Source organism: Vibrio sp. 1-Bac 57 (assembly GCF_037546855.1).
GTDB lineage: Bacteria > Pseudomonadota > Gammaproteobacteria > Enterobacterales > Psychromonadaceae > Psychromonas.
On record NZ_JALAAC010000001.1, the window covers coordinates 230,687 to 329,364 of the forward strand.

The following is a 98,678-nucleotide window of genomic DNA, read 5'->3' on the forward strand; positions in this document are numbered from 1 at the left end:
AACAATACAAAAAATTACTTTATCTGATGCACGAGTATGGAAGGTGGACGATGTTGGATGTGATGGTGGTTGCCATGCTGATTGTCACTGTAAAACTAGGTGTTATTGCCAGTATTCAAGTGCATGCTGGCCTTTATTTATTCGGCCTTGCTGTATTGTTGTTAATGTTTATCACCAGTAAAGTGTCTAAATTAGAAATAACTGAATTAAAGGTTGCTGACATTAAAAATAACTCCAATAAAAGAAAGCTTAAATAGAAACAAAGCAAGTAAAAATAATTTATTAAAAGATAACTCATACAAAGGATAAGGATAAAAATGAAAATAATTAGTGGTGAAGAAGTGCAACAAGTCTTATCTTTTGAGCGTCTTATTCCTGCTCTGAAAGATGCCTTTAGTGCCGATTTTGGAATGCCTCAACGACAAATTTATCCATTGCCCGGTGGTAGCGAAGCAAAGCACGATACTTTTGCTGTATTGCCCGCATGGACACAGGATGTACTTGGCGTTAAATCTTTTACTCACTATCCACAAAATCCAGAAAAAGGGCGCTTAACGGTTTCTGCACAGGTATTACTCTTTTCTCGAGAAACCGGATCTCCACTAGCCCTTGTAGATGGCACTAGCTTAACCTATTGGCGTACTGCTGCTATTTCCGGTTTGGCAAGTAGTATGATGGCACGTGAGAATGCTAGTTCATTATTATTGTTTGGGACTGGTGAATTAGCACCTTATATGGCATTAGCCCATGCAACGGTGCGTCCTTTAAAAAACATTTATATACAAGGGCGTAGTGAGCAGAAGGTACAAAAAACCATTGATAAAATTAAAGCTGCTCGCCCAGACTTAACGGTATTAGCTTGCGATAAATATGAAGAAGTGATCGGCCATGTTGATATCGTAAGTTGTGCGACAGGTAGCCCAACTCCATTATTTGATAGCGCTTTAATAGCGGCGGGTACGCATATTGATTTAGTGGGCAATCACCATCAAACCTGTCGTGAATGTGATACTGAAACGGTAAAAATGTCTTATGTTATTGCAGATAGTTGCCTTAATGTTTTTCATGAAGCAGGGGAAGTATTAATCCCATTATCTGAAGGTCACATAGAAAAGACACATGTCAAAGGCGAACTTGCACAGCTTTGCACTGGTGATGTTAATGGCAGATTGAATAATAACCAAATAACCTTATTTAAGTCAGTAGGCACAGCACTTGCTGATGTTGCTAGTGCTCATCATGTTTATCAATTATTACAAAAGTAAGTTTGCCTTAGCAAGTGACACCCATTGATGGAGCGATTTAAGTTCGTTCATGGAGTCACTTGCAGGGCGTTATGAGGGTTGGAGGTTACATACCTTCGACTAAATCAATTTGCAATAATTTACGCCAATGTCTGCCTCATTTTACGATCACCAACAGGAATTAAACCGTTTTTTGGTAAAAATTTATTGTGCGATCAAACTCTGGTAAAGGTGTTGTACATAACTCAATACATGACCAATTGCTATTGTTACCATAATCTTTAACTTGCTCAATTAACATTGAACCAACACCAAAATTCCTGAATTCAGGAGAAACATAAAACTCTTGGATCACACCGATTTTACCACCAGCATATAATGCATATGTTTCTGTCATAGTAACGACAGCAATTGGATTATTTTCATAGAGACCAATAATTGCTGAATAGTGGCCATCAGTAATTAATTCGCTACACCGTTGAGTGGTTTCATTGAGATCAATATCAAAATGCTGTGCTTTTGTTAACTCACATATAATAGTTGTAAGTTTTACAACTATTATATGTGAAATCATTTGATAGTGTTCTCCAGATTAGATTAGTCGCCTAACAGGTGGGTATAAAGAATACTATTTATCATTAAAATTTGATATCAAAAAAGTAAGTTAAACAAATGATTCAATGAGTTAAAATTAAACCTAAAATCATGGTCATGCGGATAGACTGAAACATTGTATCTATTCAGCGTAAATACAGAATCACACTTAACTGTGCCTAAAAATAGTTTTGATGAGAGACAAAATAGATTAATAACTTTCTTTCCCTCTTTTAATAAAATGTAATCCGTCATATGCCCGTACGGTTGCTATGAAGCTAATTTAGGTTTAAAATTTAATTGTGACGGAATTTTTCCGTACGTTATTGGAGGTTATTATGGCTACTGCACGTTTAGATATTAGATTAGATGAAGAAATAAAAGTAAAAGCTGAAAAAGCATCTGCTCTTTTAGGTTTAAAAAGTTTGACTGAGTATGTGGTTCGTTTAATGGATGAAGATGCATCAAATGTTATTGCTGAACATGAAATGATGGTTGTAGAAGATAATGTTTTTGATCAATTCGTCGAAGCTTGTGATAAAGCAAATAACCCCAATGCCGCATTATTAGCCGCTGCTGCATTTACAAAAGAAAGCCACATTGAATGAGTTGGTCTAAAACCTTTGAAGAGTTAGATAAGTCAGTTCATGATCGTAACTCATTCGATTGTGGTGAACTTGAGTTAAATGTGTTTATAAAAACACAAGCAGCTAAACACATGCAAGCAGGTATTAGTAGAACAATGGTATTGCCCTCCAACATTCCATTGTTAAATAATAAGTTTCCAATCTGCGCTTTTTATAGTGTTGCTCCAAGCTCAATTTCTAGAGAGTCATTACCCGCTAAACTCGCTAAAAAATTACCTCAGTATCCAATTCCTGTTTTTTTACTGGCTCAATTAGCTGTTCATAATGAATTCCATGGACATGGATTAGGTAAAATCAGTCTCATTAAAGCATTGAAATATTTGTGGGAAGTTAATCATCATATGCGCGCCTATGCGATTGTTGTCGATTGCTTGACTGACTCAGCTCAACACTTTTATATTAAATATGGTTTTGAAGTATTGTGTGAATATCGTGGACGTACACGTTTATTTTTACCAATGAAAACGGTTGAGCAACTATTTAATTAATAATAGATATATACAGAAATTGACATTAACGTGATAATCTATCTATTATAATTTTCTTGGCGAATAAATAAAAAAGCGAACCATTTTATATAAAAGGTTCGCTTTTTTAGTCTATTTAACGATGATTACTAAGTTTGTCTAAGACTTGAACCTAGACAAACCCCAAGTAAAACCATCAAACACTAATCTTCCATATAGCTTTCAATACTTGGGCATGAACAGATTAAGTTTCTGTCACCAAACACGTTATCTACACGGTTTACCGTTGGCCAGTATTTAGCGCCTTTGCTAAATTCAGTTGGGAAACAGGCAACTTCACGTGAGTAAACGTGAGCCCATTCTGTATCCATTAGGTCAACCTGTGTATGCGGTGCATTCACTAGAGGGTTATCCTCTAACGTGAATTCGCCTGACTCTACTTGGCTAATTTCATGACGGATTGCGATCATTGCATCACAGAATCTATCTAACTCAGTTAGGTTTTCAGATTCCGTTGGTTCAATCATTAGCGTACCAGCTACAGGGAATGACATAGTCGGCGCGTGGAAACCGTAATCCATCAAACGCTTAGCAATATCTTCACCTGAAATGCCCGATGTCGCTTCAATCGGACGAATATCGATAATACATTCGTGTGCAACGCGGCCTTCTTTACCAAGGAATAAGACGGGGTAGTGTGGGCGTAGACGCTCCATGACATAGTTGGCATTTAAGATAGCCAGCTTAGTCGCTTCTGTTAAACCTTGTTCACCCATCATCGCAATGTAAGCATACGAGATTGGTAAAATAGATGCTGAACCTAGCTCTGCTGCAGAAACTGCGTAATGTTTGTTATCTGCAGACTCTGTTACTTCGATGTGTCCTGGTAGGAAAGGGATCAAATGCGCTTTAACGCCGATTGGTCCCATACCTGGACCGCCGCCACCGTGTGGAATACAGAATGTTTTATGTAAGTTAAGGTGTGATACATCGGAGCCGATAAAGCCCGGTGTGGTTAAGCCTACTTGTGCATTCATGTTTGCCCCATCAAGGTAAACTTGACCACCAGCTTCATGCACCCATTCACAAACTTCTTGAATAGATTCTTCATAAACACCGTGTGTAGAAGGGTAAGTGATCATGATGCAAGATAAGTTATCACGATGTTTGTCGATTTTTTCTTTTAAATCGGCATGGTCGATATTACCTAACTTGTCACAGCCCACCACGACTACTTTCATTGATACCATTGCCGCAGAGGCAGGGTTTGTACCGTGCGCTGAACTTGGAATTAAACAAACGTTACGGTGTGCATCACCGTTATGTTGGTGATAACGCTGAATGGCGATCAAGCCTGCGTATTCACCTTGTGCGCCTGAGTTAGGTTGTAACGACATACCATCGTAACCAGTTATTTCGCATAACATGGTTGATAGTTTTTCTGCTAACTCTTGGTAACCAAAGCTTTGCTCTGTTGGTGCAAAAGGGTGCATTTGGCCAAACTCAGGCCAAGTCACTGGTAACATTTCAGCGGCAGCATTTAACTTCATGGTGCAGCTACCAAGCGGGATCATACCGTGAGTTAGTGAGTAATCTTTGTTTTCTAGTTTTTTCATGTAACGCATCATTTGCGTTTCACTTTGGTGTGCAGTAAATACTGGATGTGTTAAGTATTTGCTAGTACGACGACAAGATTCTGGTATCGCTGCGAATTCATCTTTTGCGATGTTGTCGCTGAACTCGCTTACTTTAAGTGCTTTACCTGTGATCGCCAATAATAGATCTTCTACGTCTTTTGCTTTTGTTGTTTCATCTAAACTGATGCCCAACTGCACTGGCATATTGTCTGGTGCTGTTTTATCGGGATTAGGGATTTTACGAAGGTTCATGCCTTCAGCAAGAGCTCGATGGTAAATAGCTTTACTGTGTTCATTAGTATTAAGCGTTAAGGTATCAAAGAAAGTTTGGTTGGCTAATTCAACGCCTTCACTCTGTAAACCGGCTGCTAAAATAGCGGTGTAATGATGTACACGGCGACCGATTTTTAGTAGGCCTTCTGGGCCATGATATAACGCATAAAATGCAGCCATGTTGGCTAATAGTGCCTGTGCAGTACAAATGTTGGAAGTGGCTTTTTCACGACGAATATGTTGCTCACGTGTTTGCATAGCCATGCGTAATGCAGGTTTGCCTTTGCTGTCTTTTGATACACCAATAACACGACCTGGCATAGTACGTTTGAATTTATCACGTGTTGCCATGAATCCTGCGTGCGGACCACCAAAACCCATTGGTACACCAAAACGTTGTGCACTACCAATAACAACATCTGCGCCCATTTCACCCGGCGCTTTTAATAGCGTTAATGCTAGTAGGTCTGATGCAACAGCGACTAAGGTCTTTTTAGAATGTGCCTGTGCAATGATGTCTGTTAGGTCAATGACATGACCAGTGGTGTTTGGATATTGTAAAATAGCGCCAAATACATCGTGGTTATCTAATTCTTGGGCCGTACCGGTAATGATATCAATGCCGATATATTCTGCACGTGTACGAATCACATCAACTGTTTGTGGGTGTAGTTCATTACACACAAAGAAGGCGTTACTTTTGCTTTTACTCGCACGCTTACACAATGTCATTGATTCTGCAGCTGCAGTTGCTTCATCTAATAACGACGCATTGGCTAAATCCATCGCCGTTAAATCCATCACCGCTTGCTGATAGTTTAATAAAGACTCTAAACGACCCTGTGAGATTTCTGGCTGATAAGGCGTATAAGCAGTGTACCAACCTGGATTTTCTAAGACGTTACGTAGAATAACGTTTGGCGTGAATGTGTTGTAATAACCTTGGCCAATAAAGCTACGGTTAACTACGTTCTTTTCAGCAATAGTTTTTAACGACGCCAACATATCAGACTCACTTTGTGGTTCAGCGAGATTTAACTTTTCTGGAAGGCGAATAGCAGCGGGTACAGTCTGGTTAATTAATTGATCTAAGTTGGTTGCACCAATGGTATCTAACATGATTTGTTGTTGTGCAGGGTTAGGGCCGTTGTGACGCGTTGCAAATTCTTGTTGGTCACTTAATAAATCGAGTAATGTATGAGCAGTCATATTCATCCTAAACAGTCGCAGTTACAGAAAAGTGTGTGTCGTATGTTTTTGTCTTAATAAGTCAGTCAGCTCAGAACGAGCTTGAAGAACTTATAAAAGAAAGGCGATTTCCTATGAAGTCGCCCCAGATATTATTGAACCTTTGTTCTAATTTCATATAAAAGCTAAGTTAAATTAACTAAGTAAATAAATTAACTAAACAAAATCATACAAAAGCAAATTGCTTATTCTTCGTTTGCTGCGTGATAATCTTCACTAGACATCAAGTTATCAAGCTCACTTGCGTCATCTAGTTTAATTTTAACTATCCAACCCGCAGAATAAGGTGATTCGTTAATTAATTCTGGGCTACCTTCTAGTTCTTCATTGATTTCAACAACTTCACCAGTAACAGGTGCATAAAGGTCAGAAGCGGCTTTAACTGATTCAACTAAAGAGAAAGCTTCTCCTGCTTCAGTTGCATCGCCTACATCAGGTAAATCAACAAATACCACATCACCTAATAATTGTTGTGCTTGGTTTGAAATCCCCATAGTAACGGTACCGTCACCGTTGTCTAATACCCATTCGTGTGACTCTGTGAACTTTAATGCACTTTCCATAGTTAAATCCTTCGCTAGTAAATGATATCGAGACTGAGTGTTACGCTCACTCAGCATAACACTCATAAAATCTATTTCTATTACCTTATTAACATTCTATTTAGCCAAAATTCGCGTTAATCACCTTTAAAGTTTCCGATAAGGGAATTGTTTCACTGTGTGTGAACACAATTAATTAACATCAAACTGTACTGAATATATAGGCTTTATAGTGCGTAGTGTTAACAAAGCAATAACAAGTGGAGATTATTATAAGGAATTATTCCCTCAAAGTTGAGCAAAAGTTTCCAAAAGGAAACATTATTTCAGGAGTGTGATGTAGATCTTTATTTTATGGTGCGCTTTTATTTTGGTTCGTTAATATAGTGTTTATTAATAGGAGAGTAGTAATGACTGATCAGCAACAACAAGATATTTATCCATCAATGACCATTACCAGCGATCAGCATGAACAGAAGATAGCACCGATTAAATTGGGTGAACGCTTAAAACAGATCCGCCGAACTTTGGGTTTAACGTTGGAAGAAGCAAGTCAAAAAACCGGCTTAGCGCGTTCGACGTTATCCAAAATTGAGAATGAACAAATATCACCGACGTTTCAAGCGATGCAAAAACTGACTAGTGGTTTACAAATTGATATTCCACAACTGTTTGCTGCGCCGAAACAAGTCAGTACAACTGGTCGACGTGATATTACGCGGAACGAGTTAGGAAAACCTCATCCTACTTCTACCTATGAACATGAGTTATTAGCAACACAATTAACCAATAAAAAAATGATGCCTTTTAAATCGCTGATCCGCGCACGTAGCTTTGATGCTTATGCCGATTGGATACGCCACGATGGAGAAGAGTTTTTATTAGTATTAAGCGGAGAAATTACTTTTTTCTCTGAATACTATGAACCGGTTAATTTAACTGAAGGTGATTCTGTTTATTACGATGCCAATATGGGACACATGTTGATCTCGGTCAGTGAAGAGGACGCAAGCATTCTATGGGTTACGGCTTCTTAATGTATTTCACAGAGAGCATACGAGTCTATGACTCTTAATTTGAAAAGCTACACCTTAAAGTGAAAGCCTTAAATTTAAAACCTTAAAAGCAGAATCACAAAAGTACAACCTTAAAAGTACGACCTTGTAATCACTATTATTTACTACCTAAACGTAAATGACGTTTAATAAATCACAGCCTTTGGAGTACAAACAATGTCAGAACAATTATTAGTTACACCTCTTCATGCTTTACATATTGAAATGGGGGCAAAAATGGTGCCTTTTGCTGGTTATGATATGCCAGTGCAATACGCATTAGGTGTAAAAAAAGAGCATTTACATTGTCGCCAAGCGGCGGGTTTATTTGATGTTTCCCATATGGGCCAATTACGTTTAAAAGGTGCTAACGCGGCCGCAGCGATAGAAACTTTGGTACCCGTTGATATTATAGATTTACCCGCGGGTAAACAGCGTTATGCTTTTTTTACCAATGAACAAGGTGGAATTAGCGACGATTTAATGGTCACTAATTTTGATGACCATTTATTTGTTGTAGTTAATGCCGCTTGTAAAACACAAGATATTGCGCATTTGAAAGCAAATTTACCTGCTGATGTTGAGTTAGAAATCATCGAAGATAGAGCCTTACTCGCACTTCAAGGACCAAAGGCAGTAGAAGTTTTAGCAGCGTTAAACCCAAGTGTTAATGACATGGTGTTTATGGATGCAGAGAAAGTACAGCTAGTTGGCGTTGAATGTTATGTGAGCCGCTCTGGTTACACAGGTGAAGATGGATTTGAAATTTCGGTACCTGCAGCACAAGCCGAACAGTTAGCGCGTGAGTTGTTATCAGATGAAGCCGTGGAATGGATCGGTTTAGGTGCTCGTGATTCATTACGTTTAGAGTGTGGTTTATGTTTGTACGGTCATGATTTAGACGAAACAACAACGCCTGTGGAAGCGAGTTTATTATGGGGAGTGAGTAAAGCGCGCCGTGCAGATGGTATTCGAGCGGGCGGATTTATTGGTAGTGATATCATTCTTGAACAAATCGCCACTAAAAATGTTTCACGTAAACGTATTGGTTTAATTGGCATTTCTAAAGCGCCTGTTCGTGAAGGTGCTCAACTATTCGATGCTGATAATAACGAAATTGGTGTAGTAACGAGTGGCACCTTTGGTCCGTCGAAAGGGATGCCTGTGGCGATGGGGTATGTAGCTATTGAATATGCAGCTATAGGCACCGAAGTCTTTGCTGAGGTTCGTGGCAAAAAATTAGCCATGAAAGTAGAAAAAATGCCGTTTATTGCACAGAGTTACTATCGAGGATAAAGCTAAGCACTTATCATTAGAGTGTTAATACCAATTCCGCTAAATAGCTGTTCAAATTCTTGATAGAGTTGGTTTAACAACTGAGTTAGTGATCATTGTTATAAGAAAATTTATTAACAATGATCACTTAACTTTCATGTTCTGATTTCAATATTGACCAAAGTAGCGTTACTTTAATTATGAATGTTACTTTAATTATGAATGATGCTTAATTTAATGATTGGGCATTTTTACCTTTCAATTCAGCATGCTTTCATTTTTGTAAAAAATACTGTCAAAAAATGTAGTTAATGGATGCGCATAAAAGGGGAATAAATGGAATTGTCTATATTTGTGGTAGATGCCTTTACGGATACTCAGTTTAGAGGTAATTCCGCTGCGGTTGTTCCTTTGCATTCTTGGATCCCAGATGAATTAATGCAAAATATTGCCTATGAAAATAACCTTTCAGAAACCGCTTTTATCAAAAAAATTACCCCTAATAAATTTGCAATACGTTGGTTTTCTCCACTCACTGAAATTGACTTCTGTGGACATGCAACCTTAGCTTCTTCATTCGTTCTCTATAACCATTATGATGTGAAAGGTGAGATTGAATTTACAACCTTAGAAGTTGGCTCATTAACCGTTAATCAATTAAATGATAATCGTATTGAAATGGATTTTCCTAATCAAAATCCACAACAAGTTAATGAGGTACCCCCTGCGTTGCTTGATGGTTTATCTATCAAACCGCTGCAAGTGTTGAAAAATAGACAAGCCTATTTTGCTATTTTTAATAGTGTACAAGATGTACTTAATGTTACTTACCAAGCACATTTATTAAAAACACTCGCACCCTATGACTTAGTGGTGACAGCAAGTGATGCGTCAAGGCTCTCTGATATTGATGTTAATAATGTTATTGAAAGTAAAAGTAAAAATGATAACGAAAACACTGCTGAACCTATTGCTCAAGCGAGTGTTCAAAGCGTAGATATTAATTTAAATACTCATGTCGCTGACACTCCTGTTAACCTTGTAACGGATTATGATTTTGTATCTCGATATTTTTGGCCTGCTAATGGAGGGGATGAAGATCCTGTAACGGGTTCTATACATGCAGGGTTAGCCCCTTACTGGGCTAAAGTATTAAATAAAAATAAGCTTCATGCATTCCAAGCATCTGCACGCGGAGGTGTATTAATCTGTGAACTAAAAAATCAACGTGTATGCGTATCTGGCCATGCTGTACTATACCTTCAAGGTAAAATATCTGTTTAATTCTGCGTTCACTGAATGTTAGAGTTTGCTAGCACTCATGCGTTAAGCTAGATATTTTCCAAGCTAGGTTTATGTATTTAAATCTTTAGCTGATCATTCTGTCTTCATAAACCTCTCATGCCTAACTATTTAATTCGGTAACGTAATGCGTTTAGATAAATTTATTTGTAAAAGTACACGATTAACAAAACTCCAAGCTTTAGCATTCATCGAATCCGGCGATATCACAGTAAATGATGTAGTGATAAAGAAAGTTGCAGCACAAGTACATGAGAACAATACTATTAAATTTCACGGCGAAGTCTTAACACTGCGTCCTTTTCGCTATTTATTAATGCACAAACCCGCCAAGACTATTTGTTCTAATGTCGATGAATGCTATCCCTCTGCGCTTAATTTATTACTTAAAAATGTTACTGACCCTAACAATATTAACGGCTTTGATAATGTTTCAGGTTCAGGTATTTATAATGATGCTCAGGTTGAACAACTATCGGAATTACATATTGCTGGGCGTTTAGATGCAGATACAACGGGATTAATATTGATCACCGATGATGGACGGTGGACTTTTAATATCACCTTGCCTAATAATGGTTGTAAAAAAGTCTATCGCGTCGAGTTGTCCCGACCAATCACGCAGCAAGCAATCGTTCAATTTGAACAGGGAATTCAGCTACAAGGCGAAAAGCAACTAACGTTACCCGCTTCATTACAGATCATTAGCGAACGTGAAGTTTTACTGACCCTTACCGAAGGTAAGTTTCATCAAGTTAAACGAATGTTTGCTGTGATTGGTAATCGTGTTCAATCATTACATCGTGAACAAATTGGTGATGTGACATTGGATGTTGCAGTGGGTAAGTGGCGTAATTTAACTGATTTCGAAATACAGTCATTTAATAAATCACAGTACTATAATTTAAAAACAGCAGACGTTCAAAATAATGGAAGCTTAAAACAATAAAAGTACAAATAATTGTTAAACCATCTCGGACTTGTCATACTTCACTCTACTTTTAACACTTAAGTTTTTTTGATACTTCTAGAATGGAAGATAATTTCAGTTATCCTCAGTTATTATAACTTTCAGCCTCGATGCTTGTATTCTTAACTGCGTTTTTGTGTCTTAGGTCCGTTATAAACCAGATAAAATAGTCGTATCATGAGTTATTTATGCTGTTAAATGGTTGTTTTATGAGTCAATTGACTCATTATTTTAGTCATTTATGAGTTAGTTAACTTGATAATAAAGCTTTTTTAGAGTTAGTGTTCTCGTTGGGCGTTACATTGATATTTACATAGTTTATTGAAGGATAATCATTAAATGAATGATTTATATACACAAGCAATCACGGTATTTTTAGGATTTTTTGCAATCATGAACCCCATCGCTAATACTGCTGCTTTTGCAGGTTTGGCGGGCGATAAGCCAAAAGCTGAACAAATCAAAATTGCAGCTAAGGCACTTATTATCACTTTTATTGTGATTTTATCTTTTGCTTTACTTGGAAAAGCAATTTTTCACTTATTCGGTATTACTATTTCTGCATTGAGAATAACAGGGGGTATTTTAGTCTTTCTTGTCGGGTATCATATGCTTAATGGACATGGTTCCAAACTGCATTCAGCCGAAAATAATGATGAAGCTGATATAGCTGTATCACCTTTAGCGGTTCCTCTACTCGCTGGACCTGGCACTATTGCAACCGCAATGAATTACTCTTCATCAGGTGGATTAACTGGCATATTATTGACTATGTCCGTCTTTGCCGTGTTATGTATAATTACTTTTTTGTGCTTTATTTTCAGCTCTCGTATTTTAAGCGTTATTGGGAAAAGCGGGCTTAGCATTGTCACTCGATTAATGGGACTAATTCTTGCTGTGATAGGTATGCAAATGTTGATTGTTGGAATAACGGAAGTTATTACTACTATTAATTAGATATTCACCCATATGAATATGACTCGAGTAATTATCTGCTCAAGTGCTTTGTCTTTTTAACTGGAGAGGGCGCTTGCCATTATTTTATAAGTCGTCGGGTTGTTATTAGCCATACGGTTTTTTATTAGCTATACGGGGAAATGTCACTTAAATATTCTTGGGTCAAATGAAAAATCTAATTGTTCGTAATCTTCTAGCACTTCTTGTATTTTAGGGTGATTCGGATTGATAACGTAGTTCTTATCCCTTGGGGATATAGTTGAGGGAACTTGTAATGCGGCATATTCAGGTTCGGGATCATTTAGAAACTGATCGCCAATTTCCTGCGTACTTTCACTGGCAGGTATGGCTCGCCATGTTGTAGGTAAATCTTCATGGTCTAATTTGGCTATCAACTCATCAGGCATGTCAATAAGGTATAAATTATATTGCTCTATCATGCTGGGTTCGTTATTAACATGAACAAATACTTCAAGGGAACACAGTGATTCTGATTCAGAAAAATACAGCGCCTCTGTTCCTTTTGAATTCCACCTGCCTCCAAATAACTTTGCGCCGATGGGGTTAAAAGGTGTCTCGGCGTGTCTTTTTTGAGTAAGCCGGTACATTTTCATTAAGAGAATACGCCGTGTTCAACTCGACCAATAAGATCTTTTACTATTTCAAAATCAACGGTTGTTGATACCATATCTAAGGGTCTTTTTCCTCCTAGCCCATAAACACTTTCTCGCATCCATTGCAGTGCGCGATCTTCATCATTGAACAAGTCGGTTGCTAACTTTATTAGCATCGCCAGTCTATACATCGCATCACTTTCTTGTGTGTTGAAACGCTCGTCATTTTTTAATCTACGTTTTATGGTGCTAAGTGGAATATGCGTGACGTGATGGAACTCGTTTTGAGATAAATTAGTTCGCTTGATAATGTTTCTATAAACTTTGGGTTTAAAGCCTTTATGCACTGCGTCAGTACGCACTGTATTCGCATCTTCAATACCAAGCGTAAACCAAAAATTTTTCTTATAGGTTTGTTTGGGTTTGAAACTTTTCAATTCAGCCATTGCCATAAAAACCTCCTTTAGACCATATGGTCCTATCATTATGGTTCAAATGAGCCACACTTTCAACTGTTCAATAATTAAACTTCATTCGCTGTAAGCAAACTAGGTAAACACTAAATTTTGTATGGCTGTTTGCGTTAAAATATTGAACCAATAACCCATCATAGGTTTAATATTATCTTCAGGCTGCTCTGCTATTTTCTATCAGCGTTTAATTTAAGTATTGTTAACAGATGTAAGTACAAAGTCTAAAGCAGCTTTGATTGCGGCTACTTGAGCGTTATTACAATCTTGAGCAGTTGCTTTCTCACTATCAGGGTAAACTTCAGTGGTGGTTGTGTATGGGGCATTCGTGATACCACCACATAATCCTAATTGTTTAACAGGATAATAGATAACACCTTCAGCTTCGGCTTTAGAACCTATGATCTCACCTTGCTCATCGGCAGGTGCAATATGTGTTACTTGTTTAACAGCTTCAATAATGGCCGCTTGAAAATCAATTTGTTTGTTAGCTGAATCGCCAACTAAATAAAAACCATCGGGAATGGTACCGGCTATATAATCTTCACTATCTCGCGCTGCTAAAGCGGGTCTAAATTCACTTTCATCTGAATCTGTTGTTTCATGCAAATCAATGTGGAGCAGTATTTCACCCTGTAACTGTGCAATATATTGCATGGCATTACTGGCTTCTTCACTTGGGCTATTGCTTACAAACGAACGATTGGGATCGATTGCGTAGGGATTCCAACGAACAATGTGTTCGTAACCCCATGGGCTGACACAGGGTAACACCACGATATTAAAATGGTCGGTATAGTCGCTCGCAATGCTTTGTAAAAATTGTATCGCACCATGAACACCACTGGTTTCATAACCATGTACTCCTCCCGTCACTAAAATAATTGGCTTGTTGTTATGCCATTGTTTATTAGTGAGTGCATACAAAGGATAACTGTCAGGATCAATTGTTAATGCACCGTATTGCACAAGTTCAAAGTCAGTGGAGAATTGCTTTAATAAAGTGACAACTTGTTGTTGATATGAACGAGATTTTACACAGCTATTTGCCCATTGCTGTTTTTCATTAACAGACCAAGCAACTCCTGCTTGTCCGATCGGGTAGAATGTATTTGGTGACATGTATTTTCCTCTTAGATGCTTAAAAACAGAGTAAACTGAATTTGCTAGCAATATATTTGTCTGTTCTCTTGATAGTACAACTGATAATACAAACAATAGTACAGCAATCTTGAATTCAATGAGTAAGTTCAGAGATTATACCCTTATTATTGAGAGACTTAACTGTTGTTGCTGTTGTTATTATTGAAATTTTATTCAGCAAGGAACCGTATTTATGTACTATGGAGAAAAGTTAAACAGTATCACTCACCTTGTTGGGGCTATATTAGTATTAGTCGGTTTCGGGTCCTTGTTAACCATTGCTTTCGAACAAGCGCATTGGCGCATAGTGGTGAGTTATGTTGTATTTGGGTTAACCTTAATTATGCTTTATACCATGTCTACTCTGTACCATAGTTTACAAAGCGTTAAGCTAAAAAAAATATTCCAAGAGTTAGACCATGTTTCAATTTATCTGCTAATTGCAGGTACCTACACACCTTATATGTTGCTCTCTTTAGAAGGTGATGGAGGCATGTTGATGTTAGGGTTAGTCTGGGGACTTGCTGTCATTGGTTTGGTCATTGATGTATTGATTGTGAAACGTATAGAGTGGTTGCAAATCATTATCTATTTAGCCATGGGATGGATATGTGTTTTTAAATACAGTAGTTTGCAAAATGCTATTCCAGGGCCTGGCATTACTTGGTTAACGGTAGGGGGGATAGCTTATACAGTGGGTATTGTGTTTTATGTATTGGATGACTTTGATAAGTTAAAACACGCGCATGGTATCTGGCACTTGTTTGTTTTAATGGGCTCATTCAGCCATTTCATATCTATTGCTTTGTACGTCAGGTAGTTTTATTCACCTTAAGTCCGTTTAGATCGTCTTAAGAAAAAGTAGATCACTTTTGAAATCCGCACGTAAAGGAAACTGACAGGCAAAGTGATCTACGGGTATCGGAAGCTTAATCTGTGCTTAAATAACCATCAAGCAGTCATTGATTGATTGCTTGTATTAATGACTTTGTGGCGTACAGAGTTTAGCTTGTATTTTTTCTGATATAAGAAATCTAACAACTCAGACTTCAAGCGTTTAAAGTGAACATTTTCAGATAAACTCATTCGTTCGCGAGGGCGTGGTAAGTCCACTATCACTGATTCACCAATAGATGCACTTTGTTCGTCCGATATGACTATGATTTTATCAGATAATAATAATGCTTGATCAATATCCTGAGTAATCAAGATCATCGAGTTATTAAGTGTTTTATGTATATCCATTAAAGCATTCTGCATATCGGCTCTGGTTATCGCATCTAAACATGAAAAAGGTTCATTCATTATTAATACCTTAGGTTGCATAGACAATGCATGTGCAATTGCAACGCGTTGTTTCATCTCCTCAGACAGTTCATTTGGACGTTTATGCATGGCATGCTGCATTCTCACTACAGTAAAGTTGTATTTGATCCATTGTTTTTTCTCTGATTTTTTCATGGAATTGGCAAATACTTGTTCAACGGCTAATTCAACATTCTGATAAGCGGTTAACCAAGGTAATAAAGATTGCTGATCAAGTATTACCGGAAGCTTTGTACTAGGAACAAAAGCTGTTTCAAATGTCATATCGTAATCAGGGTTGTAAGTTTTGTTATCTATTAATAATGGGTTGTAACTCGTTATCGAGTCATGTTTCATCAGGGTGTTTAATATCGATAAATCACAATCTGAGTGGCCTATTAGTGATATAAATTCACCTTTTTTTATTGTAAGGTTTGCTAATTTGGTAGATGAATAACTCGGACTGCTGAAGGTTGTATCAGTGTTGTTGATAGCGTTATTGTTATTATTATGGTTTCTGACGTTATCGATATTATTTAGAATACTCATGAATTCCTCCTTAATTTGACCAAACAACGCGTATTAATATACTTTAATGCTCAAGGCTTTATAAACGTCGTTATTATTTAATATGTAAATGTCATTGTATGGATGTTGCTTAATGTCTTACCATTGAGCCCTTACAATTTATTCACTATCTTCATTAATCGGTATGCAGTCGCTAAGGTGATTAGCTGATTAGCTGTCTAACCAGGTATAAATATCCATTTGTAATTTTTTAATATTCATTGTTATTTTTTTAATACCAACGGGTAATTTAGACTCGATTATTAATGTCCGTATTATCTACATTCGTTATTGGCTATTTAACGCATTATGTTATTTCGTTATAGCAGATTGGATATAGCAGGATAGGTGCCAAGAGTAGAAATGTAATTATTATCAATTACTTGCTATTTTTTATAAGCATCATTACTGGTTTTATTACCGAGTAATTGCACCAAAAAAGAAAAACATTGATTAAATGCACTGAGAAGGTGCTAGTAAAGTTGAATTAGTCGTCGCGGTGACTAGTAAATACCATCAAAAACAGAGTGAAGGCTATTAAAACTACTTTGAAAACGATTAAAGCTACTGTGAAGACAATTAAAACTATTGTGAGGACAATTAAAACTCAGCTTTTCATTAGAAGTGATTTAGTCTTCTCTTATGAGGTGAGTAAACATGAGCTTGAGAATACAAAAATTGAAGAGAATAGAGTGAGAAAAAACCAGCTAAACACATATTGACAACATTATGCTTAGCAGATTTTTAATAAGAAAATAACGCTAAAAATGATAGTAGTTATTCTTTATCTTGCTTTTCTTGTTGTTGTTCTTGTTGTTCTTCTTGTTTCTTTTTATCTTCTTCATGACCCGAACCGCCACATCCACCACAACAACTCATATTTTATCTCCAATAGTTAATTTACTTGTTTAAATTTTATTTAGTTGAAACAACTTAAGGTGTGCTTCTTACCTTATAAGTCCTGATCTAACGTGCTTTAGCGCGCAATAGAATAGGTGTGTAAATGACAACAAAACAGCCAAAACCAACTATCCATAAAGCCACGGTAAGTGATAGCACGTGGCTATAGTTGGCAATAAAGTACAGTCCAAATACGCGCACTACAAAGGCCAATATGATCGCGATAAATGCGATACTCATGGTTTTTCCAACTGCGATTATTCGTCCCGTATGACCTAGCGAAACGCGAGAGATCATGCTCAAAATCATTGTTGCCATTGCGCCGATAGTAAGCGTATGGATAGCTTGAGAATGACTAACTAGGTAGGTGATTTGTGATAAACCAAACATTAAGAGTCCAATCACGATACACCAATAACTAATATGGAGTGACCATACTAAGGGAGTTGATAAGGTCACTGAAAACTTCCAACGGAATACACGTATTGCATGTATGACGCTGGTGGTAATAAATAACACTGCAACCAATAGACCAGGGACATCAATCAATGTTGATGTTGCTAATGCAGCAACGAAAATGGTAATTAGTATGCTAATCAGTGATAATTTTTCCAATAAGGGCAGTGCATCTACACGCGGGGTTTTTGTTCCATTGGCAGTGAACATAGGGAAGACTCTACCGCCCATAATACACATCACTAAGGTAATTAATAACACCATAAAGGTAGCAGCCTGTCCCATCAGTATTGGATTGTTAGTGATGGCACTGTAATGTGTGATCAGGTTAGTAATGGCCATGATCAGTAAAATAGGAATAAACATTAAATTCCGCCACAATTTCGTTTTAACGATAGGTATCGCTAAAGCTAAGGCAGATAATGGTAAAAATAAGGCATCTAGGGTAATAATTAATGTGTGCGGTAATTGATCTGGGAAAAAGAATGCAATACGCGCTAATAACCATAAAATGACCAGAGCACCTAACCCTTTACCATGCAAACTGCGTACACCACTCCAATTTTGCACTGCGGTTAACAGGAACCCAACAATAACCGTGGTCGCGAAGGCAAATAACATTTCATGCATATGCCACCAAAGACTACCTCCAAATAACCTAATGTTTAGATTACCGGTTAATATTCCATTCCAAACAAGTAAGCTGATCATGCTAAATATGGCTGCAAATAAAAATAAAGGACGAAATGCCAATTCCAGAAAAGCAATGGGTTGATTAGCCGCACGGCTATTATCATTTGGATCTGTTATTTTAATCATGGTATATCACCGTTAGTATTTTCTTGTTAATTGTAATTTATTGATTGAGAGTTAATAACTTTTCAAACTCGCTAGACAGCTTTAAATAGTCTTAGATAACTTTAATTGCTAACAGATCAGCTAACTTTCCTTGTTGTTTTGGTCCTACAAGGTCACTCAATGTATAAGCATCTAAGGTAGAAAAAAAGTTCTCTTGTGCTTCTGCAAAAATATTTTTCAATTGGCAACTTGGTGTTATCACACATTGGTTGTCAGTCCCAAAACACTCCACTAGTTTATTTTTGTCTTCTATTTCACGTACTAATTGCCCAATGTTGATTTGCTCAGCAGGGCGATTTAATTTTATGCCGCCATTTTTTCCACGCGTTGCTAATAAATAACCCTGTTGATTAAGTTGTTGCACAATTTTCATCAAATGGTTTTTTGAAATACCGTAGCTGTTGGCTATTACGCTAATGGTCGCTAATTGCTCTTGATGGATTGCTAGATAAATCAAGACACGTAATGAATAGTCGGTATAACGCGTAATATGCATATAAAAACCTATAAGACTTAAAGATGCATTTATTTTACATCTTTTAGTCTTACTGTAAATATTTATTTTCATGAAACATTTTTAAAGAAAATTTTAGGGAGTCATTTTTAATTAGATAGGTGTAAACAAGTATTATTAAATTAACTCATTTGATATTTGAATATTAATTTGTTGCTAATCAAGATGAAAAAATAAGCAAGTAGGAGTGTGCTGCTTTTATTGACCTGAATATGAAAAGATAACGGGTATAAATTTATAATTGCCTACTGTAGAATCGCGTCTTTTCATTTTTTGCATGACTAGGAAATATAATGCCATCTGATTTTATTGGAATTGATTTTGGGACAAGTAATTGTGCCGTAGCCGCACTTGTTAACGATCAACCTACCTTGATCGTTGTCGATGAAAACAGTGACAATCCTTACAAAATACGTTCTGCTATTTATCTTGCACATGATGAGTCTGGCGCTGATAGCCATGATGCTAAAGCCAATGAACAAACACTCAACGAAATGTTAGCTGCGGGCGAAATTTTATTTGGGGAGCAGGGCTTTAATGCTTTTTTACAAACTCCGCATGAAGGGCGTTATGTGAATAGCCCGAAGAACTTCTTAGGGGCTAAGATACCGAAACGTTTACTAGATAGCTTTGAAACTTTAGTGGTACGATTTCTTTCCTATTTAAAAAAATGCGCAGAGAAACAACTCGATATCAATATTAATAAAGTTGTCATTGCGCGTCCTGTGAATTATCACTCCACCATGGGTGAGTTAGGCAATAAGCAAGCCGAAGCTTTAATGTTGCGTGCCGCAAATAAAGTCGGATTTGTAGAAGTTGAATTTATTCATGAACCTTTGGCTGCTGCTTATCACTTTGAACAGAAAATACAGAAGCCTACACAAGCGATGGTGGTGGATCTCGGCGGCGGTACATCCGATGTTACCTTCTGTTTATTAAGTCAGGAAAATGCTGAAAAACTAGATCGTGACGAAGATATTCATTCAACACAAGGTATTCGCCAAGGTGGAATTGTTTGCGATAAATTATTAGCTAGTGGCATTGTTTCGCCTCTATTTGGACGAGGTGGACGTACTGATAATGGAAAAGCGATCCCTAATATGTTGTTCTCTGGGGTTTATGACATTGATAATATTCCATTGATGAGTGACTTTTACTCGCCAGCACGAAGCAAATCAATCGCTGAATATATTTATCAAAGCCAAGATCCATTGCCTTTAATGCGCTTGCAACGGGTACAAAAACAACGACTGACGCATCAATTAATGCATGCAATAGAGTTGTCTAAAATAAAACTGAGTGATAAACAACAAACACAATTATCGTTATCGTTTATTGAGAGTACATTGCACTTAGATATAGAGCGCGAACAAGTTGCTGAAACTATGGATAATTGGCTTGATAAAATGTTTGTGATGATTGATGACACAATAAAACAAGCACAACAAATACCTGAAATAATCTATTTAACGGGTGGCATGGGGTTATCTCCGTTAGTTCAACAAGCACTGACACAGCGTTTCCCTGATGTGGATATTTCTGTCGCTGATGCATTTAGCTCGGTTGTATTTGGAGCGCTGCTAAAAGCAAAACGTTTGTTTTCTGGAACTAGTCAGAGCGTTGCTATTTAAACCTATTTCTTCGTTGAAAAATGCTCATTTAAACGACTAAATCCCGCTTTTCCTATTGAGCTAAGCATAAATAGCTTAACTCTGAGCATTTACTATTTATTTGCTAAACTGCCACCCGATTTTAATAGGGTGCAGTTTAGTTACTATTTTATTAAGTGATACTTTTTCTTTGAATGATCAACGACAATATTAAATACATTGTCTTAATGTATACCTTTTAGGTAGTTTTCTTATACTTAATTAGTATATTTATATTATTTACATTAATTAATGACTGTTGATTTTTGTTAGAATTCAATAGTAAAAATTCGAATTGTAAAACAAATGTTATATAAAGTTGATTGCTTGTTAGTGAATTCATTAATGTATTAAGTGAATCAGCAAATAAAGCAACAAGTATTGTTATAAATTTGTAATTACAGTTCAACGAAAATAAATACTTAAAGAAATAAGTAAATAAATAATTTAAAAGTTAAGGAATAACTATGAAATTAACGCACTGGATTGCACTAACCCTTTCTGCTGCCATGATGCCACTTGCATCGGCAACGACGATTACATTTGATGATTTAAGCAACGGAGACATTGTTAATAGTCAGTATAGCGCCCAATATGGCGTGACTTTTAACGGTACTAACGTCGCCAGAAATACAGATAATGTAGCTGTAGCGTTTGATACATCACTACTTAATACGCTAGATCCTGATTTACAATCTCCATTTATTAATGTTAATCAAATTAACCAACTTAATTTGGGCATCGCTAACCCGGGAAATGTATTAATCATTCATGAAAATGAAGCGTCTTGTAATGCAACTTCTTGTGCTAATCCAGATGATGAAGGAAAGCGTCCAAGTGGTTTTTTTAGTATTGATTTTGAAAATAGTGTGACACTAAACAGCTTAGATTTTTTTGATACTGAAAAAGAAGAAGCGACACAAAATAATGCTATCCACTTATATGGTTTAAATGGTGTTGAAATTAACCCTGGTCAATTTAATACACTCGGAACGGGTGGAGATAATACTTGGGACCGTTTAATCTTTGATATTGCTGACGTTTACTCTGTTGAGATACATCTTAACGGTTCAGGAGCGATTAGTAACCTTGATTTTACGGCGACTGCTATCCCTGAACCCTCTACTTTTGCTGTTTTAGGTTTGGCGTTATTAGGATTTGCTGGTGCGTCGCGCCGTAAAACTAAATAAGCTAAATAAACTTAAAGCTAATTAAAAACTAAGTTAAATCAGATATTAGAATCTTGTATCTACAAATTATTTAGCACAAGGCATAAGATTATTAAAAAAGGTCACTCAGGTGACCTTTTTTGTTTTTGCTATTTAATGCCACTGCTTTAACACAGAACCTTTCTGTTATTGAACCTTTCTCTTATAAACCTTTTTTATAATACTAATACAAATTTAACCTGTATCTAGCTAAAGCTTGCCTGTCCTATACCCCTCAATATTATTACTCTTTCAACACTAAAATTGGTGCGCCCAGCGTCTTCTATAATTACATAATATTGTGCATAACATTGGCTACGAGTAAGTTAGATATTTAAAAGGGCGGTTACTGACACATATAGCAAATTATAATGGGTAGGATCCCGCCCATTTATTTTTTATTAAACCTTTTAAGAAACACTTCTTTAACATACATCGCTTGCTATCACTGAGTTTGCAACAAATTGGTAACATTGGCTCGGCACTTGCTATATATGCTTTATGTAATGACTCAGTCGTTTTACATATTTGAAAAACAGCGCATTGTTGCGTACCAATATGGATATAGGAGCTCAAAATGTTTAAAAAATTAACCGTTATTTCTCTATGTAGTGCTGCACTTTTAAGTAGTGTTAATGCTTATGCTAATTGTGATGAAGGAGAAATGGTGATCAAGTTTAGTCATGTTACTAACTCTGACAAACATCCTAAGGGCGTAGCTGCTTCATTATTAGAGCAACGAGTGAATGCAGAAATGAATGGTAAAGCTTGTATGCAAGTTTTCCCTAACTCAACACTTTACGATGATAACCAAGTATTAGAAGCGCTGTTAAATGGAGATGTACAACTAGCTGCTCCTTCTTTATCTAAGTTTGAAAAAATTACTAAGAAATATCGACTCTTTGATTTGCCGTTTTTATTCGACGATGTTGCTGCTGTTGATAGATTTCAGAACTCTGAAGCAGGCGATAAGTTAAAAAATGCGATGAATCGTCGTGGCCTTAAAGGTTTAGAGTTTTGGCATAACGGTATGAAACAAATGTCGGCGAATAAACCTTTGTTATTACCAAGTGATGCTAAAGGGCTTAAGTTCCGTGTACAAGCTTCTGATGTGTTAGTGGCACAATTTGAACAACTAGGTGCGAATCCTCAAAAAATGTCTTTTAAAGAAGTTTACGGTGGTTTGCAAACTAAAGTTATCGATGGTCAGGAAAATACGTGGTCTAACACTTACGGTAAAAAATTCTTTGAAGTTCAAGATGGCGTTACAGAAACGAATCACGGTATTTTAGACTACTTAGTTGTGACATCTGGCGATTGGTGGGACAACCTACCTGACGATATTCGTACTCAATTAGGCACCATTTTAAAAGAAGTGACTGAAGTGAGAAATGCTGAGTCAACTATGGTGAATGAAGCAAATAAACAAAATATCATCAAAGCCGGTGGCGTAGTACGTACTCTAACACCTGAGCAACGTGGTGAATGGGTTACTGCTCTTAAACCTGTTTGGAAAAAGTTTGAAAAAGATATCGGTAGTGACTTACTTGAAGCTGCTCAAGCCGCTAACCAATAATATTAACTGTTTAAGCACTGTTTACCATTGTTAGGTAGGCAGTGCCTTAATTAACAGTACAGGTTAACAATATAACTTAAGTTAATAAAAATAATAAAAAGCACAGTAAGTTAAAGGTAAAGGAGTAAGGCAGATGGAAAAGGGAATTTTAACCCGAATAGGCAAAATGACTGATTATATGGAAGAAACCCTAATCGCAGCATTTTTAGGGTTAATGACATTACTAACTTTTGCAAATGTAGTAGTACGTTACGTATTTAACGACAATATTTTATGGGCACTTGAGCTAACTGTATTTATGTTTGCTTGGATGGTCTTAGTAGGTGCCTCTTATGGCATTAAAAAACATTTTCACATTGGTGTTGATGTTGTTATCAATATTGCGCCAAAGGGTTTAAGAAAGACATTTGCTTTGGTCTCTGTATTCTTCTGTTTATTCTTTTCTGTTTCATTATTAATTGGTTCTTGGAATTATTGGGTGCCTTTTATTACTGACCGAGCTTGGTATGAGACGGAAGATATTCCAATGCCTGACATCTTACAGTTTCTTTCAGGTTGGTTTAATGAAGGAGAGCGATACGAAAGACTACCTCGATTTATTCCTTACTTTGCATTGCCTTTAGGTATGGCATTAATGACGTTCAGATTCTTGCAAATCACTTGGTTAATTATGACTAATAAATTAGACCGTATGATTGCCAGTCATGAAGCTGAAGAACAACTAGATGAGTTTCATCAAGAACAAGACAATATTGAACTCAATCAAATTAAGCAAAGCGTTGCCAACAAAAGCAATGAGAAAAAAAATAAAACAGAAAAAGCGGATGTTAACAAGGAGAGTAACTAATGGCTATGTTAATGCTTTTTATTATGGTGATTGCATTGATGATCATCGGCGTGCCTATTGCGATTTCGTTAGGTGCATCAAGTATCGTCTTTTTGATGGTGCATTCTGACGCATCACTAGCGTCTATCGCACAAACATTACTTAATGCGTTTACTGGTCATTATACTTTATTGGCGATCCCATTCTTCATTCTTGCTTCTAGCTTTATGGCAACGGGTGGTGTAGCTAAACGTATTATTCGATTTGCAATTGCACTGGTTGGGTCATTACGTGGTGGTTTAGCCATGGCATCCGTTGTGGCTTGTATGATGTTTGCTGCTTTATCTGGATCTTCACCCGCAACGGTAGTAGCAATCGGTGGTATTGTTATTGCTGGTATGGTCAAAAATGGTTACACCAAAGAGTTTGCTGCAGGGGTTATTTGTAACGCTGGTACGTTAGGTATTCTGATTCCTCCTTCAATAGTTATGGTTGTTTATGCAGCTGCAACCGATGTATCCGTTGGTCGCATGTTCTTAGGTGGCGTTATTCCTGGCCTGTTAGCCGGAGTAATGCTGATGATCGCCATTTATATTTATGCGCGTTATAAGAACATTCCTGCACAACCTTTTGTTGGTTGGGGCGAAGTGTTCAATTCTGCAAAAGATGCTGGTTGGGGATTATTACTGATTGTTATTATCCTTGGTGGTATTTATGGTGGTATTTTTACACCGACTGAAGCTGCTGCTGTTGCCGCTGTGTACGCATTTATTATTTCAAACTTTGTTTATAAGGATATGGGCCCATTAGCAGATAAGGAACCAGCAGAGAAAAAAGCCAAAGCATATTGGTTTAAAGCGATGCATGTATTCTGCCATGAAGATACGCGCAAGACGTTATATGATGCGGGTAAACTAACCATCATGTTGATGTTCATTGTTGCTAATGCGTTAATTCTTAAACATGTATTAACTGAAGAACGTATTCCACAAATGATAACAGAGTCAATGTTGTCAGCTGGTTTAGGTCCAATAGAATTCCTAATTGTCGTTAATCTATTATTATTGATTGGCGGCCAGTTTATGGAGCCTTCTGGCTTATTGATTATTGTTGCACCTTTAGTGTTCCCGATTGCGATTGCATTAGGTATTGACCCGATTCACTTAGGCATCATGATGGTGGTAAATATGGAGATAGGGATGATAACTCCTCCCGTTGGTTTGAATCTCTTTGTAACGGCAGGGGTGGCCAAGCTGTCCATGATGAAAGTGGTCAAAGCCTCGTTACCATTAGTAGGGGTGATGTTCTTATTCTTAATGATTGTGACTTATGTACCTTGGGTTTCAACTTGGTTACCTAATATGATGATGGGACCTGAAATCGTCACCAAGTAGAGAGTCAACTAGAATAGTGGCTGTTATAAAACAGTCACTAATCTACATAACAAGTTAAAAAGTTTTAGTTGGTGCTGGTGGTTTATTTACATCAGCACCTTTTTTATGGCCAAGGCTTTTATCCATAACAGCTTTTATACATAACATCTTATATGCACAGACCTTTTTATACATAACACCTTTTATGAACAAGGGATCCAATTCAATTACCTATTTATGACTTATATTCCTCGCCAGTAAAGCCCGCTAATCATTGTCAACAGTCACCGTTATTCTGCTTTAAAATTTTGCTTTTCGATCTCATGTTTTTGCATTTTATCGTATAGCGTTTTACGCGGTAAATTAAGTGCATGCATTGTATTTTTGATACTGCCATTGGTTATACTTAAAGCTTGTTCGATTAATGTTTTTTCAAAGGCTTCTACCTGCTCAGCTAAACTTAATCCGGCGTTAACATCATTATTGACATCATTTAAGTCTGATAAGGAACCTAATAAAATATAACGTTCTGCTGCATTTCGTAATTCACGCACATTACCTGGCCAGTCATGACTTAGTAATGCTTGTAATGAATTTGCGGGTAACGCAGGAGCTGCTTTACCATATCGCGCCGCCGCAATTAATAAAAAGTGATGAAACAATTTGGCGATGTCTTCTTTGCGATGACGTAACGGGGGTAAATCAAGGGTGACCATATTCAGGCGATAGTATAAATCTTGTCTAAAGTTGGGCGCTTCTTTTAAATTTACTTTAGTAGCCGCTATGATACGAATATCCAAATCAATGGCTTTATTTGAACCAACACGCTCTAGACTGCGTTCTTGCAATACTCGTAACAAACGCACTTGTGCCTGCATTGGCATTGACTCAATTTCATCAAGGAATAGCGTACCGCCTTGTGCATATTCAAATTTACCTATTCGTTGTGTATCTGCACCAGTAAATGCGCCTTTCTCATGTCCGTATAATTCACTTTCAATCAAATTTTCGGGTACCGCACCACAGTTGACAGCAACAAAGTTATTGGAACGACGTTGACTTTGTTCGTGCAAGGAGCGAGCTACTAATTCTTTACCTGTCCCTGTTTCACCATAGAGTAATATATCTGCATGGCTATCTGCCACGCGATTAACCATTTGCTTGAGTGTCAGCATGCTGGGTGTGTTGCCGATGATCCGTGGCCCTAATGTTTCTTTATTTTGTAAGGCTTTTTTTAATTCTCTATTTTCAAGTGTGAGTTGACGTTTCTCTAAGGCTTTGCGTGTATGTTCAATTAATCTATCCGATGCAAAGGGTTTTTCGATAAAGTCATAGGCACCATTTCTAATTGCCTCAACGGCCATAGAAATATCCCCATGCCCTGTTATCAAGATGATCGGTAAGTCTGCATCGCGTTGTTTTAAGGTATTTAATAATTGTAAGCCAGAGATACCGGGTAACCTGATATCCGATATCACAACCAACGGTAATGTTTCCTTCATTGCAATTAATGCAGACTCGGCATCTGCATAAAATTCTGCTTCTATATCGGCTAAAGCAAACGTTTGTTGGTTAGCTAGACGCATATCTATTTCGTCATCAATAAAAAATACTGTGCTCATTCATTTTCCTTAATCTTGATTTACTTCTGTTACTTTAATCTGACGGTGTTAATTATTGTTTGGTGTTTATATTGTTATTATTGACGGGGAGTGAGATACAGAACTCTGCACCACTGGATACTCTATTTTTAGCCGTTAATGTACCTTGCATATTATTGATGATTTGCTGAGAAATTGATAAACCTAAGCCCAGTCCTGTTTCTTTGGTGGTAAAGAAGGGTTCAAAAAGGTGAGGGAGATGAGCTTCATCGATTCCAGTCCCTTGATCCAATACTTTAATCTTCGCAATATCGGATTCAACAATTAATTCAATTTCAATCAATTTATGATCGCTGTATTGCATCGATTGCAAAGCGTTAGAGAGAAGGTTAACAACAATTTGTTCTAACTGAATAGGTTCTGCTTTTACATGAATGGAATGTTTAGGTAAATGCATTGTTAGCTCTGTTCTATTGGCTTTTAATTGTGGTTTTAACAGTTCATGGGCTGCGAGAATAACCGGTTGCAAAGCAATTATCTTTAACTCTCCATTGGACTTTCTCGCAAAAGATTTAAGTTGTGAACTTATTTTTGCCATGCGTTCCGTTAAGTGGGTAATACGGCTTAGGTTATTACTCACTTGATCTAACTTATCTCGCTCTAGAAAAAGCACTGCATTTTCAGCATAAGTACGAATAGCCGATAAGGGATTATTAAGTTCATGGCTAATACTGGCAGACAATTGTCCCAATACGGCTAACTTAGCAGATTGAATCAATTCTTTTTGTGTAGATCTTAACGCGGCTTCAGCCTTATGTCGCTCCTCTACTTCAGCTTGTAATGCAGAAGTACGCTGCATTACGGTAAATTCTAACTTTTGTTTGGACTTTATTTCAGCAAGCACTTGTTCCTGATGACGAGTTTGCTTTTGCTTAATTAAAATAAGGGTCAGGTATAAAAGCATATACAGTAAAGTAATCAATAAGAACAACAAAAGGATATCGAACAGGATTGGGGTAATAGGCGCTAACACACGTACATTCCATTGTTCATCATCAAAGGCTTTAATTAATGAGAGGTAATAAGTAGGTAGCCACTTTTTATTATTTAATTTTTTATTATCTAATTTTAGGAGGTCGGCGTTAGTGTTTAAATTCCCTGAAATTGGCACATAGTCTATTTTACGCTCAAGGTAGCGACGGGTTTCTCGCAAATCATTTTTTTGCTGCTCTGAGAGTGGAGATAAACTGTGGTAAAGCCATTTGATTTCAGATGAGATAAAAACCACATTATTAAGGTCGGTCACCAAAAAAGATTGTTCTTTGCCTGCCCAATCTTTTTCTATTAAAGATAAGTTCATCTTAATCACTACCACACCAATCGTTTCAGCAGCATAATTAACAGGATATGAAAAGTAGTACCCACGTTTGCCTGAGGTTGACCCTAATGCGAAATAACGTCCAGGAGAGCCTTGAATGGCATCTTGGTAGTAGGGACGAAACGCAAAATTATTGCCTATAAAAGTGCTTTTTTTATTCCAATTACTCGCCGCAATCGTAGTGCCATCTTTATCTAATAGATAGGTATCTGATGCGCCGACGATTGTGTTGATGGTATTAAGGTGTCGATTAGTTAAATCAAGTTGCGCACTATTATCAGAAGCCATTAAAGCGTTAATAATAATACCTTGGCGAGACAATAGTTGAGGGATAAATGAAAAATGGCCGAGTTGGCTATCAATATGACGACTGAATCTGTCTAGCTGTTGTTGGTTAGTTATTTGTAATTGTTGATAACTGTACTGCCATAGCCAGTGGATGCTTACTAATAAGGTTAAACAATATAAAAATAGCCATAGCAAAGTCACTCTGCGTCTGAGGCTATCCATGATTAATACTGCCATTTAAAATTCCTGCTTAACCTGATCCATTTATATACAATAAAGTAACATGTTAGCGATATCGATTATTTGGTGTTGGCCGCAACTTTATCCTTTAAAAGGTCACCTTTTATATAAATTTTTATATTTAACATATTGATTCAAATATATTATCTGATTATTTCCAATTAATTTATAGGTGTTTCATTATAGTTAAGAGACTAAAAATATTGCTTATATCAGTATAAACTCCATAAAAAGTATATGGCGCTTGCTTCAATGTGACGAAAGTGAAAAGAGTATGTTATGTTGCATATTAATTATAAAAGGATGTCATATGCAATTACCTGAAATTTTATTGGATAAAAATTTATGTAAAGTTAGAACAATTACCACTTTTGTTAGATTAGACTTTGATCAAACTAAATGGCCAAAAATCATTCAAAAAGCGAACTCGTTTTGCCAAATATTAGCAAATGATTTAAAACATAATGGTTATACTGTTCAATCTATTCGTATTGTTACTAATGCATTCGCTGAATATATTGATACTACGGATCTAGATTCTGCTCAACGTGATCTTCGTATCTTAAATGAGATGTTAAATAATGGTCAGCAAAGTGGTTTAAGATTACGATTTGCGATCGGTGAAGCGACCAGTACTCATCAATTAGGATTAATACCAGAGTTGATTAAAGAGTTTGGCGATTTATGTAATGTCTGCGTCAATATAAAGATGAATGAAAATGGTGTTTTAGATAATCAATTGATTGAAGAAGCGACCAAAGCAGTGAATAAGATCAGCCAGATCACTCCCCGCGGAGAAGGTAATTTTAACTTCACTGTTAATTTCAACTGTGATCCTTTGATACCGTATTTTCCTGCTGGTTACAGCAATCAATCCAGTGAAAACAGTTTTGTTATTGGATTAGAAACCCCTGATTTATTAGTGGCAACACTGAAAGCATTTAGTCATCACAATCCGGTCTTAAATCATCAACAAGCAAGTGCAGGTTATTACCAATCATTGTCCCAACAATTGCAATACCATGTGGATCAAATTAAAGCGGTTATTGAAAACGATCATCTTGATAAAGATTTCAAGTTTGCAGGTTTAGACAGTTCAGCCGCGCCTTCAAAAGATTGTGCAAGTATGACGGAAGTCTATGAATTATTAGGCGTTGAGTACTTTGGTGCATCGGGTACAGTTGAAGCCTCTGCATTATTAACCCGTGTATTTAAATCCATTAAACATATTCCGCTGGTGGGCTTTTCTGGATTGATGTTAGCTCTAACCGAAGATAGAGGATTAGCGGAAGGTAGCCAACTACAGAATTTCGATATACGTTCATTATTAACCTATAGCGCAGTGTGTGGCATTGGATTAGATACTGTGCCTATTCCCGGAGACACACCAATTGATAAAATTTCTGCTTTAATGCGCGATACCGGTACGATGGCCTTTCGATTAAATAAACCACTTACGGTTAGGTTGTTTCCAGTACCTGGTTTAGAAGAGGGTGATATGACTGCTTTTGAAAGTGATGATTTATGTAACTGTGCCGTATTATCGGTACCCTAAGGATTTAATATGTCAGTGATTATTTACGGTGATAGTTTGTCGGGTAATTGTTATAAAATTAAGCTACTTTGTTCGCTATTGAATATAGAACACCAGTGGATTGAAGTTAATATTATGGCAGGGGAAACTCGTACTAGTGAGTTTTTAGCTATTAATCCAAATGCTAAAATACCTTTATTAATAACCGAACAAAAACAAGCGCTTGCTGAATCTAACGCTATCCTTTATTACTTTGCGCAAGATAGTCACTTGTTCCCACAATCTGTCTTACAACAATCGTTGTGTTTACAATGGATGTTCTTTGAACAATATAGCCATGAACCCTATATAGCAGTTGCTCGTTTCATTAATAAATACCTAGGCAGCCCTGCAGATAGGTTGCAGGAGTTAGAAAGTAAAAAGGAAGGTGGTAATAGGGCGTTAGCGGTGATGGAAATACAACTTCAGAAAACGCCCTATTTATTAGGGGATGAAATGTCTATCGCCGATATTAGTTTATTTGCTTATACGCATGTGGCCTATGAAGGTGGATTTGATTTAAATGAATTTCCCGCGATCCTTGCTTGGATATCTCGCATTGAGCATCAGAAAGATTTTATCCATATAGGGTAAATTTTGTTAGATACTACACTGTTTTACACGCGCTGGTTATAAAGTGTACACGATCGTTCAAGTTACCCTAAGTTATAACATTTCGTTATAACATTACTAAAGACAGGGATAACGCTTAATGGTTTAATACAAAATTACAGATGTGTACACTTTCGCTTCGATCAGACTGAATTAGGCTAAAATATAATGATTATTATGCCTTACCCTCAGGTTTTACTGTAGAATTTAAGTGAACTGCTGATAATAAATTAAATTTATTTATAGATGTTTTCCTGACAACAAAATATTACTTCTTAACATCAATCGATAGTGTTACCTATAAATGGTTCAGCTTTTATCAACTGAATGGTGCTTTGTATTATGTATTTAGTTTGGTTAGTTTTTAAATATCGTAAATAGTCGCTGTAAAGTATCCAGTAATTGATGTTGCATTGCCAACATATAACATAAACCAAATTAATTTTATTTAGGAATAATATGAACGTATTTTTTAAAAAAGCATTGGTTGCGCTAGTCGCTGCAACAAGTTTATTAACCGTACCTGCATTTGCACAGGAAACAGTTAAAGTGGGTATGTCTGGTCGTTACTTCCCATTTACATTTTCTAAAAGTGATGTACTTCAGGGATTTGAAGTGGATGTATGGAATGAAGTTGCAAAACGCGCTGATTATAAAGTTGAATTTGTAACAAGTAGCTTCTCTGGTTTATTTGGTATGTTAGAAGCAGGGCACATTGATACCATTGCAAACCAAATTACGATTACAGAAGCACGAACTGCTAAATATGCTTTCTCAATTCCTTATGTGATCGACGGTGTTCAAGTGACTGTTCGTAAAGGACGTGATGATATCCAAGGTGTTGAAGATCTTAAGGGTAAAAAAGTTGCAGTTAATTTAGGTAGTAACTTTGAGCAAGTGTTACGTAAAATTGATACAAATAATGAAATCAACATTGTTACTTACGATACAGGTATTGAGCAAGATGTTGCATTAGGTCGTGCCGATGCATTCGTAATGGACCGAGTTTCTTCTGCGCAGTTAATTAAAAAAGCAGGGTTACCTTTGCAATTAGCTGGTAAACCTTTTGAAAAAATTGAAAATGCAATGCCATTTTTAAATAAACCATCACAATTGATTATTCGTGACAAGGTTAATACGGCACTTGAAGCAATGCGTGCAGATGGAAAATTAGCTGAAATTTCAAATAAATGGTTTGATACTGACATCACGAAATAATATTAATCCTTAAAGAGTCGTTTTTATGCAAAGTTCATTTGATTTTCAATACATAATTGAATTAATGCCCATTTTATTAAAATATCTTGGGGTGACAATGGAAATGGCACTTTGGGGGTTCGTATTTGCATTAATACTCGCGCTGGGTTTAGCCCTAGTGCGTGTATTTAAAATCACTTTTATACAACACCTTGCCTCTCTCTATATTTCCTTTTTTCGTGGCACGCCATTATTAGTACAACTGTTTCTTTTGTATTATGGATTCCCACAATTTATGCCGATTTTTGTTGGTATGGATGCTTTTACTGCGGCTATTATCGGTCTTTCATTACACTTTTCTGCGTATATGGCAGAAAGTATCCGAGCTGCAATTTTAGGCATTGATAAATCACAAATGGAAGCCTGTTTAAGTTTAGGTATGACACGCTTACAGGCAATGAAACGTGTTATTTTGCCTCAGGCTTCACGTGTCGCAACTCCATCATTAATGAACTATTTCATCGACATGATTAAAAGTACGTCATTGGCGTTTACATTAGGTGTTGTTGAAATTATGGCGAAAGCACAAATGGAAGCCTCTTCAAGCTTCAAGTTTTTTGAAAGTTTTCTTGCTGTTGCCGTTGTTTACTGGATTGTTGTTATCATCTTTACGCGTATACAGCATCTTCTAGAATACAAACTTAATAAGGCTTATTAATCATGATCAAAGTAACCAGTCTAACTAAGAAGTTTGGTGATTTAGAAGTACTTAAAGATATCAATTTTGAAGTATCTCAGGGTGAAATAATTGTTATTATTGGTCCATCTGGTACCGGTAAATCTACCTTATTACGTTGCCTTAATTACCTTGAAACACCAACTAGTGGTCAAATACACATCGGTGATGTCAATATTAACGCATCGTCACATACCGCAAAAGAAGTTACTTCATTACGTAAACAAAGTAGCTTTGTATTCCAAAACTATTCTCTATTTGCCAACAAAACCGCGTTGCAAAATGTAGCTGAGAGTTTAATTACGGTTTGGGGAGTAGCTAAAACGGAAGCGTTAGCAAAATCCGAGGCTATTCTAATAAAAGTCGGTTTAAAAGATAAACTGCACATTTATTCTTCACAATTATCCGGCGGTCAACAACAGCGTGTTGGTATTGCTAGAGCAATGGCAGCGAAGGGGGAAGTTATTCTGTTTGATGAGCCTACTTCTGCATTAGATCCTGAATGGGTTGATGAAGTATTAGCAGTAATGAAACAATTGGCCGTTGAAAGACAGACCATGATTGTCGTTACCCATGAAATGCAATTTGCAAAAGAAGTCGCCGATACGGTTATTTTTATGGAAGATGGATATATTGTCGAACAAGGTTCGCCACAACAAATTTTTGAAAATCCGCAGCATCAACGTACTAAAGCATTTGTAAAAAGAGCGTTAAAAAAAGGATATTAACTTTAGGTTAGTAAACTTGATTATTTTGTATCCGTCATCATTCAGCTATAGAATTAGTAATACAGTTTGAATGGTAACGGGTAAATACAATAACAACAAACAACCACTATACAAGCTTATTCTTTATCTTCTCTGCCTTTAAATTTTTTATCAAAATACCTCTTTGATAAATATCATTTAACATTTAAATTCAACTATTTAACTACATTTATTTGTTATAATGCTAGCTATTAGTTAATTTCTATTTCAATACTTTTAATTCAAACACATTAATTTAAAAATAAAGGATTTCACAATGCAAGAGCAAAAATTAATCGACTATGGACCGTTGGCGGTGTTAGTAGGCACATGGGAAGGAAATAAAGGTAAAGACCTTGCTCCGGAACCCGATGGCACTGAACATAATGAATATTATGAAACTATTGTGTTTACCGAAGCCGTTGATTTAGCAAATGCAGAAGAAGAAAGATTGAGTGCTGTACATTATACTCAAAAAGTACAACGTATTAGTAATAATAAAATAATTCACCAAGAAACCGGATATTGGATGTGGCAACAGGGGACTGATAAAGTAATGCATTCTTTAACTATTCCTCGTGGTATTTGTGTACTTGCGGGCGGCACATCATCGCAACAAGAAAATACAACAATATTCTCAGTGGCAGCATCGTTAGATAGTGAACAGTGTCCTATTATTCAAAGTAGCTTCTTGGTACAAAAAGCGAAAACTAAAAGTTACAAACAACAATTACAGGTATCGGGTAATACACTTCAATACCAACAAAATATGTTACTCGATATTTATGGTAGAGAGTTTGATCATAATGATAAAAATACCTTAACTAAAATAAAGTAAACATTTCTGATTGCTGTAAACAGAGGCAATTTAGCCATCGCGACTTATGTTTTAATAACTATCTTTTTAACAAATTGCCGTGAGCTATATAGATGCTTATCAACGGATTTGAAGGAATATTAGTTTATCATGATGATTTAAATACTCTTTCGCAAGCTGCCATCTATAGTTTGAAAGTGTTAATTTAAAACTATAGATGTGTCGGAATAATTTACATTTTTAAATTGCACCTATATTGGAATATATAAATAGTAGTAGTAACAATGGCTTGCTAACTTGGCCTTATAATTGCTTATTACATCGTAATTATTAATTAAGAGGTAAACATGAAAAAAACTTATACGATTATAGCGTTAGTCGCAGGTTTATATTCACAGGTTGGTGTCGCAGGGCCGATAGAGTTGCTCAATGAATATAACCTGATTGTATTTGGTGATTTACAGTCAAATAGTGAAGTTGAAGGTAAAACGTTAGTCGGTGGTAATATCTCAGGTTCTGCATCTAATTATGGTATTAACCTAGCACCTGCTGTTAATGCATTAGTGGTAGGTGGTAACGTAACATCAGGCACGACTATCAATGCAAATGGACACACAGTCACGGTTGCTGGAAATAATAATGGAACAATAAACTCAGCGCTTACCGTTACAGGGTCTTCGCCAGTGGATTTTGGTTTAGTGAAAAATGAATTGACAGCTTTTTCATCTTACTTAGCTAACCTCAATGCCAACTCTTTATTGGACTCACCAAATGGTAACCAACCAAGCGCTGCAAATTTTAATGTTGATTCAAGTGTTGGTAATGGAATGGCTGTATTTAATATCGATACTAGTGACTTATTTGGTAATGGTTTAGTACAACAATACGATATTAAATTTGCTAACCAATCTCCATCTGCTGTAGTAATAAACGTCGCAGGAGAGAATATCACAGATGCAAGTTTGGGTAATCCCGTTGGTGGATTTAACAAAGCGAATAGTGATTTTATAATTTGGAATTTTTATGAAGCTATTGATATTAAATTAGATAAACGTTTGCAGGGTAGTCTATTAGCACCTTTAGCAACATTAACTATTTCTAATTATATTGAAGGTTCTGTAGTAGTTGATAACTTTTACCAAAACGGTGAGATACATAACCCAGTGTTTAATGGTGATATCGCTTATAACCCAATTCCGACAGTAAGTGTTCCTACTCCCGTACCTACTCCTTCTTCTTTATTGATATTTGCGGCTGCTTTACTTGGTCTCGGTTTATGGCGTCGTAAAACCTCTATAGATAAATAATCTATAGCAACGCTTCCGATAAAAAACACTACCAAAATAGAGATGAGGTCACCAATAGTTGGTGGCCTTTTTTATGAAAGTAAAAAATGGAAAAAAAAATCATCTACAAAAAAGCCGCTAAGTAGGTAGCTACTAGCGGCTTTATTATATTTATTAAAGCTAAGAAAATGTACTAAAACCATTAGGCTTGTAACATTTAGCTTATAAATTTAGTAGGGTAGTTAACTTTATTTGCTATGACGTTCTTTTAGCTTAGCAGCAACATCTGCTAATGATAAACCTTCGTTTTGAAGCAATACAGTTAGGTGATAGATAAGATCTGCACTTTCACAGGTTAACTCATCCATATCTTTTGCCATTGCAGCTAGTGCAACTTCAACACCTTCTTCACCTACTTTTTGTGAGATACGTTTAGTGCCACGTGCATACAAACTGGCAGTATAACTACTTTCAGGATCTGCACCTTTACGGCTTTTGATCACTTGTTCTAAGTCAGATAGAAAGCTTAATGATGGTTCTAGATCATTTTTAAAACAAGTTTCATTCCCTAAATGACAAGTTGGCCCAATTGGTTCAACAATGGCAAGTAATGTGTCATTGTCACAATCAGAACTAATCTCAATTACATTTAAAAAGTTACCTGACTGTTCACCTTTACACCATAAGCGTTGTTTTGTGCGGCTGAAAAAAGTCATTTTTCCAGATTCAAGCGTTGCCGCTAATGATTCTTGATTAACGTAACCCAACATTAAAACTTTGCCCGACGTTTTATTTTGCACAACAACTGGCATTAGGTTATCTACTTTTGCCCAATCCAGTGATTGAAGCTGTTCTTGTTTCATTAAACTCATAAACGAATCGCTACCTTTTGTGTTTGAAGGTAAGATTTTAACTCACCAATATTAATTATTTGTTTGTGGAACACGCTTGCTGCTAGAGCTCCATCTACATCGGCTTGATTGAAAACATCGGCAAAATGCTCCATTTCACCAGCACCACCAGAAGCAATTAACGGAATGGTGCAAATTGCTCGCGCTTGACTCAATTGGTCAATATCATAACCGCATCGAACACCATCTTGATTCATCACATTAAGAACAACTTCACCAGCGCCACGTGATTGAACTTCTTTAATCCAATCAAAGGTATTCCATTTAGTTGTAATTGTTGCATGCTCATTACCGGTAAATTGCTTAACTTGATGTTGACCTGTTTCTTGATCAAAGTATGAATCAATACCAATAACGATGCACTGTGTACCAAATTTTTCTGCTAAACGATTAATTAGACTAGGATCGGCCAAAGCAGGGCTGTTGATCGAAACTTTATCAGCTCCAAATTCAAGAATACGCTGTGCGTCCTGTTCAGTTTTAATGCCACCGGCAACACAAAAAGGAATATCAATCACTTCTGCTACGCGGCTTACCCAACTTTTATCAACAACACGGTCATCTGAACTTGCTGTAATATCATAAAAAACCAGTTCATCAGCACCTTCTTCAGCATAACGTTTAGCAAGCGGTACGATATCGCCTACGATTTCGTGGTTACGAAATTGTACACCTTTTACTACTTGCCCATCTTTAACATCTAAACAAGGAATGATACGTTTTGCTAACATAATAAAAATCCCTTTAATAAATTATTATACATCAATATGTTACCTATTTTATTCATTAGCTATAGTTCCATCAGCATTGTAAATGCATAGAGAAATATAATTACTCACTAATATTTTTAGTTTGTTATTCACGTCAATTCACTAAGTATATAATTATTCTCACTTATCTTGAACGACTATTTTAATTTTAGTGCTTCAATTTATACTCATAAAAGAGCATTACCTATCACAAGGCTTTATTCGGTCATTATTGCGACATAAAATCGTAATATTAAAATAGTTTCAGAGGTTAATTGATCAAATACATTATTTTTTGCTGTTTTACTATTTTTCGAAGTGCATTAATTAATCGAACTTATTATGCGAATCTAGGGATAAATAAACCAGTATAAAAGATCTAAATGCATTTTAGTTTCGTATTAACCGTCAACGAATAGAAAGATGGTTAGGAGTTAACATGTTAGTGAATATGATTGGATTTAATTTTGCTTGGTTTGGCCTCGTATATTGGGGCAACATATTTATACCGGTTGCGTTATTAATGTTAGCTATTCATTTATTGATTTTATCTGATAATAAAAATGAGGCAAAGCTTGTTTTAGTGATCACCGTGATCGGTGTTTCAATCGATTCAATGCTTAATTACAGTAACTTCTTCATTTTTATGGGTTCTGGTTATACACCGTTCTGGTTAATCGTACTCTGGGCATGTTTTGCAAGTACGGTTTCACATAGTTTATCTTTTTTAAAGCATTCTAAATTGTTACAAGCCAGTGTCGGATTTTTTATTGCACCTCTCAGTTATATTGTGGCTGGAGATAAATTCAATGCCGTTGATTTTTCATATCCACTCGTTGAAACATATCTAGTGCTTGGCGTAATTTGGGCGTTGTTATTCATTGTTATATTTTTATTAAAGTCACTGATTTTGGTTAAAAGCAGTGCTGATTCGGTTAAATCAGCCAATACACGATCAAGCGATGTTGCTTTTACTAAATTTAAAACAGATAAATCGGCAGATAGAGAGTATCCAAATGTTTAAAAAAATAAGCTATGTGGGGTTGTTATCATTTGCATTGTTTTTCAGCAATGCCATAAATGCGCAAAATAAGACAGATGATAAAGCACAGTGGCCTACAACATTGTCTTCTTTTCAACAACAGAATGAGTTGAAAGTGGTTGGCAATGCGATTTTTTCAGTACTTTTTTGGGATCTTTATAAGAGCCAATTATCAACAGGTTCAGGTAAATATCCACAATCATCTAATCACGATAACTTAATTTATAAAATTGATTATTTAAAGGATGTAACGGCTGTAGATTTAGTTGATTACACCATTGAACAATGGCAGCACTTAGCAGTAAGTGAGCAACTATATAAAGTCTATTTACCGCAATTAAAGGCTATTTGGCCGAACATAAAAGCAGGAGAGAGTTTGGCGCTAGTGGTTAAAAACAATTCAAGTGCATTTTATTATAACGGTGAATTGTTGGGTGCTATGGATGGAGAAAATTTTGCTCCTTTATTTTTAGATATTTGGTTATCAAAAGAGACCAGCGAGCCTAAATTACGTGAGCAATTGTTAGGGAGAATAGTTAATGATTAAGTTTAAAAAAGTAATGAATAATGCTAAAAAATCGCTGCTTAAATATAAAAAAGTTACGTCGGTTGCTTTAACGTCTGTTTTAACATCGACACTATTAATGAGTTGCTCTGCAAATATAGAAGATTACCAACAGCAGGGTAAACAATTTGACCTTAAACAGTATTTTAATGGGGACTTAATTGCCTGGGGAACATTGCAGGATAGGAGCGATAAAGTAACCAGACGTTTCTGTGTTGAATTATCCGGTAGGTGGCAGGGTGATAGCGGAGTATTAGCTGAGAAATTTTATTTTGACGATGGCGAAATCAGTTACCGAAATTGGTTACTGACTAAACAACATGATGGTAGTTACTTAGGCACCGCTGAAGATGTAATTGGTACAGCAGTAGGTAAGCATCAAGGTTTTGCTTTTCAACTGCAATATACATTAGCGCTGCAAGTTGATGAAAGCACTTACAATGTAACCATGAATGATTGGATGTATCAGTTGGATGAATATCGAGTAATGAACAAAACGTCAATATCTAAGCTTGGTTTTAATGTTGCGAATGTGACGTTGTTTTTTGATAAGCAATTGCCCGTTAAAAAGTGTCAATAAAAATGAATAGACCGTCTTACAGAAAAAATAATTTCGTGATTAGCTATTAATCACTAATCAGAAGAGATAAATACAAAGGTATTAAATAGGATAATAAATGCACAATAAAACAGTTAATTTACCCCTTTTTCCACTGAGCATCTTTTTGCTACCAGGTGGCATAACTCGCTTAAGGATCTTTGAAGCGCGTTATTTAAAAATGGTGAGCTTAGCAACAAGTAATGGCGGCTTTATTATTTGTCCTGATATAGACAATAAGTCAGAGCAGTTGGCTATTTGGGGAAGCTGGGTTGAGATTATTAATTTTGATCAAGGTGATGATGGTGTACTAGAAATAGATGTAAAATGCAAAACGTTAGTACAAGTAAATCAGGTTGAACAAAATAAGGAGCAACTTCACTTTGCAACCGCTGTTCCTATCAAACACTGGGCGGAAAATGAATCATCTGTAGCAATTCCTCTGTTAATGGATTCATTACAGTCGTTAGTAGAGAGTAATGATTTATTGAAAGACTTATATGATCATAACTTGCAACTAAACCCTTATTGGGTTGTAGCAAGGTGGATTGAATTGTTACCTATCCCATTTGATATTAAAAACTCGTTCATTTACGAATCCACATATTCTGAAGCAGAAAAACTGGTTAGTTCGATCATTGTTGAAAAATTATGAGTGCTTAAGAAGCGGTGAATAACTACCTTGTGAATGGCTACTATCTTGGATTAAAATTAAATGCTATAACTGAAGTATCGGCATGTGTTTATTTTATATCCAGTTACCGAATCAATTATCACATAACCTCCGCAAAACTATTCCTGTGACTTATATTACGAATGTAATGCTCTAATAAATATAATTATTTCAATTAATGTAATTATTTTAGTAAGAAGGTGATCCATTTTTAATTTACCTGCGTATTACTATGCAGAGTCCAAAATTGAGAATTAATTATGGTAGCTGTACAAACTAAATTGCCAACACAAGTCAGTCATGTTAGATCTACTAACATGACAGAAAATACAGATCACACTCAACTTTGTGAGTGGTTAAAAGCAGTAGCAGAAAACCGATGCAAAATTTCATTTACACATTTGTTTAAGTTCTTTGCACCTAAAATTCAGCGTATTGCGCGTAGTAAATTCCCTAATGAAGCACAAGCACATGAAGTAGTACAAGATACTATGAGCAATGTTTGGCGTAAGGCTCACTTGTTTGATTCAAACAAAGGTGCTGCAACGACATGGGTTTATACCGTTATGCGTAATGTTACTTTTGACCTACTACGAAAAATAAAAAATAACCGTGAAGATAATTTAAGTGATGATATTTGGCCAATAGCTGAAAATGCTGTCGCTGAAGATCATAGCTACGAAGATCATCTTGAAAATAAACAATTGTTACGAGTCATTGAAGCATTACCAGTACCACAGCAAGAAGTTGTAAAAGGCTTTTATTTAATGGAAATGTCACAAGAACAACTCGCTACCCATCTTAATTTACCATTAGGCACGATTAAATCTAGGTTACGTTTAGCGTTAGTCAAAATGAAAGTGCAATTAGGAGAAGAGCATGATTAAACATCATCCTAAATTCGAATTAATTCAGGCTTATGTTAATGGTGAGTTGCCAGCTTCATTATCAATAGGTATCACACTGCACGCTGAACTATGTCCTGTGTGCCAACAAAAAATAGCACAACTCACCGAGCAAGTAGCTGAGCGTAGTTTTGAGGAATTAAGTAATCCTCTTTTGAATGAGTTGAACAAACTTGATTTTGAGAGTGATAATACTGAAGATGATTTTTTTGACTCAATGATCAATGATATTACTGACTCAAATGACATTGACACATTAGTAGAAGTAGCGCCTAAGGAGGTTATCTTTAAAGATAAGTCTTATACGCTGCCAAGTGCACTGAATAATGTTTCCATGGGAAAAGCTGCGAATGTTGGCAAGCTTTCAAGAGCACGTCTGCAATTAGATGAAAATGAGATTCATTCAAATTTATTGCACATTAATCCAGGTGGCGGTGTACCAGAACATACACATAAAGGTTTTGAATTAACGGTTTTGTTAGACGGATCCTTTAGTGATGACCGAGGTGAATATCATAAAGGCGACTTTATTATGTTAGACGGTACATTTACACATAATCCAATCTCTGAAAAAGGGTGTTTATGTTACACCGTTGCCAATGACGCTTTACATTTTACACAAGGTATTAATAAACTACTTAACCCGATTGGAAGTTTTATATATTAAGTGTTTATTACCTTTTTAGGTTAGATTGTTAGTTGCTAATTGCTTGTTTTCAAATAAACTATTACTTAAATACGTAAGTAGTTTAGCAACTCTCGTTATTAGTTCATGGAGTGAATAATGATTTATTCAGTTGAAAAAGAAGATATTAAAATTGGCATTAGTGCCTGTCTAATTGGCCAAAAAGTTCGCTTTGATGCGAGCAACAAACCATCTCGTTTTTGTATTGATGAACTTGGGGAGCACGTTCAATACGAGTCATTTTGCCCTGAAGTTGCTATCGGCTTACCGATCCCACGACCAACTATACGTCAGATTAAAAAAGATGACATGATAACCATTGCAAGACCAGATGGAAGCGGCGATGTAACAGAAGCATTACAGGCTTATGGTAAAAAAGTAGCCGACATGACTAAACACTTGAGTGGTTATGTTTTCTGTGCAAAAAGCCCAACCTGTGGAATGGAGCGCGTTAAAGTATACACACCGGAGGGAAACTCTCTGACATCGGACGGTATTGGTGCTTTTGCAAAAGAGATAATGGAAGCAAACCCACTATTACCTTGTGAAGAAAATGGTCGACTCAATGATATGCATATCAGAGAGAATTTTGTAGCACGTATTTATGCTTACAAACACTGGCAAATGGTCAGTGACTCTGGTTTAACAAAACACAAGTTAACAACGTTTCACAGTCATTATAAATATACCGTCATGAGCCATAATTTAGTTGCTTACAGAAAGTTAGGTCAATTACTTGCAGATGTTGACTTGCCTCTAGCCGAGAAAGCATCACAGTATATTTCTGGACTAATGGATGCGTTAAAAATCCCTGCTACGCGTAAAAACCATGTTAATACGTTGACTCATATTCAAGGATACTTCTCTAAGCATTTAGAGGCTCCACAACGTAAGGAATTATGTGAACAGATAGATGGTTATCGATTAGGTTTGTTACCTTTAATTGCGCCGTTAACATTGATTAATCACTACTTACTGCAATATCCAAAAGATTACTTGAAAGGGCAGTCGTACTTGTCGCCATACCCTGATAGTTTGCGACTAAGGTACGCTTACTAACAATTGTCAACATTACTAAGTGGGTTTAATCAAACGCACTACATTGTCCTTCTCTCGAAGGACAATTTAATCATATTGAATGTTAAAAGGAACTATTTTGTCTTCCTCTTCTTTACAAAGTTCATCCCATAAAGCATCTTCAAAACTACTTTGGTTTCGTAATGACTTAAGAACTAATGATAATCCTGCATTGCAATACTTCATTAACCAATCAGATTCTGACACTACAGCTCAAGCTATTTTCTTTGTTTCAGAGCCGCAATGGTTATCTCATCATTGGTCTGACATAAAAATTGATTTTGTAAAACGTCATGCTCAAGCTTTAGTCAGTGAGCTAGCTCTGTTAAATATAAATTTAACAATTGTTACTGTTGATGATTTTAATGCACAAGTCGATTATCTTAAACATTATTGCTTACAAAATAATATTGCTAACGTGATCGCCAATAGTGAACTTGAAGTTAATGAGCAACAGCGTGATATTTCTTGCGCAGAGCAAGGCATTTCATTAACGCTATTTGAAGCTGATGTTATTGTACCCAAGGGCAAAGTGCTTAATCAGTCTGGTCAAATGTATAAAGTATTTACCCCCTTTAAGCGAGCTTGGTTAGCTCATATTCGAGAATTTGGTTTCAATTATCTTGGTGATGCGACTGCTATTACTAACAGTAAAACGATTCAAAATGAACAGGTAAATGAACAGCAAGAAAGTAAAGAATCTGATTCTATCTCTAACAAATGGCCTTTAATCAATGTGGTAATGAAAAAAGCAATGCCACAGTTTTATAGAGAGAAAATATCACGTTATAAAACTAACCGGGATATTCCTTCAATAAAAGGTACCAGTGGCCTCTCACCTTATTTAGCTGCCGGTGTATTGAGCCCTAACTATGTATTGAACTCATTATTAAACAAATTTCCAGACATCTTAATCTCAAGTGATAGTGAAGAGTTTTGTTGGTTAAATGAAATAATTTGGCGAGAATTTTATCGTCATTTGATGTTTGACCAGCCACGACTCTGTAAGCACCAATGTTTTAATGACAAATATCATCAATCAGTCTGGCCTTATGACCAGGAACTTTTTAACGCCTGGTGTGAAGGTAAAACAGGATACCCGTTAGTAGATGCTGCAATGCGTCAGTTGAACCAAACGGGTTGGATGCATAATCGCTTACGTATGGTTGTTGCTAGCTTTCTTACAAAGCATCTACTACTTGATTGGCGTTTAGGCGAAAAATACTTCATGCAACATCTCATTGATGGAGATTTAGCTTCGAATAATGGTGGTTGGCAATGGGCATCGAGTACTGGCTGTGATGCACAACCTTATTTTAGAATTTTCAATCCCATTACACAGAGTGAAAGGTTTGATCCTAAAGGAACTTTCATACGTAAGTACTTACCGGAGCTAAGCAAAATACCTGATAAGCAAATTCATTTTCCACATAAATATATTAAGCAAAATCACTTATCTATTTATTGGCCTGCGATTGTTGATCATAAAGAAGCCAGATTAAATGCTTTAGCTTTCTATAAATCACACTAAATCATTATGCTAGAAGTTGTAATTTAATAAATACTCGAATATTGATACGTAACATTTGTACGTAATCCTGATATGTAACATAGCTATCAATATGTAAGATAAATACTTGTTAATGTCGTGATTGCTGTGATGCAATATTCGACATTGTAAGTTGGTAGATTACAGTAGGTTTTAATCACAGGTATATAGTTGATTTAGTTTATTCACTTACAACACTATGACTTCCATGAGTGTTATTTTGATGACGGTAAATATGATGAGCGATAAACCATTAAGCGATCAAAAATTTAAGGAGCAAGTATTAGCTTCCGAGCCACAGCAATGTGATCCTGCCACCGAAGACGAACAAAATTCAGGTACGATTCAACAACAAAATGTATTTGAAAAGGAAGACTTAGCAGTTGCAAAAGACTCCAAGTCAGATCGTTCTCAAGCAATCGAATCAATAGACAATCCTACACATCTTCCTTATTTTGACCCTCATCCTGATTGGTTAAATACATTCATGGAAGTATATCAAAACCTATCAGCCAATAACTTGATGCTATTAGAATCGATTTATGATCAACAGATTACTTTTATCGATCCTATTCATGAAATAAATGGTTTAGAAAATTTACATCAGTACTTTGAAAATCTGTATCAAAACCTAAGCTGTTGTGACTTCAAGATAAGTAATGTGATTGCACAGCCCAATCAAGCATCGATATATTGGGAAATGACTTATCAGCATCCTAAATTAAATAAAGGCAAAGTAGTTAGTGTGTTTGGCACCTCGCACCTATGTGCTAAAAAAGGCAAAGTTATTTATCATCGTGACTATTTAGACCTTGGTGCAATGCTGTACGAACAACTTCCTTTATTTGGTCGAATAGTAAGCTGGATAAAAAATAAGGCGGCTAAATAATGGCGAATAAAAGGATACTTATTACTGGTGCCACTTCAGGTATTGGGCATTCACTTTTTGAACAATACAGTGAACTTGGAGAACAAGTTATTGCTTGTGGTAGGAACCAATTACAGCTACAGAAAATGCAAAAACTAGCTTATAAAACCTGTGCATTCGATATTACTATTAAATCAGAAATTGCTGCTTATGCTGAATCTATTGAGTCCTTAGATATATTAATTTTGAATGCAGGAAATTGTCGTTATATCGACAATGCTAAACAGTTTGATGGAGAACTCTTTGCTGATGTTGTGACTACCAATTTAATCTCATTGGGTTGGTTGCTAGAGTATTTCTTGCCTAAGGTGAAACCAGGCGGACAAGTTGTATTTATCAGCTCAAGCGCAACTATAGTGCCTTTCCCAAGAAGTGAAGCCTATGGAGCATCAAAAGCTGGTATTGATTATTTAGCTAAGAGCTTACGCCTAGATTTAGCCAAAGAAGAGATTGACGTGACTTTGGTACACCCTGGTTTTATTAAGACCCCTTTAACGGATAAAAATGACTTTACGATGCCTTTTTTATTAACCAGTGAAGTGGCAGCAACAAAAATAATCAACGCCGTTAATCAGCGTAAAAAATATGCTCATTTCCCGAAACGTCTTACGTTATTACTTAAATTCTTCAGTTTCCTTCCTGCTTCTATCTGGCAAAAAATTATCTTAAGAGACCAAAAATAATGAAAAATATTGCAATTATCGGTTCCGGTATTTCTGGACTCACTAGTGCTTACTTATTATCGAAAAAGCACAATATCACTGTGTTTGAGAAAAATGATTATATTGGCGGACACACTGCCACAGTAGATATTGAAAAAGATGGTAGACCCTATGTTATCGATACAGGTTTTATTGTCTTCAATGATAAAACTTATCCGAATTACCTCGCTTTATTGGATGAAATAGGGATTGGTAAGCAAGCGACTGAAATGAGTTTTTCAGTACATAATTGTGAAACTGGCTTGGAGTATAACGGTCACAATTTAAATTCTTTATTTGCACAAAGAAGCAATTTATTTCGACCTTCATTCTGGAAGTTGGTAAAAGAGATCCTGCGCTTCAATAAATTGTGTAAGTCTATTTTTGAACAGGATATTTACCTACCAGGGTTAACACTTGGTCAGTTCCTGAATGATAATAAATTTAGTGCCTTTTTTGCTGAGCATTATATTTTACCAATGGGTGCGGCTATTTGGTCTAGTTCATTATCACAAATGGAAGAATTCGAATTTCGTTTCTTTGTGCAATTTTTCCACCACCATGGCCTGCTTAATATCGCCGACAGACCACAGTGGTATGTTGTACCTAATGGTTCTCGTAGTTATTTAGGACCACTTTGTGAACCGTTCAAAGAGCGTATTCATTTAAACGCTAATATTACCGGTATTACCCGACGAGACGATCAAGTTCATTTGCATTTTAGCAATGCTGTTAACAATGACGAGAATAATACCGTTAGCGATAATTATATCAACACGCAAACCTTTGATGAAGTAGTCCTAGCCTGCCATTCGGATCAAGCGTTAGCCTTATTGGCCGATGCAACGGAAGATGAAGACACCTTGCTTTCTTCAATGCCATACAGTGAAAATTCAGTGATACTGCATACCGACGTTAGTTTACTGCCCGATAGAACCGCAGCATGGGCAAGTTGGAATTATCAATTAAGTCAAGATAGAGAGAAAGCGTCGAGTGTAACTTATAACATGAATATTTTGCAGGGATTAGAAAGCGAGCATACTTTCTGCGTTACCTTGAACCAAAAACAAGATATCGACCCAAGTAAAGTTATAAGGGAGTTTATTTACCACCATCCCATTTTTTCATCTGAATCGATTCGAGCACAGCAGCAAAGAGATCTTATTTGCGGGATTAATCACACACACTTTGCAGGGGCATATTGGCATAATGGTTTCCATGAAGATGGTGTTCGAAGCGCAGTAGAAGTTGCTAAGCGCTTTGATTGCCACCTAGATGCCTTTGCAGAAAACCGTAATTAATAGCACTCGGTATAAAAGGTTGTTCTACAACAAGGAATAAAAACATGCCTAACTCATCGCCGCTTAGCCAAAGTGCCATCTATGTTGGACAAGTTATTCATAAACGTTTTCAGCCTAGGAAGCATAGCTTTAATTCAACGTTATACATGCTCGCATTAGATGTAGATGAGATTGAAAAGAGGCCACAAAATCAAGGAATTTTTGGGTTTGCTTGGTATCATCCTTTACGATTTGTGGAAAAAGATTATCTCAGAAGTGAACCAGATTCATTATCGTGTCGTATAAAGAATAAAGTAATGCAATTAGAGGGTTACGCAGATATAGAGCGGATCTTGATGGTTGTACAGGTGAGGTGTTTTGGTCTCTACTTTAGCCCAGTTAATTTTTATTTTTGTTATGACAAGCAACAACAATGTACACAGATGCTAGCAGAAGTGAGTAATACGCCTTGGAATGAAAGACACTATTATTTGGTTGATTTATTACAACAAGATGAACCTAAAATCACCGATAAAGTGTTTCAAGTTTCGCCATTTATGGATTTAGATATGAGTTATACATGGCATATCAAAGCACCAAAAATAGACGATGATAAATTACTAATAAAAATTGAAAATAAGCGTTTAAACCAAAACACTGGGGATATAAGTAAGCTATTCGAAGCAAGTCTAGTACTGAGAAAGCAGCCTTTTACCAAACGCAATATGTTAGGTGTGTGGCTCCAATTACCAATAATGACTATTAAGATTGTAACCAGTATTTATTGGCAAGCATTACGATTATTTATTAAAAAAATACCTTTTGTGGGTTATCAAAAAATCAGTTAGCTAGACAGTTTATTTTTAGGAGAATGTAATGGAAGAAATACAAAATATTAGTACACAAAATACGACGGGGTGGTTTGATAAACGTTGTCGTCATTTAGTCCATTCTGTATTTTCAAAGCTTAGCTATGGTCAATTAGAGTTAGTAGAAGCATCGGATAGTCAGTTTTTTCCAGAAAACACTCAGTCAGACAATCATAAGGATATTATAAAAGGTAAAATTCATATCCATGACATGAGTGTTTATAAAGACTTTGTAAAAGGCGGAAGTATCGGTGTCGCTGAGGCGTTCATTGCAGGTAAGTGGAGTAGTCCAAATCTGACCAATGTAATTCGAATATTTGCTAAAGCTCAGCAACAAACCGATAAATTAGAATCAAAAAAATCTTTTTTTAATAAAATTAAAAATGCCATCACCCACTGGCAAAATAGAAATACACAGTCGGGTTCAAAGAAAAACATACTCGCTCACTATGACCTGGGTAATGAATTATATACTCGCTTTCTTGACCCTCAAATGATGTATTCATCAGCGATATATCCATCTCCGACAACCTCTTTAGAATATGCTCAGCTTTACAAGTTAAAAACAATATGTGAACGTTTGTCTTTAACTGAGGATGATCATTTATTAGAAATAGGCACAGGTTGGGGCGGATTAGCCATTTATGCGGCACAAAACTTTGGGTGTAAAGTAACGACTACTACTATATCTGATGCGCAGTATGAATATGCTGAGCAAAGAGTGAAAGAATTAAACTTGGAAGGTAAAATCACTTTATTGAAGAAAGATTATCGCGACTTGACGGGCACTTACGATAAAGTCGTTTCCATTGAAATGATTGAAGCGGTGGGTTATGAGTTCTTACCTAGCTTTTTCGAACAATGTAATGACCGTTTAAAAGAGGGCGGTAAACTATTAATTCAGTCAATAACTATCGCAGATCAACGCTTTGAACATTACAAAAATAATGTCGATTTCATCCAGCGTTATATTTTCCCAGGTGGCTTTTTACCGTCTGTTAATGTGTTATCAGAACAGTTAACTGAAAGTAGCGAAATGGTGATTGAAGGCTTACACGACATTGGGTTGGATTATGCTAAAACACTCGCAGATTGGCGTAGCAGTTTTCTTGATTCTTGGACTGAATTAACGCAATTTGGTTATGATGAACAGTTTAAACGCCTTTGGTTATATTACTTTGCTTACTGTGAAGGTGCATTTTTAGAACGTTCAATCAGCACAGTGCATTTAGTTGCTCGAAAATAAAGCTAGTACTGTATCACTACATGCAATCAAACAAAATTAGAATACTTACTCAATATTATTGTTCTAGTTTAGAAACTAAAATGCCCGAAGATTTAAAAATCTTAGGGCATTTTTTTCAAATATTTTTACTAAAATTTTTACTAAACTTTTTACTAATAATTAAGCGTTTTGCCAGCAGTTAATCGCTTCGGCAACGGTAAACTTACCTTCTAGTAAAGCACGTCCTACAATCATACCTTGAGCACCAGATCGAGCTACATCAGCAATATCATCCAAAGAACCAATACCGCCAGATGCTTGCCAAGAGACGCTAGGGAAAGCAACGACCATCTCTTTGTAAAGGTCGACATTAGAACCTGTTAATGTGCCATCTTTAGAAATATCAGTACATAAAACATGCTTTAAACCTACTTTCAGGTAGATTTCAAGTAGAGATTCAATTGTCTGCCCGCTGTCTTCTTGCCAGCCTGATACAGCAACAATTTTATTACCTTGTGCATCGATATTGATATCAAGCGCTAATACAATATGCTCAGGCCCGTATTTTTCCATCCAACCCGCAACCATTTCAGGTTCTTTAACGGCAGTTGAACCGATAACTACACGATGTGCGCCTGCATCTAATAAACCTTTAACATCTTCTTCTGTACGAACCCCACCACCAATTTGTACTTTAGCAGGCGTATTCTTAATCAAACTTTCAATCACAGTTAATTGACGTTTAGTAATATCTTTAGCGCCATCTAAATCAACAAGGTGTAACCAGTTAGCGCCTTGTTCATTGTAAATAGTGTATAAGCTTTGTGGATCATCGCTGTACACCGTTTTTTGATCGTAATCACCTTGGTATAATCGCACAACTTTACCATCGATAAGATCAAGTGCTGGAATAATCATTTTAAAGCTCCAAAAAGTTTTTGATTAATTGAGCGCCTGCTTTTCCTGAGCGCTCTGGATGAAATTGTACACCGTAAAAATTATCTTTATTCACAGCGGCAGTGAAGGGTGAACCGTATTCACAACTTGCGATGGTGTTTTCGTTAACAGGTAACGCATAACTGTGCACGAAATAAAAGTAAGTGCCTGCAGGAATGTCTTTAAACAAAGGCTCGTCTAATTTAGGCGTGATTTGATTCCAGCCCATGTGAGGAGAACGTAAAGGAGCGACATCCATTTTTTCAACGTAACCATCAACTAAGCCTAATGTATCTATCATCGCTTGATCGCCAAAACCTTCTTCACTACCTTGCGCAAGCATTTGCATACCTAAGCAGATACCTAAAACAGGCTGAGTTAGCTTTTTAATTTCATCAACTAAGTTGCGTTCAATTAAGTTTGCCATCGCTTCTTTTGCAGTACCAACACCGGGCAGAAATAATTTATCAGCCTGTTGTAAAATACCAGGGTCTTTACTGACGGTAACTTCGTAACCTAAACGCTCAATTGCAAATCGTACCGATGATAAGTTAGCGCAACCAGTATCAATAATAACTATCATAAAACACCTTTACTTGATGGCAAGTCAGTACCAATGATCTGTATACTTTGACGCAAAGTACGCCCAAATGTTTTAAATAAACCTTCCACCATGTGGTGCGCATTACCATTTTCAACTTCTAAATGAATGGTTGCACGCATTGCTTGTGCTAGTGAATAGAAAAAGTGCTCAACCATTTCTGTAGACATAGTGCCCACTAATTCACGTGGAAAGTTAGCTTTAAATTTGAGGAAAGGGCGACCAGATAAGTCTAAAGTACAACTTGCTTTGGTTTCATCCATTGGTAATACAAAACCAAAACGGCCAATACCACGTTTGTCACCTAATGCTTTATCTAATGCTTCACCTAGCGCTAATGCAGTATCTTCTACACTGTGGTGGTCATCGATATGCAAGTCACCTTTGACGCTAACATTCATTTGGAATCCTGCGTGCGTAGCAATTTGATCCAACATATGGTCAAAGAATCCCATACCTGTATCTATTTTATTCTCGCCTGTTGTGTCTAAATCAACAAATACATTAATATCTGTTTCTTTGGTAGTACGAGTCACCGATGCAGTGCGGCCTAGGGTCGTTAATTGTTGGACTATTTTTTTCCAACCTAAGGTTTCTTTATTATAAAGAATACCGTTAATCCCCATATTATCAGCAAGACCGATATCAGTATGACGGTCACCAATAACATACGAATGTTTGTGGTCAATGCGACCAGACTGTAAATACTCTTTAACCATACCTAAGAGTGGTTTACGACAGCTGCAATTATCTTCAGGAAAATGAGGGCAAAGTAGGGTTGCTTCAAACTTAACACCCTGTGATGCAAATATTTCCATCATTTTGTTTTGGGGAATATCAAAGTCACTTTGTGGGTAACTATCTGTGCCTAAACCATCCTGGTTAGAAACAATCACCAAGATATAACCAGCATCTTGTAAAGTTAATAAACTCGGAATCACATAGGGTTCAAAAACCAGTTTTTCCAAGCTATCAACCTGTTTATCACTAATAGGTTCATCAATTAAGGTGCCATCGCGATCGATGAATAGAAATTTTTGTGTACTCATTATTGTTCCCTACAGTGAGTTTAAAGTCTTTAATGTTCTGCTCATTTCATCACTGTTACCAATGGTGATACGAACACAATTTTCTAAACGAGGTTTGTTTGCAAAGTCGCGCATGATGATGCCATCGTCAGCAAAAGCTTGAAATACCTTTGCAGAGTCCTTAAAACGTACCAATAAAAAGTTTCCTGTTGTTGGGAATACCTCTGTTACGCAGTCCAGCTTACGAACTGCATTGGCTAATACTTGACGGTTATTATTTAATACAACAACACGGTCTCGCATTATTTCTAAGCCATCACTAGACAATGCTTGAGCTGCAATTTGAGCAACCGGGCCGGGCACTGGGTAAGGTGCTATCACTTTACCCATCATCTCGATCACAGAAGTTTGCGCTAAGGTAAAACCACAACGAATTGATGCTAATGCAAATGCCTTAGAAAGCGTTCTAGTGATCACCAAGTTTTCATGCTCAGCAATCAGGTCGGTTTGGCTTAATTCAGGACAAAACTCAATATAAGCTTCATCTGCGACTATTAATGCTTTACCTGCCGTTGCCGTTAATAAATTAGCAAGTTTTTGTTTATCTAGCATGTTACCAGTTGGATTATTCGGTGCACATAAGAAGACAATTTTAACTTGTCCATTTGATGCGAGTACTGCCGCTTCAACAGCCTCATAGTCAACATCAAAGTTTGTTTGTAATGCAACCTGCTGTATACCAACGCCACAGGTTTCAGCGCTGATCGCATACATACCGTAAGTAGGTGGACAGATCAAAATGCTATCAATTTCAGCTTCACAAAATGTTCTTATTAATACTTCAATACTTTCATCGGCACCACGAGTGGTAAGGATTTGGTTTGAGTTTAGTTTTGCATAAGCTGCGTAGGCATTAATAATTTGTGGCGGTTGAAATTCTGGATAACGATTTAGATTGGATGAATCAAGTTGGTAGGTACTGCAATCGGGTGCTTCGTTAGCATTAAGCCAAACATCACCACGGCCACCAATTCGGCGTGCAGAAAGATAAGGTGTTAATGCTTGCACTGTTTTTCTAGCAAGCTGCTGAATAGTACTCATCGATGATAGTTTCCTAAAATAAAGCCTTTAAATCAAGCCTTTAAATAATACCTTTAAATAATAGCCTGAACCGTAAAGCTTCTGGCTATCAAATGACCTATTGCTGCTGTAGTTTTTCCATACGTATAGTCACCGCACGTTTATGTGCAGTCAAGCCTTCAGCGGCTGCTAAACAAGTTACAGCAGGGGCGAGGTTGCGTAACCCTTCCTGCGTTAACTCTTGTACTGTATAACGCTTCACAAAGTCAGCTAATCCTAAACTTGAATAGGTTTTAGTGTAACCGTAGGTAGGTAATACATGATTAGTACCACTGGCATAATCACCTACTGACTCTGGTGTCCAAGCACCTAAGAAAATAGAACCGGCATTTTTAAGCAAAGGTTGTAATGTTCTTGGTTGCTCGGTTTGTACAATTAAATGTTCTGGTGCATAAAGGTTTGAAATAGTGATAGCTTGCTCAATATCTTTACAGACGATACTAACGCTATTTGCAATTGCTTTTTCAGCAATTTCACGTCGCTCTAATAAAGCAAGCTGCGTTTCTATTTCAAATCCTGTTTGCTCTGCAATTTTTGCACAAGGCGTGACTAAAATAGTTTGTGAATCATGGCCATGTTCAGCTTGTGATAATAAATCTGAAGCAATGAAAGATGGATCTGCATCTTTATCTGCAATTACCAATACTTCAGAAGGGCCTGCGGGCATATCAATGGCTGCGCCTGCAAAGTCATTACTGACTTGACGTTTTGCTTCTGTTACAAACGAATTACCTGGTCCAAAAATCTTATCCACCGGTTTAATAGTTTCAGTTCCGTAGGCTAAAGCTGCAATAGCTTGCGCACCACCTACGGAATAAATTTCATGGACACCACATAGTGATGCCGCGTATAAAATTTCATCTGCAAGCGGCGGTGGAGAGCACAGCACTAATCGTGTGCAACCTGCAATTTGAGCAGGAGCTCCAGTCATAATTACTGTAGAAGGCAATGGTGCACTGCCACCAGGAATATACAAACCAACTGATTCAATTGCCTGGGTATGCATCTCGCATACAACACCTGGCATTGTTTCAACGCGGATCACATCTTGCTGTTGTGCTTTATGAAACTTAACGACTTGTTCATAAGCTACCGTAATCGCATTTTTGATATCACTACCGAGACGCTGGGTCGCGGCTTCAATATCCGTTTGCGTTAATGTGAAATTATCACCACTTAATTTGTCAAAACGTTTAGTGTACTCAAGTAATGCTTGATCACCATGTTGACGAATATTAGAAATAATTTCAGAAACAGTAGAGGTTAAACCTGAAGAATCTGCCATTGCAGGGCGAGCAAGTAATTTAACTTGCTGTTCAGGTGTTAGTTGTTCCCAATTGACCGTTTGCATTGCCATTTTTGGATCACTCCATCATTTTTTCAATAGGTAATACTAGAATTGAGCTTGCACCTAATGCTTTTAATTGCTCCATTGTTTCCCAGAAAAGATTCTCTTTACTGACCACGTGTAATGCAACGTGATCTTCACTACCTGCTAATTCCATCACCGTTGGTAAGTCAGAACCAGGTAATAGATCAGTAATCGCAGCAAGGTTAGCTTTTGGTGCATTTAGCATAATATATTTAGATTCTTTAGCCGTTTGAACACCATCAATACGAGTCAGGATACGGTCCACTAAATCTTGTTTTGCATCTGTCAAAGGTTTATTACGTTGCATTAATACGGCAGTAGAGCGGTAAATCACTTCAACTTCTTTTAAACCATTCGCTTCAAGTGTTGCACCCGTTGAAACTAAATCACAGATTGCATCGGCTAAACCTGCGCGTGGTGCAACTTCAACTGAACCAGTTAGCATACAAGAGGTGTAAGGTACGTTAGCTTCAGCCATGAAACGTTTTAGGATATGTACATAAGTTGTTGCAATGCGAAGGTTTGCTAAAGATTGAACACCTTGATAATCAAAGTCATTGTCAACAGCTAGAGAGAAACGACATTCACCAAAGGCTAATTCTTTCACTACTTTATGCGCAGTCGGTTCGTTAGCAACTTTACGCATCATGCTTTCTTCTTCAAGCACGTTTTGACCAATAAAACCTAAATCAACAACACCATCCATTACTAAGCCTGGGATATCGTCATCGCGCACGCGTAGGATATCAATTGGCATATTGTCACTGTGTGCGATTAAACGTTGGGTATTTAAATTAACTTTAATTCCACAGGCTTTTAATAATTTAACTGTATCGTCACTTAAACGACCTTTTTTTTGTATTGCGATTCTTAAACGTTGCTCTGACATAAACTCATTTCCTTGCATTTAAAACTAAAAAACCCTCGGGAGATTTACTTCCGAGGGTTTAAATTTGGGTAACCACTGGAAGCACATAACATCTCTTCCAAGAAAAATCCTGAAAGATTAGGTAATATGATGGTGATGTGCTTTCAGATTTACTTTCTTCATTGTGATTAAAACTCTGTAATTTAATTGACACTAAGCCTACCAATCTCAATCCAAAATGTGAAACTATTTTTGTACATATCTAAGACCAAATTGGAATAATTATGCAAAAACTTTGATTATTCACCCGTAATAGATTCATTTTCACTATTTTGTGCATCTATTTGTTCTAATTTTGCTCTTTCAGCTTTAGAAATATATTTGCCCTTTGTATTGGGTGCTGCTTTTGCATTAATCTTTTTCATGCGTTTTTTGAGGATACTATTTAGTTTCTTTTTGCGATTCATGTTAAAACCCTTATTAATATGAGTTGTATTGTAAAGAGTCTAGGGATAAATTCAAAGTTCAATTTGATAACAATGACAATCCATTTATCTATCAATGCACACAATCTGAATAGGGAGGGAATATGAGCCAACATCTCATTAATGACTTCATTAACAGAACCTATGTGTTTAAACCTTTCCAAACCAATAAAATGTCCACTGGCAAGGTGGTTAAATATCAAGCATCTAACCGTAATAATAACGCCTCACCTGAAGATATAGAAGAGAGCGTGCATTTTCTAAAACCTATCACAGCCACTAAAAAAACAGATCAAGATGAAAAGCCAGAAACAAAACATATCGACATCACCATTTGATGGTTAAATTTGTATTTAAGGAGTAAGTAAACTTAACTATATCCAGAAATTATATTCAGTGATTATTTTCAGAAACTATATTCAGTGACTATAGCTGAATCATTTGTTGTTTTTACGTTGATGGTAATTAGATAATCCAGTTGGAACGACTTCCGGAAATTTCTTAGTTGATTTGATTAAATGCTTAATAGCTAACACGGGATGTCTAAGCAACATTTTAGGGCCAGCGTAACGCATCACCACTTGTGCTTGTTGCCTAAATTGAGGTTTGTAACAGTGAATAGGGCAGTGCTTGCAAGCAGGTTTGTTATCACCATATACACATCTATCTAATTTTTTTTGTGCATGTTCAATCAGAGCTAAACATTGTTCACAAACACAATGCTGATGGTGTGCTTTGCAATAAATTGTCGTCATCGCTCGAATGGTGTTGAGTTCGACGGCTAAATGACCTGTTAATAAATCTGCCTTTTTTTGCTCTGTCATTATGTCCCCGTGGTCGTTTCCCGTTGTGATGGTATGCTTTAGTGATCGCTGTTGCTTTAGTAATCGTTGCGGATCTTACGAGTAAAGACTGTTTGTGTTTTACTGCGCACTAAAGCATTTTCAGTTTAAGATTAATAACGTAGAATATTATACATTATTCAACGGCAGAGCTTAATAAATTGATTGCTTCATTTTTTTCATCAACAGGCGCACTTGCCAATATTCTTCCTCACTTTATCGGTCGTGACGCACAAGTTAAAATGGCCGAGTCCGTTGACCTAGCAATTAAACAACAAAGTTCTTTAGTAGTCGAAGCAGAAACGGGTACAGGCAAAACCTTTGCTTATTTAGCACCTGCGCTATTGAATTTAGATAAAAGCTTAGGGCAAAAACTAGTTATCTCAACGGGCAGTAAAGCGTTACAAGAACAATTATACTTAAAGGATCTTCCTCTTCTATTACAAGCCACTAGTTTCACTGGACATTGCACCTTATTAAAAGGTCGCGCGAACTATCTTTGTATTGAACGACTTAACCGTTTCATGCTTGAAACTCGTTTCAAACAACCCAATCTGCATAGTGAATTAGTCGCAATTAAAGATTGGTCTATTAGCACGGGGACCGGTGATATTGCAGAAGTTGATGATTTGCCTGAAGATGCAATGATCATTCCTTCAATCACCAGCAGTAATGATAACTGTCTCGGTAAAGAATGCCCAAGTTATGAAGATTGTTTTGTTGTAAAAGCTCGTACTAAAGCAATGGATGCAGATGTTATCGTTATTAATCATCATCTGTTTTTTGCCGATTTAGCAGTTAAAGAGACAGGCTTTGGTCAATTAATTCCAGAAGCAGATTGTTATGTGTTTGATGAAGCCCATCAGCTGCCAGACATCGCCAGTCAATATTTTGGTGAAACCTTATCAAGTAAGCAACTTACAGAACTAGCCAAAGAAATCGATTTTGTCTATCGTACCGAATTAAAAGAAGCAAAACAGATGGCAAAAGCGGCAGAGCAATTACGGGCTGCATCTTTAGATTTCAGGCTAGCCTTTGCAATAGAAAAAGGTTCGGGTAGTTGGCGAGATAAAAGTAAAGATCGCGCTATGCAAATGCATGTTACACGTTTACAACAAGTCATGACCTTTTTAAAACAAGTATTGACCGAGCGTTTGGGTAAAAGTGAAGTATTAGATCACTGTTTTGAAAAAATTAATCAATACAGTTTATTGTTTGAACGTTTAAATAACACCCACGAAAGCGGTTTCAGTTATTGGTATGAATGTACTAAGCAACACTTTTCATTGAATATTACGCCGCTTAGTGTCGCCACTCGTTTTCAAACTGAGTGTCAAAAAAAGCAAGCTAGTTGGATATTCACCTCCGCGACTTTGTCGGTTAAAGGGGAGTTTAAGCATTTTACTCAGCTACTTGGATTAACTGCGGCTAATTGCTTACAATTAAGCAGTCCTTTTGATTATGCAACACAGAGCCTTTTTGTGGTTCCTCGATTAATACCTGAACCAGGCACTCCTGGATTAGCGACCAAATTAGTTGATATGCTATCGCCTGTTATTAATGCCAGTAAAGGACGTTGTTTTTTCCTCTGTACCAGTCATTCGATGATGAATCAGCTCGCACAAGCTTTTCGTGAATCGTTAACTTTACCCGTTCTATTGCAAGGTGAAAAAAGTAAACAAGCCCTGTTAGATGAGTTCATTAATCACGGTAACGCACTATTGGTTGCGACGGGCAGTTTTTGGGAAGGGGTTGATGTACGCGGACAAACGTTATCCTGTGTGATTATCGATAAAATTCCCTTTGCATCGCCTGAAGAACCTTTGTTAAAAGCGCGCATGGAAGATGCAGAGTTAAAAGGCGGAGATCCGTTCTTTGACGTACAATTGCCACAAGCGGTGATCACCTTGAAACAGGGGGTTGGGCGTTTAATTAGAGCGGAACAAGACAAAGGTGTGTTAATTGTTTGTGATACCCGTTTAGTGAGTCGAAAATATGGCAATCTCTTCCTTAATAGTTTACCTTGCATGCCGCGAACTAGGGACCTTAACAAGGCAATCGATTTTCTTACTTTAATTGAATAAATTAATCGAATAAACTAACGCCTTTTTCAATGGCTCGTTTGTAACTAGTATTATCAACATGCTTCAACACATAGTGACCAAAAGAAGCGACAAGTTAACGTTTTTAAGATCGGTTTCTAATGCTTTATATAATTTATAGTAGTTTTTAAAATGTGAGTTCTTAAAACAAAACTTATTAGAACAATCATATTTAAAACGGTACTACTTACAAAGGTACTGCTTAAAAAGGAACTAATTAAAAAGGTACTACTTAAAACAAGATTTTGTGCCTAAGCACATCAAAAATTTAACTTAATGACGGTAAACAACAGTTATTTAACCGTAACGCCGGACACTTTTTCATATTCATTAAATAGGCAATTTATGTCATCTTTATACAATATTCTGTGCATTGATTCTTCAACAGAAGCATGTTCGGTTGCAGTGTCAACTAAACAGGCAACCATTTTTCAACGCTTTATGCTGGCTCCTCGCGAACATACTCAACGAATATTACCAACCGTTGATGAGGTGATTAAAGAGGCAAACTTATCCTTAGCAGATATTGATGTAATTGCTTATGGGCAAGGTCCAGGGAGTTTTACTGGCGTTAGAATTGGAATCAGTATCGCCCAAGGACTGGCATTTGGCCTAGAAAAGAAAATGGTAGGTGTTTCAACGTTACAAGCAATGGCTCAGGAAGCATTAACGCTTAGTTCGAGTGAGCAAGCAAACACAACAGTTGAACATATTTATGCGGCTATTGATGCTCGTATGGGCGAAGTGTATTTTGCTCATTACCTAAATGTAAATGGCATCATGGAATTACAGGGCAAAGAAACGGTAGTGAAACCACTGGACTTGATCAATTCGATGTCTGAAACAGGTCAATCTATTCAACAAAATAGCTTATTAGTCGGTACTGGATGGGCGGCATATCCTGAGTTATTAAACGCATTTCAAGCCTGTCATGTTTCTGATGTTTTATACCCTAATGCAGCATTCATGTTGCAATCTGCTTGTGAATTAATCGCTGATAATGCTGCAGTGCATCCTGAAAATGCAACACCGGTCTATTTACGTGACACTGTGACGTGGAAAAAACTACCAGGTCGTGAATAATTGTCTATAATGCAACTATAAAAGTTCAGATAGAAATAACATCCACTTAGAGGTAGTTCTAATAACCTATGGCCATTTATAATAATGTTGCAATGACAAATAACCCAATTAACCCAATTAACATTGGTAAATTGTCGCAGGTTAAAAAAAATGAAAATACGCCACCCGTTAGCGAAATTAGTCCTGTCTCTAAGAAAGCTGATTCAACTGAGTTTTCTTTAGTCCTTTCTTCAGAACAACAACAGTCGATCAATGACACCATCGGTTATGACCAGCCAAGTGCTAAAGGGCGTGGTGCATTAGATGCATACCATCAAGTAGCGACACAAGAAAAACGAGAACAAGTGATTGATAGCATGAGCTTTCATTTTGTAGTTTAACTAACGTTATCCAGTATTAACTACCGCTAAATTGAACCTTAAATTTATATCACAGTCTATCAACTCCACTATTTATAATCTCTTAGGTAAATTATGTTGCGTCATTTTATACTGTCACTTACTTTATTATTTGCTATCTCTCCCTTTAAATCTTTTGCTGAGACTTACCCTATTTCACTTTCACTGGCGCAAATCGATGTGCTAGCGACTTTAATTTGGGAAAATGAAGGTGCAGGCAAAAAGGAGCATCTTACGGTATGGAATAGAAATGAAGATTTCCCTTCGATGGGGATCGGGCATTTTATTTGGTACCCAACGGTAAAAAAAGGGCCATACATCGAACAATTCCCCGCTTTACTTGATTATATTACTAGCAATGCCGTCCCCGTACCTAAGTGGTTAATTAACGCAAAAACAGCTCCTTGGAAAACAAGAGAAGAATTTTATCGTGAGTTTAACAATGAAAAACTGACTCAATTAAGACAATTAATGCAAGATACTGCTGCATTACAAGCTCAGTTTATTATTCAACGCTTAGAAAAGGGTATTCCTGCGATCTTAGCGAATAGCACTAAACAACAAAGAGTTAAAATAAATCAAAGTTTAAACGCATTAAAAGCAACACCTGAAGGTATTTTTGTTTTATTAGATTATATTAATTTTAAGGGCGAGGGCACTTCCGATAAGGAAAAATATCAAGGTCAAGGCTGGGGCTTAAAACAAGTTTTGTTAGCGATGCCTGAAAAAACAGATAATGTCTTACGTAGCTTTGCTTTGGCTGCTGATGAAATGCTTACAAGACGTGTTAAAAATGCACCTAGAGATGAGCTAATGTGGTTAAAAGGATGGAGAGTACGTATTCATCATTATCCCTCATTAAACATTACCACTAGTAACATTCAATAATGTAATCGAATTTTAGCAAGCAATTGATCTGATTAAATATTCTTGGTATTAATGCCAAGAGTTGCTGATTGTTCCTTGCAACTTATCAATAATTTCCTCTTTATTAATGCAACAGTTGACAGTATTAACTTTCTGATTTCATCCTTTTGTCATTATTTGAGTGTTGATTTTTCCATTTTTTCTATACAATAATAAAAATTTCATTAATAAATACCCACTAATACAAGGTCCTATTATGTTATATCGAGTTATGCGCAGTTTATTATTCAAAATGAATCCAGAAAAAGCGCACGATCTTTCAATTAAGCAGCTCAAATTAACGCACGGTACATTATTAGATCTTCTATACCGCCAAAAAGTACAACATCGCCCAGTGCAAGTAATGGGATTAACGTTTCCTAATTCACTTGGCCTTGCTGCTGGTCTTGATAAAAATGCTGAATGTATTGATGCCTTTGGTGCAATGGGTTTCGGTCATATTGAGGTGGGGACGGTGACGCCAGTTGGTCAACCTGGAAACCCTTCTCCTCGTATGTTCCGTGTATTAGAAGGTGAGGGGATCATCAACCGTATGGGGTTTAATAATGACGGTGTAGATAATCTCATTGAAAATGTAAAAAATAGCAATTTTAAAGGTGTGATTGGCATAAACATTGGTAAAAATATTAATACGCCAGTGGAACAGGGCAAGCAGGATTATTTGCTGTGTATGGATAAAGTTTACGCACACGCAGGTTATATCGCAGTCAATATTTCATCTCCAAATACACCGGGATTACGTTCTTTACAATATGGTGAAGCATTAGACGATTTATTAGATTCATTGAAAACACGCCAACAAGAACTTTCGGAAAAACATGGTAAATATGTACCTATTGCATTGAAAGTAGCGCCAGACTTAAGTGACGAAGAAATTGAATCTATCGCTCAATCATTATTGAAATACAAAATAGATGGGTTAATTGCAACCAACACAACCTTAGACCGTGAAATGGTTAAAGGTATGTCGCATGCGTCGGAAGCAGGTGGTTTGAGTGGAAGACCGGTACAAAGTAAAAGTACTGCCGTGATAGCTAAATTTGCACAACATCTTAATGGCCAAATTCCAATCATTGGTGTTGGCGGTATCGATAGCGTTATCGCAGCAAAAGAAAAAATTAATGCCGGTGCAAGCTTGGTGCAAATTTATTCAGGTTTTATTTATCAAGGCCCACCATTAGTTAAAAATATCGTTAACTATATTTAAAATAAGGCCATCAAGTAAACGCCATAATCATGTTGCTAAGCGATTAAAAACAGCAACGTGATATATCTTCGACTCTTGAAATAAGAGTCATTGCCCCAAGTATTTAACATTACTTTATTATTGGCGCGTTATTAATGTTACTTTATTAATACTACTTTATTAGTGGGCTTTACCTTTTTATATATAAGGTTAAGTGATAGTTATAGAACATGAGGAGAAAGTAATGGATTATATTCCAAAAGCAGAATGGCAATGGGTCTTTGACCTGCAACAGGGGAAGTTATCTGTTGTAGACCGTGAGCGAACTTTCCCCATTGTTTACGAATCGAATATGTTACGTTTAAGAGAAAGCCAAGTGTTGTCGTTTACCGTTGATGATGTGTCGCGTTATATTGAATTATTTGAAAGTGAATCATTAAGTCACTTTGAAGAGTCTCTGCGTTGTAAGATAATCTTACATTTAATCGCGATAGATCTGTTTCATAAACCAATGATGCCTAAAAGTTGGTTATTTCAAACATCAGAACATCAACAAACTCAATATAATAACGGTGAGTTAGCCATGTTAACAACCTCTGGTATACCTGAGTCTGCTAAGTATATGGTATTAGAACAACAGGATAACTTTTGTTTATGCATGCTATTTGATGAAATACATAATTTTTCTAATGGAAAAATATTCAAACAATTCCAAATTATTAAAGTCACCGCTGATAAATTAACGCCATGTTTAGAATCGCAACCACAGGAATGGCTTTCGTTTCAAAATGCAGGCTAACCTTGCTGCTAACTTTTCATTTTAATTTTGCAATAAAAAAACCGCTTATAAAGCGGTTTTTTGTTAATGCTTACTATTTTTTATTAATGGTTACTATTTGAGTTCACTCTATTTGGCTTATAAAAAACTAAGCGAAATAAATCACTTCAAAGGTTAATCATTAATCGTTACGTTTAGTTACTTCTAATAAATGGTAACCAAATTGTGTTTTAACTGGACCTTGTACTTCACCCACTGGCGCACTGAATACAACTTTATCAAATTCAGGAACCATCATACCTGGACCAAATTCACCTAAATCACCACCTTGTGCACCTGATGGGCAAGATGAATGCTGTTTGGCAATTGAAGCAAAATCAGTACCTGCTTCGATTTCATTTTTTAATGTTAAGCATTGTTCTTCAGAGCTAACTAATATGTGACGTGCTTGAGCTAAAGCCATGGTAATTCCTTAAATGGTATAAAAGAGCATGATTGTAACGGCAGAAGATATAAGGTGCAAATGTCAGTGGTCAGAGTAATGTGTTTTTTATAAATTATATTGGTTTTATTACTTGCATAATGAAAATAAAGTCATATTATGTCAAAAAGATTGTTATTTATTGCTCACTTATCACGCGTAAGTAACATCAACAAAAGCCACTGTTCGTGGCGTATTATTTATTAATTGAGGTCAGCATGAAACGTATTGCATTATTTTTATTAACTAACTTAGCCGTTATATTAGTGTTAGGTATTGTATTAAGTATTGTTTTTTCAGTTACTGGCATGGACTCTCGAAGTATCGGTGGGTTATTGGTGCTAGCAACCGTATTTGGTTTTGGTGGTTCTTTCATCTCATTAGCTATGTCCAAGTGGATGGCAAAGCGAAGTACAGGTGCTGTCGTTATTACTTCCCCTAGTAATGATACTGAACGTTGGTTACTAGAAACAGTAACAAAACAAGCTAAACAAGCGGGTATTAAAACACCTGAAGTGGCAATTTATAACGCACAGGATATGAATGCCTTTGCCACCGGAATGAAAAAGAATGATGCGTTAGTAGCAGTTAGTACTGGCTTGTTACAGCAAATGACACGTGATGAAGCCGAAGCCGTTTTAGCCCATGAAGTTAGTCATGTAGCAAATGGAGATATGGTAACGCTTGCGTTAATCCAAGGCGTAGTTAACACCTTTGTTATTTTCCTAGCACGCGTTATAGGTGGGTTAATTGACAATGCGATGCGTAATAACAATGAAAATTCAGGACATGGTTTCTCTTATTACATCATTGTATTTATATTAGAGATGGTATTTGGTGTACTTGCAAGCACGATTGTTATGTACTATTCACGTCAACGTGAGTTTAAAGCTGATTCAGGCTCTGCTTCACTGGTCGGTAAAAATAAGATGATTGCCGCATTACAAAAATTACAAAGAACATCAGAGCCACAGCTAGAGGGTAGCTTAATGGCATTTGGTATATCGGGTAAAAAGAAAAGAAGTTTATTTATGTCACACCCTCCCTTAGAAGATCGTATTAAAGCATTACAAAATAGTCAGATGATGTAACTTTATGAAGGGTATTAAAATATGGAGGTAGGAAGATATTAAAGGTGTAAGGAGAATGCTGCGCTAGGTACATTTAGACCTGTCATTAGTTGATTACACCGGTAGTTAATTTTTTGTATTTTGATCCGCAACCCGTATTTATAGCGCGTAACTTGTTACGCGCTATTTTTTTATCTGTTTTACTGTAAAATCAATGCTCTCCTAATTAATCTGATGTACTCGTTATGAATATCTATATCGACAAATGCCTAAAAATTGTCAGTTCTCTATGCCTTACTCTGTTTATAGTGGCATGTACTCCGTATCAAAAGCCGCTGACTATTGGTGCTGCACCTTGGCCAAATTTCGAGTTTGCTTTTTTGGCCGGTGAACTTGGCTATCTAGATAAAGATAAATATTCATTACTTGAACTGACTTCCCCTACTAGTGTCATTCAAGCTTTTCAGACAGCTAAACTCGATGTTGCTTTCCTTTCATTGGATGAAGTTTTAACACTAGTCGCTTTAGGAATCGATTTAAAAATAGTCTCAGTTATTGACCGTTCTAGAGGCGGGGACGCGTTAATGGCAAAGCCTGAAATTAAAACACTGGAACAATTAAAATGGCATTCTATTGGTTATGAAAACAAAGCAGCAGGTGCTTTGCTATTAGATAAAGTTTTTTCGTTAACAGAGTTAAATAATCAAACAGTACAACTCTTTGAAGTCAAACAAAATGAGCTTAAAGATGCTTATCTACGAGGCGATATAGATGCCTTAATTGTTAAAGAGCCGGTAAAACAACAATTACTAGCATTGGGCGCAAGAGAACTTATTAACTCTAAATCCTTAAGTTTACCTATTATTAATCTTATGGTCGTCCGGGGTAATTTGGACCAAGAAAAAGAAGTGCAAATAACACACTTTCTAAAACAGTTTTACCGTGCTCAAGCATTCTATGAAGAGCATACAGCGGAGGCTTTAGCCAGTATGTCAGTAAGGTTACAACTATATCCTTATATTCTAAAAAATGCCTTTGCGAATACGCATTTTATTCCTCCCAAAGAGGCGTTAATGTTCTTATCTGGTTCGCCTTCAAATATGCAATTGAGAGCAGAAGAATTAAGTAAGTTGATGAGTGATAGAAGGATGTTAAGTCAAATACAAACAAACCTAGCCACGCTAATATCAACACGTATCTTAGAGCAGGCAATTTATGAATAAAATTCGTAGAGTTTCACTATTAATTATATTGCCCGCAATATTTCTAAGCATATTTTTTGTTTTTCAAACAATGGTCTTTATTCAAGATTTTCGTCAAAGTCAAGACCAGCTATATGTTGAAGCAGAGCAAGATATCAAAGGCTTAGCTGGGCAATTACAAACTTCACTGTCCAATGCGTTAATGCGCCTTGAAAAGGCGCGTGCGCAAGATTTTGTATCCACCGCTGCATTAAATGAGAACGTACAAACAGTCGCAGTGGTAGACAAAAATCAACAAATTATTCTCAGTAATAACTTCCGTGAAAAATACATGTTTTCAAAACTACAACTTGAACGTTATGAAGGTGCCGTATTAAATCGTGTTATTAATGATAATGAAATAGTAGTCAAATACTTCAAACAAAGTAAAGAGTTAGTGGTTTATGCCCCTTTACAGATGATCTCTAAAGGTAACAGCTTAAACCGTAAATTTAATGGCATTATTTTTATACGCTATTCTTTAGAGAGTGCCTACAGTGAGCTAGCACACAGTAAACTCATTGAACTCATTAAGCAGTGCGCCTTATTATTGCTGACGGTTAGCTTATCCGTATATTCACTCAATCGATTGGTGATAGTGCCACTTAAACGCCTTGTAAATGAGATGCGTAGCTATGACTTAACAAGCCTGTCTGAATTAACTGAAAAAGGTGTTGGCGAAATAGGTTTTTTACAGCGTGCTTTTTCTGAATTAATTGTCGGTGTGTCCGATAACATGAACGAACTAGCGGGTAGTGAGCAACGTTTATTATATGCACTTAGAGGCGCACGAGACGGGGTATGGGACTGGGACATCAAACAGGATCAGGTCTTTTTTTCCAACCGTTGGAAAGAGATACTAGGCTATCAACCAGAAGATATAAAAGCAGACATTATAGAATGGGAAACTCGTATTCATGAGGATGACCTTTACAACGTGTTTAATGATTTTTGTGAGCATTTTGTTGGTCGAGATTCATTTTTTGAAAACTCCCATCGAATCCGCTGCAAAAATGGTGAATACCGTTGGGTATTAACGCGAGGTCAAACGGTATCATGGGATAACAAAGGCAACCCTTTACGTGTGATCGGTACTATGACTGATGTTTCGGCCTACAAGGTGTTGCATACCTCTATTAAATATCAGGCACAGTATGATGAAGTAACTGAATTTCCGAATAGAACAGGTTTAATCACTCATATTTCAGATGAAAATATCAGACAGCAAAACAATGGATTATTTGGTGCGTTAATAGTCATTGATGCCCAACAGTTTTCAGCGATTAATGAGCTTGATGGTAATCACAAAGGAGAACAATTATTAAGTTTAATTGCCAGACGATTAGAAAAACTCATTAGTGTGCCTGATTATGTTGCACGTCTTCGAGGTTGTGAGTTTGTCGTCGTCTTATCTGATTTACACTCAGACCGTGAACATGCGGCTCAAATATCAATGCGCTTTGCTGAGCAAATAGCATTAACACTCAAACAGCCGTTTAATTTAACCAGTGAAAAGTTAACCTTAAAATTTGCCTACGGTATTACACATTTCCCAAGTGAAGGATTGCAAGCTGAAGACATACTTCGCCAAGCAGCAATGGCAATGAAAACAGCGCAAGATAACCCTTTAAGTAATATTAGCTTTTTTGCAAAAGCAATAGAGGAAAAAATTAATCGTACACATCAATTACAAAGCAAAATACGTCAAGGATTGGATAACAATGAGTTTACGCTTTGCTTTCAACCTCGTACTAACAGTAATGGCAAATTAGTTGGGGCAGAAGCCCTTTGCCGTTGGTATCAAGGTAATAACACTTGGGTTGAACCCGCAGATTTTATCCCTGTAGCAGAAGAGTCTGATTTGATTATTCCCCTAGGAGAGTGGGTTCTTCTAAATGCGTTTACTCAATTGAAGCATTGGGTTAAAACCGGATTACCGCAATATTTCAAAACTTTATCACTCAACGTGAGTCCTAAACAATTATTACAAGACAACTTTATTGAGACCATTGAACAATATTTATTACAAACAGGCGTGGATCCAAGCTTGATTGAAATAGAGATTACTGAGACAGTGTTAGTTTCTAATACTGAATTGATTATCAATAAATTACATGAGTTACGCCGACTTGGTTTTCGATTCGCTATCGATGACTTTGGTACTGGTTATTCCTCATTTCAATACTTAAGTATATTACCGGTTTCAGCACTCAAAATTGACCAATCTTTTATTGTTAATTTGATGCAACAACACAGTCAACAACTGATTGTGACCGCTATTATTAATATGGGTAAATCCCTTAATCTAGAGGTTGTGGCTGAAGGGGTTGAAACACAGCAACAACTGGACTTTTTGATCGATAAAGGGTGCAGTCAGTTCCAAGGGTATCTGGTAAGTGCACCGTTAACGACCATCGATTTCCAAAAATTATTAAATAGTAGGAAAGACAAAGAAACTAAATTGCAAAATTCGACAATCAAACATGAGAAGCCTAATAGTTAATGAAAAATATTTATAAACTCTATTTATGCTGTTTACTAAGTCTTGTTTCAAGCAACGTAGTTGCAAATGTAAGTTTCGAGATAAAAGGCATTAAAGACAATAAAGCCAGTGCAAATTTAAAAGTTTTTTTAAATGGCCTATCGGTACCTGACAACGCCGATGATGAGACCTATTTGAATGAAGTCGTTGTAACAGGTAAAGAGAGTTTAGTGGCATTAGGGTATTACCAAGCAAAAATCACTCCTTCAGTGACTGGCGATGAGAAAAAGCAAACCGTTACCGTCGATGTAGATCTTGGTACTCGTACCACCATTTCAGCGGTTGATTTACGTATTACAGGTGAAGCATTACACGATAAAAACTTCCAGCAACTAATGCTTAACTTTCCGATCAAGGAAGGTGACTTTTTAGATCACGGTGAATACGAATCTGCTAAAAGTCGTGCTAGAAGCCTAGCGTTACGCTATGGTTTTTTTGATGCCAAATATACTAAGTCTGCAGTTGAAGTCACCCAAAAAAACAATACCGCAATCATCCATTTGTGGTTTGAAAGCGGTAAGCGTTATCAGTTTGGAGATTTAATTTTTGACCTAGAAACGCCCGCTAAAGAGTTTGTTAAATCATTACTTAATTTTAAACAAGGTGACCCATTTGATACGGGAATATTAAATGCTTTCAATCAAGACCTTAACGATACTGGATATTTTAAAAGCATCACCATTTTACCCGACATACGAAAAAAGCAAGGTCGATTGATTCCTTTGCACGTATTAACTTATATGCAACCAGAGGATTCATTTAATGCAGGTTTAGGGTTTAGCACCGATGAAGGTGTGCGAGGTAAATTTCGTTGGACACGTCCATGGATCAATCAATATGGTCATTCATTTGAAACAAATATTACCGCTTCAGTCCCTAAACAGGAAGCGTCTGCCACCTATAAAATCCCCTTAGAAGATCCGCTTTATAACTACTTTTCAATTCAAGCCGGTTATAAAGTGCTGGATCAAAACGATACCGATACTGAACAGACTGTAGTTGGTTTTAATCGTAATTGGCGTTTAGATAATGATTGGTTGCGTACTATTTATCTTCGATTTGATAATGAGTCCGGTACCCAGGGTCAACAGGAGTTCTCTACCTCATTAGTTTTGCCTGGTGTTAGTTTTAGCCGAATTAGAAGTAAAGGTGGAATCAATATCGATTGGGGGGACAAACAGTTAGTATATTTTGAGTTTGCTAATGAAAGTTTATTTTCTACGGCGGATGCGATCAAAGTCTATGGGCAAACTAAATTTATCAGAACCTATAGCGGTCATCAGTTTATTGCATCTGCTGAAGCCGGAGCCATTTTTTCTGATTCAATCTATAACGTGCCTTCATCGATGCGTTTCTTTACAGGTGGGGACCAAAGTATACGGGGTTATGATTACGAAGAAGTGGCCCCAAGGGACTCCGAAGATTATTTGATTGGTGGTTCATACCTTGCGACAGCGAGCCTTGAATATCGTTTTCCAGTCGCACCAAACTGGAAAATTGCTGCATTTTCTGATGTCGGTACAGCAACCGAAGATTTTTCTGAACCTCTTTCAGTAGGCACCGGCGCTGGTGTCGTATGGGCATCGCCCGTTGGTCCTATTCGTTTTTATGTTGCCGTACCATTAACGGATACCGGTGATGCATTCAAGATTCATTTAATGATTGGGCCTGAACTATGAGTTTTCTGTTGTTAAGTAGAAAATATCTCAAACGTATTTTGTTTACTCTTTTTGTTTTCATTATTTTATTACTTTTTGTCACTGGTTTAGGTCTGTTTACACACCAAGGTAATAATTTAATTTTTAATACCATACAAAAATTTGAACCTAGATTAACCATGTCATTAAAGCAAGGCAGTCTTTTTTATTCACCTGTTTATGAAACAATACGCTGGGTCGATGGTGATGCGTTATATGAATTCAAGGATCTTAGTTACGAATTTGATTGGAATTGTCTAATAGAAGAGCTGTGCCTGGAATCATTAACAATCGCAAGCGCAGATATAAATATACCAGAATCAGAAACACCCGCAGAACCAGAAGACCCAAATGCAGAACCATTTGTTTTAGAGTTTCCTCTACGTGTAAATATTAAAGATCTGGCGATTAACAATACCCATGTGAAGGTGGCAGGTGTAGAGGTTGATCTTAAACAGCTATTGTTAAAAGCTGATGGGCAAGATAATAATTTAGCACTAAGTCCCAGTATTAAAGGATTAACGGTAATTTTAGCGGATGCGGAAGTTGATAGCGCAACTAAAAAGAATAACTCCCAAACACGCCAACAACTACTCTCAAGTTTTCCCGCTATTTTAACTGACAAAACGTTACCTGAAATAATCTTACCCGTTAACTTAACGGTTAAACAATTAGACGTGCAGGGTTTTAAACTAATCCAAAACAAAAAATATTTAGTTTCTATTAATCAATTAAACAGCCAATTTACCTTTTTTGGTTCTAAATTAACTATTGAACAGTTTGACCTAGATTTGCCTGAAGCAGATCTAGCCATCTCCGGTGATATTGACCTTAGTCAACGTTATCCGATGGATTTAGCCTTACAAGCAACACTCAAGGAAATTAAAGATCTTCAACCTACAACATTATTAAAAGGCCAACAATTAAAGTTAAACAGTCAAGGCGATTTAGCTGATTTACATTCTTCAATTACGTTGAGCCAATTAATTAATGCAAAAATTGATAGTGCGGTGGATTTATACAGTGAAAACTTACCACATCAATTAACCGTTAAGTGGGATCAATTCAACTGGCCTTTATCCGGCGAGCCTGAAATCTCCAGTAGCAAAGGTTACCTTGCTAGTAAAGGCAACTTGAATAATTACCAATTACAGCTTGATAGTCACCTTAACCTGACAGACTTACCGCCTGCGGATATCAATTTAAAGGGTAAAGGTAATTTACAGTCCTTTGATTTATCAACGTTAATGGTTAAAACATTACAGGGAGACGTACAACTTAACGGGAATTTAAATTGGCTAAGCAACCTTGCGTGGAAGGGTGATTTAAGTATTAATGGCATTAACTTTAATGAATTAAGTAAAGACTACCCAGGTCAATTAAGTGGGCATATTCAACATTCTGTTAGTGTGCCGTTAGCCGACAACAAACAACCAGCTTGGACCTTTAATTTACCTGTTATAGACCTCAATGGCTCCTACCTTAAACGCCCATTAACGATTAAAGGCAAAGCAAGTGGTGATGCGAATCAAGGTTTCAGCATTAATAATCTAGCGATTAACAATGCTGAAAATTCAATGTTAGTGAATGGTAAAGTGGCAGATAAAAATGACCTGAGTATCGATTTGGATATTCAAAACCTAACTAACATTATTGTAGATAGTCGCGGTAAAATCAAAGGCAAGGTTAACTTAGCGGGTAGCATTGATAAAATTGAAATAGACAGTAACTTAGATGTCGAAGACTTAAGTTATTTGGATAACGATATTGAAGCTTTAAGCATTAAAGGGCAAGCAATGCTATCTGATTTGCCTGTGGCTAACCTTGCCATTAACGCCAACAACATTCGAAGCAATGGTCAAAAAATAGATTCAATAAAAATTGATGTTAAACCTAATGCGGTCGCCGATATAAAAGTCCAGCATCAAGTTAATGTCGATTTAAAAAGTAAAATGGTCAACACCGACTTAACAGTGCTTTTTGAACAACAACTTAATACTTGGTCGGCTATTCTAGATAAGGGAGTTATTGAAACGGTACATGGAATTTTAGTGTTAAAGGACCCATTTACAGTTACCACAGAGCAACAAACAATAAATTTAACCCCTCATTGTTGGTTAGCAACTAACAATAACAAAGATCAAAATGGCCAACTTTGTATTAAAAAATTTAGTGCGGGTGAAAACGGTGATATAGAAATTAATATTGATGACTTTTTACTTGCATCATTAACTCCTTTTATTCCCGATACATTAACACTTGAAGGCGCACTTGCTGCAAATGTAGATGTATTTTGGAAAAATAATCAGAAACCAAGTATTGACCTAGAAGTTAACGGTGATGCAATGGCTTTAAATATCAATACTGATAAAAACACCAAAGAAGTTATTCGTTATCCTGTAGAACAATTTCATATTGAAATGAAGACAGGTAAGCAACAAACTGATTTTAGTGTAAAAGCATTATCTGAAGGTCTTATTAACGCAAACGTTGAAGGGTACATAACACCTTATCAGGCAACTCCACAAATCAATGCAACCCTAGATTTATCAGTGCCTGATTTCGACAACTTTGCCATTTTAATTCCACAGGTAGATAGGCTAACAGGGCAGCTACAAGCAGATATTAAAGTTAAAGGAAAACTTGAAAAACCTTCTTTAGCAGGACAGGTATTAATCGCAGATGCATCTGTAAAAGCGCCGAGTGCACCTTTACGAATTACTGATCTAAATGCAAAAGTAGATATAGATGACAATCAAGCAAAAATTGATGGTTATTTTTTCACAAATACTAAAAAGCCAGCTAAGAAAAAATCAAATGTATTACTGGATACCATAGTCGCAATTAAAGACACAGCAGTCAGTACCATTAATATACCGCAACGTATTGCTAACATGCGTAATTCGGATGCAGCTAATAAAGAAACGAATGGGCGTGCTGATATCAATGGTTTGCTCGATTGGAACCAAGATTTGAAAGGTAAAATACACTTCGAAGCCGATCAGATGTTAATTCAAGATTACGGAAAAATTGAGCTTTATGTGAGTCCTAATATTGATGTTATTTTAGATGACCATGTCACTGTAGATGGCGTGATCACCGTTGATAAAGGAAATATTACGGTCAAAGAGTTACCTGAAAGTGCCGTTAGCGTCTCTAAAGATGTGATAGTTATCGATGCCAAAGAAAAAGAGACTAGTGCTGATTTACCGATTAGAATGAAAGTAAAAGTATCATTAGGTGACCAGCTTCGATTAAAAGCAATCGGTTTAGACTCTTATATTCACGGTGATTTAATTGTTAAAAAAGCACTGAAAAAAGAACTGACTGTTAACGGTGAATTGACCTTTTCAGAGGGAAGTTATAAAGCCTTAGCACAACAGTTAGTGTTACAAAATAGTCGTATCGTTTTTCAAGGACAACCGGATGCACCTTATCTCAACATTGAAGCTATACGTGATCCTAATGATACCGAAGACAACGTAACCGCTGGTGTACGAGTAACAGGGACACCACACCAATTGCAGTTAACTATTTTCTCTGAGCCTGCGATGTCGCAACAGAATGCTTTATCTTACATTACTCGAGGTTACTCTATTGCTAATGCTTCAAGTGATAGCAATAACAATCAACTTGCTTCTATATTAATAGATTTAGGGGCAGGCCAAACCGATGGTGTAATGGGTAACATTGGTAAAAGTGTGGGTATTGATGATTTATCACTCGCCTCAAGTGGGCAGGGCGACCAACAATCTGTAGGCATTAAAGGGACTATCGCACCGGGCGTTGAAATCAGCTATGGTGTTGGTGTATTCGACTCATTTACCATTTTTGCTATACGTTATGAATTATTTAAACAGTTTTATATAGAAGCTTCTAGTGGTCTATATCAAGCCGTGGATGCTTATTACGAATGGGATTGGGATTAGTTAGCGTTTTTATAGTTAATGTTAATTGAATCTTGAATTAACATTACAGTCAACTTCATCATCATATGGCTAAAGCTTTCAACTATAACTATTGAGAGCTTTAGCAGTTATATTAACAAAAACGTTACATTGACATCACCTCAAGCTTTTACATTGCATTTATTGCGTCTCATACTATTCCGCTTAATTAAATGGCTAAAAGTTAAATGGTTAAAAGTCAAAAATTAAATGGTCAAAAATTGCGAAGGAAACTCAATGAGGGCAAGGCATTTGAGTAATAGCTAGCTATTGGGATTGAGTACAACGAAGTGTTCATTAATTTTAACCAGTAATATTGATCAGTTTTTATGCGGATTGGTATTTGTTATTACTTGCAAATATGATGATTACAACAACAAGCCGACCTCATCCTAATTTTGCCTTTCACTCTATTTATTTCCGTGTTAACTCTTCACTTCAAGGCCTTGCATTTCTTTACGTTATAATATTCTAGTTTTGGTATCCCTGAAATAATTGCGAGTATTATGTATTTTATCAATGTGTTAAATCACTTTTCGTAGTCTAAATAATGATCTATTCAATTTAAATAATTAGCGCTGGGTAACATAACCAGCAACTAATTAAGTAAATAATCGACTTTATCTACATTTTTGAGTGCTTCGACGTTGCTTATTGTGTAATAGGTCTATATTCTAACCACATCAATTATATAATAATACAAACATACAAATAAATACTATTTAAGGAGTTAGATTATGACTAAACCAGTCATCGGTTTCATCGGACTTGGCCTTATGGGCGGCAACATGGTTGAAAACTTACAAACACGTGGTTTTCAAGTTAATGTAATGGATCTTAATAAAGATGCAGTTGCTGCAGTTATCGCTCGCGGTAATGCAACAGAAGTTGCTACTGGAAAAGAATTAGCAGAAAAAAGTGATATTGTTATGCTTTGTCTTACAACTTCTAAAGTTGTAGAAATGGTTGTTTACGGCGATAACGGTATCCTATCTGGTATTAAAGAAGGTTCTGTATTAGTTGATTTTGGTACTTCTATTCCAGCATCAACTCGTAAAATTGGTGCAGACCTTGCTGCTAAAGGCGCAGGTATGATTGATGCACCACTTGGTCGTACTCCTGCACACGCTAAAGATGGTTTATTAAACATCATGGCTGCTGGTGACTTAGAAACATTTAATAAAGTTAAACCTGTACTTGCAGAACAAGGTGAAAACGTATTCCACCTTGGTGCTTTAGGTGCTGGTCATACAACTAAGTTGATCAATAACTTCATGGGTATGACAACAGTAACAGCAATGTCTCAAGCATTTGCAGTAGCAGATAAAGCGGGTGTTGATCGCCAACAATTGTTCGATATCATGTCGACAGGCCCATCTAACTCACCATTTATGGGCTTTTGTAAAAAATATGCAGTAGATGGCGTAAGTGACTTAGGTTTCTCTATCGCCAATGCAAATAAAGATTTAGGTTATTTCTTAGAAATGGTTAAAGATTTAGGCACTGTTTCTGAAATTGCTGAAGGTACTTCTGCAAATCTGCAAGCGGCAGTTGATGCAGATATGGGTAACGGTAACGTTCCAGAAATCTTTGATTATTTTTTAAAGCTAAACAAATAATACTCAAGAAATATATCACTACCCTTGATATAATGAAGGTTAAAGCAAGCATTATATCAATGTGTTAAATAAATATTTAACAGTACTGTTATTTTTGTGTTGTTCAAGGTTAACGACTCAACCACTAATTAATTATTGGTCGATTGTTAAAGATAAACACTCACATAAGTAGCAGTATTTTTTTGCTTTGCTTATTCTATGTGAGGTTTTATTATCACCGAATAGATTTTCCTTTACAGTTTTCTCAAGTCCCTTCACTGTACTGTTCCATTTGCCTATATCATTTCTATGCCTGATGCATGTCAATTTAATTCCTTATAAATCAGTAAGCATTACAACAAGTAACTTATGTTAATAACTACTTTTTAATACATTAATCCTATTAGTTCATCCATTAATTTAACCATCAACACTCTACATTTCTCTAAATGTAATCATCTGACATCTTACCTTATAGTTGGTTTAGTGACGGGAAATCGCATCTTAATTGGCAGTAGGTGCCTATGTATTTGTAGTACTTAATCAACAATATAGGAGAGGGAAGAGTCATTAATCGTAATGGAATTTGTAACCTTGAAGCATATAGTTTTGCAGTCAATAACGGTGACACATAAAGCTAAAGAGAATCGGTCTTGAATCACTTTGAAAGTTGATCACAAGACCGATTTATCATTAATGTTTATAAGGTAAACGGTAAAATTATTTTGTTAAATATTATTAACATCAGTTTCTTAATTTTAGAACTTACTTAATACCTTATTCAAGACCTTTGACTAAGTCGTCAGCTAAGTTATTCATTAATTCAAAATAAGCATCTGGTCCTGCCGTAATATTCGCACCCAGTGGATCTAAGGTTGCTGTTTTTGCACCAGTATCTTCAATAATGGTAGTAACCAATTTTGATTCAAATTGAGGTTCACTGAATACTGCACGTGCTTTCAAATCACGCACTTTTTTTCGTATCTCAGTAATTCTTTTAGCTCCAGGCTTTCTTTCAGGGTCAATGGTTACAGAACCAACAGCATTTAAGTTATAACTCGTTTCAAAATATTGATATGCAGAATGGAACACTAAGTAAGGAACTGTTTGTATTGGTGCTAGTTTCTGTTGTAATTGTTGATCAAGCTTTGTTATTTTCGCTGTCATTTTCACTGTGTTTATTTCATATTGCTTAGCATTAGCTGGATCTATTTCAATTAACATTTTGCTAGTTTGATCAACAATCTTTTGAGCAATACTAGGTGAAAGCCAGATATGTAGGTCCATAGAACCTTCATGATCATCATGTGCAGCGTGCTCTTCGTGACCGTCGTGGTCGTCATCATGTGCAACATGCTCTTCATGTTCGTCATGGTCATCATCATGTGCTGCATGCTCTTCATGTTCGTCATGGTCATCATCATGTGCTGCATGCTCTTCATGTTCGTCATGATCATCATCATGTGTTGCATGCTCTTCATGTTCGTCAAGATCATCATCATGTGTTGCATGCTCTTTATGATCGTCGTGGTCATCATCATGTGCAGCATGCTCACTATGATCATGCTGTTCCCAGTTTCCAAAGTCTCGTTTTGTCAACAATGACCCAGCTAACTGGTCTGCCAGTTCAAGTTTTTTGGCATCTTTTGCTAAGGTTTTTAATGGCTTATCAAGAAAACTTTCCAGCTCATGACCAACCCAAATAACAAGATCTGCATGTGATAATGTTCTCGCCTCTGATGGGCGCAAAGTATATCCATGTGGTGAACCACTTTTAACGATTAGCTGTGGTGTACCAACTCCTTCCATAACACCACTCACCAGGGAGTGAATCGGTTTAATACTAACAGCAACCTGCGGGCTTTCAACCGCATGTACTGAATGTTGTAGCAGGGCTGTAATCAATATGAATGGGGATAATAATTTTTTCATCTTGCATTCTCTTAAGTAGTTTATGAAATTTGTTATATTATAACGGTACGTGGTGTTATAATATAACGTAATATTTTGTTATAAGATAACATTACTTATTTTTAATTTATATTTTTATTGCACTATTTTCTATTATTAAATAGTCGCTTGTAATAATTAAACAAGAGCAAGTAGTCATTGAGCAGACCAAAATTCACAACTTTATGGCCGAGTAAGGAATAAGAAATCATATGAATAAAGCATTACTTAATTTAAATGCAATTAACCTAGTATTAGGAGAACGAACGCTTTTAGAGAATATCAATTTACAACTAAATCCCGCTGAAATAGTAACCATCGTTGGGCCAAATGGCGCAGGTAAAACATCGCTTTTACGAGTCGCACTTGGATTACAAAAACCAACCTCCGGCACAGTACAGCTTGCTGACAATATAACCATTGGTTATGTGCCTCAAAAAATTCATATTGACCCCACTTTTCCAATGACAGTTAGGCGTTTTTTAGCATTAGCAAAAACAACTCATAAAAAACCGTTTGAAGAATTATTAGCAGAAGTCGGTGCAGAACATATCATTGATGCTCCGTTACACACATTATCAGGCGGTGAACTACAACGTTTGCTGATGGCGCGTGCCTTAATACGTAATCCCAATGTATTAGTGCTTGATGAACCTGTACAAGGTGTTGATGTGCATGGCCAATCTGAACTATATAGCCTTATCAGCCGTGTTCGAACTGAGAGAAACTGTGCCATTTTGATGGTGTCACATGATCTTCATCTTGTCATGTCATCCACAGATAGGGTGCTCTGTTTAAATCAGCATATATGTTGTAGTGGTACGCCTGAAGTCGTTGTTAGTCATCCAGCTTATGCACAGTTGTTTGGAAAGCATGCAGCAAGTCATTTGGCATTGTACGTTCATGAGAAAAGTCACGAACACAACCATGCGCTTACTGAGCATGATCACAGCCACCAACATAACCAATTTTGTGAACATTTAGAGGGTAAAAAAAGTGATTGATGATTTTTTATTAAGAGCTTTAGTAGGGGGAATTGGCGTAGCATTAGTAGCGGGTCCCTTTGGTTCTTTCGTGGTCTGGCGCCGTTTAGCTTATTTTGGAGATACTTTATCTCATTCAGCATTACTAGGCGTTGCATTAGGTTTTATTTTAAATATTAACCTGACACTAGGCATTTTTATTATTTGCCAAACATTGGCGATATTACTTTTTGTTAGCCAATATCAACGTCAATTAACCAGTGATACCTTACTAGGTATCCTTTCACATGGTTCACTTTCTTTGGGGTTAGTCGCCTTAGCGTATATGGATGATGTAAGAATAGATTTGGTTGGGTATCTATTTGGTGACATTCTTGCAATAAGTGCTACCGATCTGTATTGGATTTATGGTGCAGGTGGCGTTGCTCTTTTAGGGTTAATGTGGATTTGGAAGCCTCTGTTATCGATCACCATTCATGAAGATTTAGCGCGAGTTGAAGGGCTTCCAGTGGATCGCACTAATTGGCTTTTCTTAGGCTTGATAGCTTTAACCGTCGCTATCATGATGAAAGTAGTGGGTATGTTATTAGTAACAGCTTTATTGATTATTCCCGCTGCGACCGCACGTCGTTTTGCTAGCACACCGGAAATGATGGCTATATTAGCTATTGTTATTGGTTGCTTTTCGGTGATTGGCGGATTACTTGGTTCTTATTATTACGATACACCATCGGGTCCATCGATTGTGGTCAGTGGTTGTTTATTGTTTTTACTGAGTATTATTATTCCTAGAAAATAATTGCACTTGCACTTTTTATGCGGATCTAGGCTTTAATTCAAGTGCGAATTGAGACTGCTCTATAGCCGTTACTTTTAATCTGAAAATATCAAACTGCAAGGTGCTCAAATAATGGATACCGTTAATGGGCATCAACAGGTATAAGTAACGGGTATAAATATAAGGTGACAGGTGGCGGTTATAGAGTTTCGCTAATCTATATTCAAAGGAATTGATTATTTGTAGCAGTACAGCCATCTCCAAGACGCGCTAGAAAATAGCTTTAGATTATCAATGATTCAGATTAATATCAGAAACATAGTCGCTCGAATAGGAGGTTCATATGTTAATGAGAGAAAATACCGGACTTATTGTCGTTGATATTCAGGGAAAACTAGCGCGTTTAGTGGATGATAGTGATACTTTGATAAGTCATTGTGAAAAGTTAATCAAAGGCTCACAGGCGCTTGATTTGCCTATTATTTGGCTAGAGCAAAACCCAGAAAAGTTAGGTTCTACCGTTGATGAATTAAGCATTTTGCTTGATGATATTGAACTGATAACAAAATATACTTTCAATGCCTGTGATTCACCTGATTTTCTAGATCTAATCGGTGCTACCAATGTATCAACTTGGTTAATATGCGGTATTGAGGCGCATATTTGTGTATATCAAACTGCAAAAGGGTTGACAGAGCTAGGTTACAAGGTCGAACTTGTTAGTGATTGTATTGGTTCTCGCCTTGCGGTGAATAAACAGCTTGCTATTAATGCATTACAAAATAGCGGTGTTAATACGACTGGTTTAGAGATGTGTTTATATGAACTAGTAAAAGATTGCCGAGATCCCGAATTCAAACAAATATTAGAACTAATCCGTTAAACTTGAGATGTCGATGAATACACCAGAGCCTTTAGTTACTGTTATAGAAGTAACCTGAGTATGTTCACTTGCATCACTCGAGCCAGTAGCAAAATTACTGTCAGAACTGTTTATTAACCTGGGATCTACTTTTAAACGTATTAAACTATGTTTTGGTAATTCAACAACATGAGAATTTCCTTTATATTCATTTAGGCGCAAGCTACAAATACTATTAGCATAATAAGCGCTATATAATAGTTTATGGGAGTCTGATATTACCAATGGTAGCCCCAACTCCATTACAGTAACGTTTGCAGTTGTATCCGTTTTTCTAATCATAATATTTAAATCTTCAATTTTTCCATCATGGAGTGTTGCTAACGTTTTATCGCCTCCATCAAAGTGAGCCATATCTAATGGCTTGATTAATTCATTAACATACCTAACTTTATGGTTCTGTTGTTTATCCAAATACTCAATTGCAAAATGTTTAAGTGTTATGCCTTTACCTGACAGCAATACCAAAGTCCGTTGTAATTGACTAAAGTCAGAGAAAAGACCATTTTCAATTACACTCGCTTGGCTAATGCGAAAACATAGCCCATTTTTATCGTCATAACGTTCAATTTCAAGCGTATTACCAAGGCCATTTTTCCAAGGCATCGATTTGTACTGCTGTGGTAATAATATTTGATAATTAAGCACGTGATTTACCTTTATTTGAATCACTTATATCATTGCCTGCACTTATGTCCCTGCCCATAATATATTTAATATGAACAGGGATATGAACTAGGACAGTTAAATATCTATTTTACTTCTACTTGATAGAGCAGAGGTGAACCTAATGTTAATTAATAAGTTGATCAAGCAGTGCATCATCTGCAAAGTTTGGAATAGTTACTTTAAGGTTTGGCTCCACTTCCATGGCGCGTTTAATTGCAAATACCGCACCATCATTTCTAGCCCAACTTCTTCTTGAAATACCATTGTTTACATCCCAATGCAGCATCGATTTAACACGACGATCGCAGTCTTCTGAACCGTCTAACATCATGCCAAAACCACCGTTGATCACTTCACCCCAACCAACACCGCCTCCATTGTGAATGCTGACCCATGTTGCTCCACGGAATGAATCACCAATTACATTATGGATTGCCATATCAGCAGTAAATTGAGAACCATCGTAGATATTTGAGGTTTCGCGATAGGGTGAATCAGTTCCTGAAACATCGTGGTGATCTCGTCCTAAAATGACAGGTGCTGTTAACCTTCCTTCTTTGATAGCTTTATTAAAAGCGACGGCAATTCTCATACGGCCTTCAGCATCGGCATATAGAATCCTAGCTTGTGATCCAACTACCATCTTATTTTCTTTAGCTTCTTGAATCCAAAGTAAGTTATCAGCAATCTGCTGTTTTATTTCCGCTGGCGCGGTCTTGTGCATTGCCAGTAATACTTCTGCTGCAATTTGATCTGTGGTATCAAGATCTTTACCATCAGATGATGCGCATACCCATCTAAATGGACCAAAGCCATAGTCAAAACACATAGGGCCCATGATATCTTGCACATAGGAAGCATATTTAAATGATCCATTTTGATTTAAAATGTCCGCGCCAGCACGACTTGCTTCTAATAAAAAGGCATTACCATAATCAAAAAAGTACATGCCTTTAGCCGTTAATCTATTAATTGCATTTACATGTCTTTTTAAAGTGTCGTGTACTGCTTGTTTAAATTTTTCGGGGTCATTAGCCATCATCTCATTGGCTTCTTCAAAACTATAATTTGTTGGGTAATAACCACCGGCCCAAGGGTTATGTAGTGAAGTCTGGTCCGAACCAAGGTCAATTGTAATATCTTCAATTGCTAAGCGTTCCCACAGATCAACTATATTACCAAGATAAGCTAAAGAAACAGGGATGTTCACTTTGATTGCTAAACGAATACGTTCAATCAGCTTATCCATCTCCTCATGCACTTCGTCAACCCACCCCTGTTGATGCCTTTTATAAGCTGCTTTAGGATTAACTTCAGCAACAATACCAATCGTTTTGGCAATAACTGCCGCTTTTGGCTGTGCACCACTCATGCCACCTAAACCTGAAGTAACAAAAATAGGCAATGTAGATTGGTCTCGGTCCTTGATCATTCGTACCGCATTTAATACCGTAATGGTGGTGCCATGAACAATACCCTGTGGCCCAATATACATAAACGAACCAGCCGTCATTTGACCGTATTGAGTCACACCAAGTGCGTTGAATTTTTCCCAGTCATCCGGTTTAGAATAGTTTGGAATCATCATCCCGTTTGTGACTACCACTCTAGGTGCCTCTTTATTTGATGGATATAAGCCCATTGGATGTCCTGAGTATAAAACTAAGGTTTGCTGATCAGTCATTTCAGCCAGGTATTTCATGGTTAAAAGGTATTGTGCCCAATTTGAAAAAACAGACCCATTCCCTCCATAGGTAATTAATTCTTCAGGATGTTGTGCTATTGCATCGTCAAGGTTATTACTCAGCATCAGCATAATAGCCGCAGCTTGTTTTGATTGATGTGGAAATTCTTCAATTGACCTTGCTGATATTTTGTAATTAGGCATAAAACGGTACATATAAATTCTACCGTGATTTTGCAGCTCTTCGTAAAACTCTTCAGCAAGTACTTGATGATGTTCAGGAGAGAAGTATCTTAATGCATTTTTTATTGCTAGTTTCTTTTCAGCTGGATTTAAAATATCTTTTCTTTTAGGAGCATGGCTTAACTCGGTGCTACGTTGTTTTTTTTCTGGTAGTGTGTTTGGGATCCCTTCTAAAATCATCTCTTTAAAATTCATTATCTGTTTTCCTTAATATTTAAATCGCTTGGGTTACCTGCCGCGAGTAAAGCTTGAAATAGTTGTTGTAAAAGCGAACTTACTTGTGTTTTTTTCGCGGGATCAAGTTGATAGTTATTACAGTCATCCTTGAGGTAGGTTGCCTGTGATAATTCTAATTGAATGGCATGAATCTGCTGATGCGGTTTGCCGAATGAACGAGTGATATAACCGCCTTTAAAACGACCGTTACTCACTTGTTGATAGGGTGTTGAAGCAATTATTTTATTTAAAATATTTAGCAACGCAGGCGCACAAGCAAGCCCATTATTATTTCCAAAGTTGAAATCAGGTAATTTTCCAGTAAATAACATAGGTACAAATGCAGCGATGCTATGTGCATCAAACAAGATGGCATATCCAAACTTATCTTTAATACGTATTAACTCATCAGTAATTTTTTGATGGTAGGGTGCCCAAATTTGTTTTTTTATTTGCGCTTTCAATGTTTCTGAATGTGTTTGACCTGCTAAGAATACCGACTGGTCGGAAAATAGAATGTCAGGAAATAGGCCCGTTGTTTTACTGGTATACAGTGGCCGATCATCAACGGGTCTATTTAAATCAATTACATAACGAGAGTAATCCGCGCTAATGTGACTGATATTCATCGCTTGTAAAAAATCATACAGTTCAGGAACAAACCAATCGGTATCAGGTAATGCTTTCGCTTGTTCGCTCAACCTTTGCTCCATACCCGTTATAAGTTTGGTACCTGAATGTGGCATGCTGACTAGGATTGGGCTATCACCTTGAAAAAAGTTAAAGGGTGATTGCATTTTATTTACTTCGTTTTCTTTTATACTTTTTGCTGCACTATCTATTACTTTTTCTTCCGCATCATCTACAGCACGCTTTACTTCACTATTTACTACCTTCTCTACATCATCCCCTAAGAAATTAGCCATGAGTAATTTCTCCTGCTTTAACACGTGTTTTCAAAAGGTCGCCGCCTATCCAGTAACTTAATTCACCGGGACTTTGTACATTCCAGCAAACAAAGTCTGCCACTTTACCGATACTTAAAACACCATGAGTTTCAGCTAATCCAAGTGCTTTGGCAGCATGAATGGTCGCACCAGCTAGGGCTTCCTCAGGGGTAAGTGCAAATAAAGTACAAGCCATGTTCATCATTAATCGTAGAGAAAGTACAGGCGAAGTCCCAGGGTTTGAATCGGTAGCGATAGCCATTGGTACGTTATATTGCCGTAGTAGGGCAATAGGTGGTTTTTGTGTCTCTTTTAAGGTAAAAAATGCGCCCGGTAATAACACCGCAACCGTGCCTGCGTTAGCCATGGCTTTTACGTCTTGTTCGGTTATATATTCGATATGATCCGCTGAAAGTGCCTTAAAGTTGGCAGCCATCTCAGTGCCACCTTGAGAAGATAATTGTTCAGCGTGGATTTTAACGGGTAACCCTAAAGATTGTGCAGTGTTGAAATAACGTGCTACCTGATCGGTGCTAAAACCAATATTTTCACAAAAAGCATCAACAGCATCGGCTAGTTCTAATTCAGCGACTTCAGGTAATAACTCATTACATAAATAATCAATGTAAGCATTTGCTTGGCCTTTAAACTCAGGTGGTAAAGCGTGCGCAGCTAAACAAGTGGTTTTAATTTCAACGGGAAGTTCGCTTGCCAAAGCTCGAGCGGCACGCAACATTTTTATTTCGTGTTCAGTAGATAACCCATAACCGGATTTAATTTCTACAGTCGTCACACCGTCTTTGATCAGCGCCTGTAATCGAACTTGTGCTGATTGTATTAATTGTTGCTCGGTTTCTTCTCGTGTTGATTTCACGGAAGCAGCAATACCGCCTCCATTTTCAGAGATGCTTTTATAACTTACACCATTCAGTCTCTGTTCAAATTCAGTGGCACGATTACCGCCAAAAACTAAGTGTGTGTGGCAATCAATTAAGCCAGGGGTAACCCAGCCACCACCAAGGTCATGTTCTATTTGGGATTGATGAGCAGGTAAATCGGCTTCCTTTCCAATCCAACTTATACGTTGGTTGGTAACGCCTATCGCAGCGTTTTCTATGCAGTGATATCGACCATCGCACATTGTAGCAACATGAAACCCAGTCCAAAGTGAATCAATTTTTAGGGAAGTACTCATAAATGCCCCACAGTTATATTGAAATATTAAGCTTATAAATGATGTTCAATAAAAGAATACTTTCCTTAAACACCACCCAATCGTTAACGTTACTTTTAATTAACCAAAACAAGATTTTGTATGGTTATTTATAAACACGAGATCATAGACTCGGCAATAATTGTGCAGGCATCAACTCATTATGTACGGCTTGTATTAACAAGTTATTCGCTTTTTCGATATCTGCCGCAAAGTAACGGTCTTTATCATAAAATGGCACTTGTGCGCGTAATTCTGCTTTTGCTTGTTCTAATGCATTAGAAGATTTAAGTGGTGCACGGAAATCAATACCTTGAGCTGCGGATAGAATTTCAACGGCTAAAATTCCACGTGTATTTTCAGACATATCTTTTAAACGACGGGCCGCAAAGGTTGCCATCGAAACATGGTCTTCTTGATTTGCGGAAGTGGGCAAGCTATCGACAGAAGCAGGGTGCGCAAAGGTTTTATTTTCACTTGCTAATGCCGCTGCCGTCACTTGCGCGATCATAAAGCCAGAGTTAACACCCCCATTATTAACTAAAAATGGCGGTAACTTACTTAAGCCACTATCAATCAATAACGCCATACGGCGTTCTGACAAACTACCAATCTCTGCAATTGCTAATGCTAGATTATCTGCTGCAAACGCAACGGGCTCAGCATGGAAATTACCCGCTGAAATAATATCTCCATCTTGTGCAAACACTAACGGATTATCAGAAACAGAGTTTGCTTCAATATGTAATGTTCTAGCTGAATTACGAATTTGATCTAAACAAGCGCCCATGACTTGAGGCTGACAACGTAAAGAATACGGGTCTTGCACTTTCTCACAATCAACATGAGATTCACTTATTGCACTGCTATCACGTAATAGATGACGGTATGCAGCGGCTGCATCTATTTGTCCTTGGTGACCACGAACTTGGTGAACACGATCATCAAAAGGACTGCGGCTACCTAGCGCAGCTTCAACGGATAACGAACCGCAAACAATGGCAGAAGCAAACAAATCTTCGGCATGAAATAAACCTTCTAAAGCAAAAGCTGTTGATGCTTGCGTACCATTAAGCAATGCTAAACCTTCTTTCGGTGCTAGTGTAATAGGTTGAAGCCCTGCAATCGCTAAAGCAGCTTGTCCAGAAATAATCTCACCTTTATAACGAGCTTGTCCTTCACCTAAAAGTACGGCGCTCATATGTGCTAAGGGGGCAAGGTCACCAGAGGCACCAACTGAGCCTTTTTGTGGAATACATGGATAAACTTGTTTATTAACCAAAGTAATCAATGCTTCAATTACCGATAAGCGAATGCCAGAAAAACCGCGTGCTAAGCTGTTTACTTTTAAAGTCATCACCAATTTGACGGTGGCATCGCTCATTAATTTACCAATGCCTGCCGCGTGTGATAGTACGATACTTCGTTGTAACTCATCTAAATCTTCAGTTTTAATACGAGTGTTGGCTAGTAGACCAAATCCAGTATTAATTCCGTAGACGGCACGGTCATCAGCAATAACATCATTAACGATCTGATTACTGGCGTGGATCCCTTCAATGGCACTTTCATGCAAAGATAATTTTACGGCTTCACGGCTAATCTTGCGTAATTCATTAAGCGTCAGTTTTCCTGGATTAATGGTCAATTCAAACATGGTGCAATTCTCCATAACATTGGTTACTTAGTTTTATCTACCTGTTGTCAGGTAAAAGTGACTTGTATTTTTTAGTAAATGTAACTACATACAATAAAATATACATGTATATACAACTATGAATTCGATACTAATTGCATTTAATATTCGGTGCAAGTCATTTGTAAAAGTAATCATGTGAATTAGACCCGTTATCAATCAAGATACATATTCAGTCGCTAACTCGGACATCAAGACAAGACGTAATATGATGACAATGGATAGTCCTTAACGAATGTTGCAATGCAGTATTGGTTTTCGAGTTGACGACCCACAGGACAAGTCGTGAGGCAACTATCTTCGTTGTTATAAAGTTTCGATTTAACCCATTAGATCTTTGCCTTTATGCCTAGAATCTCTTCACCTCACGGCTTGCTGATTTTTGCATCTTGAATGGTGACGGGTATTTTCTAAATATGTGATCTGACTTTTATTCAGGAAAACAAGACAGAGTTTAGTCTGCCAAATAATTGTTTCCCTCTGTAAAGTTTTTAACGCAGAAGTGGAGTATTTGAACCAACAACAATGAGCAGCAATTTAGCGGAATAAGTATAAGTTAAAGTATTTAATGAGTATGAACAGTGCAAAGTAGACAAAGCAATAGCAGAACATTCAGTCTGTTATTGCTTAAGAGCAGTGAGGTTTATATAAAATAGGACGTTATTTGCCGCCAAAATGGCCGAATAGTTGAAACCGTGAGCTAGGAGAAAGCAAGCGAGCGGTAGTGACTAGTTGGTCATCACACCAGGTACGACGCTTTATTTGTAAACAAGGTTCATTGGCTTCAATTTGTAATAGTTTACATTCGTAAGCTGAAGGCATTACTGCTTCAACAAGGTGTTCACCCTCTGTCATCGGGGCCACTTTCATTAGATAATCATAGGTTTCATTCTGTTGAAAATCTTGTTTGTCATAGTCAGGGGCAAGGGTCGCATTGACCACTCGCTCTTCAATTTGAATCGGTAGTTCATTTTCAAAATGTACGATGGTTGCACGGAATATCGTGTGATTGGTACGTACTGAAAGGTTGATCGCCTCTTCCATACTCGCATTAGTGCGTATTATCTCGATTAACTCAGCGCGGTGTTGATTACCCCGTTGTGCAATTTCATCGGCGATATTATGGATCTCTGAAAGTGCTGAATGTGTTTTCTTCTTTGCAACAAAGGTGCCGACGCCTTGTTGTCTAATTAAAATTCCTTCATCAGTTAATTCTCTTAATGCACGATTCACCGTCATTCGACTCACGCCTAATGCCTTAACCATTTCCGATTCTGAAGGCACTCGCTGGTTGGCTTGCCATTCACCACTATTAATTTTCAGACAAATTGCTTGTTTCACGCGTGCATAAATAGGTGCTGGAGAATCTTCTATCGACTGAGAAAGCTTGTTCATCATGCTACTGGTAGTTTCAATCACGATTTTACCTTGGTTTATGAAGGGGCCATTAATGCAACGTTTAAAAATAAAATATTTTGATAAGCAATTATACCCAGTATTTTGTGGTTATAATAGATACAGATAGATCTAAGTTTACCTTGTATATACAAGATAGTTTCAGCTACACTTATAACCTCTTTTTTAGCGTGTATTTTGCAATCGATGATAGTGGGGTTATTTCATGGCTAGGCAGATTTATTTTGCAAAACAAGCATTGTTAGCAAATGGATGGGCAAACAATGTTCGCTTCGACGTCATCGATGGTAGCATCAAAAGCATCACTATCAACACCATGGTAAACGGGGCAATCTATTTAAATGGACCAGTGATACCCACTGTTGCAAACCTTCACTCACATGCTTTTCAACGTGTGATGGCAGGTATGGCAGAGGTTAGCTTAGATCCTAATGACAGCTTTTGGAGTTGGCGTGAATTGATGTATAAGGTGGTTAATAAACTCACTCCCAATGATCTGCGTATTATTTCAACTCAATTGTATATTGATATGCTCAAAGCGGGTTATACCCAGGTAGCAGAGTTTCATTATTTGCACCACCAACAAAATGGCCAGGCTTATTCTCAAATCAATGAAATGGCAGTGCAGTTAATGCAAGCGGCTGATACAGCTGGAATAGGATTAACACTGCTACCAGTACTGTATGCTCATTCAGGTTTTGCTGGACAAGTGCCTAATAGCGGGCAAAGGCGATTCATAAACAATAGTGAGCAATATTTAGCATTGCATCAAGCCTGTGAAAAACAATTAGCAGATCATCCATTACATCGTTTAGGCATTTGTTTCCATTCATTAAGAGCTGTCACTCAAGAACAAATACAAACAGTATCAAGCGCGATATCTAATCAAACACCCATTCATATCCACATCGCAGAGCAACAAAAAGAGGTTCAGGATTGCTTAGCATGGAGTGGGCTACGTCCTGTGCAATGGTTAAGTGATAAAATAGGCATCGATCAGCGTTGGTGTTTAGTTCATGCCACGCACCTTGATAGAAATGAATTATTAACAATCGCTCAAAGCAAAGCAGTCGTTGGTTTATGCCCAACAACAGAAGCAAACCTAGGTGATGGTATTTTCCCTGCGGTAGAATTTATGCAAGCTCAAGGTCGTTGGGGAATTGGTTCAGACAGTCATGTTAGTTTGTCACTAGTAGAAGAATTGCGAACGCTCGAATACGGCCAACGGCTACGAGATCAACAACGTAATCGGCTTTATAGTGATCAACAAAATCATGTCGGTGACTTCTTACTAAACCAAGCACGACTTGGCGGGAATCAAGCGGCACAAGTAAAATTAGGTTTAGCAGTAGGGCATCGTGCAGACTTTATGGTTCTAGATAATCAACATCCTTTTATTGCCGCAAGTAGCAATGAAGATATTATTAATCGGTGGTTATTTGCGTGTAATGAAAACCTAATTAAGCATGTTTACGTAGCTGGAAAACCAGTGATCAGCGATTTCAAACATATTAATGAAGATCAAACTCGTTTTGAGTTTACTGCTTTGTTAAAACGTTTGTTTATGGATAAATAATGGTTTGCTAATATATTTGGGTGTTAATAGTTGTTTTTTAACAAACAGACAACGAAGTAATAAGCCATTTTAAACAGTAAAATAGAGCACTTAATTAGACTAATTGGTCTTATAAATATTGTGAGCCTTAATAATGTATGCAGTGATTATGCAGTGATATAGTAACGGGGATAAAGTAACCGGTATAGTAACGTGAATATTATAACTGTATTTTTTAACCATTTATGAACACAGTAGTAAGACTAAAAAGTCAAAAAAAATTCGTCTACATTTAATAAAGTGAGCGACCTAATGGATTTAAGTGTTAAACAAAAGTTTGAAACCTACCCTGAACATGTTGCTGTTTTGCTCAATACTATTCGAGATATAATCTTTAGCACTGCTAAACAATATGGAATAACAGATATCACCGAAACCTTAAAGTGGGGCGAACCTAGTTACGTTTCCAAAATAGGGAGTACAGTTCGGTTTGATTGGAAAGCGAATTATCCTGAGCAGTATTGCATTTACTTTAATTGTAAAACCTCACTCATAGATACTTTTAAAGAAATATATGGTGATATTTTTAAATATAATGGTAATCGCGCAATCATCTTAAAAATTGATCAACCAGTACCTCAAGAGTTAGCGCATTGTATTTCTATGTCTTTACGTTACAAGCAAATTAAACATTTAGATTTACTGGGAGCATAAAAATAACAGAAGCTTTCATTGTTTATGACCCAATGAACTGAGGGTAATTCATACCATTTTCTGCCGATTAGACAAAGCCACGCTTTATCAGCATCACGGTGTATTTTTAAAATAAAAAGTTTAATTGTTGTCGAATCACATCAAATAAATTGTTCAGCAGAATCAATTGCAGCTCTCGCTTCAACCAATGAGCAACCAGAAGCAGCAACTAACTCATTAACTGTCATGCCTGGATTCGATTTCAATAATAGGGATAAATCTGTAGTTGGTTTTGGTAATGCTTTATCAATCGCTTCTGCAATCCAACGACTATTATTTTCACGAAAATATAGACTTATTTGAATAAGATCTTTTTCAACCCCCATCAATGACCAATTTTTAGAACGACGAATACGCTTTAAAGTACATCGATGTTGAATAGCCTGTTCTACTATTAACGATTTAGAATCAATACGATGAACAAAATTATTCAACTTGATAGATAATAAATCTGAAGCATTATTTAACACATTGTACCTTTAATAAGTTAACGCTTTGCCGAATGGGGACAGTGTAAAAGCATGATAACAAAAAATGTAATATAAAGTTACTCAGGTTAAATTAGACCAGAATAAAAGGAGGCGATTGAGTTAAAGGCTACCTAGGGTTAAACGCACATCAATTCCACAGTAATACTATCACCATGTATTAAGTTCTGCTTGTACTTATAATAAACTCACTTATAATTTAACTGTATAAATAAACAGTTAAATTGTGAGAGTCGTTATGAACTTCATTCTAATTACAGCAAGTGCAGGCATTACAGGCTTTGAAAGCCCAGCAAGTGACTACTTGCAATTACCATTAAGCTTAGATGCACTGCTTGTCGAGCACCCAAATGCCACTTTTATTGGTAAAGCTGATGGTCATTCCATGCAAGATGTGGGTATATACAGTGGTGATATTCTTATTGTAGATAGACACGTAACAGCTAAAAATAACGATGTGATTGTCGCAAATTATAATGGTGAGTTTATTTGTAAGATCATTAATATAAATGAGCGTTTGTTACTATCTGCTAACCCTCGTTATAAAACGATCCCTATTAATGAAGACGATCAATTTACAATCGAAGGTGTAGTCACACGTTCAATTCGTTGCCATCGAAGCAGTCAATTATTAGCGGCAAACCTATAATGTTTGCATTAGTCGATGCCAACTCATTCTATTGCAGCGCTGAACAAGTGTTTCGGCCAGAGTGGCGAGGAAAACCGATCATTGTATTGTCTAATAATGATGGCTGTATTGTAGCCGCCAATAAACAAGCTCTTGCACTGGGCATTAAAAAATTCCAACCTTTTTTTAAAGTGCGTTATCTTTGTGAAAAAGTAGGCATCATCGTATGTTCATCAAACTATGAACTGTACGCAGACTTGTCGCATAAGATGATGCAAGTAATAGGGCGCTTTGCACCAGAGCAACACATCTATTCGATTGACGAATCATTCTTAGACTTTAGCAACTGCAGCGATAGCATTACAGATTTAACCATTCAGGCGCAAAAAATACGCCGTACAGTTTGGAAGGAAACCCGCTTACCCGTTTGTGTGGGATTAGGCGAAACCTTAACCTTAGCTAAAGTTGCGAATCATGTTGCCAAAAAGTGGGCTGGATTTAATGGCGTCTGTTTGCTAAATAACGAAGCATTTAAACAGGATATTTTTGCACAATTATCACCACTTGATGTATGGGGGATCGGTAAAAAAACCAATCAAAAGTTAGCGCAGAATGGAATCAAAACAGTATTACAGCTGAGTAAAGCTAACCTTAAATTATTACCAAAAAGTTTATTTAATGTCGAATTACAACGCACAATCAATGAGCTAAACGGCCAACCTTGTAAGATATGGGATGGTGTAAGGGCGGATAAACTACAAATATTTTCAACGCGCAGTGTTGGACAACGCATTACGGATATTCAAAGTCTAAACCAAGCATTAGCCAAACATATTGCCATTGCTTGTGTGAAAGCCAGAGAACAATATTCACTATGTAGCACATTATTAGCGTTTGCGGCCAGTAGTCCCTTTGATAAATCACCGGCGAGTTATAAAGTAATTATCCACTTATCTCAGGCCACCAACGATACTTCACAACTGTTACATGCAATCAGTGAGAATATACATCTGCTATTTGAACCCGGTGTACGATATTACAAAATTGGCGTTGGGTTACTGAATTTAAGTAGTCAAAAACACCAACAATTTGATCTCTTCACCCCTTATAAACATAACGCGTCATTGATGAAAATATTAGATGGAATTAATCACCGCTATGGTACAAATAGTTTATTTTTTGCAGCTCAAGGCACTGAAGAAAAATGGTCAATGCGCAGAGAGTTATTAACGCCACAATACACAACACACTGGAAACATATCCCTAAGATTGGTTGTTAGCTAGTAGGGTTAAAACGAATAATGCTCTTTATATTAAAATTAAGATGTTGATTATATTGACAATTAATTTCATTTAAAGAAATTAATTACAACATTTTTTATATAATAAAATTTAAAATAATTTTAATAGAAATGCGATTTAAATACTAAAATCCCCCTTTATTAGCTGTAATAAGTGAGTACTTTTGTATATAGGAAAGCGATTTAATTTTATAAAAAATCAACATATAAAAAAGCATTACTGCTAACCACCTTGATTTAATATTCATTTTTTAAGAAGGTATTTTGGCGTATTTAAAACGTTAATCAGAAGGTAAAAAGGTGAGAATTATAGTAGTAAGTGTAAGTATTTTTATTAGCCTGTTACTACATTAGCAACGTATATTATGTGTCAGTTAATCTGCTAGTTAATTCTGAATATGTTCACTTTGAACCAATAACAGGGAATTCAGACATAAAATTTTTTATCGATGCACTACAATATACATAATAAAAATATTTCAATTAACTTTGGCCTATTCGAAAAATATTGATTTAAAAGGGCGGATGTTAATTCTTATACTGTTGGGATTGTGCTGATTGGACTTTCTGGAGGGCTAAAAATAAAATTGTAAGCAATCATTCAAAGAGATCATGTATTTAGTAAATAGCGATAGGTAACTTAACCATTAATCCATTAAATAAAAACTTGGTTAATAACTTTAAATGCCTTTCTTAATTTATTTTTATAAAAATTTAAGTGCTTAACCGGTAATGATGAGCTGCAACAACATATTTATTAGCCTTTACTGTGACTCAGTAATTTTTAAGTTATAAAAAATTGAACCTAAAAATAAGATGATAAATTAAATACTAGTGTTTAACTTTTTAAGTAAGTAGTTGAAATTTAAGTGATATATTGAAATTAATAGGGTGCTTTTTAATTTTTAATAAATAAAAAGGTTAAGAGATAATGCTTATTTTTATTAGCAACGAACTACTAAAAAATCTTCATTTATTAAAATATCATGGCATATACATGTAAATTTAAGTTTTGAATTTCATAACCAATAAAGGAGTGTCTCTATGGCCGTTAGAAAATAACAAGATGGTAATCTGTATTTAATTGATCTATTTAGAATGTTTCAAAGGTAAAAGATAAATAAGGATAATCAAACTTCAATAGCTTATGTCTAGCGTTTAAAAACAAATTAACTGAATTGCATTTAAAATTTAAATGTCATTAACAATTAACAATCCATATTTAATGAAGCGACATAGGAGCAATGAAGCACCAAAGTTAATTTAAAAAAATAATAAACTGTATATTTTTTATTAGTAATCTTAATGGAAATTTTAATCGTAACTTCATATAACTAAAAAGAAATATAGTTAGTGACCAAATTAATTTGTAAAATAAAAATTTATTAACCGGTTATTTATATAAACTTTGAAATATTTATATGCAGCCAGCTTGCAACGAATAGTTATTAAATTATAAGCTCTAAGTTACTTAAATAAATTTAACTTACAAAAAAGTTAACCGTTATATTTTTCAATAAAAGAAAAATAATAATAGTTTTAAAACAAGTAACCAACATAACTGTATAAATCTAAATTTTACTTCATAAAGTATGAAGTAAATACGATAAATATAAGTATCAATATAATGCATTAATATTTTATGTTGGTATTTAAAAGAAAAAATAGAGTTAATTTGATAATTTAAAAACTGACAATAAAAATCAGTTAGACATGAGATCATAACGAATGAAAAAGAAATAGATATTTAGTAAAGGCTCTGAGGTTTTCTACTTATAGACGAATACCTTAATAATCTCTCAGATTTTAACACAGAGCGCCTAATTTATAATCAAATAAAGTGATGTTGAGAGTAAAACAGAATATTTGGCGTATTTATAAGGTAATTATTAAGTATATGTATCAAGAAATAACAAGATAAGCAGTTTTAACAGCCTTAAATATAAATAGTAATGTAATAAACTAAGTTCCTAGTTAATTTTCAAGCTATGAGATAACAATAAAACAAACCAAAGTCAGATTTACATTACAAGACAAAAAACGTACTTAACTATTAAGAATAGTTTCAATTATTAATCAGCAATAATAATGAACAAATAAAAAATCAATAAATGAGGAAAGGAGTAATCCGTGAAATATAACGCAACTGGATTATTAACTGGATCTAAATTAGTTAAAATACATTAGATTAAATAAGATCAATATATTGAATAATGCACAATAGAGTAAAATACCCACCCAACGTAAACATTAACAACACTTCGCATAATGTATATTATGTTAAATAGGGTTTTAATATAGTTGCTTTCAATGTTAACTTTTGTCAGTGTAAATTAAGAATGAGATCCAGTATCACCTTAACTATCTTTTATTTACCATAATCGTATTTAACATAAAATGTATAACATACTGTTATCCTTTATGTTTTTCGTGCTTTTCAAGCTTTGGCGTTTATCACGAATCAGCTTGGTAAATATGACTATGTAAATTAAGCATGATATCACTTATGGGTATTGTGATATTTACCCGACATGCCCAAATCATTTTAAATACTGAATTAGTGCCACTTCAAATTTAACCTGGATTATCCAAACCTAATAAATCATCAGTATCCGACTAACATTTTTGTTCAAACGTTTACGAAAATTTTTCACCACCAGATTAATCTGAACACTAAACTCTGTCATGAAGTTTTACTTTTAACATGAAGTTACTTCAATTTTTTAATCTGTTTGTTCATGGCAAAATTATTTATTAATACACTTCATCACATTTTATTAATGTCAGAGATTTTTAATTAAGATACCGATGATTTCCATTAAAAAATTAATCTGATACTAATTTTTTATGTCATATAGTTTTCTGTTTGAATTTTAATATCTTCTACAATATTAACTTCTAGCTGTTACTTACCGCTTAATTATTTTGTGATTGTGGATTAAAAAATGATTAATACACATCATCAACCTATTGATGCGAATATTTTTAAAAGGCTAATGATAAACTCTCACATTAACTAATTTATATTTTAATATTGTTATTCATTTCACTTGGTTTGAGATTATTTTTTAATTACTAAATAAATTGTCTGGATATTACGAATCATATTTACACCCAAATATTTTTACACATAGTAAAATTATCTTTTTCTATAGATAATATGGCCTTAACCAAAATTAATTTTATAGTTGATGAATAATTTGAATTAATAACGGGCATTATATTTTAACGATATAATATTCATAAGAAAGTAACCTAACTACCCTTCTTTTTTTCAAAAAATATTTATCGAGAGTTAAATTAACACACACATTTAAGTTGACTAAATGGTTGGTTATAATGTGGAGCGGAGCGAAACCTAACCCACTGTTTTAGTTCCGTTTTAAAGCGCTTGTTATGCCTTATCTACGATGGATTCGACTTGCGTATTCAAGATTTTTATCATCATAATTATCGAGAATTTAACACCATCTTTTTCTGAAACGATATCTCTTAAATAAATTTTTTCTGAGTCATATTTCTTAGGAAATTTAATGCTCATATAAGTCATAAGTTCTTTTTGAGGCTCCCAGAATCTATATTTAATTTCATCGTGACCAGAATATTTAGTTAAAAAACGATCTATCGTAAGTCCTTCTCGCTGCCAATTAACAAGTTCTTTGTTTACCCAAACATCATTCCAAGTTTCAAAAACTGGAAAGTGGGCGAGAATGTTCCGCACAAATTTAAATAGCGCCCCACCAATTTCAGACTCCATTGGAGGTCTGTGTTTTTTGAGAGCTTCTAACACATTTTTAAATGGTTCATAACTTAATGCTTCCGCGTAAACAGCAAACAAATGAGAAACTTTACTGAAACGATACCATTCCTCTTTTTGCCAAAATTCATCTTCTATGATTTCGTCAGCAAGATCATAGAATCGATTATAAGCAAGGCTCAAAAAAAGTTCTTCAGACTTAGTTGGTCTCACATCCACGCAGATAACTCCATTAGGCATAACGAGGCTGTAGAATTTTTATATTTCAGGAAAAAAACAGCCATTTTTAAAATTTAATAACCAATTAATACAACACGTTATAAAATAAAGTTTTGCTCTGAATTGTAAAAGTCGAGTTATTCTACAGCCTCAACGCCCACATAAGGGGACTAAAATAGTGGGCTAAAATTTGTTGAGGAACGAAACATAGCCCACTGTTTTTGTTCCGACTTAAGTTCTTGTTAAATGGCAATGATTACAATGCATATAATCAATGTTACAACTAATAACCACTGCATCTGATTAATTTTTTTTATAAGGCTATCAACTTTATTACTTAGTAGTTTTATTTGAGTTGTTTTATCAAAGACTACAATCTGCGAAGGAGTATCTTGAATATCATTACAAGATTTATCTGCATGATTAGCAAGTAAACTACCACCTGCCCCACTGCATGAAAAGATAGCTAGGTTTTCAAAAATCAATAAGTAATCGTTATATTGTACAAGAGGTAACTTTAATACCACCAAGTATTTTTGATAGAGTATTCCCCAGACAATCCCATAAATTATGACTACAAAACCTTTAAAGACCCTATCCCATTTCGTATCTAATAAAACAAATAAGATCCATAGAAAACTAAAAAGAACTAACGTAGGTACAGCAACATGAAATTGATTAGAGATTGCATAAGGGACACCAAAAGCACCAGCAAGAAAAGCTAGTACACTTATAATTAAAATTTTTTTATTCATGTGCGGAAAAACCTTGAAATACGAATGCCATTTAACGAGGCTGTAGAATTTCTCATTTTCAGCCTGATTATTTAAAATAAAAACCACATTAATTCATATTTAGTTGAGATTCCAACAGATAATTCGATTTTCAATAAATGATTGATTAATTTGAGTTGTAGAGACATTTATGAGGGTAATTAGACTGTATTATTGAGGCTAAAGGGCTTTGCCCTTGGCTTAATGTAAACTATTCCTTAACTTCTCAATATTATGAACAAGGCAATACATCTGCCACTGGGC

The 98,678-nt window shown here is 36.4% G+C and carries 87 protein-coding genes and 1 other annotated feature (1 of these 88 cut by a window edge); of the genes, 55 read left to right on the forward strand and 32 right to left on the reverse strand.

Annotated elements, in window-relative coordinates; genetic code table 11:
- A protein-coding gene (locus MT391_RS00890) for a paraquat-inducible protein A (RefSeq protein WP_499496632.1) crosses the window boundary here: on the forward strand, nucleotides 1-257 show its 3' portion. Its footprint begins 295 nt before the window's first position; 257 of the gene's 552 nt are visible here — the last part of the coding sequence; its start codon lies beyond the left edge, outside the window; the stop codon is at nucleotides 255-257.
- A 60-nt stretch (nucleotides 258-317) separates the two neighbouring features.
- Nucleotides 318-1,265, forward strand: coding sequence for a bifunctional Delta(1)-pyrroline-2-carboxylate/Delta(1)-piperideine-2-carboxylate reductase (gene lhpI, locus MT391_RS00895; RefSeq protein ID WP_499496633.1), 948 nt, complete (start codon nucleotides 318-320; stop codon nucleotides 1,263-1,265).
- 160 nt (nucleotides 1,266-1,425) lie between these two features.
- Here lhpI and MT391_RS00900 read toward each other — a convergent pair whose 3' ends face one another.
- Nucleotides 1,426-1,818, reverse strand: a complete 393-nt coding sequence (locus MT391_RS00900) for a GNAT family N-acetyltransferase (RefSeq protein ID WP_499496634.1) — start codon at nucleotides 1,816-1,818, stop codon at nucleotides 1,426-1,428.
- Nucleotides 1,819-2,176: 358 nt separating this feature from the next.
- Here MT391_RS00900 and MT391_RS00905 point away from each other — a divergent pair, with 358 nt between their 5' ends.
- Together MT391_RS00905 and MT391_RS00910 are read left to right on the forward strand one after the other, a co-directional pair.
- A complete protein-coding gene (locus MT391_RS00905; RefSeq protein WP_499496635.1) occupies nucleotides 2,177-2,446 on the forward strand; it encodes a type II toxin-antitoxin system TacA family antitoxin in 270 nt (89 codons plus the stop codon).
- Nucleotides 2,443-2,973 (forward strand): GNAT family N-acetyltransferase, encoded by a 531-nt coding sequence (locus MT391_RS00910; protein WP_499496636.1) that lies wholly within the window; start codon nucleotides 2,443-2,445, stop codon nucleotides 2,971-2,973. Before MT391_RS00905 ends, MT391_RS00910 begins: the two co-directional genes overlap by 4 nt.
- Before the next feature lie 182 nt (nucleotides 2,974-3,155).
- Here the strand turns inward: MT391_RS00910 and gcvP are convergent, their stop codons facing one another.
- Together gcvP and gcvH are read right to left on the reverse strand one after the other, a co-directional pair.
- Entirely contained in the window at nucleotides 3,156-6,071 is a 2,916-nt protein-coding gene (gene gcvP, locus MT391_RS00915) for an aminomethyl-transferring glycine dehydrogenase (protein ID WP_499496637.1), read from the reverse strand.
- Between the two features lie 224 nt (nucleotides 6,072-6,295).
- On the reverse strand, nucleotides 6,296-6,673 hold the full coding sequence (gene gcvH, locus MT391_RS00920; protein WP_299662120.1) for a glycine cleavage system protein GcvH: 378 nt from the start codon (nucleotides 6,671-6,673) through the stop codon (nucleotides 6,296-6,298).
- Between the two features lie 389 nt (nucleotides 6,674-7,062).
- Here gcvH and MT391_RS00925 point away from each other — a divergent pair, with 389 nt between their 5' ends.
- From MT391_RS00925 to MT391_RS00945, 5 genes are all read left to right on the forward strand, one after another.
- Nucleotides 7,063-7,689 (forward strand): helix-turn-helix domain-containing protein, encoded by a 627-nt coding sequence (locus MT391_RS00925; protein ID WP_499496638.1) that lies wholly within the window; start codon nucleotides 7,063-7,065, stop codon nucleotides 7,687-7,689.
- A gap of 195 nt (nucleotides 7,690-7,884) precedes the next feature.
- Nucleotides 7,885-9,003, forward strand: coding sequence for a glycine cleavage system aminomethyltransferase GcvT (gene gcvT, locus MT391_RS00930; protein ID WP_166371420.1), 1,119 nt, complete (start codon nucleotides 7,885-7,887; stop codon nucleotides 9,001-9,003).
- Between the two features lie 315 nt (nucleotides 9,004-9,318).
- Complete coding sequence (locus MT391_RS00935) at nucleotides 9,319-10,266, forward strand: PhzF family phenazine biosynthesis protein (RefSeq protein ID WP_499496639.1); 948 nt, start codon at nucleotides 9,319-9,321, stop codon at nucleotides 10,264-10,266.
- A gap of 145 nt (nucleotides 10,267-10,411) precedes the next feature.
- Nucleotides 10,412-11,233: a pseudouridine synthase gene (locus MT391_RS00940; protein ID WP_499496640.1), complete on the forward strand. Its 822-nt coding sequence runs from the start codon at nucleotides 10,412-10,414 to the stop codon at nucleotides 11,231-11,233.
- 360 nt (nucleotides 11,234-11,593) lie between these two features.
- Nucleotides 11,594-12,211, forward strand: coding sequence for a MarC family protein (locus MT391_RS00945; RefSeq protein WP_499439601.1), 618 nt, complete (start codon nucleotides 11,594-11,596; stop codon nucleotides 12,209-12,211).
- Nucleotides 12,212-12,354: 143 nt separating this feature from the next.
- Here the strand turns inward: MT391_RS00945 and MT391_RS00950 are convergent, their stop codons facing one another.
- The 3 genes from MT391_RS00950 to MT391_RS00960 all read right to left on the reverse strand — a co-directional run bounded on the left by MT391_RS00950 (nucleotide 12,355) and on the right by MT391_RS00960 (nucleotide 14,417).
- On the reverse strand, nucleotides 12,355-12,825 hold the full coding sequence (locus tag MT391_RS00950; protein ID WP_499496641.1) for an RES family NAD+ phosphorylase: 471 nt from the start codon (nucleotides 12,823-12,825) through the stop codon (nucleotides 12,355-12,357).
- Nucleotides 12,825-13,277: an Xre family toxin-antitoxin system antitoxin gene (locus MT391_RS00955; protein ID WP_166371430.1), complete on the reverse strand. Its 453-nt coding sequence runs from the start codon at nucleotides 13,275-13,277 to the stop codon at nucleotides 12,825-12,827. Before MT391_RS00955 ends, MT391_RS00950 begins: the two co-directional genes overlap by 1 nt.
- Before the next feature lie 210 nt (nucleotides 13,278-13,487).
- Nucleotides 13,488-14,417, reverse strand: coding sequence for a M14 family metallopeptidase (locus MT391_RS00960; RefSeq protein ID WP_499496642.1), 930 nt, complete (start codon nucleotides 14,415-14,417; stop codon nucleotides 13,488-13,490).
- 214 nt (nucleotides 14,418-14,631) lie between these two features.
- On the opposite strand from MT391_RS00960, the gene trhA reads away from it, so the two are divergent.
- The gene (gene trhA / locus MT391_RS00965) at nucleotides 14,632-15,258 is read left to right on the forward strand and encodes a PAQR family membrane homeostasis protein TrhA (protein WP_499496643.1); all 627 of its coding nucleotides are present in this window, start codon (nucleotides 14,632-14,634) and stop codon (nucleotides 15,256-15,258) included.
- Nucleotides 15,259-15,389: 131 nt separating this feature from the next.
- On the opposite strand, the gene MT391_RS00970 is transcribed toward trhA, so the two are convergent.
- From MT391_RS00970 to MT391_RS00980, 3 genes are all read right to left on the reverse strand, one after another.
- Complete coding sequence (locus MT391_RS00970) at nucleotides 15,390-16,292, reverse strand: ATP-binding cassette domain-containing protein (protein WP_499496644.1); 903 nt, start codon at nucleotides 16,290-16,292, stop codon at nucleotides 15,390-15,392.
- 984 nt (nucleotides 16,293-17,276) lie between these two features.
- Nucleotides 17,277-18,485 (reverse strand): NnrS family protein, encoded by a 1,209-nt coding sequence (locus tag MT391_RS00975; protein WP_499496645.1) that lies wholly within the window; start codon nucleotides 18,483-18,485, stop codon nucleotides 17,277-17,279.
- Nucleotides 18,486-18,576: 91 nt separating this feature from the next.
- Complete coding sequence (locus MT391_RS00980; RefSeq protein ID WP_499496646.1) at nucleotides 18,577-19,020, reverse strand: RrF2 family transcriptional regulator; 444 nt, start codon at nucleotides 19,018-19,020, stop codon at nucleotides 18,577-18,579.
- Between the two features lie 311 nt (nucleotides 19,021-19,331).
- On the opposite strand from MT391_RS00980, the gene yegD reads away from it, so the two are divergent.
- From yegD to MT391_RS01005, 5 genes are all read left to right on the forward strand, one after another.
- Nucleotides 19,332-20,669 (forward strand): molecular chaperone, encoded by a 1,338-nt coding sequence (yegD, locus tag MT391_RS00985; RefSeq protein ID WP_499496647.1) that lies wholly within the window; start codon nucleotides 19,332-19,334, stop codon nucleotides 20,667-20,669.
- Nucleotides 20,670-21,154: 485 nt separating this feature from the next.
- Nucleotides 21,155-21,877 (forward strand): PEP-CTERM sorting domain-containing protein, encoded by a 723-nt coding sequence (locus tag MT391_RS00990; protein WP_166371446.1) that lies wholly within the window; start codon nucleotides 21,155-21,157, stop codon nucleotides 21,875-21,877.
- A 595-nt stretch (nucleotides 21,878-22,472) separates the two neighbouring features.
- A complete protein-coding gene (locus tag MT391_RS00995; protein ID WP_166371448.1) occupies nucleotides 22,473-23,471 on the forward strand; it encodes a TRAP transporter substrate-binding protein in 999 nt (332 codons plus the stop codon).
- 133 nt (nucleotides 23,472-23,604) lie between these two features.
- Entirely contained in the window at nucleotides 23,605-24,318 is a 714-nt protein-coding gene (locus MT391_RS01000) for a TRAP transporter small permease (protein WP_499496648.1), read from the forward strand.
- Nucleotides 24,318-25,691 (forward strand): TRAP transporter large permease, encoded by a 1,374-nt coding sequence (locus MT391_RS01005; protein ID WP_166371452.1) that lies wholly within the window; start codon nucleotides 24,318-24,320, stop codon nucleotides 25,689-25,691. Before MT391_RS01000 ends, MT391_RS01005 begins: the two co-directional genes overlap by 1 nt.
- 269 nt (nucleotides 25,692-25,960) lie before the next feature.
- Here MT391_RS01005 and MT391_RS01010 read toward each other — a convergent pair whose 3' ends face one another.
- Nucleotides 25,961-27,292: a sigma-54-dependent transcriptional regulator gene (locus tag MT391_RS01010; RefSeq protein WP_499496649.1), complete on the reverse strand. Its 1,332-nt coding sequence runs from the start codon at nucleotides 27,290-27,292 to the stop codon at nucleotides 25,961-25,963.
- Nucleotides 27,293-27,344: 52 nt separating this feature from the next.
- On the reverse strand, nucleotides 27,345-29,174 hold the full coding sequence (locus tag MT391_RS01015) for a sensor histidine kinase (RefSeq protein ID WP_499496650.1): 1,830 nt from the start codon (nucleotides 29,172-29,174) through the stop codon (nucleotides 27,345-27,347).
- A 313-nt stretch (nucleotides 29,175-29,487) separates the two neighbouring features.
- On the opposite strand from MT391_RS01015, the gene MT391_RS01020 reads away from it, so the two are divergent.
- The 7 genes from MT391_RS01020 (at nucleotide 29,488) to MT391_RS01050 (ending at nucleotide 36,165) form a co-directional block, all read left to right on the forward strand.
- Complete coding sequence (locus MT391_RS01020) at nucleotides 29,488-30,732, forward strand: DUF711 family protein (RefSeq protein WP_499496651.1); 1,245 nt, start codon at nucleotides 29,488-29,490, stop codon at nucleotides 30,730-30,732.
- 9 nt (nucleotides 30,733-30,741) lie between these two features.
- Nucleotides 30,742-31,344, forward strand: coding sequence for a glutathione S-transferase family protein (locus MT391_RS01025; RefSeq protein WP_499496652.1), 603 nt, complete (start codon nucleotides 30,742-30,744; stop codon nucleotides 31,342-31,344).
- 477 nt (nucleotides 31,345-31,821) lie between these two features.
- A complete protein-coding gene (locus MT391_RS01030) occupies nucleotides 31,822-32,580 on the forward strand; it encodes an amino acid ABC transporter substrate-binding protein (protein WP_299662073.1) in 759 nt (252 codons plus the stop codon).
- Between the two features lie 25 nt (nucleotides 32,581-32,605).
- Nucleotides 32,606-33,277 carry an amino acid ABC transporter permease gene (locus MT391_RS01035; protein ID WP_299662070.1) on the forward strand — a complete coding sequence of 224 codons (672 nt, stop codon included), beginning with the start codon at nucleotides 32,606-32,608 and terminating at the stop codon, nucleotides 33,275-33,277.
- A gap of 2 nt (nucleotides 33,278-33,279) precedes the next feature.
- Nucleotides 33,280-34,023: an amino acid ABC transporter ATP-binding protein gene (locus MT391_RS01040; RefSeq protein ID WP_499496653.1), complete on the forward strand. Its 744-nt coding sequence runs from the start codon at nucleotides 33,280-33,282 to the stop codon at nucleotides 34,021-34,023.
- Between the two features lie 295 nt (nucleotides 34,024-34,318).
- Nucleotides 34,319-34,879: a heme-binding beta-barrel domain-containing protein gene (locus MT391_RS01045; protein ID WP_499496654.1), complete on the forward strand. Its 561-nt coding sequence runs from the start codon at nucleotides 34,319-34,321 to the stop codon at nucleotides 34,877-34,879.
- 326 nt (nucleotides 34,880-35,205) lie between these two features.
- The gene (locus MT391_RS01050) at nucleotides 35,206-36,165 is read left to right on the forward strand and encodes a collagen-binding domain-containing protein (protein WP_499496655.1); all 960 of its coding nucleotides are present in this window, start codon (nucleotides 35,206-35,208) and stop codon (nucleotides 36,163-36,165) included.
- Nucleotides 36,166-36,392: 227 nt separating this feature from the next.
- On the opposite strand, the gene hisIE is transcribed toward MT391_RS01050, so the two are convergent.
- Nucleotides 36,393-37,016, reverse strand: coding sequence for a bifunctional phosphoribosyl-AMP cyclohydrolase/phosphoribosyl-ATP diphosphatase HisIE (gene hisIE, locus MT391_RS01055; RefSeq protein WP_499496656.1), 624 nt, complete (start codon nucleotides 37,014-37,016; stop codon nucleotides 36,393-36,395).
- On the reverse strand, nucleotides 37,013-37,786 hold the full coding sequence (gene hisF / locus MT391_RS01060) for an imidazole glycerol phosphate synthase subunit HisF (protein ID WP_299667670.1): 774 nt from the start codon (nucleotides 37,784-37,786) through the stop codon (nucleotides 37,013-37,015). The genes hisIE and hisF overlap by 4 nt, the downstream gene beginning before the upstream one ends.
- Nucleotides 37,787-38,243: 457 nt before the next feature.
- On the opposite strand from hisF, the gene MT391_RS01065 reads away from it, so the two are divergent.
- The 13 genes from MT391_RS01065 to MT391_RS01125 all read left to right on the forward strand — a co-directional run bounded on the left by MT391_RS01065 (nucleotide 38,244) and on the right by MT391_RS01125 (nucleotide 49,922).
- Nucleotides 38,244-38,828: a DUF2878 domain-containing protein gene (locus MT391_RS01065; RefSeq protein WP_499496657.1), complete on the forward strand. Its 585-nt coding sequence runs from the start codon at nucleotides 38,244-38,246 to the stop codon at nucleotides 38,826-38,828.
- Nucleotides 38,821-39,393 (forward strand): chalcone isomerase family protein, encoded by a 573-nt coding sequence (locus tag MT391_RS01070; protein ID WP_499496658.1) that lies wholly within the window; start codon nucleotides 38,821-38,823, stop codon nucleotides 39,391-39,393. The genes MT391_RS01065 and MT391_RS01070 overlap by 8 nt, the downstream gene beginning before the upstream one ends.
- Nucleotides 39,386-39,991, forward strand: coding sequence for a DUF3833 domain-containing protein (locus MT391_RS01075; RefSeq protein WP_499496659.1), 606 nt, complete (start codon nucleotides 39,386-39,388; stop codon nucleotides 39,989-39,991). Before MT391_RS01070 ends, MT391_RS01075 begins: the two co-directional genes overlap by 8 nt.
- Before the next feature lie 97 nt (nucleotides 39,992-40,088).
- Nucleotides 40,089-40,664, forward strand: coding sequence for an LON peptidase substrate-binding domain-containing protein (locus tag MT391_RS01080; protein WP_499496660.1), 576 nt, complete (start codon nucleotides 40,089-40,091; stop codon nucleotides 40,662-40,664).
- A gap of 278 nt (nucleotides 40,665-40,942) precedes the next feature.
- Nucleotides 40,943-41,569 carry a sigma-70 family RNA polymerase sigma factor gene (locus tag MT391_RS01085; RefSeq protein WP_166372887.1) on the forward strand — a complete coding sequence of 209 codons (627 nt, stop codon included), beginning with the start codon at nucleotides 40,943-40,945 and terminating at the stop codon, nucleotides 41,567-41,569.
- A complete protein-coding gene (locus MT391_RS01090; RefSeq protein WP_499496661.1) occupies nucleotides 41,562-42,254 on the forward strand; it encodes a ChrR family anti-sigma-E factor in 693 nt (230 codons plus the stop codon). The genes MT391_RS01085 and MT391_RS01090 overlap by 8 nt, the downstream gene beginning before the upstream one ends.
- A 117-nt stretch (nucleotides 42,255-42,371) precedes the next feature.
- Complete coding sequence (locus MT391_RS01095; RefSeq protein ID WP_166372889.1) at nucleotides 42,372-43,331, forward strand: YbgA family protein; 960 nt, start codon at nucleotides 42,372-42,374, stop codon at nucleotides 43,329-43,331.
- A gap of 97 nt (nucleotides 43,332-43,428) precedes the next feature.
- Complete coding sequence (phrB, locus tag MT391_RS01100; protein WP_499496662.1) at nucleotides 43,429-44,880, forward strand: deoxyribodipyrimidine photo-lyase; 1,452 nt, start codon at nucleotides 43,429-43,431, stop codon at nucleotides 44,878-44,880.
- A 226-nt stretch (nucleotides 44,881-45,106) separates the two neighbouring features.
- Complete coding sequence (locus MT391_RS01105; protein ID WP_499496663.1) at nucleotides 45,107-45,787, forward strand: nuclear transport factor 2 family protein; 681 nt, start codon at nucleotides 45,107-45,109, stop codon at nucleotides 45,785-45,787.
- Nucleotides 45,787-46,509, forward strand: a complete 723-nt coding sequence (locus MT391_RS01110) for an SDR family NAD(P)-dependent oxidoreductase (protein ID WP_499496664.1) — start codon at nucleotides 45,787-45,789, stop codon at nucleotides 46,507-46,509. The genes MT391_RS01105 and MT391_RS01110 overlap by 1 nt, the downstream gene beginning before the upstream one ends.
- Nucleotides 46,509-47,828, forward strand: coding sequence for an NAD(P)/FAD-dependent oxidoreductase (locus MT391_RS01115; RefSeq protein ID WP_499496665.1), 1,320 nt, complete (start codon nucleotides 46,509-46,511; stop codon nucleotides 47,826-47,828). Before MT391_RS01110 ends, MT391_RS01115 begins: the two co-directional genes overlap by 1 nt.
- A gap of 44 nt (nucleotides 47,829-47,872) precedes the next feature.
- Entirely contained in the window at nucleotides 47,873-48,655 is a 783-nt protein-coding gene (locus MT391_RS01120) for a DUF1365 domain-containing protein (protein WP_499496666.1), read from the forward strand.
- A 28-nt stretch (nucleotides 48,656-48,683) separates the two neighbouring features.
- On the forward strand, nucleotides 48,684-49,922 hold the full coding sequence (locus MT391_RS01125) for a class I SAM-dependent methyltransferase (protein ID WP_499496667.1): 1,239 nt from the start codon (nucleotides 48,684-48,686) through the stop codon (nucleotides 49,920-49,922).
- Between the two features lie 159 nt (nucleotides 49,923-50,081).
- On the opposite strand, the gene hisA is transcribed toward MT391_RS01125, so the two are convergent.
- From hisA to MT391_RS01160, 7 genes are all read right to left on the reverse strand, one after another.
- Nucleotides 50,082-50,819 (reverse strand): 1-(5-phosphoribosyl)-5-[(5-phosphoribosylamino)methylideneamino]imidazole-4-carboxamide isomerase, encoded by a 738-nt coding sequence (hisA, locus tag MT391_RS01130; RefSeq protein ID WP_028867935.1) that lies wholly within the window; start codon nucleotides 50,817-50,819, stop codon nucleotides 50,082-50,084.
- Nucleotide 50,820: 1 nt separating this feature from the next.
- On the reverse strand, nucleotides 50,821-51,420 hold the full coding sequence (gene hisH, locus MT391_RS01135; protein WP_499496668.1) for an imidazole glycerol phosphate synthase subunit HisH: 600 nt from the start codon (nucleotides 51,418-51,420) through the stop codon (nucleotides 50,821-50,823).
- Nucleotides 51,417-52,487 (reverse strand): bifunctional histidinol-phosphatase/imidazoleglycerol-phosphate dehydratase HisB, encoded by a 1,071-nt coding sequence (hisB, locus tag MT391_RS01140; RefSeq protein ID WP_499496669.1) that lies wholly within the window; start codon nucleotides 52,485-52,487, stop codon nucleotides 51,417-51,419. Before hisB ends, hisH begins: the two co-directional genes overlap by 4 nt.
- A gap of 9 nt (nucleotides 52,488-52,496) precedes the next feature.
- Entirely contained in the window at nucleotides 52,497-53,558 is a 1,062-nt protein-coding gene (hisC, locus tag MT391_RS01145) for a histidinol-phosphate transaminase (RefSeq protein ID WP_499496696.1), read from the reverse strand.
- Between the two features lie 106 nt (nucleotides 53,559-53,664).
- Entirely contained in the window at nucleotides 53,665-54,957 is a 1,293-nt protein-coding gene (hisD, locus tag MT391_RS01150) for a histidinol dehydrogenase (protein ID WP_499496697.1), read from the reverse strand.
- Between the two features lie 13 nt (nucleotides 54,958-54,970).
- Nucleotides 54,971-55,867, reverse strand: coding sequence for an ATP phosphoribosyltransferase (gene hisG / locus MT391_RS01155; RefSeq protein ID WP_299667712.1), 897 nt, complete (start codon nucleotides 55,865-55,867; stop codon nucleotides 54,971-54,973).
- A 23-nt stretch (nucleotides 55,868-55,890) separates the two neighbouring features.
- Nucleotides 55,891-56,006, reverse strand: a sequence feature (His leader region).
- A gap of 139 nt (nucleotides 56,007-56,145) precedes the next feature.
- The gene (locus MT391_RS01160; protein WP_166372899.1) at nucleotides 56,146-56,313 is read right to left on the reverse strand and encodes a DUF2986 domain-containing protein; all 168 of its coding nucleotides are present in this window, start codon (nucleotides 56,311-56,313) and stop codon (nucleotides 56,146-56,148) included.
- 122 nt (nucleotides 56,314-56,435) lie between these two features.
- Between MT391_RS01160 and MT391_RS01165 the strand changes: the two genes are divergently transcribed.
- On the forward strand, nucleotides 56,436-56,669 hold the full coding sequence (locus MT391_RS01165) for a hypothetical protein (RefSeq protein ID WP_166372900.1): 234 nt from the start codon (nucleotides 56,436-56,438) through the stop codon (nucleotides 56,667-56,669).
- Between the two features lie 99 nt (nucleotides 56,670-56,768).
- Here MT391_RS01165 and MT391_RS01170 read toward each other — a convergent pair whose 3' ends face one another.
- Nucleotides 56,769-57,155: a nitrous oxide-stimulated promoter family protein gene (locus MT391_RS01170; protein WP_499496670.1), complete on the reverse strand. Its 387-nt coding sequence runs from the start codon at nucleotides 57,153-57,155 to the stop codon at nucleotides 56,769-56,771.
- Nucleotides 57,156-57,334: 179 nt separating this feature from the next.
- Here MT391_RS01170 and yoaA point away from each other — a divergent pair, with 179 nt between their 5' ends.
- The 6 genes from yoaA (at nucleotide 57,335) to MT391_RS01200 (ending at nucleotide 63,668) form a co-directional block, all read left to right on the forward strand.
- On the forward strand, nucleotides 57,335-59,257 hold the full coding sequence (yoaA, locus tag MT391_RS01175; protein ID WP_499439551.1) for a DNA repair helicase YoaA: 1,923 nt from the start codon (nucleotides 57,335-57,337) through the stop codon (nucleotides 59,255-59,257).
- Nucleotides 59,258-59,620: 363 nt separating this feature from the next.
- Nucleotides 59,621-60,358: a tRNA (adenosine(37)-N6)-threonylcarbamoyltransferase complex dimerization subunit type 1 TsaB gene (gene tsaB, locus MT391_RS01180; protein WP_499496671.1), complete on the forward strand. Its 738-nt coding sequence runs from the start codon at nucleotides 59,621-59,623 to the stop codon at nucleotides 60,356-60,358.
- A gap of 68 nt (nucleotides 60,359-60,426) precedes the next feature.
- Nucleotides 60,427-60,738 (forward strand): hypothetical protein, encoded by a 312-nt coding sequence (locus MT391_RS01185; RefSeq protein ID WP_499496672.1) that lies wholly within the window; start codon nucleotides 60,427-60,429, stop codon nucleotides 60,736-60,738.
- Nucleotides 60,739-60,831: 93 nt separating this feature from the next.
- On the forward strand, nucleotides 60,832-61,644 hold the full coding sequence (locus MT391_RS01190; RefSeq protein ID WP_499496673.1) for a hypothetical protein: 813 nt from the start codon (nucleotides 60,832-60,834) through the stop codon (nucleotides 61,642-61,644).
- Nucleotides 61,645-61,879: 235 nt separating this feature from the next.
- Nucleotides 61,880-62,890 carry a quinone-dependent dihydroorotate dehydrogenase gene (gene pyrD, locus MT391_RS01195; protein WP_499496674.1) on the forward strand — a complete coding sequence of 337 codons (1,011 nt, stop codon included), beginning with the start codon at nucleotides 61,880-61,882 and terminating at the stop codon, nucleotides 62,888-62,890.
- Between the two features lie 223 nt (nucleotides 62,891-63,113).
- Nucleotides 63,114-63,668, forward strand: coding sequence for a cell division protein ZapC domain-containing protein (locus tag MT391_RS01200; protein ID WP_499496675.1), 555 nt, complete (start codon nucleotides 63,114-63,116; stop codon nucleotides 63,666-63,668).
- Between the two features lie 160 nt (nucleotides 63,669-63,828).
- Here MT391_RS01200 and MT391_RS01205 read toward each other — a convergent pair whose 3' ends face one another.
- Nucleotides 63,829-64,110, reverse strand: coding sequence for a peptidylprolyl isomerase (locus MT391_RS01205; RefSeq protein WP_166372907.1), 282 nt, complete (start codon nucleotides 64,108-64,110; stop codon nucleotides 63,829-63,831).
- Nucleotides 64,111-64,346: 236 nt separating this feature from the next.
- Here MT391_RS01205 and htpX point away from each other — a divergent pair, with 236 nt between their 5' ends.
- From htpX to MT391_RS01235, 6 genes are all read left to right on the forward strand, one after another.
- Entirely contained in the window at nucleotides 64,347-65,219 is an 873-nt protein-coding gene (gene htpX / locus MT391_RS01210) for a protease HtpX (RefSeq protein WP_166372908.1), read from the forward strand.
- Nucleotides 65,220-65,443: 224 nt separating this feature from the next.
- The gene (locus MT391_RS01215; RefSeq protein ID WP_499496676.1) at nucleotides 65,444-66,421 is read left to right on the forward strand and encodes an ABC transporter substrate-binding protein; all 978 of its coding nucleotides are present in this window, start codon (nucleotides 65,444-65,446) and stop codon (nucleotides 66,419-66,421) included.
- Nucleotides 66,414-68,942, forward strand: a complete 2,529-nt coding sequence (locus tag MT391_RS01220) for a putative bifunctional diguanylate cyclase/phosphodiesterase (RefSeq protein ID WP_499496677.1) — start codon at nucleotides 66,414-66,416, stop codon at nucleotides 68,940-68,942. Before MT391_RS01215 ends, MT391_RS01220 begins: the two co-directional genes overlap by 8 nt.
- The gene (locus MT391_RS01225; RefSeq protein WP_499496678.1) at nucleotides 68,942-70,660 is read left to right on the forward strand and encodes an autotransporter assembly complex protein TamA; all 1,719 of its coding nucleotides are present in this window, start codon (nucleotides 68,942-68,944) and stop codon (nucleotides 70,658-70,660) included. Before MT391_RS01220 ends, MT391_RS01225 begins: the two co-directional genes overlap by 1 nt.
- On the forward strand, nucleotides 70,657-74,607 hold the full coding sequence (locus MT391_RS01230; protein WP_499496679.1) for a translocation/assembly module TamB domain-containing protein: 3,951 nt from the start codon (nucleotides 70,657-70,659) through the stop codon (nucleotides 74,605-74,607). The genes MT391_RS01225 and MT391_RS01230 overlap by 4 nt, the downstream gene beginning before the upstream one ends.
- A 755-nt stretch (nucleotides 74,608-75,362) precedes the next feature.
- Nucleotides 75,363-76,244, forward strand: a complete 882-nt coding sequence (locus tag MT391_RS01235) for an NAD(P)-dependent oxidoreductase (protein ID WP_166372913.1) — start codon at nucleotides 75,363-75,365, stop codon at nucleotides 76,242-76,244.
- A gap of 756 nt (nucleotides 76,245-77,000) precedes the next feature.
- Here MT391_RS01235 and MT391_RS01240 read toward each other — a convergent pair.
- The gene (locus MT391_RS01240; RefSeq protein WP_499496680.1) at nucleotides 77,001-78,155 is read right to left on the reverse strand and encodes a zinc ABC transporter substrate-binding protein; all 1,155 of its coding nucleotides are present in this window, start codon (nucleotides 78,153-78,155) and stop codon (nucleotides 77,001-77,003) included.
- A 230-nt stretch (nucleotides 78,156-78,385) separates the two neighbouring features.
- Here MT391_RS01240 and znuC point away from each other — a divergent pair, with 230 nt between their 5' ends.
- The 3 genes from znuC to MT391_RS01255 all read left to right on the forward strand — a co-directional run bounded on the left by znuC (nucleotide 78,386) and on the right by MT391_RS01255 (nucleotide 80,817).
- Complete coding sequence (gene znuC, locus MT391_RS01245; protein ID WP_166372915.1) at nucleotides 78,386-79,177, forward strand: zinc ABC transporter ATP-binding protein ZnuC; 792 nt, start codon at nucleotides 78,386-78,388, stop codon at nucleotides 79,175-79,177.
- Nucleotides 79,173-79,955: an iron chelate uptake ABC transporter family permease subunit gene (locus tag MT391_RS01250; protein WP_499439804.1), complete on the forward strand. Its 783-nt coding sequence runs from the start codon at nucleotides 79,173-79,175 to the stop codon at nucleotides 79,953-79,955. Before znuC ends, MT391_RS01250 begins: the two co-directional genes overlap by 5 nt.
- Before the next feature lie 322 nt (nucleotides 79,956-80,277).
- Entirely contained in the window at nucleotides 80,278-80,817 is a 540-nt protein-coding gene (locus MT391_RS01255; RefSeq protein WP_166372916.1) for an isochorismatase family protein, read from the forward strand.
- On the opposite strand, the gene MT391_RS01260 is transcribed toward MT391_RS01255, so the two are convergent.
- The 6 genes from MT391_RS01260 to hutC form a co-directional block, all read right to left on the reverse strand.
- Complete coding sequence (locus MT391_RS01260; protein ID WP_499496681.1) at nucleotides 80,806-81,504, reverse strand: HutD/Ves family protein; 699 nt, start codon at nucleotides 81,502-81,504, stop codon at nucleotides 80,806-80,808. The genes MT391_RS01255 and MT391_RS01260 overlap by 12 nt on opposite strands.
- Before the next feature lie 145 nt (nucleotides 81,505-81,649).
- On the reverse strand, nucleotides 81,650-83,647 hold the full coding sequence (gene hutU, locus MT391_RS01265) for a urocanate hydratase (RefSeq protein ID WP_499496682.1): 1,998 nt from the start codon (nucleotides 83,645-83,647) through the stop codon (nucleotides 81,650-81,652).
- Nucleotides 83,647-84,594, reverse strand: a complete 948-nt coding sequence (gene hutG / locus MT391_RS01270) for an N-formylglutamate deformylase (RefSeq protein ID WP_499496683.1) — start codon at nucleotides 84,592-84,594, stop codon at nucleotides 83,647-83,649. Before hutG ends, hutU begins: the two co-directional genes overlap by 1 nt.
- Nucleotides 84,587-85,810, reverse strand: coding sequence for an imidazolonepropionase (gene hutI, locus MT391_RS01275; protein ID WP_499496684.1), 1,224 nt, complete (start codon nucleotides 85,808-85,810; stop codon nucleotides 84,587-84,589). Before hutI ends, hutG begins: the two co-directional genes overlap by 8 nt.
- Before the next feature lie 142 nt (nucleotides 85,811-85,952).
- The gene (gene hutH, locus MT391_RS01280) at nucleotides 85,953-87,485 is read right to left on the reverse strand and encodes a histidine ammonia-lyase (RefSeq protein ID WP_499496685.1); all 1,533 of its coding nucleotides are present in this window, start codon (nucleotides 87,483-87,485) and stop codon (nucleotides 85,953-85,955) included.
- 699 nt (nucleotides 87,486-88,184) lie between these two features.
- Nucleotides 88,185-88,943: a histidine utilization transcriptional repressor HutC gene (gene hutC, locus MT391_RS01285; protein ID WP_166369507.1), complete on the reverse strand. Its 759-nt coding sequence runs from the start codon at nucleotides 88,941-88,943 to the stop codon at nucleotides 88,185-88,187.
- 202 nt (nucleotides 88,944-89,145) lie between these two features.
- Between hutC and MT391_RS01290 the strand changes: the two genes are divergently transcribed.
- Together MT391_RS01290 and MT391_RS01295 are read left to right on the forward strand one after the other, a co-directional pair.
- Nucleotides 89,146-90,516, forward strand: a complete 1,371-nt coding sequence (locus MT391_RS01290) for a formimidoylglutamate deiminase (RefSeq protein WP_499496686.1) — start codon at nucleotides 89,146-89,148, stop codon at nucleotides 90,514-90,516.
- A 291-nt stretch (nucleotides 90,517-90,807) separates the two neighbouring features.
- Complete coding sequence (locus tag MT391_RS01295) at nucleotides 90,808-91,209, forward strand: DUF1801 domain-containing protein (protein WP_299667782.1); 402 nt, start codon at nucleotides 90,808-90,810, stop codon at nucleotides 91,207-91,209.
- A 140-nt stretch (nucleotides 91,210-91,349) separates the two neighbouring features.
- Here MT391_RS01295 and MT391_RS01300 read toward each other — a convergent pair whose 3' ends face one another.
- Complete coding sequence (locus MT391_RS01300; protein ID WP_499496687.1) at nucleotides 91,350-91,718, reverse strand: ribosome recycling factor family protein; 369 nt, start codon at nucleotides 91,716-91,718, stop codon at nucleotides 91,350-91,352.
- Between the two features lie 256 nt (nucleotides 91,719-91,974).
- Between MT391_RS01300 and MT391_RS01305 the strand changes: the two genes are divergently transcribed.
- Both MT391_RS01305 and MT391_RS01310 read left to right on the forward strand, forming a co-directional pair.
- The gene (locus MT391_RS01305; protein ID WP_499496688.1) at nucleotides 91,975-92,385 is read left to right on the forward strand and encodes a LexA family protein; all 411 of its coding nucleotides are present in this window, start codon (nucleotides 91,975-91,977) and stop codon (nucleotides 92,383-92,385) included.
- Nucleotides 92,385-93,644, forward strand: coding sequence for a Y-family DNA polymerase (locus MT391_RS01310; RefSeq protein ID WP_499496689.1), 1,260 nt, complete (start codon nucleotides 92,385-92,387; stop codon nucleotides 93,642-93,644). The genes MT391_RS01305 and MT391_RS01310 overlap by 1 nt, the downstream gene beginning before the upstream one ends.
- A gap of 3,415 nt (nucleotides 93,645-97,059) precedes the next feature.
- Here the strand turns inward: MT391_RS01310 and MT391_RS01315 are convergent.
- Nucleotides 97,060-97,641: a hypothetical protein gene (locus tag MT391_RS01315; RefSeq protein ID WP_499496690.1), complete on the reverse strand. Its 582-nt coding sequence runs from the start codon at nucleotides 97,639-97,641 to the stop codon at nucleotides 97,060-97,062.
- A gap of 242 nt (nucleotides 97,642-97,883) precedes the next feature.
- The gene (locus tag MT391_RS01320) at nucleotides 97,884-98,396 is read right to left on the reverse strand and encodes a hypothetical protein (protein ID WP_499496691.1); all 513 of its coding nucleotides are present in this window, start codon (nucleotides 98,394-98,396) and stop codon (nucleotides 97,884-97,886) included.
- Nucleotides 98,397-98,678: the final 282 nt, after the last annotated feature.

Coding starts and splice junctions, on each gene's coding strand:
- lhpI (WP_499496633.1), top strand. CDS start 318: ATGAAAATAATTAGTGGTGAAGAAGTGCAACAAGTCTTATCTTTTGAG.
- MT391_RS00900 (WP_499496634.1), bottom strand. CDS start 1,818: ATGATTTCACATATAATAGTTGTAAAACTTACAACTATTATATGTGAG.
- MT391_RS00905 (WP_499496635.1), top strand. CDS start 2,177: ATGGCTACTGCACGTTTAGATATTAGATTAGATGAAGAAATAAAAGTA.
- MT391_RS00910 (WP_499496636.1), top strand. CDS start 2,443: ATGAGTTGGTCTAAAACCTTTGAAGAGTTAGATAAGTCAGTTCATGAT.
- gcvP (WP_499496637.1), bottom strand. CDS start 6,071: ATGACTGCTCATACATTACTCGATTTATTAAGTGACCAACAAGAATTT.
- gcvH (WP_299662120.1), bottom strand. CDS start 6,673: ATGGAAAGTGCATTAAAGTTCACAGAGTCACACGAATGGGTATTAGAC.
- MT391_RS00925 (WP_499496638.1), top strand. CDS start 7,063: ATGACTGATCAGCAACAACAAGATATTTATCCATCAATGACCATTACC.
- gcvT (WP_166371420.1), top strand. CDS start 7,885: ATGTCAGAACAATTATTAGTTACACCTCTTCATGCTTTACATATTGAA.
- MT391_RS00935 (WP_499496639.1), top strand. CDS start 9,319: ATGGAATTGTCTATATTTGTGGTAGATGCCTTTACGGATACTCAGTTT.
- MT391_RS00940 (WP_499496640.1), top strand. CDS start 10,412: ATGCGTTTAGATAAATTTATTTGTAAAAGTACACGATTAACAAAACTC.
- MT391_RS00945 (WP_499439601.1), top strand. CDS start 11,594: ATGAATGATTTATATACACAAGCAATCACGGTATTTTTAGGATTTTTT.
- MT391_RS00950 (WP_499496641.1), bottom strand. CDS start 12,825: ATGAAAATGTACCGGCTTACTCAAAAAAGACACGCCGAGACACCTTTT.
- MT391_RS00955 (WP_166371430.1), bottom strand. CDS start 13,277: ATGGCAATGGCTGAATTGAAAAGTTTCAAACCCAAACAAACCTATAAG.
- MT391_RS00960 (WP_499496642.1), bottom strand. CDS start 14,417: ATGTCACCAAATACATTCTACCCGATCGGACAAGCAGGAGTTGCTTGG.
- trhA (WP_499496643.1), top strand. CDS start 14,632: ATGTACTATGGAGAAAAGTTAAACAGTATCACTCACCTTGTTGGGGCT.
- MT391_RS00970 (WP_499496644.1), bottom strand. CDS start 16,292: ATGAGTATTCTAAATAATATCGATAACGTCAGAAACCATAATAATAAC.
- MT391_RS00975 (WP_499496645.1), bottom strand. CDS start 18,485: ATGATTAAAATAACAGATCCAAATGATAATAGCCGTGCGGCTAATCAA.
- MT391_RS00980 (WP_499496646.1), bottom strand. CDS start 19,020: ATGCATATTACGCGTTATACCGACTATTCATTACGTGTCTTGATTTAT.
- yegD (WP_499496647.1), top strand. CDS start 19,332: ATGCCATCTGATTTTATTGGAATTGATTTTGGGACAAGTAATTGTGCC.
- MT391_RS00990 (WP_166371446.1), top strand. CDS start 21,155: ATGAAATTAACGCACTGGATTGCACTAACCCTTTCTGCTGCCATGATG.
- MT391_RS00995 (WP_166371448.1), top strand. CDS start 22,473: ATGTTTAAAAAATTAACCGTTATTTCTCTATGTAGTGCTGCACTTTTA.
- MT391_RS01000 (WP_499496648.1), top strand. CDS start 23,605: ATGGAAAAGGGAATTTTAACCCGAATAGGCAAAATGACTGATTATATG.
- MT391_RS01005 (WP_166371452.1), top strand. CDS start 24,318: ATGGCTATGTTAATGCTTTTTATTATGGTGATTGCATTGATGATCATC.
- MT391_RS01010 (WP_499496649.1), bottom strand. CDS start 27,292: ATGAGCACAGTATTTTTTATTGATGACGAAATAGATATGCGTCTAGCT.
- MT391_RS01015 (WP_499496650.1), bottom strand. CDS start 29,174: ATGGCAGTATTAATCATGGATAGCCTCAGACGCAGAGTGACTTTGCTA.
- MT391_RS01020 (WP_499496651.1), top strand. CDS start 29,488: ATGCAATTACCTGAAATTTTATTGGATAAAAATTTATGTAAAGTTAGA.
- MT391_RS01025 (WP_499496652.1), top strand. CDS start 30,742: ATGTCAGTGATTATTTACGGTGATAGTTTGTCGGGTAATTGTTATAAA.
- MT391_RS01030 (WP_299662073.1), top strand. CDS start 31,822: ATGAACGTATTTTTTAAAAAAGCATTGGTTGCGCTAGTCGCTGCAACA.
- MT391_RS01035 (WP_299662070.1), top strand. CDS start 32,606: ATGCAAAGTTCATTTGATTTTCAATACATAATTGAATTAATGCCCATT.
- MT391_RS01040 (WP_499496653.1), top strand. CDS start 33,280: ATGATCAAAGTAACCAGTCTAACTAAGAAGTTTGGTGATTTAGAAGTA.
- MT391_RS01045 (WP_499496654.1), top strand. CDS start 34,319: ATGCAAGAGCAAAAATTAATCGACTATGGACCGTTGGCGGTGTTAGTA.
- MT391_RS01050 (WP_499496655.1), top strand. CDS start 35,206: ATGAAAAAAACTTATACGATTATAGCGTTAGTCGCAGGTTTATATTCA.
- hisIE (WP_499496656.1), bottom strand. CDS start 37,016: ATGAGTTTAATGAAACAAGAACAGCTTCAATCACTGGATTGGGCAAAA.
- hisF (WP_299667670.1), bottom strand. CDS start 37,786: ATGTTAGCAAAACGTATCATTCCTTGTTTAGATGTTAAAGATGGGCAA.
- MT391_RS01065 (WP_499496657.1), top strand. CDS start 38,244: ATGTTAGTGAATATGATTGGATTTAATTTTGCTTGGTTTGGCCTCGTA.
- MT391_RS01070 (WP_499496658.1), top strand. CDS start 38,821: ATGTTTAAAAAAATAAGCTATGTGGGGTTGTTATCATTTGCATTGTTT.
- MT391_RS01075 (WP_499496659.1), top strand. CDS start 39,386: ATGATTAAGTTTAAAAAAGTAATGAATAATGCTAAAAAATCGCTGCTT.
- MT391_RS01080 (WP_499496660.1), top strand. CDS start 40,089: ATGCACAATAAAACAGTTAATTTACCCCTTTTTCCACTGAGCATCTTT.
- MT391_RS01085 (WP_166372887.1), top strand. CDS start 40,943: ATGGTAGCTGTACAAACTAAATTGCCAACACAAGTCAGTCATGTTAGA.
- MT391_RS01090 (WP_499496661.1), top strand. CDS start 41,562: ATGATTAAACATCATCCTAAATTCGAATTAATTCAGGCTTATGTTAAT.
- MT391_RS01095 (WP_166372889.1), top strand. CDS start 42,372: ATGATTTATTCAGTTGAAAAAGAAGATATTAAAATTGGCATTAGTGCC.
- MT391_RS01105 (WP_499496663.1), top strand. CDS start 45,107: ATGAGTGTTATTTTGATGACGGTAAATATGATGAGCGATAAACCATTA.
- MT391_RS01110 (WP_499496664.1), top strand. CDS start 45,787: ATGGCGAATAAAAGGATACTTATTACTGGTGCCACTTCAGGTATTGGG.
- MT391_RS01115 (WP_499496665.1), top strand. CDS start 46,509: ATGAAAAATATTGCAATTATCGGTTCCGGTATTTCTGGACTCACTAGT.
- MT391_RS01120 (WP_499496666.1), top strand. CDS start 47,873: ATGCCTAACTCATCGCCGCTTAGCCAAAGTGCCATCTATGTTGGACAA.
- MT391_RS01125 (WP_499496667.1), top strand. CDS start 48,684: ATGGAAGAAATACAAAATATTAGTACACAAAATACGACGGGGTGGTTT.
- hisA (WP_028867935.1), bottom strand. CDS start 50,819: ATGATTATTCCAGCACTTGATCTTATCGATGGTAAAGTTGTGCGATTA.
- hisH (WP_499496668.1), bottom strand. CDS start 51,420: ATGATAGTTATTATTGATACTGGTTGCGCTAACTTATCATCGGTACGA.
- hisB (WP_499496669.1), bottom strand. CDS start 52,487: ATGAGTACACAAAAATTTCTATTCATCGATCGCGATGGCACCTTAATT.
- hisD (WP_499496697.1), bottom strand. CDS start 54,957: ATGCAAACGGTCAATTGGGAACAACTAACACCTGAACAGCAAGTTAAA.
- hisG (WP_299667712.1), bottom strand. CDS start 55,867: ATGTCAGAGCAACGTTTAAGAATCGCAATACAAAAAAAAGGTCGTTTA.
- MT391_RS01160 (WP_166372899.1), bottom strand. CDS start 56,313: ATGAATCGCAAAAAGAAACTAAATAGTATCCTCAAAAAACGCATGAAA.
- MT391_RS01165 (WP_166372900.1), top strand. CDS start 56,436: ATGAGCCAACATCTCATTAATGACTTCATTAACAGAACCTATGTGTTT.
- MT391_RS01170 (WP_499496670.1), bottom strand. CDS start 57,155: ATGACAGAGCAAAAAAAGGCAGATTTATTAACAGGTCATTTAGCCGTC.
- tsaB (WP_499496671.1), top strand. CDS start 59,621: ATGTCATCTTTATACAATATTCTGTGCATTGATTCTTCAACAGAAGCA.
- MT391_RS01185 (WP_499496672.1), top strand. CDS start 60,427: ATGGCCATTTATAATAATGTTGCAATGACAAATAACCCAATTAACCCA.
- MT391_RS01190 (WP_499496673.1), top strand. CDS start 60,832: ATGTTGCGTCATTTTATACTGTCACTTACTTTATTATTTGCTATCTCT.
- pyrD (WP_499496674.1), top strand. CDS start 61,880: ATGTTATATCGAGTTATGCGCAGTTTATTATTCAAAATGAATCCAGAA.
- MT391_RS01200 (WP_499496675.1), top strand. CDS start 63,114: ATGGATTATATTCCAAAAGCAGAATGGCAATGGGTCTTTGACCTGCAA.
- MT391_RS01205 (WP_166372907.1), bottom strand. CDS start 64,110: ATGGCTTTAGCTCAAGCACGTCACATATTAGTTAGCTCTGAAGAACAA.
- htpX (WP_166372908.1), top strand. CDS start 64,347: ATGAAACGTATTGCATTATTTTTATTAACTAACTTAGCCGTTATATTA.
- MT391_RS01215 (WP_499496676.1), top strand. CDS start 65,444: ATGAATATCTATATCGACAAATGCCTAAAAATTGTCAGTTCTCTATGC.
- MT391_RS01220 (WP_499496677.1), top strand. CDS start 66,414: ATGAATAAAATTCGTAGAGTTTCACTATTAATTATATTGCCCGCAATA.
- MT391_RS01225 (WP_499496678.1), top strand. CDS start 68,942: ATGAAAAATATTTATAAACTCTATTTATGCTGTTTACTAAGTCTTGTT.
- MT391_RS01230 (WP_499496679.1), top strand. CDS start 70,657: ATGAGTTTTCTGTTGTTAAGTAGAAAATATCTCAAACGTATTTTGTTT.
- MT391_RS01235 (WP_166372913.1), top strand. CDS start 75,363: ATGACTAAACCAGTCATCGGTTTCATCGGACTTGGCCTTATGGGCGGC.
- MT391_RS01240 (WP_499496680.1), bottom strand. CDS start 78,155: ATGAAAAAATTATTATCCCCATTCATATTGATTACAGCCCTGCTACAA.
- znuC (WP_166372915.1), top strand. CDS start 78,386: ATGAATAAAGCATTACTTAATTTAAATGCAATTAACCTAGTATTAGGA.
- MT391_RS01255 (WP_166372916.1), top strand. CDS start 80,278: ATGTTAATGAGAGAAAATACCGGACTTATTGTCGTTGATATTCAGGGA.
- hutU (WP_499496682.1), bottom strand. CDS start 83,647: ATGAATTTTAAAGAGATGATTTTAGAAGGGATCCCAAACACACTACCA.
- hutG (WP_499496683.1), bottom strand. CDS start 84,594: ATGGCTAATTTCTTAGGGGATGATGTAGAGAAGGTAGTAAATAGTGAA.
- hutI (WP_499496684.1), bottom strand. CDS start 85,810: ATGAGTACTTCCCTAAAAATTGATTCACTTTGGACTGGGTTTCATGTT.
- hutH (WP_499496685.1), bottom strand. CDS start 87,485: ATGTTTGAATTGACCATTAATCCAGGAAAACTGACGCTTAATGAATTA.
- MT391_RS01290 (WP_499496686.1), top strand. CDS start 89,146: ATGGCTAGGCAGATTTATTTTGCAAAACAAGCATTGTTAGCAAATGGA.
- MT391_RS01295 (WP_299667782.1), top strand. CDS start 90,808: ATGGATTTAAGTGTTAAACAAAAGTTTGAAACCTACCCTGAACATGTT.
- MT391_RS01305 (WP_499496688.1), top strand. CDS start 91,975: ATGAACTTCATTCTAATTACAGCAAGTGCAGGCATTACAGGCTTTGAA.
- MT391_RS01310 (WP_499496689.1), top strand. CDS start 92,385: ATGTTTGCATTAGTCGATGCCAACTCATTCTATTGCAGCGCTGAACAA.
- MT391_RS01320 (WP_499496691.1), bottom strand. CDS start 98,396: ATGAATAAAAAAATTTTAATTATAAGTGTACTAGCTTTTCTTGCTGGT.